This is a genomic window from Algoriphagus aurantiacus (genome assembly GCF_035156405.1).
In the GTDB taxonomy this organism is placed as follows: Bacteria; Bacteroidota; Bacteroidia; order Cytophagales; family Cyclobacteriaceae; genus Algoriphagus; species Algoriphagus aurantiacus.
Genome location: NZ_JAXRUT010000001.1, coordinates 1 through 115343 on the forward strand (window position 1 = coordinate 1; position 115343 = coordinate 115343).

The following is a 115343-nucleotide window of genomic DNA, read 5'->3' on the forward strand; positions in this document are numbered from 1 at the left end:
GCTGTCTTCATCTCTGAGTAAGAAATAAAAGGGATCCATGAAGGAAGGACTGCTGGCGTTAAAGATTCTGCGAACTTCCCCTGCACCTCCCCGCTGAAGGGTAGGTCTGTCTAGGGAAACTTCTTGTCTGGTAGATTCCTGATAGATAAATCCATTGCCGGTGTATCTAGGCCAAGTGTATAGATAGATTTCCTTTTCCGGAATCAATCCCATAAACTCCCCATAAATCAGCACCGGAGCGGCCTCCCCCACTGAGGCAGAAGAGCTTTCGCTCTCCTGCCATTTGTCGCCAGAGTAAGAAACCAAATCAATTCCCTCCGGCAGAGTATCGGAGCGGGTCTCCCCGCCCCGATGGGTGTCTCCTGTACGAAAGGAGACGATGGGGCCAGATCTATGAAGAAAATCCGCCCCGGGTGAATCAGCAACTTGTGCTGTGGAAGTGCTTGTGGGAAGGCGTAGCAGTCCCACTAAGCAAATGAGTAGTGTTAATTTCATGAGCTTTTAATGTTTGTTTTATGCTGGCGGTTCGACGTACTTCGGCAGGCTCAGTAACCAAGCTCACCGACCGGAGACTGGAGACGGATACTTCGACTTCGCTCAGTACGAGTGACGGAAGTGAGTCAGTAGACAGTCTCAGTCGCAGTATGAGCGTCATCGGTAGAAGCTCCTTAGAGCGACGAAGCAATCTCAGTCGCAGTGAGCAGAAGTGGGAAGTCAGAAAGCTCAAAGCTCATAGCTCAAAGCTCAAAGCTGAAAGTAGAATCACAAACTCAAGACTCTAGCTTCTTGGCTCTTGACTCTAACCTCTACCCTCTTGCTACTTGATACCTGCTACCTACCTACGGCAGGCAGGCTTGATAATTCTCACAAGACATAGTTTTTCCACCTCGGCCTAATCGACCAACCAGCAATTGTTATAACTAATAACTAAATGGTGTCAGCTCTACCAGCTACTGTGAGCTTGCTGACGTGAGTGTGTAGTAACCGATCTGCTCAGGGATGTGCACCTCCCCTTTCACGGTCTTAAAAATCAAACCCTCAGATCGGATTCTTGGGCTTCAGGGGATACAGGCGATCTACCGCGGCGATGCCGTGTTCCTCTGGTAATGAATAATAGGCAATAGGTGATGAGCAATGTGACCCAATGTAAAAAAGCGCAGACAGATCCTTCTTCTGGAATACTGATCCCGGGAAGTAACTTAATCCAGAAAAAATCACCATCTGTTCCATGATACTTGGGTTATTACTATAGTCCCCAAGAAAAAAAGCCATTGGTGTGGACTCTCCTTCTTGCGAGAACTGAGGTACGGCCAAGCACCTTGGAACAAGCAAGCGAGTAGCCCACGCCAACGGCGTGAGCATTCCCACTTTTGTCTCGTTCCATTAAGAAAATTGGCCGTTTTCAGTTCTGAGACACTAAGTGCGAACGCTTAGAAATCATTTCGGATATTGATCAAAGTTATCCTTTTGAATAATATATCCGAGATTTTTCTAAATTATCTACAGCTAATATAGAGGATTTAATCAAATACTCCTAATTAGGAGTAATTATTTTTCATGGCAATTATGTGATTGCCTCAATGGAAAATCAAGAAGAGAAATTGACCCCAAAAGCAGAATTACTTAAATCCATTGGAGACAGAATGGAATATCTGCGGAAGTTAGAAGGATATACTAACTCTGATATTTTTTCTTATGACAAAGGAATCAATAGAAGCCAATATGGAAAATATGAGAAAGGAAATTCTGATCTTCAGATATCGACGCTTATTCGAATTATTCATAGCTACAATGAAATGACGATTGAAAAATTCTTTGAAGGTGTAGATATTCCAAAAGAATTTACCAGAAAAGACGATAAGACCAAAAGCTCTAAATAGCCCTAAGCAGAGAATGTGAGTAGTGGATTAACGAACTCCATAGGGAATCATTTAAGTTCTATTACCTCCGAATCCCACCTTCTATATAAGAAAACCTTATCGAAAGATGTACTGAAGCCCTTCTTTATATCAATTTTGTCCCTATAGCTATAAAAGTCGCCCCCTTCACCAATGACCAACCATTGAAGAGTACAAGCCTTATAGTTCTTTAATGACTTCTCTTTTTTAGATAAAATATGATTTAGATCTTCGTCTTTAAAGTCTGGGACCACACCACCCTTGGATTCTGGATGGTGGGACATTGTGAGTACATCAAACCTGCTCATTGAAATCCTTGAGATTCCTTTTGGTAACTTTCTATATCCTTGATTATAAAAATGATCATAGAAGTAATTAGGCGCTTCATTCCAATCAACGTCTAACTGCTCCAAACTACTGGATTCATTTGGTTGAAGATTGCTGAATTCAATAATACAAATATTCACTATTTCTTGTATTGTTGATTCTATTTGATTCTGCTTTAATGGAATGTTGGTATCTATATCTACATCTAGCATAAATCTAAATGGCATAAGTCCTTTAAGTTTAGCAATTACCTTATTATTAAACTTAATTTGAAACTCACTTTCACTCATCAATTTTTCATCGTAAATACATTCAGTCAGTTCTATACCGATTGTTTGACCATTATCAAGCAAAACTATTACATCAGGCTTATCCCCAAATTCAACTACTCCAGATGGAATATCCTCATACTTTTCTTGAAACATTTTAAAAAGATATTTCTCTTCATTTTTTGTCATAAAACCTAGGATGATATCTATGTTTGTGTAATTAGTTTATAGTTTTGGCTTGGTATATTTAGTAACCTCACTACCAAGCAAGCTAAAACTTTTATAGAACACAAAGGTGGATTTAACCACTGAACCGCCACTTTAGGGCAGGTGCTGTTAAAGCTCGTTATACTTTTCAAATCCAATTTCCCCTGCAATATGTAGAATCTCAAATGTGCTCTTAAGTTGAGCTGTATCATCTTTTTTTGTTGGTAGAATTTCATCCATGATTCTAAGTATTTCTGCTTCGTTTTCAATAAAATCATCTTTTGAGGATTTAAGCAAATCAGGAGACCAAGAAATTGCTAATTCATAAATTGGTACTTGCCACATTGAATCATCCTTTAATCCAAAATCTATTCGGAAATGCTTTTTTCTTACGTGTGACTTTATGTTTTTTGCTTTTAATTCAATTTCGGAAGCTTTACTTGGTTGAATCATTTGAAATCTAGAAACTTGAATTCCTCTCTCATCATGCATTAGTGGATATCCAGCGATATATTCCATCTCGGTTACTAATGCCTTTGTGTATTTCTTATCATCATATCTATTCAATACTTCCTTTAAAAAATCTGGCATCTCCCCTGTATATTCATGTCCAGGAATAATACTTATAAACTCATTCTTTTCCAACTTATTTCTCACACTACCATTTTCAAAACTATCCCAATCCATTGCCACACTATACAGTCCGATAAATGGGTCAAACATGGGATTTGTAATTGCTATTAAACAAAGTTCATTGCTATCATCAATCAATTTTATCGCTAATTCAATACTAGTAACTTGGTTTGCCACCTCTTCTAAATCTTCCTTCTTACACTCCCAAAGAATCAATTGTCCCTTGATATTTTGACTATGTACTTTATCAATATTTCGAATTGAAGGGGTGACTTCATAACAACTAAAAAACTGAATAGCAATATCTTTCTTTGGATTTACATATTGATAAAAGTCCCAGCTTCTTGCTCTCCGACTTACTTGTCCAAGAAAGCCAGTTGGAGCTTCGAAATTATACTCTGTATCATTAACTAACTTTCCTCCAATCCTAGAATAGGAAGTCCAATAAGTAAGCTCGTTAAACCAAGACGAATTATTTGATTGTATTTCAATTGGACTAACAATGAATGAGATCCACTCATTATCTTTCGTTTTATAATGGAAGTTCTTTAATTTTTGTTGCAGAAGAGTCAAAAATTCATCTAAATCTATTTTGGTTGAACTAAACTTTATTGATGGCAATGCACTTGAAGGGTCAAGCCTCTTTAATATTGTCATCCATGAAGGTAGCAATTCTATGAAATCACCTGCTATTTCAGCCATTAATTGACTCTCATTGTAAATGTATTCAGAAAAATGATGAAACGGGACAACTCGATAATTAGGCATTAGCAATGGTGTAACCTTACAAGAGATAGTTGCTTCATCCAATCGTTGAATCTTATGATAGAATAGTTTTACCTCATTTAATATCGCCTCTCTAGATTCGTTATTTAGTAAGTTATCTTTTGAAACTCTAACAGATGGATAGTCCTTTTCAAGTTTTGATGGGTTTTCAAGAATCTGTTTTATTGGATTTGTCCAATAGCATAAATCGGAGTCTTCTTCATAAACAACCAAGAAAACAGGAAAGTAACTGGATAGCCATGCTTTCAATAATCCAGAGCTAATTGAAACACTATAATCTCCATTTTTTAGCTGCTTGACATATTCACTGTCTTTAGTAGTTGATTTCACTTGACAACGTAAATAATAGTTAGTCCTGGTGTTGTTAATGAAAACATTGCAATCAATATCCTCTCCAAAATCACTTTTAATAATATCCGCAGTCCACTTGTATTTTGTCAATATAAGCTGAACGGTTTTTTCTCCGATGTCGCCTAAGCTTTGCCCATCTGTTTGTTTTGGTTCTGTTTTGCTCACAATATTATTCTGTGTCGATCTGTTTATTAATGAGTGCTTATCTATTTCGCCATAAAATGGCTTTTATCCTTTGATTTGGACAGTTAACGCCATAATGAGTTTTTTTTTGGAACTTAATATTCAGAAACCTATTCATAGCCCTCATAAAGGGCAGACAAATTGGTTTTTGAATTTAAGCCCAGAAGGATGCTATAAAAGTTAGCTGGTTATCATCTAATAACAGGATATTACAAGAATAATGAAAAATTCCAATTCACAATTTTCCTAAGTCATAGAATTGATCAAAACTAATCCCTTATCATAGGACTTTCAGATATTACGCTTATTCATCTTTAATCCAAAAGTTGTCTGGGATCAAAATAAATGTAAATACTTCTATTGACAGATGCTCATCATGTTAGATCGTATGAAAATTGTCAATTTCTGCCTGTAAGGGGCGTTCTGACTTCTTTTTTACTACGAAGAGGCAATTATTCCTTCGTATAGTACGTAATTTGTAAATACAATATTTATATGTTATTTACATAGGAATTCGATAATCCCTTAGGAATTGACACAGTTCGACTACATCAAAGAAATTGCCCGGTTTGGGCTGGAAAATGACCAGGAGAAGCTGAAGGATTCTCTTCAGGATCTGATCGAACATGCCCGAAAAAGCAAGAAAACCAATCTGGCCATACAGCTGCAGTCTATCCTGAAAGATGCCATACGTCAACATTCCCCAGCCGGAGGATCGAAGGTCAGTTCCGGAATCCGCTTTGAGACTCCCGGACAAAAAGCTGTGGATGACTTGATCTTGGATCAGGTGACTTCGGACTATAGACTAACGGATCTGATCAGCAATGCACAGGTAAAAGAATCTCTGGATCATTTTATCCTGGAACACCGCAAAAAATCACTCCTACAGGCATTGGATCTCCCGGTGGCGCACAAGATTCTTTTCTATGGTCCTTCAGGCTGTGGTAAAACACTGGCCTCGTATGTCATAGCTGGAGAATTGGAGAAAATTCTTTTGGTAGTCAATCTGGGAGCGATAGTATCTTCCAAACTCGGGGAAACCAGTAAAAATCTTGCTAAGATTTTTAAAAAAGCAGCATCTGGGGATTGCATTTTGTTTCTGGATGAGTTTGATTCTCTGGGCAAAGTACGGGACTATAGCCAAGACCATGGAGAAATGAAGCGGGTGGTCAATACCATCCTGCAGCTATTCGACTATCTCCCGCAGTCTACCATTGTAATCGCTGCCACCAATCAGGTAGGCATGCTGGATGATGCACTCGTGAGGAGATTTGATACACAGGTGGGTTTTGAAATTCCCGGTGAAGAAGAAATCGAGGAACTTATCCAGTTGACACTGAAAAGGGGAGTATTTTCCCTTGGCAGTAAAGCAGGTGTGAAGAAGCTGATCCAAAAGGCCAAAGGCTTATCCTATTACAGTATCCAAAAGACGCTGATCTCTGCCATGAAACGCAGTCTCTATAAACTAGAGACCGATCTGGTTCCTGCCAAAGTGACGATAGACAAGGCTATCTGGGAAAAGCTGATTGACGCCGAAAAGGCTGCTTTACTAAGCACAGGAAAGGCTTAAATCCCTCCCTCCACCGAAGATCCTGCCTCCAGATCTGCGATTGCCTGTAGTTCGTTCAATGCTTCGATGTCATTGTAAAGCGATCCCGAAAGTTTGGACTTCTTTGTTCTGGGGATTTCCCGTAATCCTACCACAAGAGAAAATGGATGTGCTGATTCCCTCAAATGTCTAAAGTCAGCTTGGGGGATAGTTGACTTTCCATAACACCGCATTGCAATGGCCACACAAGGGTTATCCGCATCGAAGTGATGAGGGGAGATGCTAAAGCAAACTTTCTGAACATTGGAAAACACCCTGTCCTCCACCCCAAAATGGTCTTCTGACCAGCTTTCACCTTTTTTTAGAATATAGTTTTTCAATTCATCCTGAGAAAGGGTGGAAATTTCCCTTGGTTTAAATATTCCAAAGGAGATATGAAGCGGCAGGTAGGCTAAATGATTATTGGGTATGGGAAGGAATTTGTATACCAGCGTAGCAGTTAACTCAATTTTATTACTGGTGGACAATACCCAATCAGGAAATCTCAGATCGAAAGAATAAAAACCATCAAACTTGATGGAATCCTCTATGACAAAAGTGATGGAGTCCTCATTACTTTCCATGAACCGGTCAGGATTTGGTCTGCCGTGTCCTGTCAGTTTATGGAACAACTTTTTAGTATCTGCTGAATTAAAATGCGGTGGCTTTTTTCCAGCGGGTGATTCAGCAGAATTTATCAGTAATGCTTTTATGGAAGTCATTTTAAGGGCTGGGTATTCCTTTACCAGCTGGGCGACCATAGATGTGATAAGGGGTGTAGCCAAGCTGGTTCCCGCCATTCTAGCAAAGTAGGGAGACCTACCCTGTGGACTGGAGAGCACTTCCATTCCAGCTTCTAAGCTCACATAATCCCCTCCCTCGAATACTAAGTCAGGTTTGAAAAGATATTTATTGCGTTGAGTGTCTTTTAGTTTTTTGCCATTTATTAGCGCAGTTGCATCCCAGTGTGATTTCCTGGAATAAATGGCAGGGTATTCTTTCGCAGGTGTAATCCCATCCGTTATTTCAGTTTCAAAATTACCTGCAAGTGCCCCTACAGAAAGATTGTTCATAGATTCTGAAGGTTCCTGAAGATTGGTGAAATCACAGGAATGCCCTTCAATCTCTGGATTGGTTTTATAAAAAAAGCTAGGATAATGGGTGTTTATATCCAAGTCTCCAAGCAGTAGCATAGTATCAATATCCTCGATTTTATAATTACCTATTGAATTGATGACAAGAATATCCAGTTCATAGGCCAGTTTATCCAACTCAAAAGCAAATTTACCGATAGCTCCATTGTAAGGCTTTGAGCCTGGAAGATTTAAGGAAATATTAAAGATTCTGATGTCATAACTAAGATAAAGCTCTCTAATATCCCTGATCAAGGCTACTACATTCAGGTCATCATTTTGTTCATGAATAACCTTGAGCACTGCCAACCTAGCCTTAGCCGGAATTTCCTCAATTGAATAGTCATAAAAATCAGTCCCAAAAGCTATCAAACCTGCTACTGCGGTGCCATGACCAACTTCATCCCAAAGAGCAGCTGTTCCGGTGTGGTCAATAGTAATATTCGTCATAAGCTCTGTGAGCGGTTCCACCTGAGCTTGAATCCCCGTATCTACCACGCATACAATAGGCAAGTCCTCTTCAACAGATACTTTAAATCCATAACTTCGGACAGGAGTAGCTACTGTCCCAGGTTTTATCACCGGAACTCGGGCAGAAGTGATCAGTCTGATAATATCAAAGTTCTCAGCCAAGATCTTATCCAATCCAGAAAAGCCATTTTTAAGAAAAAAGAGATTAGCTTCCTGAGTGCTGGTTACTTCCACACCCTCAGACTTCAGATAATCGGTTAAGTAATTCAACTGCTCTCTTGCTTCAGCATATTCTAAAATATCGCAAATAGTCAAAACATAACCTTCCTGCCCTGAAAGCACACCTTTTCTATGCGTATCGTCCAAAAGAAAGAAATCGCTGATCAATGCAAGTCTGGAGAAAGATTCCTTTCGATGATCCTCCCCCTGTTTGAGCTTGCTAATTATATCTATATCTGTGAAGAAATTTTTAAACAGCTTCTTATTTCCTATACTGAATAGAACGTTTTTGTTGAAGTGGGATAGATCTATGGGATACAAGCCGTAGTTTCTGAAAAAGTGGTTTTGCAGTTCCTTATCAAACGTGACATAAAAATCAATCTGAATAAGGTCTATATGCGCAGGAATAGGGAGCGTCTTTTTTGTTACTCTTTCAGCCACTGCTGAATTATAAGCGTTTAGTTTTGCTGCAAGAAATCGTTTTTTCTCTTCCGAAATTGGAGGAGCTGGCTCTGGTTTCTGCTCTTCTTTCTTAGTGTCGCGACCTCTTGTTCTTTTAAAACCATTGGTTTTCTCAGGACTTTTTGAATACAGCAGATGTGGATATTCGGGCATTTTATTAAGAATTAAAAATTAAGGATAGAATATAACTAATTGATTTGTAAATCCTACTAACTGTAGTTGATACAACCCCAGCGTTTTAGGACGCTGGGGCATTATTCTTAGTCCATTTTGTCCTTTACAAAACTCGCTACCGTCATGCGATTCACCCCCATCAGTCTGGCTATGGCACTGTAGGAAACCTTCTTATCTAGGTACCGTCTGATTTTCTCTTCTTTCCCTGTAAGTTTTAGGGATTTGGACTTGCTCCCTTTGGGACGGCCCAGTATCTGGCCTTCAGCTTTCCTACGGGCCAATGCTTCTTTGGTACGCTGGGAGATGAGGTTGCGCTCAATCTCCGCCGACAAGCCAAATGCAAATGCGAGCACCTTTGAGTTGATGTTATTACCGAGTTCATATTTCTCTTTGACTGTGTAAACCATGATGTCCGTTTCCATGCAATCGTGTAGAATCTTCATTATCTGCATCAAATTCCTACCCATCCTTGAGAGCTCTGACACAATTAATGTATCCCCCTTTTTCATTTTTTTGAGCAACTTCCCGAATTTCCTTACTTCCATCTTTTTGGTGGATGAAATGGTTTCTTCCATCCATTCATCGATTTCCAGCCCTTTTGTTTTTGCGAAATTCAGAATCTCAAAAGACTGATTTTCTGTTGTTTGCTTATCCGTACTGACGCGGATGTACCCATAAATCATAGTGATCGGTTTAATAGTAAATAATAAGTAATCAGAAAGCGGGCAATAAGGGATTTAAGGCCTATAATCCTAGGTATTTTTGATAAGAGATAAGGAGCGTTTTTATCGGGCAGAATAGTGTGCCTCAATCAGCCTTCTCTTCTACCTCAGGCTGGGTCATACTTTCAGAGATTGAAGCTAGGATAAAAGCCAAAATCGAAGAGGCTGGCACACCTCTTAAGGATTGGGATGTGCAGATCAACTATGGTATCAAAACAGGCTTTAACGAAGCTTTTATCATTGATCAAAAGAAGAGGGATGAATTAGTAGAAAAATGCCCTAAAGCTGATGAGATTATACGTCCGATTTTAAGAGGCAAGCACATAAAACAATATGTATCTAAAATGCATAAAGAATGGATTATTATTATTCCGTTTGGCTGGACTGACGCAAATCGTGGGAATTCTGATCCTGAAGACTTCATAAAACAATCTTTTTCAGTAGTATACGATCATTTTATTGCGAGTTCTAAAATCAAGTTTAAAGGAAAAGGTCTTTTTAAAAGAGATGATCAAGGTAAATATTGGTGGGAACTTAGAGCTTGTGACTATCTAGAAGAATTTAGCAAAGAAAAACTTATTTATATTGACATTATGACTGATAATGACCTAGAGGGGTATAAATTTCCTGCCTTTTCATATGCAAGAAATGAAGTTTTCACATTAAACACTTCATATTTTATGGTTGGTGATGAATTTAATCTTAAATATATATTGGGCGTATTAAATTCGAAATTGGGTAAATTTATTGTTAAGACTAATGTCACTGTATTACAAAAAAGGCAGTACAGATTATTTCTTCAATTCGTTGCGGAATTTAAAATTCCAACTGCTGATAAGCTTATAAAAGATAAAATTATCTCTTTTACTAACCAGATAATTGAGCAAAGAATAATTGGACACGACACATTAAATTTAGAAGCATTGATTAATCAAGAAATATATAATATCTGCAATTTCACCGATGAAGAGAGTTATTTTTTAAACAATCAAGAATAAAATCTATGCAAATTCCTTTAATTCTCATGTTTTAAAGTTCATCCCAATAGCTTTATGCCTTAAAGTACTCAATTTCCTCATCAACAAGCCCATACATTTTATAGGCAGTTTTGTCGATTTTATCAATGATGTTTTTGTTAGGATTTTCTATCGCTTTCTCCACTAACTCTTCAAAAGAATCCTTTTGATTTGGAGAGGGAAAGTAAATTGGAAGTTGTTCAATGGTATACTTTTTCCATCGGTTTGTACCAACGCCAGTCGCTGTTCCGATTAGATTAAAGTACCATTCTAACAATTTTGAGTTTAGCATACCCAATAAAAATAGTAATCGATCACCAGTCATTAAAAATGAGGTAGCTTCAACATACATTTCACCATCTATATACGCAAATTTTGATTTGTCAGAAATTTCACCCCAAACAATTTTAGGCCATGAAAAAGACTCCATATAAATACAGCTTCGCAGGTTATAAGGTGTACTACCTTGATCAGTTCTTGCTATAATTTTTTGAGAAAATTGGTTGAGATGCTCTTTAATTTCTGGATAATCCTCAATGTTAACTTTAGGAACCTGCATCCCAGTTGGACTTGTATACCCATTATGGGTTACGATCAAATAGAGGTTGCTCGAATTCCCCACATATCTTTGAATATCCCTGCCTCTAATAATCGGACGAATAATTTCAGCATTTTTAGCTGAAGCCTGCACCAGCCGATCACGCGTTTGCTGATCAATAATGAAGGCTTCATTGTATCCGGTGAGGATACCCCTATAAATGGATACATCCCAATCTTTCAAAGGGGTGCCAGCATTTTCTATCTTTTGTTTTATTCGTTCTTCTATAGGAGAGAGGATCACCCATCCAGCACCTTCAGAAAATGATTTTTGTACGGATGAGTTCTGCCCGATAAAAACGCTCATTTTTTCCAAGCTCCCGATAGATTTATTGATCAGGCAGGTTTGTACTGAACCCGAAAAAACTTCCTTCTGTGCTATCAGTATATTCGTGTCCACAGTAGCTGAGGCAAAGACCTGATACCCACCAAAATCAATCAGCTGCAGCGGGTTGGTTTTCTCCAAAAAGAACTTCCTCAGACTCTGCCCGTAACTTGCCCGCATCCACTTGTTGGAGGTAATAAAACCCAGATAATAACCGGGCTTCAGAATATTCATACCCAGCTCATAAAAGAGCGAATAGATATCCCCCGTGCGAACATAGGTCTCGAAACCCATTTTTTGAAGCACATCGGCATCCTCTCCCATCTTCTGGAGCTGGATATAAGGTGGATTACCAATGACGACCTCAAAGCCTTCGAAATCTCCTTTTGAGTCCAAGACCTCAGGAAATTCAATCCTCCACTCAAAGGCATTCTTATAGATTGCATTGCTTTCGATTTCGTTGATTTCCGCCTCGATCTTAGCGATTTTGGCTTCCCATTTTTTGGACTCTGACTTTACGTCTTTTTGGCTTTTTTTCTGACCAAATAAATCAAAGTTATTCTGAAGTAAGGACAGCTGCCCGCGGAACTCCGCCAACCGTTTACGCTTTGGATCTCTTCGGCTAACCGACTCTCTGAACTGCTCCTTGATTTTTCTGATAAATTGCTTTAAGTCCTCCTTCGCTTCTTTATTCGGGGTGTTCTTATAGCTTTCCACTGCATCTTGGTAGATGGCTACACTAAAATTCTGCTTTCTGAACACCTCAGACAGGTCTTCATTAAGCGGATATTTAGACAAAAGTGAATTGCCGGATTTAATGTTGATGTCTATATTAGGCAGGGTTTCCAGTTCAAGGATTTTGCTCTGCTCTCCGTCGGTTGCCACTTTATAATAGGCATTCTTCAGTAGCTCAATCCATAGTCTTAGCCGGCATATTTTTGCAGAATTGGGGTTAATATCAACTCCAAACAAACATCCTTCTATGATCCTCCGCTTCTCATTAAAAATAGTCTCCTGGATTCTCTGCGAATCCGGATCAATCTTCCAATTTCCCGATGAATCCTTTTTAACCTGATAGTCAAAGAAATCCTGAGTATTTCTTCGGAGAAGAATAAGCTCGTCATTGGCTATCGTGACCTGAATATCTGAGATTACCCTACCCGAGCTATCTGCCAAAATCCCCAATTCGGCTTTGATCAGAATCAGCTCATTCAGACTAGAAACCAAGAAGTGGCCTGATCCCACTGCAGGATCAATTATTTTAATACTATCCAGTAACTTATTGTATTCGAGAATATCCGTGGTCTTTCTTTTATTCCCGATGTAATTATTCAAATCATCCAGATTATCTATATCCCATGAATAAGCGTCATTGAATTTTTTAAGCACTGCCCTACGGATCGTCTCCTTACACATATACATGGTGATGGCACCCGGTGTGTAGATAGCCCCATCCCTGTAGCCATTGATCTTTTCGAAAACAAGCCCAAGGACTGCTGCATTGATAATGGATTTATTCTCCTCCTGAACGTCTTCTTTACCTACCGAAGAAAAATCATACGCATCCAAGAATGAAAAAAGATACTCCAGAGGATTCAGCTCCTCTTCAAAATTCTTGATTCTCTTTTTCAAGATTGAGGACTTAAAAGTCTTCATTTTAAGATTGTCATCCAACGCATTGATGCGGAGGGTTTCTTTTTCCAGTTCTGATATCTCGAAAAGAGAACTGTTCAAATACGGGATGTGCGAAAACTTACCCTGAACAAATTCGGATCGATCTGATGCCTGCAATGCAAGCACCTGAAAGAACAACTTATACAGTTCATCAAAGTTGGGAATGGTACGGAAATTCAAGAATCTAAACTCTTTGTTTTCTTGATGGTACCTCAACAACTGAGCTTCCAAAAGCTTTAGGAATAAGATTCTATTTATCCACGTAAGACACAGCGATAACGCAATGTTGAAAATTCTTTCCTCATTATTCTTACCATACTGCTCGATAGAAGATACAGACCTCCATGTTCCTTCGAGCTGAAGTAGACTAATCGTATTTTCCAGCAAAGAGCCTCTTTCACTATTCTCCAAAGGAAGTCTTCTGATTATTTTCTTGGATTGCTCCTTTGTCTCTTCCAGTCCTACGATATGAAGCAGCTCGGCAAAAAAACCCTTATCTAATGTATTGCTATCACTGACAAATGGCAATTTTAAGAAATGGACTGGCGTGAAGAATTTGTAAAGAGGAATGAGTTTTTTGTCATTCCGATCTCCTTCTGCCTCAATAATCTTCAGGTAATCCCTTAAGTCAAAATGCGTAAAAGCAATTTCCTTGTCCAGTTCCTGTAAAAAAGGCTTGGCAATCTCATTGTAGAACAGGTCTGTCTTAGAGCTGATCGATTGCCCCGCATCCCATTCTTTATAAGCCTTTTGCAATCTAGTGTTTGTGGTAAATATTTTCTCAAACAGCGCTGCATCAAATACAAACCATTCGTAGATGTTTGTAATTATCAAATTTGTCAGGGAGTAATTTTTATTATTCACCCGTTCTCTAAGGAAATAAAGAATGAGTTCATGCATGGCGCGGGTGTTTAGATTTTCCCGCGTAACCATTTCTGCTTTGTTTGCAGGTTTCTTTACTTCGAACAGCACTCCAACAGGTGAACTGGAAGTCTTATCGAGATGGATTACAAAATCAGCTTTTTCTTTGGTCGCCACCAGGTAATCAGGATGATAAAATGTATTCTTCAAAAAATCCATGAGGAAGATTTTCACATGTTCCTCAGACTCTTTTTCGTTGATTTGAGCTATCAGCTGCTTTAAATTAGCCTTAAAACGGTCCAGGTCCTGGCGCAGGGGCATGATCAAACGGTAGGCTTGATCGAGGCTACTTTTAATGTCAAGAATAGAAAATGTCATTTTGGGTAAGGATATTTAAAAATCATATCGAGTGATGGATTTCCTAAGATAAAAGTTTGATGGATAAAAACCCCCTATTTTATTCAGCAGAGAGTGATAAATGGAGGATTATAAAACGATCATCAACTGACTATCCGAATTGATCTGTTTTTTCATTATATTTTTAAAAGACAGATGCCTGTTGCCGTCAACAAAGAATATTACATATGTAAAAAGTAACAGTTACATAAGGCTCCTCAGATCCATCAATGATTTGTCCTGATCTAGTTGGGTTGTAGTGAGGCAAGTTCTTGTCTCTATTGTCAGAATCAAAAGGTGTTTAATGGTTTCCGGATTTAAGCCCGGATGGGTGGTAAAAGTTGGCTGTTCTACCTCATCCCCTCCCTCTTTCCGATTCCCGTTGGTCTCGGGACAGGCTGTCTTGTCCTAGAATAAATTTACCAGCCTTACTCCCGACAATTGTCGGGACTGGCCTAAGTTTAAAATGTTTCTCTGTAGCGAATCATTTCTTAACGCTTTGTCTTCTTTCAGCTTTGCAGTGAAAAATTAAAAACCTTCGAGGGTTTGAATCAAAGGTTAGCATTAGTCAAAAGACCTGTCTAAGGTAGGCAGAACCGCGTTAAATGGAGCTTGCTGATGGGAGTAAATCTGTAAAGAAATTATAAGAAAAAACCCACAAAATTTAACAATTTGGTGGGTTTTAGTACCATTTATCATTTGTCTCCCTAGCAAAGAAGAATTAAAGCCGACCACTTATTACCTACCTTCTTCAGCTGCTAGTTCTGGAACTTTACGAAATCAAGGTAAAAAGAAGGGTTACCTATATTAAAGGCTGGAACAACTCCGTTAGTTTTCCCTGCATAGACAGTATATGTTCCCGGAGTGGAAAAATAGAGTACCCGATTCTGGTCCCGAGGAGACATCAATTGATTACTTGCTGAATTACAATATGTCCACCATGCAGCTCCAATTCCATCAATATAAAAAACATAATCATTACAATCTGATTGAATTGTTAGACCACAACGGAAAAAATACCATCCTTTTTCAGGGATGACCACAGTCAGTCCTGTATTTAGTGCATTCCCACCAGTATTTTCAGTAAAAGGATTTACTAGAGTTCCAGAAGCTGGAGTCCAATCATCGGCAAATGCGGTCATCACCGTGGTGGACCAGCTAGCGACACCGTCAGCATCACTGCCCAGAACTTTACCTAGCCCCTGCGTACCGTCCACAATCTTAAGGGCACCAGCTGTTGTACCGTTGTTGATTTCCAGAGGAACCGTAGGAGTTGCTGTACCTATACCCACTCTGTTGTTGGCAGCATCTACTGACAACGTGGTACCGTCAACTGAAAAGCCGTTGGTAGCAGATGAAGTAAAGGCAAGCGGAAAATCCCCCTGTGCAACAATCGTACTCTTATTGAGTGTACCTCCCAATTCCGTTTCCGTACCTGTTAAAGTAAGTCCGTTTCCCGCTGTATAGTTTATTGCATCTTTGCCTACTTTCTGCCAGATGTTTCCGTCAAAAAAATAATATCCTGCCGCCGTAATATTAGCTGTTTTTGTACTGACCACAGTTACTGCATCCGTAGCATAGATTAAAGTTCCTATCTGATCTGCACCATACTCAGCATCTGCTGATTGAATCTGGTCACCTGTAAGTCTGGGCAGAAGGATACCTTCGGGACTGCTGCCATCAGTAGTTTTTGCTGTGATTTCAAGGGTTGCTTTTGGCTCCGTGGTATTTATACCGACCTGAGCTGTTGCTATATTGCAGACTAGCAATAGAACAATACTGTAAAGATATTTTTTCATAGTTATTTAATTTTGATAGATCTGTTGTTGAACACTTAATGTTTAATATCTAAGCTCCTAAGTGATTAAACTTTTCATAGGAAAGGAAATGCAAGACAATCCATTATCTTTATTATTTACTGCTTGTTCCCTGCATTGCAGAAGACGAATGCAATAATCCCCTTATACTCGCTATTTCTGCTCTAAGCTCCTTTAATTCTTCTGCCTGCGCTTCTAAAAGACCTATTCTTTCTTCTTTTTCAACCAGTGCTTTTTTTAGTACTTCCACCTGTTTTGCCAGTTCCTGGGTAGCGGATACATTGAGCATAGCTATCGCTTCATAATCCACCGCTTTGAAATCATTTACTTGTTTTCCATATACAAACACCTTATCTGTATTGAAATTATGTGCTACTGTAAACCGATGGGCATCTACCACAGTCACTAGAAAATTTTCGGGACCCTTTTCGACCGTTTCTAATCTGGCCTTATCTCCAGTGGTAAAGCCATGTGCTTTTCTAACTGTCAAGGTGGTGATACCACTGGTATTGACTACCGAAATCGCTGTTTCATATACATTGGGAATATAATCAGTAGTGTTGGTAACTGCCTGCGGATATACCTGTTCAACCTGTTGGGCTATCACTTTTTTATACTGACGGGAATCTTTTATTTTATCTATTTTGGTATAGTCAGTAATATCTATTTGGGAAAGGGTTTCCAAATCCTTTTGGCTATCACTAGTTCCAATAATATTTTTAATGCGGGCATCGGAATAGGCAATAAAACCTGTTTCGGTGCCGATCCATCCTTCCGAAAAAATTCTGACGTCATTAACTGGATCAGTATTTTGAATCCAAGTGGCGCCAGTCGTATTGTGTGCATAAATCCTCTGTCCGGAAACATGGGAGGCACCTGGTCCTGAAACATGAAGTGGGTATGTTGGTGCAGTATTACCAATACCCACATATCCGTTTTGGTCTATAACCATTCTTTCGAAAATTTCAATATTTCCATTAGGTATCGTATGGAACGTCAATTTCGAACCAAGCTCAGTATTACTGTGATTTTCTGTGGTACGACCTATAATTGTCGAACCAGTAGATCTGGTAGCAGTCCTAAAAGACAACTGCCCTAAAATATCATTATTTATCGGAAATTCTGGTGCGTCGAGGGTTCCCCTGGATCTGAAGGTTATAAATGATGAATGTAACAGCACATTATCAGAGGAAGTCCAACTCCATACACCTCCATAATCATCCTGTAAATAATTATGAATCCTTCCACCTGTTACATGCAGCTTAGAAATAGGTATCGATACTGAAGGTACTGGAGCCCCTATCCCCACATTACCTCCCTGATAATAAATATCAGTAGAGGCATCCGTAGCCGCCGAGCCATCCGAAACATTGCGAAAAGGTTCTTCATCGGGGTTCCCTATGCGAACCCATTCTGTTCCATTGTTATAATAATACCCTGGAGTCACGTCTCCGGCCGTAGCAATGTTGTACACGGTCATCCCAGTCACATGGGCGGACAATGGTGCCGGATCGGCAGTTCCGGTCAAAGCCACCCTGTTCAGGAGCAATCCCTTGTCAGATGCTCCCAATTCCAGGGAGGCATCGGGATTGGGGGTTGGGGTACCTATCCCTGTTTGGGCATTGGAAAAAGTCGCGAATAGGAAAAACATCATCCCTAAACACAATCCTTTACATTTCATCTTATGTTCTTTCATCATATTGAGCTAGTTGGATAGTTGCAGAATAAATATTAAAAATGGGCAAGGCTTCAATGCAGGCACGATCTGCCAATTGCATCTGTGCCCTGCCCAATAGAATGTATTATTCTTTCAGTAACAGCTTTTCCAAGCGTTCGATCCGCTCACGAAGATCTCTGATCTCTGCTTCCCTGGCTTCCAGTAGGCGCTGTTGTTCTATCGTGTGCAGGTACAGTTCTTCTACTTTTTCCAGTACTTGCACAGAAAGCTCAGAAGCATTGATCACATAGTCTCCTTTGTTATTTTTGACCAAAGCATCTATTTTGGCAATACCGGGTAAGTGGCGGTTTTCGTTTATAAATTCTTCCACTTCACCCAATGATTTGAATGCATAATCCGATTTTAATGCTGACGAGCCTTCAAAGTAATCTTCAAATACATAATCCGCATAAATAGAGACTGTAGTCAACATAGACCCGTTTATCGCCAGTACTACATCAGGATTGGTTGTGCCAAGCATATTATCAGTACCAATACCGACCTTACCCATTTGGTAGATATCTTGGGTATTGGCAGTAGCTTTTTCACCATCGGCCTGATTTAACCAAGGCTCCACGGCAAGTGTTGACAAGTCTATCGGAGCGTTATCAACTTCCTCGTTGGTATAGGTTAGAATATTTGTATCGACGTCAAACGCTAAAGCAGTGTTGGTTTCAACAAAATCAACAGTAGAGTTAATCACGTAGGGATCACCTGGGGTTCCGTCGCCAGTTACTGTGATATCTGTTCCAGCTGTTACGATGGTCGATCCATCCAAACCAGCAGGTCCTTGTTCACCCTGAGGACCTTGAGCTCCGTCAATTCCATTTGTTCCATCAAGACCTGCAGGACCTTGGGCTCCTTCAAGAGAGTCTATAAATTCCTGTTCCGTGCCCGCATTTCCTTCGTTCAACCAAATCACATAAGCGGAAAGACCATTTGCTCCATCTACTCCGTCAACACCGTTTGTACCGTTTATACCATCAGCTCCTGCGGGACCTTGAGCTCCATCTACTCCGTCCACTCCATCAACACCATTTATTCCATCGGCACCGGCAGGACCTTGGGCTCCTTCAAGAGAGTCGATAAATTCCTGTTCCGTGCCTGTATTTCCTTCGTTTATCCAGATTTCATAAGCAGAAAGACCGTTCGCTCCGTCTGCTCCATCAATACCGTTTATTCCATCGGCACCGGCTGGACCCTGAGTTCCGTCAACACCGTTTATTCCATCGGCACCGGCGGGACCTTGCGCCCCCTCAAGAGAGTCTATAAATTCCTGTTCCGTGCCTGTATTTCCTTCGTTTATCCAGATTTCATAAGCGGAAAGACCATTTGCTCCATCTGCTCCATCTATACCGTTTATTCCATCTGCACCGGCTGGACCCTGAGCTCCGTCAATTCCATTTGTTCCATCAAGACCTGCAGGACCTTGGGCTCCCTCAAGGGAGTCTATAAATTCCTGTTCCGTGCCTGTATTTCCTTCGTTTATCCAGATTTCATAAGCAGAAAGACCGTTCGCTCCGTCTGCTCCATCAATACCGTTTATTCCATCAGCTCCTGCTGGACCCTGAGCTCCGTCAACACCATTTATTCCATCGGCACCGGCGGGACCTTGCGCCCCCTCAAGGGAGTCTATAAATTCCTGCTCCGTTCCCGTATTTCCTTCGTTTATCCAGATTTCATAAGCAGAAAGACCATTCGCTCCGTCTGCTCCATCAATACCGTTTATTCCATCAGCTCCTGCTGGACCCTGAGCTCCGTCAACACCATTTATTCCATCGGCACCGGCGGGACCTTGCGCCCCCTCAAGGGAGTCTATAAATTCCTGCTCCGTTCCCGTATTTCCTTCGTTTATCCAGATTTCATAAGCAGAAAGACCATTCGCTCCGTCTGCTCCATCAATACCGTTTATTCCATCGGCACCGGCGGGACCCTGAGCTCCGTCAACACCATTTATTCCATCGGCACCGGCTGGACCTTGGGCTCCTTCAAGGGAGTCGATAAATTCCTGCTCCGTACCCGTATTGCCTTCGTTTATCCAGATCTCATAAGCGGAAAGACCATTTGCTCCATCTGCTCCATCAATACCGTTTGTACCGTTTATACCATCAGCTCCTGCGGGACCTTGAGCTCCATCTACTCCGTCCACTCCATCAACACCGTTTATTCCATCGGCACCGGCAGGACCTTGGGCTCCTTCAAGAGAGTCGATAAATTCCTGTTCCGTGCCTGTATTTCCTTCGTTTATCCAGATTTCATAAGCAGAAAGACCATTCGCTCCATCTGCTCCATCAATACCGTTTATTCCATCTGCACCGGCGGGGCCCTGTTCTCCCTGAATACCTTGCTCTCCCTGAAGTCCCTGTTCTCCTTGGGCTCCCTCAAGAGAGTCAATAAATTCCTGTTCTGTACCCGCATTGCCTTCGTTCAACCAGATCTCATAAGCAGAAAGACCATTTGCTCCGTCTGCGCCGTCCGCTCCATCAACACCGTTGGTTCCGTCAATTCCATTTGTTCCATCAAGACCTGCTGGGCCTTGTTCGCCCTGAATACCTTGCTCACCTTGGAGTCCTTGCTCACCTTGGAAACCTTGCTCTCCCTGAATTCCCTGATCACCTTGCGCTCCCTCAAGAGAGTCTATAAATTCCTGTTCCGTTCCCGTATTGCCTTCGTTTATCCAGATCTCGTAAGCAGAAAGACCGTTTGCTCCATCTGCTCCATCAACACCGTTTGTACCGTTTATACCATCAGCTCCTGCTGGACCTTGAGCTCCGTCAATACCGTTTATTCCATCGGCACCGGCGGGGCCTTGTTCGCCTTGGATACCTTGCTCTCCCTGAATTCCCTGTTCTCCTTGGGCTCCCTCAAGAGAGTCGATAAATTCCTGTTCCGTTCCGGTATTGCCTTCGTTCAACCAGATCTCATAAGCGGAAAGACCATTTGCTCCATCTACTCCGTCAACACCATTTGTACCGTTTATACCATCAGCTCCTGCTGGGCCTTGGGCTCCTTCAAGAGAGTCGATAAATTCCTGTTCCGTTCCGGTATTGCCTTCGTTCAACCAGATCTCATAAGCGGAAAGACCATTTGCTCCATCTACTCCGTCAACACCATTTGTACCGTTTATACCATCAGCTCCTGCGGGACCTTGAGCTCCATCTGCTCCGTCTACACCGTTTATTCCATCGGCTCCTGCTGGGCCTTGGGCTCCTTCAAGAGAGTCTATAAATTCCTGTTCCGTTCCAGTATTGCCTTCGTTTATCCAGATCTCATATGCAGAAAGACCATTCGCTCCATCAGCACCATCAATACCGTTTATTCCATCGGCACCTGCTGGACCTTGAGCTCCGTCAACACCGTTTATTCCATCAGCTCCTGCTGGGCCTTGGGCTCCTTCAAGAGAGTCGATAAATTCCTGTTCTGTACCCGCATTGCCTTCGTTCAACCAGATCTCATAAGCAGAAAGACCGTTTGCTCCATCTACTCCGTCAACACCGTTTGTACCGTTTATACCATCAGCTCCTGCTGGGCCTTGAGCTCCGTCAACACCATTTATTCCATCGGCACCGGCTGGACCTTGTTCACCTTGGATACCCTGCTCTCCCTGAACTCCCTGTTCTCCTTGCGCTCCCTCAAGAGAGTCTATAAATTCCTGCTCCGTGCCCGTATTGCCTTCGTTCAACCAGATCTCATAAGCAGAAAGACCATTCGCTCCATCTGCGCCGTCAGCTCCATCAACTCCGTTTGTTCCATCAATACCATTTATTCCATCAGCACCTGCAGGACCTTGTTCGCCTTGGATACCCTGCTCTCCCTGAACACCTTGTGCACCCTCAAGTGAGTCTATAAATTCCTGTTCTGTGCCTGTATTTCCTTCGTTGATCCAAATCTCATAAGCGGAAAGTCCATTTGCTCCATCAGCACCGTCCACTCCATCAAGACCATTTATTCCATCTGCACCTGTTAGGCCTTGTTCGCCTTGAAGTCCTTGCTCGCCCTGAAGGCCATCCAAGAACTCTTGTTCTGTACCTGTATTTCCTTCGTTTATCCAGATCTCATAAGCAGAAAGTCCATTTGCACCATCTGCGCCGGCGGGGCCCTGTGCTAACTCTATTGTTACTAAAACCCCTGCTTCATTGGTATATGAGATGGTACCATCTCCATTGTCCACCAATGTGGTAATGGTTTCATTTAACCGGACAATTTCTCCTAAATTTATGTTTTGTGTGTTCCCCTCACTATCGAGATAAGTGAACTCGTTGGATGTAATATTGTATACCATAATATTGTCCGGAAGATCGATGGCGTTGCCTATCTCTCCGGAATTCACCATCCTAAGCCACCTATCATTATACCAATAATAATAGCCTGGCGTAACATCCTCAACAGTAGCCGTGTTGAAGACTAATAGACTATTGACATTGCCATTAGATATGGTATTCGCGTCAGTAGAGCCGTTCAATGCCACCCGGGGGACAAGCATTCCTTTATCGGAAGCCAACACATCGAGTTGTGAGGATGGGTTTGGCATCGCAGCGCCTACCCCTACCTGTGCGTTGGCATATTCCGCCATAAGCAGTAGTCCTAATAACAGTAATAGATTTTTCATATGTTTATATTTTGTTTTTTAGAGGTCATAACTTGTCCCGTGACAAAGGATACGGGATGGAATCCCTGCCTGCGGCAGGCAGGTCGCATTCTGGATAATAATCCCTCCGTGTGTTGCTTGTAACATGCTCGATTTCATATAGTAAACCGTTTTATTTCTTGAACTTCGTGTATCCTTAATTGAATAGTTTGTTGTCAGTTTGATCATTCTTTTATTACCTGAATCCAACCTTTAAATTCTTTGGTTTCCCCATTTGCTTCCTCCACTTCCAACACATAGAAGTAGGTGCCCGAACCCAGTCCATCTGCTTGCCAGTCGTTCTGATAGTCTTCTCTTGTAAATACATGGTCCCCCCATCTGTTAAAAATGACAACCTTGTTTTTAGCAAACCTTTGCAGCCCCTTGATTTCGAAAGAGTCATTATCTCCATCTCCATTGGGAGTTATCATATTGGGTACAAAAAAGGCCTTGACCACATTACTATCGGTATCTGAGTTGTCAGCCGGATCCTCATCATCTTCTTTGGAACTTACCTCTGCGTAGTTGAGGATATTCCCTGAAGATCCTGCTTCTACGGTCAACTGAATCACCAATTCGTCACCAGCCATAAAATGAGGAACATTCCATATCAGTGTCTGCCCGCTGATGCTGAACTCAGGTTCCATCAGGCCAAATGCGGACGAAACTTCCATTTTCAAAAAAGAAAGACCCGGAGGAAGGTTATCTACCACTATCACATCGGTAGCTTCCGCGTCACTGTTGTTCTGAACCCGTATTTCATATTCAAACCCGTCTCCTTCCCAGATACTTTTGTCAAAGGAAGTTTTGGTGATTCCCATATTAGTGATGCCGTTTAAAACAGTGGCCATGGTAAACACGCCATATTCTCCGAGTACCAAAGGTGTAGTGACTGTCTGTGCATTGGCATCCACCTCTCCTCCCAGGTCTTCCCATTGCTCCAGACTTTCATCCCACCTGACAATGTGCACCTGTGCATTCCCGCTCCCTAAAATGAAGGCCGGTGTCGTAACATCCCTCCAAGAAAGTGTTAGCCTTACGTCTGGATCACCCGACAGCTTGCCCAACTCCCAATATTCAGCATCGTTGATCAGTTGGATATGGTCTTCTTTTTGTTCTCTGGGATAAAGTGCCTGCGGATCTTCCAAAAAATACTTGGCATGAAAGGAGCTTGCATTTTCATCCGGGGAAGAAATAGCCGCAAAACGGAAATAGCCACCATCGCCAACGGGATAGGTAAAATCTCCCCGACCATTCTTCCTTACATAGCCGTCCACATGGCTGATGTCTGAAGTCCCGATATGGCTCGACCCCTCTTCAAAAATAGTTACTCCCCCCAGTCCGTCTGAAAGAACGATGCCTTCTATGAAGCTAGACTCTCCGGATATGCTGAGGTCTCCAAACAAATGAAAGGCCTCACGGTCATGTCCATTTCTAAACAGGACATGATAGAGCCGGCTCAATTGGCTGCCCATAATTTCCTGCACACCCACATTCCCTTCGAAACGGGTCAATCCCCCATTGCCTTCGGTAAAGGTAACTTCACCATCATTGTTGAAATGGGCATAAATGTACAGATCGCCGTCGTTTACCAATCTTGCGCCCGGTCTGTTGTCCAAATCAGACAGTGTGGAAACTACCGTCCCTGGGCTTATTGTCAACTGACCGGTATTGACAGTCTGAGCCTGTACAAAGTATCCCTGTGTAGACACCATCCCGATCAAGGACAGCACCAGGACGTAATAAAAAAACTTTCTATTTACCATCATTTTACTTTGATTTCAGTTCTTGAATTAAGCTGGTGAATTTCCTCCGAACGGGACTTGTCCCGGGAGCTATGGTCCGGGTTGGTTTTGTCGAACCATCCACACTCAAAGCACCCTTTCAGAGTCATATTCGAAACAATGCCCAACTTTTGTATCATTTCAACCAGATCGCAGAGGCTTTCCATTTTTTCCATATCCAGTTTATCCTCAGCGCGGTCCCTATTTCCTATCGACAGAGTCAGCTCAGTCCTCCTGTTGAGCTGATGCTCCCCTTCAGGACACTTGACTCCATCAGGGCAGTTTCTGGCAAGCTCTGATTCACCGTGCCATTCGACAGCTATCCGGGATTTATCAATCCCCCTATGGCTCAGATAGGAGACCACGGCTTCAGCTCTTCTTCGACTCAGTTCTTCATTGTATTGATTTGAAGCCCTTGAATCCGTATGTGAACTGACATTCAACATCAAAAAAGGATGGCTATTCATCAGCTCTAAAATCTCCTCCAGTATCCCATCGGAATCGTCCCGGAGCATACTCTTGTCCAAATCGTAGTAAATAACATCAGCGTACACTTTAAGGTCTTTAGGAATTTCTGTAAGTCTGTACTCCCGTATCATAAGTCCTACTTCAGCATCGACCGTCGTCAATCCCTTATCGACGACCGAAAAATATCCCGGCTTATCTACAACAATCTCATAGTTCTGATTATCAGCTAGATTTGCAACATATTCTTCCTTGTCATTTTTGTCCAAGGCTAATTGCTTTCCGTCTTTTTCGCTAAATCCTATGCTTGCATCTGAAACAATATTGTCTTGACAATCAACCACCCTGACCAACAAGGTCCGCATAGGAGGTACAAGCTTATATATATCATCCAATCCGGAGTTCTCTTTCCTGTTTGAACTGATATAAATTTCATTTTCATCAAATTGCCTATAGGCAAAGTCATCTCTCGAAGAATTGAAAGACTCGCCTAGATTTACAGGTCCTGACAAGGTCGGACCAGACTGAATCTCAGCTTTGTATATATCCAGGCCACCATAGCCAGCAAATCCGTTTGATGCATAATAAAAACTGTCATGATATATATGGGGATCCCTTTCGTCTCCTTCTGTATTGATCAGATCTCCGAGATTCACCGGAGTTGAAAAATCCATATCATCCGTATACTCCACATAATAGAGATCAAAGCCCCCATAGCCGCCGTCCATGTCCGACGCAAAATAGAGACGCCCGCTTGACGGATCTACATGGGGGGTAATCATGGCATGCCGCAAAGAGTCATTGTAAGGGAAAGCATGGTAGGATTCCAAATGTCCTTCCTCGTTAAGCCTCCCATAGAATATTTCGGGGTGGACGGTAAAATCCTTGTTTTTTCGTACTTTCCTTATGTTTCGTGTAGCGGAGAAAAACAGGATCGTCTCATCCCCTTTCTGCATGATAGACGGATCGCTGACATGCAGAAAATCATTTGAAGGCAAAACGACATCTTTCACTTCTCCTCCTTTTCCCTTTCTGAAAATCCTTAGGTATCCCCGTCCCGTCCATCGATAGTAATCCGGGGCAAAAACTTGGTTTTTGGTATCAAAGCGAATACTGGGGGCGGCCTTTTCCTCCACTTTTATCCCTCTGTCCGAAACAAAGTATATGTTTCCCTCACTGTCCTTCGCTCCCATATAGTCGGTCGCCTCGGAATTTAGTGAGTCCGCATATTCCAACTGGCCCGCATTGGGACCCTGGGAAACAGGCAAGGCATGGATCTCTTGCCGGGTGAAGTCTGACGCCGAATACCCTACCTTTTGTAGCAGCTCTGACATTTCCTCTTTCCGCCCCATGGAGCGCGCGGCCCTCAGGTATAGCACTACATCTTCTTCCGTACGGCTTTCTTCAAACGCCATCACTTTCTCCCACCAATCCAAGGCCTCTTTGTAAGCATTTAGCTTATCATAACATTGAGCCGCATTTCGGGCAATAATATATTTTTGTCCTTTTTGGAATGCATTCGCATATATCTCAGCCGCATATTGGTAGTTTCCCCCCTGCATCTGCCGGTCAGCGTACCTAAGTTTTGAGTTTTGCGCTTGAATTATTGCCGCAAAGCACAAAAGAAAAGTAATTGTCAGTATAAGTTTTTTCCTCATAATCAGAACCATCTTTGATTTCTCATTCTTATGTTTTTGGGAGACAAGTAGTACCCCAAAGAAATTTCATGTGAATTATTCCTGAAGCTGTTCAGCACGTTTAGGTTTTGATCATAGGCATAGCCAATGCGCAGGTTTTCCAGCACAAACACCTCCGTGATCAGGGCAATGGCATTTCTTGAGCTGAGATCATCTTCGAGATTATTCTTCCCCAGTTTGGAATTGGTACGGTAAGACCCTCCAAGCCAAAACCGCTCATAGAACAGAAACATGGCATTCAGGTCAATTCCGGTAGGGGCTCCTTTCACCTCCTTGATCAATACAGAAGGCTTGAGCTGCACTTGTCCGGCGAGCGGAACCATGCCGCCAAAAGTCAGATAGAAGTGAAAGTCATGAAAAGCGAGGGATACATCTTGACGCTCGAGAATCCGTTTGCCGATCATGTTATAGGCACTAAAGCCCGCATAAAAGTTGGAATTGTGAAAGAAGATTCCTGCATTGAGGTTGGGGGAAAAGAGATTAACCACCCCTTCCCTGATGGCCACATCATCCGGATCGTTTGGCTTCAGCATCGAGAGGTCCACCGCATATTCCGTTGCCCCTGCACTAACCCCCAAGCCTAGAAATGATTCACTTCCTGTCTGTATTCTATAAGCATAGGTCAGCAGTCCACCGGTAGTACGCGAGGGACCCAGCGCGTCATTCAAAAACGACAGCCCAAATCCCATCAAACCCTCATTGGCACTGAAATCTGCGGAAACAGACAGTGTTCTTGGAGCACCTGGAAAGTTTCCCCATTGTGACCGGTAAATGGACTGGATATACCCTTCATTTTTGTATCCTGCATAACCTGGATTGATATGCAGTCCATTAAAAATGTATTGGCTAAACTGAGGCAACTGCTGAGCGAATATCCCTTCAAGGGACGCCATTCCTAACAGAATGATTATTAGGATAGCTTTTTGAATAAGGCGTTTCATGAAATATTTCATCTGTTTATAATTGATTTTTTATGGTCAGATGGAATCTCGCAATGGATAATCATTCCTTTGTGTGTCGCTTGAGTCATGCTCGATTTCATTTGATTCTCTTAACTGATTGTGTTCCAAACATATAATTGAATTATGTCTGACAGAAATAACTTTGGTTACCAATAGTGTCCATTTATTGAATTACTGCCGGAAGTCGGCCACTCACTTCAATACTAAATTTCAGGCAATTGCCATTTAGGTAAAAAAGGCTATGAGGACCCGAATAAAAGGTCCCATCTGATTAACACTGTAATTTGGGAAATGGGAGGAAAGAGAATACAGAATATAAAGAACCCATACTTATCAATATCCCTGAGAAAGCTATAAAAGGAGTTTATCATTATATGTAAATCATTTTTTACTATTTAAACAATATATTTAATCAGGTATTAAAATTTGTATTCGATTAATTTTCAGCAAGTTGTATATAATACAGGTTTTGGAATGTAGGCATATAGCCAATTTCAAGTAGAATTATGACTAGTTATTTGTAGTTTTTTTTCTACATGTAATTTTATCTCTTATATAGTCGCTCTATATTTGTAAAACACCCTTAATAAGAACTTTTATCAACCCTCAATTTCTTTTTCAAAAAAAATCAAATTGTTTCCTGACTACTGATTAAAGAACAGTCAGGAAACTATATTGTAATTCATCGGCATGTTTAGAAGATCTATATTTCATATTATAGTATTTATAATTTCACTGTCTACCACAGGGATTGTTACAGCAAGACAACAAGAGTTTAAAGAGGAATGGTATGATTCTCAGAATGATGCATTGCCCCAAAACAGCGTCAAGGGAATAGTAAAGGACAAGTATGGTTACCTGTGGCTATTTACCGAAAATGGATTGGTCCGTTTTGATGGGCAGAGGTTTCATTTATTTGGACTATCCGGCCCACACTCCATAGAAAACAATCGTACGGGCGTGTTGGGCTTTAGTCGAATCGATCAGGACAGTATCTTTGGTGTTACAAACTGGACCAAAACGTTTGTAATATCACGTCGTCAGGTAGCCAAAGTACCTGATTTTAGGACAGGTATCCCTCATCTGAACGACCCCTACCTTCAAATAGAGATGCTGGGAGACGCTGCTTTTATTCCGGATCCCACTTACGACATTTCGTACTTGATGGACTTCGATGATGCCAGCTACCTGATCCTATACCAACATGTTATCCGTTTTTTCGATGCTAACCATCAGGAATACGCTACGGTAGATTTTGAAAGAGACTTATATACCCGGTTTTTCAAAATCAACAAAGATCTTTTTCTAACAGACAAGAAGGGGATAGTCTGGCGTGTCTCCTCAGATTCCCTCTGCCTGGAGAAAACCATTGGATATTTACCTAGTGAAGGGGCGGTAATCCTAAATCGTCCAATGAACCAAAGCTTCTATTATTTTGACAAAAAACTATATCTTTTGTCTTATTCCTCAGGGCAAATCCAAAAAGAAATAATTCTGGAGGGATATCAGGTGGATTGGCAGACAGTAAATACGATTTACTATGACCAAGAATATGAAACCATCTATTTGGGGACCTCTTCCAGAGGTTTGGGCAGAATTTCTCCCAAGCTCCTAAAAAACAACAATTCCCCTTCAAAAGTACAGGTATTTTATTCTCAGGCTTTAATGGAAGATGGGAATGTCCTGGTAGCCAACGGGGATGTCTTTGATCAGAAAGGCAATTATCTTCACACCATACCCTTACTCCCTTTCAGTGATGAAAAGGGGATTCTTTTTGATAAAGAGGGAAGGTTATGGTGTAAAAATGGAGAAGAACTCTTCTGCCTAAGGGTAAATAAGGACCAAGTTGATGTCATCAAAAAATGGGATTTTGGCAGCGAAGAGATCACTAATATATCTCAGGATTTTGAAGGGACTCTCTGGGTTTCTACCTCAGCCTTTCTCCAGGGCCAGGGCTGTTTCTACAAGATGGATGCAGCGGAGCCGGTCCTCATGGAAACCTTCGATTTTAGGGTCAACCATTTACTGACCAATCAGGAAGCCATGTATTTAGGAACGGACAAGGGGCTGTACAAAAAATCCTGGGGATTCTTCGATAAAATGGAAAGCATAGCAGGATTGGAAAATACCTATATCAGAAGCTTGTACGAAGATACTGACGGGGGGATTTGGATTACGACATATTCTCATGGTCTCTTTTATTACAGAAATGGAAAACTCAGTTCTCTTCCTTTGGATCCCCAAGGCTATCTGCTCAGCTCTCATTGTTTGCTAGAAGATAAGAAAGGGTGTTTTTGGATCACTACCAACAAAGGCCTTTTCCATGTCACAAAAAGATCCCTGATCCGATATATCAATCGGGAAACCAAAGACATCCACTATTACTATTTCAACAATTACAATGGACTGTCCAACATCGAGTTTAATGGTGGCAGTCAGCCTTGTGGCCTCTATTTGTCAGAAGAAAATATGATATCATTCCCGAATATGAATGGATTGGTGGCTTTTTCCCCTAACGAACTGGACCCGATGATTCCTCAGACAAAGATATTCCTGGACCATATCTCTGTAGATGAAGTGCCATATATGATCCAAGACACCGTTACCTTGCTAAGCGAGTTCTCACGCCTGGAAATAGAGGTCAGTTCGCCTTACTTCGATAATCCCAAAAACCTTCACATGGAATACCAACTATCCTCTGATTCCAAAAATGTATGGTTTTCAGTTCCGAATGATGGGAAAATACAATTTTCAACCTTGCCTCATGGCCGATATAATCTAACCGTACGGAAGCCCAAAGGAAAGGATGGGGTATATGAACAAAAACAGATAACCATTGTCATCCCCCCAAAATTCTGGCAGACTATAGTTTTCAAAATAAGTTGTTTGACATTGACTGCCGTTCTGTTAGGCTGTGCCGCCAAGTTTCGGATCCAGTACCTGCATGATGCTAATCAACAACTTGAAAATCGGGTGATAGAAAAAACAGGGCAACTTCAAAAAGTGGTTGAAGCTCTAAAAACCAGCATCAACCAACAACAACACCAATTGGAAACCCAAGCAAAACTCTCTCAAATCATCACGCACGACATCAGAACACCGTTGAAATATCTTTCGCTTTTCAGTTCCAACTGGGCAAAAAAACATAAGGGTGGGACTTCGGAAGTAAGTGAAGCATTCAGGAACATCAAGCAGTCGAGCGATGCTATATTCAAATTTGCCGAACATGTACTCAATACCCTGTCAAAAGAAGAGATATCCTCCTTTCTTTCCCCTACTTATTCTATAAGGGAATTGTTAGAAAATAAACTGGAAATTTTCGCAATAACGGCACAATTACACCATACCAAAATATTGCTGAATATTCACGAAAATCCAACTACACGGATTAAAAGAGAATTTCTGTCTATTATTATCCACAACCTGCTAGACAACGCTCTCAAAAACACCCTGCATGGCACCATTTGGATTGATTGTGCCGTCTATACTTTTCTTACAGTTCAGATCAGGGACTCAGGAAAAGGTATGACAGCTCAACAAGTCAGCTTTTATCAAAACATGTCTAAAACCAACGATAACTTCTTTGAAAAGAATTTGACCGGACTAGGTCTGCCTATGGTCATTGACCTGGTACGGATAATGAATGGAGTAATAGAAATAGATAGCAAGCCCGATTTTGGCACAAGAATCACCCTTCGGTTCCCTCATTACCTTTAATTCTAGGTTGGACAGATCTTGTATTTAATTCCAGACAATCTTTGGACTATTATTCAAACAGTTTAGACAAGGCAACGGTATTCTTGACATTCAACTTCTCAAAAATTCGGAGCTTATGGGTGCTCACTGTTGACACACCGATATTCAGGCGGTTACTGATCTCCAGATTTCCATTTCCCTGCGCCAGCAACCTAGCCACTTCCAATTCCCTTCCTGACAGCCTTTCCAGCGGATTGAGCTGAATAGGTTTAGTCATGTGTTCCAATAACAGCTCCTTTGTCTTTTCACTCATGTACCTCCCTTTGTTAAGTACAGATTCAATAGCATGATAAATATCTTCTTCGTCAGACATCTTGTTGATGTATCCATCTGCCCCAGCGGTCATATACCTGAGTGCATATTGTTCTTCGTCCAATCCTGAGAATATCAAAATTTTCGTCATATCATTTTGTTTCCGTATTTCAGGTATCATGTCGACCCCCTTACCATCAGGAATATTGATATCCAAAAAAAGCAGGTCAATCCTGGTCGAAGTCAAAATTTTCAATGCCTCCTTCATTTTACCCGCATGATACACCTCAGAGGATAGGTACCTGCTTTTCAGTAAAAAATCCATTCCCTTTCTTACAATAACATGGTCATCTAAAACCAAAAATTTTCTTTTCATTCCAAGGGATATATTTTCCAATGATGTCTATTACAACTACCACCACAGAACAAAAATCGGCAGAGTAGTCTAATCATACAATAGTACAAAAGATGCACAACCACAATGCATCCCATTTTTTTCAATTCAATTGTTATTTCATTCACGAATTAAAAAGCAAGTTAAGGACAATTAAGGTTCAAATTTCTACTCGGTTTAGTCAAATTTATTGAAACTTGATAAAAATTTGTCTTGCCCTTCTATTCTTTCCAATTTGGATATTTTCTTAACAGTCGAGTTGGCCCTAGGGTATTTTTTAAAGAAGATGACAGGAAATTAAGGTGGATTTTCAGATTTTAGGTTGAATAGCCATTGAATTTTCGGGATTTGGGGATGCCTAGTGGCTTATTTACTTGAGCCTTCATAGTGGCACGGATAAAAACGAAAAGAGTGGCACAGATCGAACCGTTATATCCACTTCTATTTGTTAAGTATTCTAATTTACTGACTCATGGTTTATGTTTTTCAGCCAATGGATTGCGGTCAGCAGTTACCAAAAGTGTTCGTTAAAAAACCAACCATCGATTAGATGGGTCAAAATGGTTCAGAATATACACGTGACCAGTGAATTTGTGGTCGTGATGTTTCTAAGCCGGATATGGAGTCTCCCCTATAGTTATCACTTGTTCTCTGAATAAGAAAGACCTCCCACTAATCTATCAGAAACTAGAACGCTAACCACATCACCGGAAGTATAGCTGGACTCGGTACAGGAAAAACATAAAAAGGAAACTGCTTCGCCTGATTCCAATCTGGCACTTAACTCATAAGCATCCATCCTATGGTAGGCAAATGCAGACATCAAACTAGGTTAGTCCGTAAACATAGACGGTGGGCCTACCAGTTCGTGTTCTGAAAAAGAATATCCAACTACAGATCCATTTACCGAATAAGAATTACTAAGCAATTCATTAGTTAGGACTAAAACAAAAAATAAAACAAGGGATCCACTGAAAACCCTAAAAAACCAAGCTGTTTTTGACTCCAATTCGGCTTCTAATAATTCGATTTCTTTATATCTTCTTGCACTCCTATCAGAACAATCTTCTAGATGTCTTATAAGCAGCTATTTATGAAAATATAAATATTAAGATAGTTTTTAAATTAAGAAAACCTAGCTCCTGAAAATCAAGTTTTACCACAGGTACAATTCCCTGGGCATCAAAGATGGAACCATGCTCTTAAATTTTACAATACCCAGTTGATTTATCTGTTTGCTTGGATACGATTGCGATAAAAGTCTAAAAAAACGTTCTTTTCCTCTGCACTAGTCACATAGTTAGTGAGACTAGGTGGGATTTGTAATACCTACCCCATTATTCTTGACAATTTAAATTGGCTTTCTTAACCTCACCCCATCTTCCTATAACGCTTTGCTCATCGGGACCGGCTCTTGTTAGATTAGCACGCCACGGCGTACTAATCTTTAACGTTTAGCCCTACCGAAGAAATTTTTAACGCACGTCCCTCCTATAGAGGGTATTTTATAAGGAATGATAGGAAATTGAGGGAGATTCGTGGTTTTGGTGGTGAAAATGAATTAAAATCTGACACAGCTTATCATTCATCCTACTTGATCAGTTTCTATTAGGCAAGAAACAGCAGATCTTTGTCACCTATTTAATCCCTTCACTATATGTATAACTGGGCAGAAGTTTGCAGTGAGCTTAAGGATCTAGAAAAGCGTGTTGATGCAAAAATCAGTAGGCAACATGCTCGATTTCAACTATTATATTTAGCTGGAAAGCAGTGATTTTTCAGTTCCATGGCTACAAAAAATAAGGCTGTCTCATCTCTGAAACAGCCTCTTGAATATGATAGTAGGAGCAGGGGATTTTTTTCCTCTACTTCTTCACCACTAGTTGTATCGAAAGTTCAGATAATTGTTCATCAGCAATGCTGCTTGGAGAATCGATCATTACGTCTCTTCCGGAGTTATTTTTAGGGAAAGCAATATAATCTCTTATGGAATCAGAACCGCCGAAAATCGCGCATAGTCTATCAAAGCCAAAGGCAATTCCTCCGTGTGGCGGAGCTCCGTATTCGAAGGCTTCCATCAGGAATCCAAACTGCTTTTGCGCTTCCTCTTCTGAGAATCCAAGATGTTTAAACATCAACTGCTGTGTAGCTCTATCGTGAATACGGATAGATCCGCCCCCGATTTCCACTCCATTAATCACCAAATCATAGGCATTTGCTCTTACAGATCCAGGATCTGAATCTAGCAACGGAATATCTTCCTTCTTTGGAGAAGTAAATGGATGGTGCATTGCATGAAAGCGATTAGTTTCCTCATCCCACTCCAGTAGCGGAAAATCCATTACCCAAAGAGGTTTGAATACTGTTCGGTCACGCAGTCCTAGATCTTCACCCATTTTCAAGCGAAGTTCGGAAAGCTGCTTACGCACCTTATCCGCATCACCGCTTAAGATCAACATTAAGTCTCCCTGTGTTGCTCCAAATGCATCTGCCCAATCCTGAAGATCATCCGCCGAATAGAATTTATCTACGGTGGATTTGATCGTGCCATCAGTATTATATTTAGCGTAAATCATGCCTTTTGCACCAATCTGAGGACGTTTTACCCAATCAGTCAGCGCATCCAGTTGCTTGCGGGTATATTCAGCAGCTCCTTTTGCACAAATACCAACTACCAATTCCGCTTGGTCAAAAATGCTAAAACCTTTTCCCTTAGCTAAGTCATTCAGCTCTACAAATTTCATTTCGAAACGAAGATCCGGCTTATCGTTACCATAATATTTCATGGCATCGGCGTAAGTCATACGCTTCACTTCTTCCAGATCCACACCTTTCACTGTGCTAAACAGATGCTTGGTCAAGCCTTCGAAGGTATTTAGGATATCTTCCTGATCCACAAAAGCCATTTCGCAGTCTATCTGAGTAAACTCAGGCTGACGATCTGCTCTGAGATCTTCGTCACGGAAGCATTTTACAATCTGAAAATATCTGTCAAAACCAGAAACCATCAGCAATTGCTTGAAAGTTTGTGGAGACTGAGGCAAAGCATAAAATTCGCCCGGATTGGTACGGCTTGGTACGACAAAATCACGTGCTCCTTCGGGGGTAGATTTGATCAAAACAGGAGTTTCCACCTCTATAAAATCCTGCGCATCCATGAATTTACGTGTCTCCTGCATCATTTTATGACGCAATTGAAGCTTCTCACGAACTACATTTCTACGAAGATCAAGGTACCTGTATTTCATACGGAGCTCGTCGCCGCCGTCTGTCTCATCCTCGATGATAAATGGCGGAACTTTCGCAGCGTTCAACACCACAAGTGCTGTTACTTTGATTTCTATAGAACCTGTTGGGATTTTATCGTTTTTGGATGTTCGCTCGATTACTTTTCCGGTAGTCTGAACTACGAACTCCCGACCTAGCTCGGCCGCTTTCTCCAACAATGCTTTCTCGCTGGAATCCTCTTCAAAAATCAATTGAGTTAGCCCATATCGATCGCGAAGATCGACCCAGATTAAACCTCCTTTGTTTCTTACTCGCTGTACCCAGCCGGCAAGTGTTACTTCTTGATTTACGTGATCCAGGCGAAGTTCGCCACAAGTATGCGTTCTCAGCATGTTTATTTAGTTTTTTTTTGGGAGGTCAAAGATAAAGAAATGACCGTGAGAACACACGAATCATTGGATGATTAGCAATCTTTTCCTCAATTTCTTCGAGATTTTCACAGAAAACCAATCAGATCTTTAAGAAAAGACAAAATATCTTAAAAATCGATTGAAGGCTGTTCTTATGATCATGAAACAAAATAATGATACCTCTTTCATCGTTGGTATGATAGTTGAAAAGAGGCGCTCAAAAGGTTTATGTCCCAAAAACTTGGATTAAACAACCTTTTTTGCTTGATTGATTCAAATTTCACCTTCACATAATAGTATAGATTAATGAAAAAGACTTGGATAGGAATTGCTGCACTCGTTATCGCAATTGGCGCAGCATCCTCACTCCAATTTTTCAGCCTACCTTTTGAATTAGAAAAGGAAGCAGAAATCGTTGAGCCACCCTTGATTGATTCCCTAGCGAATCAGGTTTTCCTTTACGGTATCAACGTCACCGGGCTGAATATTGTAGAAGGTACAGTGAGTAAAAACCAAACACTAGGTTCTATCCTCGCTCCATTCAATGTACCCTATCAGATTATCGATCAGATTGCCAAGAAGTCAAAAGAGATATTCGATGTAAGAGGAATCGCGGCAAACAAGAAGTTTACTATAGTGACTCCAGCGGATTCTTCTCAGGCAGCATTTTTCATCTACGAACCAAATCCAGCCGAGTATGTAGTCTTCAACTTGGACTCTATAGATATTTATAAGGCAGAAAAACCCGCTGAATTCAGAACCAAAGAAGCAGGCGGAATTATCAATACTAATCTTTCGGCTGACATGACCAGTCAAGGAATAACCTATGAAATCATTGATCAGTTTGCTGATTTATATGGTTGGTCAATAGATTTTGGAGCTTTGCAAAAAGGTGATAAATACAAAGTCTCTTATCAGGAAAAAGTTATTGACGGTATAGTTGTAGGTGTTTCCGAAATACAGACCGCATTTTTTGAACATAAAGGTGAACCCTTTTATGCGATTCCTTTTGAGCAAAATGGTGAAATAAACTTCTTCGATCAAAATGGAGACAGTTTCAAGAAAGCTTTCTTGAGAGATCCTTTAAAGTACTCTAGAATCAGCTCTCGCTATAATTTGAGAAGATACCATCCTGTACAAAAACGCTACAAGGCTCACTTAGGCACAGATTACGCTGCTCCAAGAGGAACAGAAATCAGATCCGTTGGTGAAGGAACAGTAACTGACGCGCGCTATACTTCTGCAAATGGGAATTATGTGAAAATCAAGCACAACGGCACATACACTACTCAATACCTTCACATGTCTAAAATAGGCAAAGGCATCAAGCCAGGTGCGCGGATCAGACAAGGTCAGGTGATAGGCTATGTAGGAAGCACAGGTTTGGCAACTGGCCCTCACCTTTGCTTTAGATTTTGGAAAAATGGCAAGCAGGAAGATTGGTTGAGAGAAAAAATCCCACCTTCCGAGCCAATTTCATCAAATAATAAATTGGCTTTTGAATCTACAAAAGCAGAATACATGGAAAGACTGGCTTCTATTACACTTCCTGGTGATCCGGTGAAGTTGGTAGCAGAGAAGCCTGTACCAACTACTTTACCAAAGAGCGAATAATAATAGTCTGTTCGAAATAATATAGAAGCGCAAGTCTCAGGATTTGCGCTTTTTGTTTTTAAACCACAAAGGGCACTAAGGTTTCGCAGAATTCGCAGTCTTATTTCTTCGTTGGAATTAGTTCAACCCGGATTTTGCATTAGGTTTCGTTATGAGGCCAGTAATTGCAATAAAATCAGGCTGTTTGGAAACTGAGGCATAGCACCGCTATGGTGAAGTCGAAAACAGCAACGTAGTGACTGATTTTGAAGCAATTACTGGTCGAAATAGAATTGCTAATGCATAATGCGGGTTCAAGTCTCATGACCTGCCTGACCGGTAGGCAGGCTTGGACTCATTGGTCCTAGTTCAAGTCTTATGACTTGGACTTTTAATAATGCAGTCTTCAGACTGCTCTCGCTAGATTTTATTATAGAAGTAGATCATTTTTAGAATGATAAAGGCTGAATAATCAAGTCCAGGTTCAGGAGAAGCAGGACAACGGGGAGTCAACAAGTAATTTTGCAGTCAGGAGACTGCATTGTGCTTGGTCCAAGTCTGAAGACTTAAACCAATAGATTTTCTCTGCGGAAAACTCCATGTACTCAGCGGCTAATCAAACCAAAGTCTTCAATCAGTTTTCTTACCTTGCAACCCAAATCCATTTAGAATTCCTTGGAAACAGATCAATACATAAGAATCAATAAATACCTGAGTGAGGTAGGATTTTGCTCTAGACGGGCGGCAGATAAATTGCTAGAGGAAGGCAGGATTACCATCAATGGCAATGTACCTGAACTTGGTACAAAAGTGGGGGCAAATGATGTGGTAGCTGTAGATGGGGAACCTGTTGGCAAGCCCATACAGGCTCATACATATATCGCTTTCAACAAGCCCGTAGGAATTGTCAGCACAACTGACACCAGAGGTGAAAAGGACAACATCATAGATTTCATAGGGCATCCACAGCGTATTTTCCCAATTGGTCGTTTAGACAAAGACAGTGAAGGCCTTATTTTTCTGACCAGCGAAGGGGACATTGTAAATAAAATTCTTCGCTCCAAAAACAACCACGAAAAGGAATATATCGTCACAGTAGACCGCCCGGTAAATGATGAGTTTATTAGATTGATGGGTGCTGGAGTTCCCGTATTAGACACGGTGACCGATCCTTGCAAAGTGGAGCGTATCAGTAAATTCAAATTTCGAATTATACTTACCCAAGGTCTGAATCGCCAGATCCGTAGGATGTGTGAGCACTTTGGCTTCAAAGTAATTCAGCTGAAGCGTATCCGAATAATGAATGTGCATTTGGATATTCCCCTTGGCAAGTGGCGTGACTTGACAGAAAAAGAATTGGCAGATATCAATGAGATGGTTTCAGACAGTTCGAAGACTTTTGATTAACCACTAACAATTAACCACTGAGAGTACGGAGAATAACACAGTGCTCGCTATGTAGCTTCTCCAGAAGCAGCACAACTAAAAACACTAAATAAGCTGTTTATTACTTCTGATAAACTCTTACATAATCCACCACATATTCTTTCGGAAAGAAAGTACCGCTTGGGTCTCCTCCATTTCCTCCTATTGCCAGATTGAGTAGGATATAATGTGGTTGACGAAAGGGATTGAATCCATCTGGATTTACTGTTCTGGCCAAATCAACCTCATTTAATAACTCATCATCTAGAAATAGCTTGATGCTTTTCTCTGTCCATTCCATTCTCCAGATATGGAATTTACTTGGCCATTCAGGATCTTTTTCCAGAAACTTAGAAAATGGGATTTTAGCCTCATCCCATTTGGCATTGTATTGTCCTTCATCCGCCCAAGCTGCATTCGCAAGAATAGTTGCTTCGCCTTTTACACGATAATATTCCATCACATCTATTTCCCCATTAGAAGGCCATGGCTTAGTAATCCCCAGCGTCCAGATCGCAGGCCACATTCCCATAGCAGTATCTATTTTGGCCCGAACTTCCATTATTCCGTATTGAAACTCATACTTCCCACGAGTATTAATGCTTGATGAAGTGTATTCAGCAAACTCCCGGTTTCTTCTCCAATCGGTACTTTCAGAATCAAAATTCGTGTTTTTGATTTGCTCTCTTTTCCCTATAATGATCAGCTTTCCATCTGAAACAATTGTATTAGGCTCCTGATACCATTGCAGCTCAATATTTCTCACAAAACCTCTTTCAAAAGACCATAATGCTGAATTGACTTGGCCACTTACGTCAAACTCTTCCTGCCAGACTAAGGAATAATCTGTCCCATTTGGATTAAATTGAGCTTGAACATTGGATAGTATAAAAGAAGAAAGCAAAAGGAAAAGGAATCTGCACATATTCATTTTGTGAAATTTTGGGATTTAAGTAAAAGTCAAGATACCTCCAATCTAGTATTCATCAAAAGGAAGATATTATGGGTCTTTAAAAGTTACACTATCAGTAGTTACACTATCAGTTCTTTAATGAAAACTATAAACCTTATTAGAAAAATAGATTCTTGTTGGTGAGAGAGCAGTTGTCTTTCAAATAAAATTTGAACTTAATATCACTAAAACCACTCTTAATCTTGTTTATCAGCATCCAATCTCCCAAAGTCTAAACGGAAATCAGATTTTAAATAGTAGCAGATTAAGTGTGGGAATTATTCGGAATTTCAAGTTATAAGGTAAATTGAAACGAATATCATCTATTCAAGACTATCGCTATCAGGTCAAATCTTGTGAATGGTCTATTTTTACCACTATTGTAAAATTAAAGAATCTATGCTTTTCAATTCATCGATATCTAAGGTCTCAAGTATTGAAATTGTCTTTCAATCTCAGCAGGAGACATCTTATTTGTGGAGAACTTCCTCTGCAGAAGATAGAATAGTTCGGTTAAAAAAAATCAGAGCTTGGATAAAAGACCATCAGCAGGATATTAGGAATGCATTAAAAAACGACTTCAGTAAGCCAGAACCCGAAACGGATCTATCCGAAATCTATCCAGTCACCTCCGAAATAAATCATGCCATTAAAAATCTTAAAAAATGGATGAATCCAAAATCGGTTTCGACACCTCTCCCAATGATGGGAACTTCAGGCAAGATATACGTGGAACCCAAAGGAAGATCCTTAATTATCTCTCCCTGGAATTACCCATTTAACCTAACAGTAGTACCATTGATTTCTGCCTTATCGGCAGGCTGCACAGCTATTATCAAGCCTTCGGAAATAACTCCACATACTTCTGAGTTGATATCGAAAATGATATCTAAGCTTTTTGATCCTAGTGAGGTAGCAGTAATTTTAGGGGAGGTAGAAGTTTCCACAGCATTGCTTAAGCTTCCATTCGATCATATTTTTTTTACAGGAAGTCCAGCAGTAGGGAAAATTGTCATGAAAGCGGCGGCTGCAAATTTGACCTCAGTTACTTTAGAGTTAGGAGGGAAATCACCTGCTATTGTAGATGAAGATGCGGATTGTAAAGATGCCGCTGAGAAACTGATTTGGGGGAAATATGTCAATTGTGGGCAGACCTGTGTAGCTCCAGATTACATGTTGGTACATGATAATCAGCTAGCTACGCTTCTCCTGGAAATGAAAGTCGCACTACAAAAGATGTATGACACAGATTTCAAGGGAATTGAAAATTCCCCTGATATGGCGCGAATAGTAAATGACAAGCATTTTAATCGACTTACAGCAACTATTGAAGATGCAGTTGAAAAAGGAGCTGAGATTGTATTTGGCGGAAAGGTGGATCCACAAAACCGATATATAGAACCAACGATTTTAACTAATGTAACCGATGAAATGCTTGTGATGCAAGAGGAAATTTTTGGTCCAATCTTTCCAATTGTAACATACAGCACGTTGGAAAAAGCGATAGCATATGTCAATTCCAAACCAAAGCCATTAGCACTTTACTATTTTGGGAGCAATTCTAAGCAATCATCAAAAGTCCTTCAAGAAACAAGTTCCGGAAATGCTGTGATCAATGATTGTGTACTCCATTTCCTTCATTTAGAATTACCTTTTGGCGGAGTCAATACTAGTGGAATCGGCAAGGCACATGGCTATCATGGTTTTTTGGCTTTCAGCAACGAAAAAGGTGTGCTGAAGCAACGCGTAGGACTTAATAACGTAACGCTACTCAGACCACCCTATGGTATCAAAGCGAAACAGATCATTGCCTCGCTTATCAAATGGTTTTAAACATGTCAAAAATTTATTACTCTCCTTTTGTAAAGTTCACTTTTGGTTTTTTTATCATTATTTCTTTTTGGAGTTGTACTTCAGATGGAGATGAAAATCCAACCGGGGAACTTGCTGCTTTAGACTTGTTCGATCAGTCCTACGGGAGTGAACCAAGCCAGATTCTTGACCTCTATTTACCTGCTGGGAGATCTATTGAAGACACTCCAGTCCTTATATACATTCACGGAGGAGCATGGATTGAGGGAAGCAAAGAGGAATTTATTCAATTCAGAACAGCACTTTCTTCATCTCTACCCGGCTATGCTTTCGTAGCTATCAATTATAGCCTATATAATTTAAGTACTGGGAACAATAAATTTCCCACTCAAGAAAATGATGTGATAGAAGCTGTAAACTATATCGAAAGTAAAACGGCTGAATGGAATATTTCTGACAACATTATTCTGTCGGGAGCAAGTGCAGGTGGGCATTTGGCATTATTACATGCCTATAAGCATCAGTCCATTGGAGATATAAAGGCAGTGATTGCCTTTTTCCCACCCACGGATCTTGCAGAGCTATATGACTTTAGCTTTATCACTATGACAGGTCTTGGCGGAATGCTAGGAGGTTCGCCTTCTGATCAACCTGAGGCTTACGTGGCTTCCAGCCCTATTACATTTGTTACTAGCCAATCTGTACCCACTGTATTTTTTCATGGTACGTCTGACCCTGTAGTCCCCATTTCACAAAGTGAAATCTTGTCAGAGGCACTCGAATCAGCAGGTGTGCATTATAAATTCACCAGAGTGGAAGATGAAGGGCATGGCTTCCAAGACACGTCTTACCCTCCCTTATTTGAAGAGGCAGCTGATTTTGTTAACAATGTTTTAAAATAAAAAAATCCCGCAAGGAGCGGGATTACCGTATTTTCAGACTCGTTCGAGTCCCGTAGATTGAGCTCTCGATTTGATCGCCAGTACTACTTTTTCTGAAGGTTGAAGCTGGATTTGATCCATCTGCTCTATTGTGCTCAGCATTTCTACATATTCTTGCATCAGCGAATCATCACTATGCAAGGCTTGCACTAAGAGTTCTTGCTCTACCTCCGGCATTTCCTGATAAATATACCTTATCAGGTCATTTGGGGTAAATGGTTTTATCATATGCAAAATTTAGTTGTTTCATCTTCTTCCGCAGGTGAATCAGCGCGTATCGCATTCGTCCAAGAGCGGTATTTATACTTACGCCTGTCTGATCTGCAATCTCCTGGAAACTTAGGTCCAAGTAATGTCGCATAATCAAAACCTGCTTTTGAGTCTCAGGAAGCTCCTCTATCAGACGCTTCACAAGCTCAATGTTCTCTTCCCTTACCTGACGGTCCTCCACATTCTCCTCCGCAAATCTGAGTGAATTGAAAATATTAGAACCATCCTCCATTAGTATGGTTGGATATCTTTTGGCCTTTCTAAAATAATCAATGGCCAGATTATGGCATATCCGCATCACCCAAGGCTGAAATTTCCCTTCTTCGTTGTATTTATCGGAATTAAGTGTTTTGACTACTTTCACGAATACATCTTGAAGCAAATCCTCAGCTACCTTCTGATCCTTTACGATCAGAAATATTGTGGTGTACATCTTACTTTTGTATCGATCTACTAAAAGATCAAAGGCAGCATCACTGCCATTTCGATACTGTGCAATCAATTCGCTGTCCTTAGGACCAATTCGCTTACTCATTTTAAGTTGGTTTATAATAAACGTAAAGGTCTAGGCCATAGTATCTGTTAAGAGTGAAAGAAATAGAAATGTTTTTAAAAGTATGATTTCAAAAACAACTCTGCAAAGAAAATTTAAAGATTTTATCTTATCGAGCCTATCAAATGTATAATCCAAATTATATGTTTCGAATCAAGCCAAAAGCAAAATTTTATTTGAAACAAATAAATCCAGAGTAGCTATTTACCAATGTTTATGCCAAATAATGTTAAAAAACACTTTAACAACAAAGTAATTTACAATAATCCAAACAGGAGATTTCAACCTCATTGCGTAACTTAGCGGAGATAGAAATTTAAAAATACGACAATGGAATTGAGTGGAAAAGTAATCCAAAAACTACCCGAAGTAGGTGGAAATTCAAAAAGTGGCAACGCCTGGAGAAAGCAGGAATTCATCCTTGAAACAGGAGGACAATACCCTAAAAAAGTTTGTGTTTCTCTTTGGGGAGATAAAATCGATCAGTTTTCTATAAACGCAGGTGAAAATGTAACCTTGAGTATAGATGTGGAAAGTAGAGAATATAACGGCCGATGGTACACTGAGGTGAAGGCTTTCAAAGTAGACCGAAATGGTGGATCTTCTGCTTCACCATCCGCTATGCCAGAAGTAGATACCTTCCATTCTGAAGGAGAAGAAAATAAATTACCTTTTTAAAAACACTACTGCCATATGTGGGAAGATGACGACGATGATGATGAGGCAGGCTGGGATGATGACGATGAGTTCGATGCTCGTAAAGAACACGAAAAGATTTATAAGCATCCATTGATGAAAAAGGCTAAAGATATCTTTGGCCTAACCCGCGCGCTGGTTGGAAGTTTAGATGAAGCACGTAAGGAGCTTTATGGCAATATCATGATGGAGGATGCGATGGTCATGAGTGCCAAATTCGCTGGTGCTGAAAGCATTTCGGACTATGTGCTAAAAATGGAGAAAGCTGTAATCATGAAAGTTCATGCGAAAAGCCTCATTTCTATGACCTACCAACTAGGGATGGAAGAGACTCATGCTGAAGAGCATTTGGAATTGCTAAGGGAAGCAATAGAGGAATATCGTTTACTCTTTATTGAGTGGCAAAAGGGGTTTGACCCTAACGAAAAAAATGATGATGGATGGGGAATCTTTACAGATTAACCACTCCCAAACTGAAAACCGAAATAGGCCCCAACTCCCATTAGGACTAAGGCAATTCCTCCCAGAAGGAGTAATATGTCCAAAGGCATTTCCCACGGGACATTCCCAATCTTAAATCGAATGATCTTTTTCCAATTCATGGCAATCAATTAAAATGCGGCTTTTCAGCCGCATTTTTTTTATTTTTTAGAACCTTTTTAACCACAGTGAGCACAGGGGTTTTCGCAGAGGTCGCAATTTAATTATGCATACAGTAATATCACAAACACTTTAGCCTAATATGAGGCATCAAAGGATTTAGCCAACACACTCATTGAGGCCACTTCGGTCACCCGTCATCGGTCTCCCTACCAGTAAAACAAAGGAATTAAGCTAACAGGCATCATCCCATAATTATTAGACGAGAATAATCATAATGCTTTTATTTCTTTAGTATCTCTTTCCATCCTTTAGCTTCTATCTGGGCAGCAGACTCCTCCACCTTTTCTTTGAGTGTTTTTTTGTAAGCATCTAAGCTCTCTCCCACTTTAGAGTCGAAAGAACCAACAATTGATGCTGCAAGAATACCTGCATTTTTTCCACCATTCAGGGCAACTGTCGCAACAGGAATCCCTCCAGGCATTTGCAAAATAGACAAAATACTATCCCAGCCATCAATGGAATTAGAGCTTTTGATAGGAACTCCAATCACTGGAAGACTTGTCATTGACGCTACCATTCCCGGCAAATGCGCTGCTCCGCCTGCTCCAGCTACAATGACTTTGATGCCACGCTCCCTAGCAGAATGTGCATAATCAATCATACGCTGAGGCGTACGATGTGCAGACACAACCGTCAGTTCATAGTTCACTCCTAATTCTTCGAGCATTTGCGCAGCCTCAGCCATGATCGGAAGATCCGATTGGCTTCCCATAATAATACCTACCTGTGGATTCATTGTATTGCTTTGATTTTGATTAACTCTTTAATTCGCTGTGCCTTTTCCTTCAAGCCAACTACCGTGTCCGATAAAATGGTCACATGTCCCATTTTCCTGAATGGCTTGGTGATTTTCTTTCCATATAGATGAATATAAACTCCTTGTTCTGCCAATGCTTCATCTTGGCCTTCCACCAAAATTGGCCCTGTGAACCCATCCTCTCCTAGCAAATTAATCATTGCAGCTGGGCATCTCAAGTCTGGATTTCCTAGCGGCCAGTTCATTACCGAGCGCAAATGTTGTTCAAATTGAGAAGTAAAATTAGCCTCTATCGTATGGTGACCACTATTATGAGGCCGAGGAGCTACTTCATTTACCAGAACATCTCCATCTTTGGTTACAAACATCTCAACAGCAAGAATTCCGACCATTCCTAATTTCAAAATCACATCCTTCGCGATTTGCTCAGCTTTCTCAGCTACTTCTTTGGATATTTCTGCTGGCGCAAAAAGATACTCTACCAGATTGGCAGTAGGGTGAAAAGCGCATTCCACGGCAGGATAAGCGATCAAGTCACCAGCTTCATTTCTTGCCACCGTAACTGCAATCTCTTTGTCGAAGTCAATCAATTTCTCCAAAAGCCCTGGTGCATCAAAGGCATTTTCTAAATCACCTTCACTCCTTAAAACCTGAACACCTCGCCCATCATATCCTTCTTTGCCCAATTTATTTACAGCGGGAAGGAAATCCGAATTGTGGATAACATCAGCCTTGTCTGCTGTTAAAATAAAATCAGCAGTAGGAATACCATGTAATCGATAAAACTGCTTTTGCTTACGCTTATCCTTAATAAGGCTTAAAATATCAGGCTGTGGATAAACTTTCTTCCCCTCTCTCTGCAATTTCTCAAGCGCCTCCGTATTAACACTTTCTATCTCAACTGTAATCACATCACAACCATGCCCAAAAGCATAAACGGTTTCAAAATCCTTGAGAGAACCCACCGTAAATTGCTGGGAAAGATCCTTGCATGGTGCATTTGGATCTGGATCCAAAATGTGGATATCTTGATTGTAATTAATTGCCGATTGAATAAGCATTCGGCCCAATTGACCTCCTCCGAGGACGCCCAAAATGGGTGATTGCGATGGTATTGCCATAGTTTATTTGAAATCAAAATTAAGATAATCTCAGGAAAAGGAAATCATTATTATTGAAAACGAATCCCCATCAATTCCATGAGTTTATGTGCATTAAAGCTCGGGCATGCTCCCCGTTTTATTTTGTAATCAAAGTCAATATTCTGATCGTGGATCTCCGAATGAAAACTGTAATTCTTTATTGAATCCATTCTATTCTCCAATTCGGCAAGTTCTATATCATGCGTACTGATAATCCCCAAAGCTTCTGTGTCGTCAACCTGTCTAATCAATGCTTCTGATCCTGCAATTCGGTCTTCAGTATTCGTCCCTTTCAGAATCTCATCGAGAAGAAAGAAGACCTGCTCTCCTTTTTCTATTCTATCGATCAATTGCTTGATTCGACTGAGTTCAGCATAAAATGAACTCACACTTTCACCCAAGTTATCCGTATTACGCATACTGGTATAGAGTTGGAATCCACTAAAACCGAACTCCTCGGCAAAAGGACTCAAACCTAGATTGACCAACACGCAATTAATCCCCAGCGTTCGCATGAAGGTAGTTTTTCCACTCATATTAGCTCCAGTGAGGAGAGTAATACGTTGATTTTCGTCAATAATAAAATCATTGGGAACAGCCACTCCCGGCACTAGCAGAGGATGAGAAACTTCCTTTGCCACCAATCCTTTCTCCACATGAACAACTTTCCCTTTTCCTCCAACTTCATTTTCAAAGGCTCCTAATGAAATCAAAACCTCCCATTCCACTAGCTGAGCAGGGAAATCCGCTACCAGCTTACCATGCTTTTTCTTCCATGAGACCAATCGCAGGAATAAAAACAGATCAATCCAAAAAAGCAGGTTCAATGGTATATAGAGTAAGTTGATTCTGTTTTGTACCCATAGTCCAAGGCTATCCAACTGATCAAAAAGTGTAGAGGCTTTGACCTCTTTGGTCAGAAATGCGGATTGCATGTCAGCCAATAAAGGTGAAGTAAACTGCTGATTTTCTAAAACAGCCAACCAGTAGCGATATGTTTTTAATTGATTTCGACTGGGAATAGATTCAGCGGCTTTTTTCAATGGCCAGAAAACCATACTTAAAAAAAACATCCCAAGCAAAACCCAAATCCCCAATATAGCTCCAGGCACAATTCCTATATACACCAGCACACCAAGTGAAAGTCCTCCTATCGGCCCAAGGAACGCGAAAATAGAAATCAGAATTTTGCTTGTGTCCTCCTCTTGCAACTCTTCCTCATGCAGCCATTTGACCCATCCGGCATTTGATTTTTCCTCATTATAAAAGGCCATTCCTATGCTTTCCATTGCCAGGAGAAAATCTGATTTTGTGGACAATTCCGTGGCAGCTGTATGAAATTTCCCCGCTTTGCTTAATTCAAACTCAGATTTAATCTTTGCTGCCAACGCCTCCTTTCCTTTTTTTGAAACAGTATGATTCAATAACTGAAAAAGAGAATGGTCTCCGAAGAGATCCAGATCATTGGAAAAAGGGTGAGCCTTTTCCTGAAATTCAATTCCTGAATCCAGTTCTTTGAGTTTTCTATTTAGCCTCAATTCTCTTTCGATATTTATTTTCTCCAGAGCCAAATAAATGGCTTCTTGGTCTTTCTGAACATTATATTTTCTAATCAAAGAAATAAAAGCAACGACTGAAATCCCAAAAAACAAAAACCAAACAGGGTTATCCGAAACAGACAAAACAAATAATCCGCCCATCGCAAAAAATACAATCAAACGAAGAAAGGACAAGGTGCCCGCTTTATTTTTTACCGTTTTCAGTTTCTCTTCGAGACCGGAATTCTCAAAATCAAATCCTTTCATGCCCAAAGATAGGAATTGAATCAAGCTAACTAATCAAATTGGCGCAATCCTTGCCAGCTATTCAAATTTTAAGCATGTCTTTTACGTTAACATAAAACCGCACTACGCTTATGAAAAATAGTAAAAGCAAAAAACCTACTGAATCAGAAGCTGAAGAATGGGATCTTTCTGAAGGCATGGGAATTCTACCCGAGGACATCTCCCTTACGCAAAATATTGGCTGTGTAGGTGGCAAAACCAAAAAACAGAACAATACAATTACAAAATAAACTAAATAAACTAAATAATAATTACACTTTCACCAACTATTACCCACATGAAAATTACATTTAATCCCTCATTCCTATTTCTAATGATCTTCGGCATTATGCTCATCTCCAGCTGTGATATGAATGATGAACCCGCTGAGCCAGACTTATCGGTTGTAGAGGAAGACACACAAGTCAACATGGCTTTTGAAGATTTAGATAATCTAACGCTTACGGTACTCAGCAACGGCGGTCTCAGTGCAAGAACTACCGTAGATATCCCAGCAGGAAATATTTGCGATGGAGCAATAGTTTCCATAGATGAAAGTGCGAAGACCATTATGGTTGATTTTGGCGATGGCTGCACCAGTACGAATGGTGTGACCAGAAAAGGAATCATCAATTTGACCTACACGGGAAATCTGCTGATAACTGGGGCAAAAGTCACCACTACATTTGACGGGTATGAAGTAAATGGTTATAAGGTCGAAGGCACCAGAACTATTACAAATAAAGGAGCTGACCTAGAATCGAATACAATCAATTTAGAGGTGAAAATCGAAAATGGGAAAGTCACCTGGCCTGATGACACTTTTGTAACCTTGACTAGCGACCAGCTTCGTGACCTCAAACTGGGTACTCAAGGAGAATACGAAGTCTCTATTACAGGAACTGCTTCTGGAACAAGTCGTGGTGGATTTGAATACACTTCCTCGGTTACAGAGGCTTTGATTTACACAAAAACCTGCGTAGAATCTGGAGTAACTGTCCCTCTTTCTGGAATCCTGGAATTTCAATTTAGAGGAATTGAGGCTTCTGTTGATTACGGAGATGGTGCATGTGATAAATTGGCTACCCTCTTTTACCCAAGCGGCACCAAAGAAGTAACCCTAGACTAATTCTCATTCGAGAATAAAATCAAAACGGCTATCTTTCGAGGTAGCCGTTTTTTTTTATGGAAAAGAAATTAATTGCGGGTTTTGAGCATGTTCGATACGAACGCCCCCAACTAAGCACTGAAGAAATGATCCTTCGCTCCGAAATGTTTTTTCAGGAAATGGATCAAAGACGTACAGTCAGAGAATTTGATAGGCGACAAGTCCCGTTGGAAGTAATGGAAAACATCATCCGCACTGCCGGCACTGCTCCATCTGGTGCGCACAAGCAACCATGGACCTTCTGCCTGATTTCAGATCCCAGTATTAAAAAGAAAATCAGAGAGGCTGCTGAAGAGGAGGAAAAAATCAGCTATTCTTCCAGCATGCCTGAAAAATGGAAGTCTGACTTAAAGCCATTGGGAACTAACTGGGAAAAACCATTTTTGGAAGATGCCCCTTATTTGATTGTGGTTTTCAAACAATCCTATGGCATGGATAAGGGCGAAAAAGTACAGCACTACTACGTCAATGAATCAATAGGAATAGCTTGCGGCTTTTTGATTTCCGCCATACATAATGCAGGCTTAGTGGCGGTAACACATACACCTAGCCCTATGAATTTTCTAAGTGAAATTTTAGAAAGACCCTTTAATGAAAAAACATATTTACTAATTCCTGTTGGTTATCCTAAGACAGAAACCTACGTGCCCGATATCCAAAGAAAGTCACTTGACGAAATCATAAAAAAGTTTTAAAAACAAAAAAACGATCAACTTGATCGCCTTTTTTTAAATGAAGAGCCTCTTAAGAATTTGATTCTTCCTCGGCTACTTTTTCTTTGATCTGATGGACAACACGCTGAGGGAAAGGAATTTCAATTCCCTCTTTTTCAAATTCAGTATTAATTGCTTCCATTCCATCGAAGTGCATTGGCCACAAGTCGCCTGATTTTGCCCAAACTCTAACTACCATATCCAACGAGCTATCTCCGAAATTTGTCAACGCTACAAAAGGTGCAGGATCCTTGAGAGCACGAGGGTCGTTCGCAAAGATATTCAGTAAAATCTCTTTTGCCTTTTTGATATTGGTACCGTATGCCACTCCTACTTTGAATTCAGTTCTTCTGGTCGCTTGAGTACTCATATTAACGATATCCGAATTGGCCAAGCTACCATTTGGGATAACGACCTCCAAATTATCAAAAGTCATCAGGTGGGTATACAAAATCTGTATTTTGGCAACTGTCCCAGTATGTCCCTGTGCAACAATTACATTACCTACCTCAAAAGGTTTAAAACCTAAAATCAGAATACCACCGGCAAAATTTGAAAGTGACCCTTGCAAAGCCAAACCTATCGCCAAACCTGCTGCACCAAATATTGCTACTGTGGATCCTAAAGGTGCACCCAGTATACTAGCCACCCCCATGAATAAGGTGATAAATAATATGATTTTAACAAACCCAAAAAGAAATTCATTTAGAGAAGGATTAGTGTCTCTTTTTTCCAATAGGCGTCTCAAACCCTTCAAAAGACTCTTTACAATAAGTTTACCAACTAGGTAAAAAATTACAGCAAAAATAAGTCTTGGAATAATTAAGTACGCCAAGTCGATTGCACGTTCATAAAATGCATTTACCGTTTCCTGAGAAATTTCCATGTTAATTTATTTTGGTTGTGATTTACTAAAATATAATGTTCACTTGCCAGCGAAAAGCCCAATTCCAAGAAATTGTAAAATCAGCTATTCCTGCTTTGTCCAGGATTCTTTCCCAATCATTTCTTGAAAAACTCCTCAATACAGATAATGACGCATCATGACGTACCATTTCTGATTTACTAAAAAGACGTGTTAGAATTTTGATGCTATTGTATGCAAACCAATGTCTATGCAGATCATTGATCACTATTCCCAGTTTGGATTTTGCCTGAAGCGACTTCAAAAGTCCGACTAATTCGATGTCTGTAAAATGATGTGTAAAGAGCGTGCAAGTAGAGATATCTACTTTTTCTTCGGAGAACTCTGGTTCAAAAACATTCTGAACTCTCCAGCTGACTTCTGATAAGTCAGCTAACCTAACCGTGGCAAGGGCAATAATGTTCCTGTTGGCATCGATTCCCGTAAAATTCACTTCTTTTTTTTGACTTTTTGCCCATTCAGCCATTACTCGGATCATGTCTCCACCTCCACAGCCAATATCTGCAACGGAATAGGAATCTTGTGGACAACTTCTAAAAATCTTCGCCAACCCAGAAGTGGTAACATGGTTTCCTCCCAGCCAGCGGTTGATGGTTTTTAGTTCTCGCAAAGTTTGATTCAGTTCTTCACCCGAGCAATTTAGGTCATCCATGAGCTCTTTTTCCTCACTTCTCTGCGCAAACTTACTCATCACTTTTCCAGAAGTAAGGTTTCCAATGTAATGCCGGGCCCAAATCCCATAGATAGAATTTCTCCCTGAATTTGATCATCATGCATCATCCGCTCCAGCACAAATAATATAGTCGCTGACGACATATTCCCAAACTGATTCAGGACATTCATGGCGTGATCATTTACTGATTTTGCTAAACCAAATGCCTCTTGAACTTTCTGAAGAATCTGCTTCCCGCCTGGATGAATTGCAAAGTTATCCACATTAGATAACTTAAACTTTTCTTCAAATTTCTCTCTCAATTGATTGATACCTTGATCCAAAAGCGTAGGAATATATTTGCTCAGGCGCATTTCAAAACCAAAATCTCCAATTCCCCAAGCCATATCTCCTTCTCCTTCCCGAAGTACCTGGCTTAGGTAAGACTTGATTTTAAACCCGGATTGCGAATTCATAACCAGCGTTGCAGCTGCTCCATCCCCAAAAAGTGAATTGGCGAGGATGTTATCTTCCACGTAGTCTTTTTGAAAATGGAGTGTGCAGAGCTCCACGCACACAAGCATTACTTTGGCTGTCGGTTCTGCTTTTACAATTTTATCGGCCAATTTCAATCCCGTAAAAGCAGCATAGCAACCCATAAAATGCAGGCAATAGCGCTCCACAGAATCATCTAGTGACAACCGTTTCATTAAGTCCAATTCCACACCCGGTGCTATCATTCCTGTACACGACACCAAGATCAAATGTGTGATTTCTGAAGCTTTTACGTCTGTTTTTGATAAGCAATTCGTGACAGCCTCCTCACAAAGAGGGGGAGCAGTTTGACGGAAAACTTCCATTCTTGCTTTGGTTCCCGGGAAGGGTTCAAAATCTTTTGACTTAGGGAAAAAAGTATAGTCTTTTGGATCGGATTGCTCAAAATCACTCAGCACACTGTATCGACTGGAAATTCCAGATTTCCTATACAAAAAATTCAGCTTCCTAGCTTCCACCTCATCCAGCTGATGTGCTCTTTCCATAAAGCTGGCTATAGCAGACTGATCTATCGGTTTACCTGGATTTGCCAAGCCAATGCTTACTATTCCAACAGTCATAGGAAGAAATTTGGGTTCTGGAAATCTATCATCTTTCGTAATATTTAGTTGGTTCGTGGGTCATATTTTCCAAAACGATGCCGAATTGTTTCATCCCATGCTATTTCACTACATCAAGTTACTCGAATATATCTAAATTGGGTGAATGCATTGTAACCATCTCAACTCCGAAAAGTTATAATCCGAACCTGATTTACGATATGATTTCCCGTTCCAGCCTTAAGCATCTTCGAATTCCATTTTCGCTCTTTTTGATGCCCGTATTTTTCTTTGCGCTAGCACTTACTCCCAATCATAATGAGTCAAGAATATTGTTGGTTTTTATTGCTATTCACCTTTTTTTATATCCATCAAGTAATGGTTACAACAGTTATTTTGATAAGGATGAGGAAAGCATAGGCGGGCTGAAGCACCCTCCAAAAGTCACTAAAGATCTGTACTGGCTTTCCTTAGTCTTTTTCCTAATTGCAATAGGTATAGGCGCGTCCATCAACTTTAGTTTTGCTCTTATGCTTGTGATCTATGGATTGGTAAGCATGGCTTATTCACACCCGTCGATCCGCATCAAAAAGTATCCCTGGCTGAGTTGGTTTATTGCAGGTTTGTTTCAGGGATATTTCACATTCGCCATGGCTTATGCTGGACTAAGTGATTTGAGTTGGGATGTGTTATTCAAGCCTCATGTGGCGATTCCTGGCCTTTTGACGAGTTTGATGCTATGGGGAAACTATCCCTTGACGCAAGTTTATCAACACGGCGAAGATAGCCGAAGAGGGGATCGTACATTGAGTTTGGTCTTAGGAATCAAAGGTACTTTCCTCTTTTCAGCGTTGGCATTTATGGTCACTGGAGCAGCTTTCGCCTGGTATTTCCTTGATCGAAATCAAACTCAAATCCTGTGGATTTACCTTGCCGCAATGGCACCTATAATGTTGTACTTTTTGACTTGGTTTAGTTTTATCCGACTAAATCCTTTGAAATACGCGAATTACAATTGGGCGATGGGGATGAATTATTTCTCTGCACTAGCACTCAATGCTTTTTTTATTTACTACTTCCTAGAAAACACCCAAATCTTACAGGCTTTGGGCTACTAGAAAGGCTTTCCGTGCGTGTTTTTTATAATTTGCTTTGCAACAAATGGTACATGCTGAATTAGGTTTTTCACAAATACTGAAGCTTGTCTGGCACCAAAAAGTCGCTGGACTTTTCGACCAAACCAAAGCCTTCGCTCAAAATGTGATTTCCAGGAATTTTCATAGTTGATTTCAATTTCTTGCCTAGACTTTCCTGCTAAAATAACTTCTGCCGCTACCTTGCCAGACTGTATTGCCATAGCCATCCCATTTCCGCAAAGTGGGGTGATTAATCCTGCCGAATCCCCCGCCATTAGGATATGATTTTCCACAGGATTCTTTCTCTCAAAATTGATCTCATTGATCACTTCTGGCTTTTCGAAGAGAAACTCGCTGTCGGTAAATAAGCGCTTCAGGATAGGATTTTTCCACAGAATCTCTTGCTCCATTGACTCTATTGACCCGTACTTTCTAAGGTGATCTCGATTTCCCAAATAGCATAAATTTGATTTGCCCTCTTCTATTGCATTCACTCCACAATACCCACCTTCGAAATTGTATAGCGCAACTGCCTCCCGGTTAAAATCAGTCTTAATATGATATTTCACGCCAATATAGGGGCTTCGCTTTTCGATAAAACTGCGCTTTAAGCGTTTATCCAACTTAGATCTTTTGCCAAACGCTCCAATCACGTAATCCGCTGTCAAAAACTCACCGTCAGCCAATCCCACTCGAAACTGATTTCCTAAGTCATCAAAAAATACAGACTCTACCTGCACTCCAGTTTTTACTTCACCTCCTTGTTCTAAGACTTTCTGGTAAAGGTGCTCATCCAGCACATAGCGACTAATACCAAAACCTCCCAAATCCAATGGAGTCGACACGCTTTTCCCCGAGGTGTCTGAAAAAAGAAATGTATTAATACGAGGGAATTCATATTGATCAGGCATAAGGTTTTCCCTTGTCAAAAAATCAAGTACCTCATTGGATAGGTATTCGCCACAAACCCGATGAAATGGATACCTCTTCTTTTCGACCAAAATAACTTTTTGTCCGCTTTTGGCCAGTAAATAGGCAGAGATCAGGCCTGCCAAACCACCTCCGATTACTACAATTATGCGCTTATCTTTCACTCAACTACCTTTAACTTTATATATATACCGCTCATCAAAAATGGACAATCCTTACTGATGGTTTCAGGAAATTCACAGTTTAGAAAATACCTAACTAAATAATAACTATGAGAAATACCATACCCAAATTACTTAGGAGACTAACTCTAATAGTAGGCGTAATGGGTGTCATGCTGTATTCTACGGATACTTTTGCTCAGAAAAAGAAGAAAAAGGATTCCAAGAAAGAAACAACTACACCTGCTAACCCTGCCAAACCAAAAGGTAATGATTCAGATCCAAAACCTTACAAAGAAGTAATCACGGCAAAGGCAAAAACAAAAGATGGCCTATTCAAGGTTCATCAGATTGAAGACAAGTATTATTACGAGATTCCTGACTCCCTGCTTGGCAGAGACATGCTGATGGTTACTACTATCGCTAAAACTGCTGACGGTCTTGGTTACGGCGGTGAGCGTACCAACACGCAGATGCTACGCTGGGAAAAGAACAACAATGATATCCATCTCAAAGTTATTTCTGTGAATAACTATGCCGCAGATTCTCTTCCTATCGCTTTGGCGGTAAAGAATTCCAATTTGGAGCCTATACTACAGAAATTCTCTATCAAGTCTCTCGCTACAGATTCTACTGGAACCGTTATCGAGGCGACCGACTTATGGGCGAAGGATGTACAAGCTTTAGGTCTTCCAAAAGGTCAGCGTACACAATACAAAGTAACACGTCTAGATGCAGATAGATCATATATCGAGCATATTCATACCTATCCGATCAATATCGAAGCGAGGTATGTGATGACTTACATTGCTAACGAACCTCCTTCAAACAGCTCAACAGGGTCTATCACGCTGGAGATGAACTCTTCTATGTTGCTTCTGCCAATGGAGCCGATGAAACAACGATTCGGAGATCAGCGCGTAGGTTGGTTTAGCAGATCAATAGTTGATTACGGAGCTGATGCTCAAAAAGCACAGAGCCGGACTTTCCTTGACAGATGGAGACTGGAAGTAAAGGATGAGGATATGGCGAAATTCAAGGCAGGCGAATTAGTAGAGCCCAAGAAGCAAATTGTCTTTTACATCGATCCTGCAACTCCTACGCAGTGGATCCCTTACTTGATCGCTGGTGTGGAAGATTGGCAGGTTGCATTTGAAGCTGCCGGTTTCAAAAATGCTATTGTTGCCAAACTAGCGCCAACTAAAGAGGAAGATCCCGATTGGAGTCCTGAAGATGCCAGATATTCTGTGATCAGGTACTTTGCTTCGGATATCCAGAATGCTTATGGGCCACATGTATCTGATCCTCGATCAGGTGAAATATTAGAATCTGATATCGGATGGTATCACAATGTGATGAACTTACTAAGAAACTGGTTTTTCATCCAAACAGCAGCTATCAACCCTGATGCGCAAAGCATAAAGTTCAAGGATGAAGTGATGGGTAGATTGGTTCAATTTGTCTCTTCTCATGAAGTAGGACACACACTTGGACTCCCGCACAACTTCGCTTCTTCACATGCTTACCCCGTTGAGAAATTGAGAGATGCTGCTTTCACTAAAGAAATGGGAACAGCTCCATCAATCATGGATTACGCTCGATTCAATTACATTGCTCAGCCAGGTGATGAAGGAGTAAGCTTAATGCCAAATGTAGGCCCGTATGACAAGTATGCTGTCGCTTGGGGTTACAGACCAATTCCTGATGCGGCCACTCCAGAAGATGAATTAATGACATTGGATCAATGGATCTTGGAAAAGCAAGGTGATCCAGTTTACAGATATGGCCGTCAGGGTAATAGTTATGACCCAACAGCACAAAGCGAAGATTTGGGAGATAACTCCATGAAAGCTTCTGAATATGGAATTGCTAATCTGAAGCGTATCATGCCAAACCTAATGGAATGGACTGCTGAGCCAGATAAGCCTTACAAAGATTTCGATGATTTGGAGGAAATGTATGGTCAGGTGATCACACAATTCAATAGATACATGGGTCATGTAAAAACCAATGTAGGTGGTGTCTCTGAAGTGTACCGAGCTGTTGGTCAGGATTTGCCAGTCTATACGCATACTACGAAAGACATCCAGAAGTCGGCTGTAGCTTTCTTGAATTCTGAGCTTTTCACTACACCTGAATGGATGATGCAAGATGATATCTTCGCTAGAACAGAAGATTTCGGAGCATTAGAGAGAATCCGTGGAGTACAAGCAAACACGTTGAATTCTGTACTTGACTTGGGAAGACTTGGTCGTGTGATCGAAAATGAAGCCCTTAACGGTAACGAGGCATACAAAATCACTGAACTATTCGATGACTTGAGAAAAGGTATCTGGTCTGAACTTCCTGCCGGCAAAACAATTGATGTGCACAGAAGAGCGCTACAAAGAGCCTATATCGAAAGAATGAAATATTTAATGACTAGTGATGGACCAACTATCCCTGCGGCATTCAGAAGATATGTGGGAACTCAGATCAATGCATCTCAATCTGACATCAGGCCGATGGCTAGAGGTGAGTTGAAAATACTTCAAAGAGACATCAAATCTGCAATCGCAAGAACTTCAGACAGAATGTCTAAACTTCACTTGGAAGATGCTCTAGAAAGAGTAAATGCTATTCTTGATCCTAAATAAGGAGCATGGAGTAAAAGAATAAGTTAAATGGGCGTCGAATCGGCGCTCATTTTTTCTACGGTCCTCATGGCTCAACATTTTTTTAAATTGACTTTTAGGATATTTTATTGATCTTCTTCCCGCTAAAAAAAAATTGGCTATCATCAGCATAAAAAACCTTTGCGCCTCAGCGCCTTTGCGGGATATTAAAATACTTGAAATCAATTTTTGATTAGTTTTGTTTGAACTTCATGAATATGTCATCTCCTCTTTCCATACTTCAAAGTCATAAGCTACGCATCACAGATTGTCGTCAAGAAATCATCCGTGAGTTTCTGGATAAGCAAGTAGCTTTGGCACACTCAGATTTAGAAGAATCCTTAGACAGTCAGTTTGATCGGGTGACGATCTACCGTACCCTAAAGACTTTTGTGGATAAAGATGTGGTGCACAAGGTTCTCGATGATAGTGGAGCAACCAAATATGCCCTTTGCTCTCATGAAGAGAAAGAGCATAACCATGAACATGTTCACTTTAAATGTGAAATCTGCGGAGAAACCACCTGTTTGGAATCTATCACCCTCCCAAGTATCAAACTTCCTAAAGGCTTCAAAAAGAAAGAAATGAACCTGTTAGTGCAGGGAACCTGCAATAAGTGCCACTAAAACTCTATTGGTTCAGGTATCCTTGATTTTGGGGAATCGCTAGGCCATTGTACCCCAGGAGGTAAGTCTATCTTTGGTGGTGTAAAATCTTCTACTCCTCCATCTCCATCATCTTCACTACTATCCCCTTTTTTCAAGGATCTTTTAGTCATGGTAGCCATGACATAAATTAGGATGACATAAGCCAAACCACAAAGAATCAAATCGATTACAAGACTGCTCATTGCCAAAAGTTTGAGATAATATAATTGAATACAAGATTTAAATCAATGGTAATGCCGATTTGTTTTCGAATAAAGATGTTTTTTTATGATTTAATCTGACTTGCTAATTCCCTCGGATAGGTAGATATTTGCGCTCTGAATAAGAAAAGAGATGATAGTAAAAACAAAAAAATATCAACTTCCTACTGGTACCTATATCAAAATGGCTTTGATCAATGTTTTGAAAGAACAGTGGTGGGTAATACCAATTGCATTGGTGATCATGTGCGGTTATTTTTGGATTCCTTCGATTTGGTGGATAATAGGTGCACTGATAGCATATGGCCTTTATGTATTGTTTTGGGCGATTCAGTTCACAGGTGTGACTCAGATGGAGCAAAACAAAGTGATATTTGACAAGATGGCTTACGAGATCGACAGCCGCCAGATATTGATGAAAATCAACACCAAGCAAGGAATGCCCGTGCAGTGGAATATGATCAAGAATGCAGAGGTGAGGAAAGATGCCTATGTACTTTACATGTCCAAGGCACAATTTATCCATCTTCCTTTCCGAATTTTCAACTCAGAAAATGAGCGAAAATTTATGGAAACAATATTAAAGCGTAAGGAGCTTATCAAATAAGCACATCCCCAATCTATAGCAAGAGCCTCCCACTATGGGGAGGCTTTTTGCATTAGTCACTAATAGGTGTAAAGAATCCTTTGATCGGAATTGGTGACATTAAGCCATACCTTACCGCCACTTACTTTCAATTCCGAAATGTCAAAGACCACTTCTTTGGTAATGTAGGCCTCACATAACTCCTGATTATTTAGTGATAAAATTAGATTTCTTTGAGGAGGATTTGACTCCATTATACCTCCAGAATCTATCAATTTTATTTCCCAGCTATTTCCATCACAACCACCTGCGCTAAAATTAATAGTTAGAAAATCACCTTTTATGTCCAGGGAATTGATTACCAAGTTGTCAGTAGGGGCAGAATTGTAGGCATCTTCGTCTATCAGTACCTTCAATTCAGATAAAGAAAGAGTCGGATTTACATCACCATCCGCACAGGACAAAAGCTGAAAGCAGGCAAACAGTGTCACAAGTTGAAATAGGCGTTTCTTCATAGTTTCATTTTTCCTCCTAAACGAAGCTAACCTACAGAGCGCTACAAAAGAGGCTGTCTCATAATCCGCTTTTCTTGTCAGACTGAGCGAAGTCGAAGTCTTTTATGTGCTAATTAAGCGCATTTCAACTTCGCTCAATAGTGACAATCGTGAGATATGAGCAGCCTCTAGTTCCTATACCCATATAGCGCTTTACAACTACTTGAAGTGCAACCACGCAACCCAGTTACCGAATTGTAATCCCATTCTTATCTCATTCTAGCTTCTCCATAATCACTTCTATCGCCTTATCCAGCTGCTTTTGGGTTCCTTCCAATCGATCCACAAATCCTTCATCCACTCGGATATCAGGTTCTACACCATCTTTTTCCAGGTTTCTCCCGTCCAGCGTGTAGCAACCCCAAGCTGGAAGTCGGTAGAATGAGCCATCCACCAAACCCTGACCAGAAGTGAAAATGATCCAGCGGTAAGTCTCTGTTCCGATGATAGTCCCCAATCCCAATTCCTTGAATCCTGCTGCTGTCATCTCTGCATCAGAAAGCGATTGCTCATTGATCAGGAGAACAATAGGTTTGTCAGCTGGAGAGAAATTCGGCTGATTGGTCAAAGCGCCATCGCGGTATTTCCATTGCAAGTAACTCTTCTGACTAAGGAACTGCAGGACTTTGTCATGAACATTTCCACCGGTATTATAGCGCAAATCGAGAATGAGGCCTTCGCGATTCCCGTTGACAGACACCATCTCTTCCATGAAATGCTGCAATTCACCTCCACCCATATTCTTCATGTGGATGTAGGATATTTTATCCCCGGACTTCTCGTCGACGTAAGCTTCATTTTGATCCATCCACTCATCATAAAGCCAAGTTTTCATTTCTCCCGTGGAGGCTGGATGAACTTTCAACATCACTTCTTCACCCTTTCTGTCAAACGTCAACGTCAGTTCCTCTGCCATGGTAGGTACTGCAAAATATTTCTCCCTGTTTTGACTGGAATCGATTTTTATTCCATTCACTGCCACTAGCCGGTCTCCTAGCATCACCGCCATAGGTTCTAGATCTGCAGGACTATGTTTTAAAATTCGATTGACTGTAAATGGCTTTTCCTCATCAAAGACAATTCCTGCATTCATCGAGCGTGTACCGAAATAACCTTTTTCCTCTTCTCCATATGTATTAAAACCAAAATGAGAGGTATTCAACTCGCCCAGCATATCATTGAAAATAGTACGGAGGTTCTCACGGCTGGTCACGTAGGGCAAAAACTCCGCATAGCGATCACGCAGCTCTAGCCAGTTTTCCCCATGAAAATCGCCGTCATAGAAATTTTGTTCCATCCCTGCCCATGCTTCGTAGTACATCTGTTCAAACTCGTCTCCCAGCTTCTTGTCAAATGCCTGAGAGATCTTGATCTCCTCTGTTTTGTTGCTGGCAGGATCGAGGGTATGCACTTTCCCTCCTGCCAATAGATACACTTTGTCTTTTGACTCCACAAGCTCAAAACCGCCGATTCTGTCATCACTGACTTTCTCCATTTTAGTTTTCTCAAAATCTTCCAGCGTGGTTTTCCACAATTTGGGATCTCCCTCATCATGGTTGGAAGTATAGAAAACCCAGGTTTTGCTATCTTTTTGGAGAACAATAGGATTGGACTGCTGACCAAAAGATGGTCCTACCAATTCCAATCTATCCATTAAGTCCCCCGGAGTGATTTTTACTTTTGGGGAAGGCTTGTCTTCTTTGGTTTCTTTTTTCTCCTTGTCATCGGCTGGCTCTTCCTTGAAAAGCTCCGCTACTTTATCCGACTTGAATAGCTCAGTAAACTTATCTAGCTTCATCCGATAAATATGCGCCTCAGTAGTACCGTAAGGATAACTCGCATGGGTACGGTCTGAGGAAAAGTAAATGTATTTGCCGTCGGGAGACCAATACGGTGAAGTCTCTGTCACGAATGTCTCTGTCAAATTGATAGTCTTCTGAGTTGCTCTGTGATAGACGATCACTTCCCGCTCAAAATTCCGAATTGGACTGAAAACCACGTATTCATCATCTGGAGACAGATAGGCATTTGGTGTATAAAGTCCCCATAGCTCATCTTCTACAAGCGTTTTGCTTTCCATTGTTTTGAGATCGATTTCACGAACTTCATTTCTACCACCTATATAAATTCCGAGTGTTCGCTGCTTATTCAATGTCAATTGACGATTCTTGAATTTATCGTTGGTCAGCTGCTTCTCCTCACTGGGATTTTGGGCTGAGATAGTAAACCAATTGTAATAACCTTTAACCGTACGTGAATAAATAAGGGTTTTATTGTCTGCCAACCACTTCACTTCTTCTACGGCTTCTTTTGGATCGGTAGGTATTTGCTGCGCAAATTTCCCTTTCACATCAGAGATAAAAAGAACTCCACGTGATACAAAAGCCATCTTATTCCCATCAGGTGAGACATCGAAATTGGAGATATTTCCAGACACTTGCCGTGTGAGTTCCTTTTGAAGTGTTTGATTTTGATAGATGGAAATGTTTGGCTGGGTAGTATTGCCAGTGGCTACATCATAGACGAAAATCTGATAATCCTTACGAAAGACAATCTTCTCCCCATTTGCACTCACCTTTGGCCACATAATAGAAGTTGGGAAGTCCGTCAACTGTGTTTTAGTAGCATCCTTAAATGTGTATAAGTTGTATTCACCGTTAGCCTCATCCGACTGGAAAAACACATTGCCATTTTGATCTATGGTTGCTCCAAAGTCCTTTCCTTCATACACGGTGTATTGTGTGAATTTCTGTGTCGCAGGGTTATAAGACTTAATATCCGGGTTGTATTCGCCTTTGTAGCGCTTTCGGTGTGCAAAATTCTTGCTTTCCCAAGTTTCGTTGAAGTATATTTCCCCTGTCTTCGGCTGGACTACAGCTCCGTGAATGGTATTGAAATAATGTGGAAAAAGTCTCTTTGGCGTGGAACCAGTCAGATCAATTTCATAAGTAGAAAAATTATTGTAACGATTGGAAGTGAAATAAATCTTATCGCTTTCCCAGCTCCAGGATTCCACTTCATCAGCTGCCTCATGAAAGGTCAATTGTCGTATCTCACCTCCCTCCATTGGCATCAGAAAAACATCTTTGTTCCCGTACTGCTCGGAAGTGAATGCCAACCATTTTCCATCTGGGGAGACTGCAGGCTTGCTCTCAATTCCTTCCATGGCAGTCAAGCGCTGGGATGAGCCTCCATTCACAGGAACTTTCCAAAGATCTCCTTCGAAACTGAAAACAATCTCCTTGGCATCCGGTGTTAAAGTAGGATCAATAGTAAAATAAGGTGAAGTTGAAGTCTGGGCATTTGCCGTGATAATGAAACAAAGCAAAAGAAGCGTAAAGTATACTTTTTTCATAAGCGAATTTTAAATAGAAGTCTACTAAAGTTAAAAAACCACCTCCAATAAAAAAGGCCTATCCACTTGGACAGGCCTTCATTTGAAAAATTTCCCTCTATTATTACATTGGAGGTATAATCACTGTGTCGATGACGTGTACCACGCCATTATCAGCAGCAATATCAGCTGCTGTTACAGTTGCATTGTTAATCATTGCTTTGCCATCCATCAATGTTACTTTGATAGAACTCCCCTCTACTGTCTTAGCCGTTTGGCCATTTTTTAGATCTGAAGACATTACCTTTCCAGGCACTACGTGATAGGTCAGGATTTTCACCAGTTGAGCTTTGTTCTCAGGCTTAAGCAAATTCTCAACTGTTCCAGCTGGAAGCTTAGCAAACGCATCATTTGTAGGAGCAAATACGGTAAATGGACCATCACCTTTTAATGTCTCAACCAAATCGCCGGCCTTAACAGCCGCAACTAATGTGGTTAAAAAATCCTGGGATATAGCCAAATCCACAATATCAGCATCGACTCTAGTCTCGTGGACCGAATCTATCTTGGGTGTAAAAGACGATACTACTACAAGTATAGTCAGCATCATTACTATTCCTAATTTTTTCATGGTTGTTATATTGTTTGAGTTTTTACAGACTCATAACAAGTTGCTTAAGTAATTGTTTTTCAATTTTTTAAACATCTCCTCAAAAGAGCAACAATACCCTTTACTAACTGAAAGCTAAGTATTGAAATTATTCTATAAATAGAAATTTCAGATATTTGAGCATGCAAATTAAACTGATCGCTATAGGCAAGACAGACAATAAAGCCATTATTGCTCTCATAGAGGAGTATGCTAAGCGTCTGAACTTTTACATCAAGTTTGAATTTGAAGTCATTCCCGACCTGAAAAACACTAAGTCACTTTCTGAAATTCTACAGAAAGAAAAAGAAGGTGAGTTGATATTGAAAAAACTTATCGCATCCGATGAGTTGATCTTATTGGATGAGCGTGGCAAAAGCTACAGCTCTATGGATTTCTCCGAGTTCCTGCAAAAGAAAATGAATGCCGGATTAAAACAACTCATTTTCGTCATTGGCGGACCTTATGGCTTCTCTGACGAAGTTTATTCCAGGGCTAATGCAAAACTTTCCATCTCCAAAATGACTTTTTCTCATCAGATGATCCGCCCATTTTTTATAGAGCAGCTCTATAGAGGATTTACTATTCTGAGAAATGAACCTTACCATCATGAGTAGATAGCATGCAGTCGCAGTGACCAGTTGCAGTTTCGTTATGAGCTTTCTGTGACTGAGTCTGATGACTTACATTTCCTCAATGTTAAGTTTTTGATTATTATGTGTTTTAATGTTACCAAATTGTTAACTTTATGTAACATTGATCGTAAGAATAGTAACATTAGCTTCATTCAAGGTGAAAAAAGCACTTCTCACATATATCCTAATTTCTGCAGCTGGCATACTTGCCATGGGTCAGGATGCTATCGGGATTTCTGGAGATTTACGCTTTGACAATATTTCGGAAAAGGAGCTTTGGGAAGCGGGTCATGAAAACCCATACTTACTATTTAGGGCCGTTCAAGCTGATAGATCCCTTTCTGATGAAAAATGGGATGAGCTTGTTGCAGGTTTGGATAAGAAATACAAGAAAAAGGGAACACATATCAATATTCTCCGTCAGGTTTTCCAGAAATCACATCAACTGCTATTCAAAACTTACGAACAACATTCCACATTCAATGACATGCTAGATGAAGGCAGATATGACTGTGTCAGTGCTTCTGCGGCATTAGCTCTTCTTTTGGATCGCTATGGTTTTGAATATAAAGTTGTAGAAACGGATTATCACGTTTTTATAGTGGTGAATTATGAGGATATGGATATCATCCTGGAAAGCACACTCCCTGTTGGAGGCATGATCACAGCTCCATCTGAGGTTGCTTTATATTTAGAAGGATATAAAGCAGGTGATTCTGTACAGTTAAAGTCACTTAACCAGCGATTAGGAGCACAAAAAGTTGATCTATCGGACAATGCAATTTTTAGAAAAGTCAATCTAACCCAATTGGCAGGTTTACAATATTATAATGATGCGATTTCACACTTTAATGAACAAAGCTTCGAAAAAGCTTCCAAACAATTAAACAAAGCTTTGGTGCTGTACAATTCTGAGCGTATAGAAGGATTAAAGGCATTGGCAGAAGAGCAGGCGAATCTGTTAGCTAGCTCAAACTAAAAAATGACCTCCTAAAAGGAGGCCGATACCTGTTGGAACAATCACCCCTGATGTCCCAACAGTCCATTGAAAAATTTCTTACACCTACCTTTTTAAGTTCAAATTCAAACTTGTTGCAGTGTAAGCCATTTGTTCGAGCCTTAAAATCAACGAAGAATTAGGCCAGAGACAATTTTTTAGGTTAATAATAATACCCTTAATCACATAAGTATGGATCAAAGCTCTTTCAAAAATATTGTGATTTATAGATGCCTCCTATACGACAAATGCCCTATTCTAAGAACAGGGCATTTAGTATTTTAGTGATGATGATGTCCATCTGGGCCGTGCGCATGCCCATGTTCGAGTTCTTCAGGGAGCGCATCCCGCACTGAGATGATTTTGCCCTTAAAGGACAAATCATAACCTGCAAGTGGTGGATTGAAGTCCATATGAACTCCAGTGTAATCAATTTTAGTAATCTCTCCCCGAATCTGTCCTCCTTTATTATCCTGCATAGGAATCACGTTTCCAATACGTAGAAGATCCTTATTGATCTTTCCTTTTTCTTTAAAATTCGCCTTTGGAATAATAGTCTTTTTCTCCTCCATATAATCCCCATAAGCATCATCAAATCCCAGATCTGCACTGAACTCATCTCCGGCAGATTTGCCTAGCAATGCTTCTTCGAATTTAGGAAATACCTCTCCTGCGTTAAATAAAAAGTAAAAGGGTTTCTCCTCAGGCACGGACTCATAAGGAACCATTCCTGTGTCACCATCATCAACTTTCAGTTCATAGCATACTGCTACCACTTTATTTTTCTCAACTTTCATGTGTTTATAATTTTCTTTCTAAGGCCACATAGCCTGTCCCGTCACGATAGTTATCGGGATCTATTCGGGACCTGCCTACCGTCAGGCAGGGAACCTCGCAGGATTTATAATCATCCCTCTGTGTGACGCTTTCGTCATGCCTGCCTGCGGTAGGCAGGCTCGATTTAATATAACAATTGAATCTATCTCCTATTGGAAAATATATGCCAAACCGACCTGACCTACGAAGTTCTTGCGGTCATAACCTGGTACAAAGTACTGGTCTGGATTGTTTTCCAAATACCACTTATAGTTCAAGGTATTCACATATTGTAAGCGGGCATTCAGCAGAACATTACCAAACTTCCAATCGCCGATCAGGGAAGGCACAAGATCAATGTATTTATTTCTCCAGTCCTTGGATGCCTCATATCTATAATAATAGTAATCATTGTTGTATACAATTCGCTCCATTTGGAAACCAATTCGGTTCATCTTATTCACCCAAGCTAACTCCAGAAATATTACGTTACTTGCCGGACCATTTCCAGCTCCCAGCACTTGGCCATTTTGAGTATAACCTTCCACTACATGGTCGTGCACATACCAAGTCTTGAGTGATCTAATATCGTCTCTTATGGTCTGGCCAGTTTGTGTCATTTCTGAACTGATCTGGAAATAATGACCTGATTTCTTCAGGCTCATCAAATGAGAAAATCCAAAAGTGAAAGCCCTTCCAGACTCAGGAGTTATCATGAAATCATTTAGCCTGCGATCATTGTCCCTAGTACCATATTCTCCATAGAATTCGAAGTGACCATCGGAACTCATCCACCTGAAAAACCCAGAGCTAAACTGCTGTCTCTTTTCTTGAATGGGATCTATAATATTCTGAGCTTTTTTCCGTCCGTTGAAAACAGGCAGTATATCACCAATATCTGAAATATCTTGTTGGTACATCTGGCTGGTAGATCCATATCCAAGGAAAAGTCCAGGCACCCATTTAGGTTGATAGGTTAAAACCAAACCGGATAAAAACCGCTTATTGTCCTCTGGTTTTGGGATCAGCACATTATTTTCTTGAATTCGGTAATCAGGCCAAGGGGGTAAGAAACCTGAAGATTTTAAGAAACCACCAATTGCTTGCCCTTCGAACGATCCTATTTTTGTCTTAACAGGTTTACGCGTATTTGCTGTCAGATGAACAAATCCTGGAGCATTGTTCCCAAGCAAGAGCGAGCTCCTTCTTCCTGGCCCCCACCACAGATTTTCAGAGGATACGCCTATCGAGTACTCTTGGAAATTATATCGGATACTCGATTGTCCCAAATATGCTTGATTATAAGAATCTTCACCAAATCGCTCTGGCATATCTATGCGATTCATATATTCATAATAGAATAATATGCTCAACTGATGTTCGATCGGAAAACCCTCGTAATCTTTGTTTTGAGCCATCAATAGCTCTGGCTGAAACTGTACACTGAAAGGCCCATATTCCAAGTACGCACCTGGACTCAGAATAGTCTGAAGACCTCGATTTGGGATAAAAGCACCATCATTGACCCCAAAGGCATAGGTAGAATTATATTGAAATTTGGCCACCGCAGGCATCATCAGAAACTTGCCTTTATTATCCTTCCCAAAAAACGTATGGACGGTTGAAAGGTCTATATCTACTATAGAATTATCGAGGTCAAAACCGTATTTTATCCCAAATGCATTCACAGGATAAAGAGGCCTGATCATAAATGAAGAGGCAGAATCCACATCGCCTAGTAACTGAGCCCTTCTCAAGTAATCATCCAATACTGGAGTACCTACTGGCACTGTTTGTGCCAAAGAAGAGTTACCTAGTACAAGAAACAGCAACCATACCCCAAAACAGTTTTTCACAATTTTCCTTGTCTTTATCATACTCATTTCAAGGTAAGGGCTTCGACTGTTATTCCTGCAAGAGACCACGATTCATCACATTTGGGATCGGGAGAATTCGATGCTACCAAATCCGAATTCATATAGATTCTGGTACTAGATTTACTATGTTCAACTATTTTGGAAAAACTATAGCGCGTAGTATAATTTGGAGTTGTACCAAATAGACAAAGTCCAGGCATATTTGTTTGAATTGCGCCGGTTTTCGGTCTATTTGTTTTGAAGAATGTATCAGGGTAGGACTGGTATAGGCAATAGGTCGATTCGCAAGGGCTGTTAGAAAAAGTTGTTCTGAAAATCTCTTCATTATCTACTCCAAAAAACCATTGGTCTGGCCCAGTTACCCCATCAGAGGTATTCCCATCCCAGGTATCATGAATTAAAATTTCAATTGTCACTTTCAACAGGTTATGGGAAGGAAGATCTGAAAGATTGACTGCTATTTCCTCATTATGATAGTGACCTGCTACAGTATCCTCCTCAAACACAAAGAGCCTTCCGTTTTCAAACCCTGCTAGATCCAAATCTGAAAAGTTGTTGCTATAGACCACTTCTTCTGACTCCAGAGTATCTATACAAGAGAAAAATGAAACTGCGGCCGCAAGCAGTAAAAGGGCTTTCACTCCGTTTGACCAAATATTGCAATCCATCAAATTCAGTTAATTAAGAAAATATAAGCTTGCAAAGAAACAAAAAAGGAGCCAAAACATACTTACCAAAAGAACGCTAATTTTAGCCAATGCATCCAAAAGGATTTACTACTTTTGGTTTTAAAATAAAAACAATAGATGGCTACTTTTACCATAGTCGCAGGTGCGCGACCTAATTTCATGAAAATCGCACCCATCATTCATCAATTAATCAAAAAAAAAAAGAAGGGATTGAAGTCAATTTCCGGCTAGTTCACACTGGACAGCATTACGATAAGAAGATGTCGGGTGACTTTTTTGAACAATTGAATATCCCCGAGCCAAATGCAAATCTCGGTGGAGGTGGAGGTACACAGGCCGAGCAAACTGCGGCAATTATGATCGCTTTTGAAAAGGAACTGCTTGAAAACAGACCTGATTTGGTATTAGTAGTGGGGGATGTAACAAGCACACTTGCTTGCTCGATTGCAGCCAAAAAACTTCAAATCGATGTCGCTCACGTAGAAGGTGGTATTCGGTCAGGTGACTTGACCATGCCTGAAGAAATCAACAGAATGGTGACCGATAGTATCACGGATCATTTTTTCACCACTTCTGAGATTGCCAATGCTAACCTGCGGAAAAGTGGGTTTGCAGAGGAAAAGATCCACTACGTCGGTAATACAATGATAGACACATTGATCGCTCAGATGCCAAGATTTCAAAAGCCTGAAGGTGAGATTTTTGAAAATCTGGTATCAGGACAATACTTCGTCATGACCATGCATCGTCCTGCGAATGTAGATCAGGAACATAAGCTAAAAGCCATGATAGATGCGATACTGGAAGGGACAAAAGGCTTACCAATCATTTTCCCTGTTCATCCAAGAACCGCTAAAAATCTACAATCATTGGGTATAGATGCCCCAAACCTGCACATGAGTGATCCTTTGGGTTATCTGGAATTCAATTATCTAGTGAAAAATGCAAAAGGCGTGATTACAGATTCCGGGGGAATTACGGAAGAAGCTTCAGTCATGAATGTGCCATGTATCACTTTGCGAGATAATACAGAAAGGGCCGAAACCATCCATCTAGGCACCAATGAACTCGTGGGAACGGATCCGGACAAGCTAAAACCATACTTGGAAAAAATAATGCAAGGCGAATGGAAGCAATATCAAGGGATCCCGCTTTGGGATGGAAAAACAGCTGAGCGTATTGTGAATATTTTAATAGATTCTTACCTAGCAGACTAAAATGGAAGTAAAAGGAAGAATCGCCTTTTTGATAGAAAATCTACAGCTCATCCCACATCCAGAGGGTGGATTCTATTCAGAGACCTATAGATCTGAAAAAAGAATAGGAACAGATTCAGGCAAAAGAAACCTGAGTACTGCTATTTACTTTCTCCTTACCTCAGAGAACGTGTCCAAATTCCATCGCATCAAAAGTGATGAGCTTTGGTTTTTTCACGAAGGAAGTAATTTGACCATTCATACCTTGAGTGAGCTAGGTCATCAGCAGTTTTCACTTGGATATCCGTCAAGCAATAATAAAACTGTCCCCCAACATTTGGTAGCTGCAAATACCATCTTTGGCAGTTCCGTAGATGAACCAGACGCCTATGCCTTGGTTTCATGCGTAGTTTCCCCAGGCTTTGATTTCACTGATTTTGAGCTTTTCGAGGCACGAGCACTTCTGGAACAATTTCCAGACTATTCACAAATCATCACAAAGTTGACATGAAAAAGGCTCCCGAGTGGAGCCTTTTTCATTTATGATAGTTGAATTTTAGAATGAGAACGAAACTCTCAAGTTGATTTTTGTTCCTGGAGACAGGCTACTGAAGATTTGATCTTCAGCTTGGTATGATTGAAAAACATACTCTCTCCTAGAATTTAGGATGTTTTGCACACCTAAACCAGCCTGTAGACGCTCATCAGCTCCGAAAGTTTTATTGATATTCAAATTCAAACTATTGAATGGTACAGAATACGTATCCGTTCTGTTGCCAAAACCTACATATTGTAGAGAAGCTCCTTGTACGTTGTAGAAAAGACCGGCTTCCCAACCTGTCACATAAGACTGATAGCTCAAACCCGTGTTAATCAAGTAAGGAGCCTGACCAGCCATATCCCGAGTGTCTTTGATCTCCTGACCTTCTCTAGCAGTCAATGACCTAGATCTGAACTCAGACTCAGACATTTTGATCTGAGATCTAGTAATCGTTACGTTCGTATTCCATGTAAGATTCTCAAAGCTAGGAGCAATGAATTTCAATGATTTTCTGAATTCAAATTCCAACCCTGCAACAGTACCATTGCCTACGTTTCTTGGCTGGAAAGTCCCTGGATCAGCTAGGAACTGAACCATCTCGATAGGCTTTTCGAATGTTTTGTAAAATGCACTCACAGATAGCATTTGACCTTTTTCCTGGAAAGCTTCCCATCTCAAATCGAAGTTGTTCACCCGGGTAGATACTAAGTTGCCATCCCAAAGAACTTCAGTTCCGCCATTGGTAGTTTCTGGATACAGACCGCCGATGAAAGTTCTGCCTGTAATAGGGTCAAGAATTTCTGCATAAGAAAGCTCTTTGAAAGAGGGTCTCGCAATAGTCCTAGATGCGGAAGCCCGAAGGTTTTGGTTTTCTTTCAGATTGAAAATCAAATTGACAGTAGGAAAGAAATCCAAATCATCAAGTACTTCTACCAAATCAAAATTAATTGTACCTGTCTGGTTGGTTCCAGTATAATACTGATTGTATTTTTCTACTCTCAAACCAACGATAGCTTTCAATTTCTCAGCTGGATTTGCTTCCAATGAAGCATACCCTGCCATGTTTGTAGCAATAGAATTGTAGGCATTTGCATTAATCGGAATAAAATCGGCATTGTACCTAACTCCATTTCTATTGCCAGCTGAGAAAAGATTCTTGTCAAGCATAATCTCATTAGGATCTCCAGTAAATTCAGAGTCTCCTGTTGCAAACTGGAAGCTTTGGATATTGAAGTCACGTTGTTTGAACACATAATTTCCCCCAAACTTCACTTTGCCTTCTCTTGAGAAAAGAGTCATTCTTTTTGTAATATCTCCTTTGCCCACGACACTATATTCTTCCAGATCTCTCCAGATTCTAGCCGGTAAACCAACCTCCGTAGAAATTGTATTAGTGGGCTCTCTGAATCGGGTAAATCTAATATCAGGATCGCTGATGGTGGATCTGGTAGGAGCTACTTTCCAATTAAATTCCCAAGCATTTCCATTGATATAATGAGTACCTGCAAGTAAGATGCTGGTCAATCCTCTTTGGCTATATTCCAAGTTATACTGCGTAGCCTCGAAGTTTGCGCCCAAGTTGGTATTGATAAAGCTAAATTCACCGGCTTTTGATTCGCCATTTTGTAGGTGTATCAAGTTTAATTTGAATTTAGAATTATCCGTTTTCAAAGCAATCCCTGCTATTCCTCCAAGCAACACATTGTTCACACCATAGTCCCCACGCTGTCTTTCCAAGGGCTCCAATTCCGTTTGGTCAGCATCTCTGGGCTTCGCAAACAAGTTGTATTCAGCATCCTGATAGAACTCTGTTTCATTCTTATAAGTCAGTGCGAAGTTGTATCCCCACGTTGCCTTTGGTCTGGCAAACTGATTTCCTAAAGAGAAACTTACACCAACATCCATAAGGCTACCGGCCCTGTAGCCACCCAGTGTTTTGTTAAAATTACCCAGAATCTCCTGGTACTCTAATCCTTTTGGGCTACTAGGATTACCTACAGCGTCTCCATACTGAGGAATGTCGGTGCGCCCCTCTGTAGGAATGGCTCTGGTACCATCATCAAACCCTAAAAAATCTGTGTTACCACCGTCATATTTCAGGTAGTTTGAATTAAAGTGCATCGATGGGTTGATTCCTCCGCTGAGACTCAAGCGCATAGATTTTTCTTCAGGAAAATCTTTTGTCTCGATATCTACCACGCCGCCTGTGAAATCAGCTGGTAGGTCAGCAGTGAAAGATTTAGAAACGATAATGTTGTCGATCACATTGGTAGGAAATATATCCATCTGGATAGTATTTCTATCTGGATCAAGACCTGGAATATCCACGCCATTCAAAACAGTTTTGGTGTATCTGTCACCAAGTCCTCTTACGAAGATGTATTTACCTCCTTCGATCGATACTCCAGTTACACGCTTCACAGCAGAAGCTGCATCTCCATCACCAATCTGGCGGAAAGTACTAGCCGAGATACCATCGATCAGGTTGGCAGCATTTCTTTTTACAGAAAGCAAAGCAGACTCGGTAGTTCTAATTGCCGAAGCAGAGACTGTCACTGTCTCAAGGTCGGAAGCTTCCTCCGCCATTAATAGATCACTGATTACGTTCACTTCACCTGCTTTCACTACTACCTCAGTAAGGTCAATAGAAGCGTAAGAAATGTAAGAAACCTGAAGTGTATAGGTTCCTGGAGCAACTTGTATTTCAAATTTACCATCGAAGTCTGTGACTGCACCCGTGGATGTTTCCTTCACTAAGACAGAGACACCAAATAGTGGCTCACCCGTACCTTCTTCGAAGATCGTACCACGAATGGTGCCATTTTGGGCAAATGCAAAACCTGCAAACACTTGTGAAAGTATCAGCAGAAATAAAACTAGAAATCCCTTCATAAGTGGTGGATTGGTAGATTGATTTTTCATACAGCAGTTAGAATAAATTTTGAAAAAAGGAAGAAAGTAACCTTGCAAGTCCTTTCTTCCTTCATTCAAAAGTGTGTGTTAATTATAGATCAGAAATGGCTCCAGAAGCAGCAGCCCATGACCAAGTGCTAGCAAAGGCTGTTTTGTCAGCACCTACTGTGTTTGCACCAGCTTCTACACTTGTTGCAAATGCATCCGTTCCGTTTTTAAATACTTTGGAAAGTTCAACGCCATCAGCAAGAGTAACTTCAAGATTCATGAATTTCAATGCGCCATCAGCGAATGTTGCCAATGTCTTGTCTCCGCTTAGAGAAAGATCTCCCCGACCTTCAGTGTCAACAGGACTGGCGAAATTGAAGAAGTAAATATTTTCGAAAGTACCTCTTGCACCATCTCTGAAGTCACCTAACTCGGCAACATTATTTCCTATGATAGTTCCGTTTTTCAATGTATGACCAGCATTGTAAGATCCTTCTGGACCGTCAATCTCCAGTGCATGATCAGTTTCGGCACCTGCAATCACAATGAAATTGTCCATCGTACCAGACCATGCTTGATCAGTATCCAAACCGTCATCACCTGCATTCCATACGATTGCATTTGTCACATTTACAGAACCACCGAACCATTCGATTCCATCATCTTGGTTACCGATCACTTCTACGTTTTCGATGACTGTCTCTGATCCTACACCACCTAATGTTAGGCCGTTGATTTCGTTTCCTTCACCGATGTTAGCACCACCGTGACGGATAGAGATAAATTTGATGATACCAGAATTGTCTTCATCGTCACTTCCGCCATATAGTCCATTTGTATCGGAAGGTGGAATACCTTCAATTTGAGTTTCAGTTACATCACCTGCAAGGGAAGCTTTTGCTTTACCCATTATTAGCAAGCCACCCCATAAACCTGAAAGTTCAGGCTCTAGGTTTGGAGAAGCGATTTGACCTGGAATGATTTCGTCAGCTACGGTAGTGAAGATGATAGGAGAAGTAGCAGTTCCTTGCGCATCAAGTTTAGCACCTCTTGCGATGATTAGAGCTGTAGCATTAGATCCTGATCCAACTTCACCTTTCACTATTACGCCTGGCTGAATAGTTAGTGTATTTCCAGCAGTTACAGCGATTCTACCACCAAGTACATAGGTCTTGCCTGTTTCCCAAGTAGTGTTGGTAGATATATTAGATTCTATTCTTAATACATCATCCTCCCCTGGATCTACAGGAACTACAGGTTTGTCATTGCCATCCACACAGCTAGTGAAGCCTATCGCCACTGCTGAAAACATGAGTAATAATGAGTTTAATTTTTTCATTGAGATTTATAATTGATTATGGTTTGCCTTGTTTGACGTTGCAAAGCTGTCTCAATTTTTCACCTCAAGAGAATTTTCCGAATTATGCTTTTTTTAATAATAGGAACAGAATTTAATATTGGAATAACAAAAAGGGCATAAAAAAAGGCTTCTCTCTCGAAAAGCCTTTTTTTGATGAAATAGCTGTTATTTCAATGTTACGGATTTGTTAATCGGAACTTTCTCCATTAGAATCTTTACCACATCCCTTGTGTTTATTCCATCAGCTTCTGCCTCATAATTGAGAATTATGCGGTGATTTAGCACATCTTCTGCTATTTCCTTGATGTCTTCCGGCAATACGTAATCCCTTCCATCCATAAAAGCAACTGCCTTGGATGCCAAGTTCAAATTGATACTCGCACGTGGAGAAACACCAAATTGAATGTATTTAGACTCTTCTTTTAGCCCATACTGTGAAGGGAATCTGGTTGCAAATACTAACTCTATTATATAATGCTCTAAAGGCTCAGCCATCTTCACTGCATTGATCTGATTGCGGATATCAAATATCTCATCTTTGGAGAGTATAGCATTTACTTCTGAGTTAAATGACATATTTGCCATTCTGCGCATTACTTCCATTTCATCAGCTTTACTAGGATAGTCAATGTGTACCTTCATCATAAATCTATCCACCTGTGCCTCTGGAAGTGGGTAAGTTCCTTCCTGGTCTACTGGGTTTTGCGTAGCAAGTACCAAAAATGGTCTATCCAGCATATAGGTAGTATCACCGATAGTAACCTGCTTTTCCTGCATTGCTTCCAAAAGTGCCGATTGAACTTTGGCAGGAGAACGGTTGACCTCATCTGCCAGTATTACATTGGAGAAGATCGGACCTTTTTTCACTTCGAAACTAGCCGCCTGCTGATTGTAGATCATCGTACCGATCAAATCGGAAGGAAGTAAATCCGGTGTAAACTGGATTCTATTAAAATCAAGATGAAGCACTTTGGCAAGGGTGTTCACCGTCAAGGTCTTTGCCAAGCCTGGTACACCTTCCAAAAGAATGTGACCATTAGTAAAAAGTCCAATCAAAAGTCTATTGACCATCCGGTCTTGACCTACTACTACTTTCTTAACTTCCTGTATTACGTCTGCTATTTTTTCTTGATGCATGAAATCTGAATCTTTGAGTGCTACTAAAGGGAGACTAAAATAGAGGTTTTTGTCCCAAAGGACAATCTTAAATCTTAGAAGCGGTAATGCCTCGCGATCAAAGGGATTTTATGATTTTTTAAGAAGGTCCTCAGTAAAGTGGGAAGTTGAAACCTTATAAGTTTATACGGTTCAACTACGCCCTGATTTCTTTAATCCCTCGGACTTCTTAAAACCAGTCAATCCTAACTTGTGATAAATGGTTTTTTCATCGATTTCCTGAACTTCCCCTACTTTAAATCCTTGTATGGTAAGTTTCTCCATAGACCAGCGCACCAGCCTCAGCGTAGGATGTCCGATCGCAGCAGTCATTTTACGAACTTGGCGATTTTTCCCCTCAATCAAAGTCAAGGAAATCCAAGTATCGGGAATCGAAGCTCGATAACGAATCGGAGGATCACGATCAGGAAGCGACGGAATTGGTTCTAATATCTTGGCTATCGCTGGCTTAGTTTTATAATCGCGACCCTCTACATTAATGACTACCCCCTGTATCAGCTCTTTTAAAGTTGCTGGTACAGGAGCTCCCTCCACCTGAGCATAATAGGTACGCTGGTGACCAAAGCGAGGGTTTAACAGGTGATGATTTAATGATTTGTCGTCAGTAATAATAAGGAGTCCTTCAGAGTCTTTGTCCAGCCTGCCCACAGGATATACCTCCTTAGGAAAATCAAAAAGAGAGGCAAGTGTCTGCCCCTCTCCAGAAAATTGACATAAAACCCCAAAGGGTTTATAAATGATAAAGTATCTAGCCAAAGTCAATTTATTAACTTCCGCAGCCAACGCAATCAATGCTGGAATCAGTAGGTTTCACTCCGTCGCGCTCCATCTTAAGGTTATGGATTTTGTCGCGAATCTCCATGTCCGCAAACATGTCGCCAGTGATTTGTGATTCCAAAGCTTGGATTTGCTCGTTGTAGTTTTGAATTTGTGCCTCGCTCATAAAAGTTATTGTTGAAGGGTTGAAATGATATTCTAAAATAGCCAGTGATCTTGAATAGTTCCTGATCGAAGGCTCATTTTTTTCGTCAAAAATGATTCCATCTGAGCAGTAGAAACTTACCTTTCGGAAATTTATTAGAATAATGCCTCTTTCAGAACTCGTAAATCTTCGCCATCTCTTACATCAAAATCCAGAAATTGCCGGCGAAGAAAGTGCTACAGCGGAGAAGATTTTAGCCTTTTTTGCAAAACTCAAACCAGATCAAACCATACAGAATCTAGGAGGAAATGGGCTTGCTTTCATTTTCAAGGGAAAAAATCCAGGCCATAGAAGTTTGTTCCGGGCTGAACTTGATGCACTTCCCATTCAAGAAGCAGGTGATCTCAGCTATATAAGCCAGACTTTGGGGAAAGCACATTTATGTGGCCATGATGGACATATGACAATAATCTGTGGATTGGGTGAGAAATTAGCTATGCGAAGACCTGAAAATGGTGAAGTGGTTTTACTTTTCCAGCCTGCTGAGGAAACTGGGGAAGGAGCTAGAAACATCTTAGATGATCCTCGATTCCAACAGATCAAGCCGGATTATGCATTTGCATTACATAATCTCCCGGGGTTTCCACTGCATCAAGTGGTTATCAGAAGAGGGACATTTGCAGCTGGAAGTTCGGGATTGACTATTACACTTGCAGGAAAAACTTCCCATGCGGCCCACCCTGATGCAGGAATTAATCCAGCTCAGGCCATCGCTCAATTGATTCAAACCCTTTCCACTCTTCCAAAAAAGCTTAAAAACTTTGCGTTGGTTACTGTCATTCACGCAGAGATTGGAAGCTTGGCTTTTGGGACTAGCGCCGGAAAAGGAAGTTTAAGCTTAACAATTCGTGCTTTTGAGCAGAATGATCTGGAAAGCTTGATCGGGATGATTTCTGAGGAAGCTAAAAAAATCGCTTTAGCCGAAAATCTTGGCTGTGATTTCAGTTTGGTAGAACAATTCGCAGTTTCCAAAAATGATCCAAAAGCCGCTGAAATTGCCTTGGAAGTAATTAAGGGTCTTGGCTTAGATTTAGTGGAAAAATCGGAGCCTTTTCGTTGGTCAGAGGATTTTGGCTTATTCAGTCAAAGTTGTCCTTCTTATTTATTTGGATTGGGGTCTGGAGAAGACTGTCCGCAACTTCATGAACCTACCTATGATTTTCCAGATGAATTGATTGAAACGGGAGTGAGGATTTTTGAGGGAATTGTAAGTAAGGTTAATGGATAAGTTCCCCCTGCTATTTGCTCCTAGAAAATATTCGTGAAAGTTCCCCGTAGCATTATATTTTGCATTATCAGTGAATTTATATTTCTATAAAACCCTGATATTTCAATAATTAACTATGAGTGTACCAAAACTACCTATTGAGAAAATGGCAAGATTTATCAAGAAACCAAAAGAGGAGATTGGTCTTTCACCGGATGCGTTGATTTTCAGAGGAGAGCAAAAAACCAAAGATGTGCTTCTGCGAATCATTGACTTCGATGCCTCCAATTTGCAGGAAGATGCTATTAGAACTGTGCAAGAGGCTATCAAATACCAAGAAAAGGACACGGTGACCTGGCTGAATATTGACGGTCTTCACAATACCGTGATCATGGAGGAAATCGCCCAGTCATTTGATTTTGATCCGCTTGTGATAGCTGAGGTAATGAATACATCTGCCCGGCCAAAAGTATTAGAATACGATAACTGCATTTTGATTACCATCAAAATGATGCAAATGAACGGAGAGGAAGGTAAAATCACAGTTGAAAACCTAAGCCTTATTTTGACAAAATCAGTCATTATTTCCTTTCAGGAAACAAAAGGTGATGTTTTCGAACCTGTGAGAGAACGAATCAGAAAACAAAAGAAACGTATCCGAAACGGAGGCACCGATTACCTCACCTTCGCCTTGCTGGACATCGTGATAGACAATTATCTCTATGTCATTAATCTACTTGGAGAAAAAACCGAAACACTGGAAGAAAACCTACTCGTAAACCCAAATGAAGTAGTTATTAATGAGATCAACAATTATAAGAAAGAACTGAATTTCTTACGCAAGAACATCAAGCCAGCCAAAGAAATGATTTTCTCTCTTGCTAAAATGGAAACAGAGTTGATTGAAGAAGACACAGATATCCATTTTAAAGAATTACAGGACAATATTAGTCAAGCAAGTGATTCTTCAGATAGTTACAGAGAAATCCTGTCCGATCAGCTTAATATTTACCACACTACGATTAGTAGTAAACTAAATGATACGATGAGATTTTTAACGGTCTTCTCGGTAATCTTCATTCCACTAACCTTCATTGCTGGTATATACGGTACCAATTTTGAAAATGTGCCTGAGCTATCATTTAGGTATAGCTATTATATAATGTGGGGAGTAATGATAAGTATAGCTATCGGAATGCTACTCTATTTTAGAAACAAAAAGTGGTTATGATCTACCCAAAAAAGTAGCACAGTGAGCGGGAATAAAAGTTCTATTTCGCTTTTTTAGATGCATAACTACTCAATAATCAGCCCTTTTATTCTGAAATTTTTGTGCCCTCTATCGCCTCCGTTTTTGTCGCACGAACGATACTTTGCGCCTTAGCGACATTGCGGAAAAAAAATAATGCCTAAAAAAAGCCGACTCTCGCCGGCTTTTGAATTCCTATAAATCAGAGTATTCAGTAGGATAAAGCAACTTTGTGTCGTTCCTAGAGACCGTATTCTGATATTCTGGCAGATCTTTCATTCCTGCCCAGTCTGGATCAGCTCCAAATTGCTTCCAATGCTCATTTCTGATATCCATGTTTTCATGGGTTGTCATATACACTAGATTAGGCATGTTAGCACCTGCTATCGTTTCTCCATAGAATATTGGGCTACAGTTTAATTTGGTGAAAATATCCATTTCGCCTGAGTTAAACATCTTAACTTTCTGCTTATATAGACGCTCAGTAGCTCCTTCATAGCTTCTCAGTTCATAAACCCGGTCTTTCTTTGCATTCGTCAATTCAGACTCGGCGAATTTTGGTTGTCCCGTCATTGCTTGCATAAGGGAAGTTTCAATTCTCTTATATGGAGGCTTATCATGAGCAGCATTGATGTAAGCATTTCCTGCTGTTTGGTAAGTTTGATCTTTTGCCAATTTTCCTTCCAAAGCCACATACTCGTCCAGGGACTTGAAGGGCACAAATAAGTACACTGCCTTACCTGCATTTGGCTGGGAAGCAATTGGTTTGAAAACGCCAACTTTTGCAATACCATGCTTATGTGCTGCAGGAATAAACGCCTTGGATAAATAATCATCCAGCATTGCTTCTTGCTCTGCAGTCTCTATGTGATAGGTTCTCAGCTCATAGAAATCTCTTTTTTGGGCAAGTACATTAGTACTTACTAAAAAACTCAAGACTATGCAGCCTAAGTAAATCAGGTTTTTTACTTTCATGTTAGGTTTATTTTAGGTTTAACTATTAAGATAAAATTTATCCGAGCAACTAAAATACAGTTTCAAGGAAGTTTAATAAGAAAGCCAGCTCACACCGGCTTTCTCTATTATTGATTGTTTTGTGCTTTCTTCATAGGGTTGCTGCCAGTGGAAGTTCCTCTTACAGCGCCAGAGCCCTTAAATAATTCAAATCGGCTTGGCTGATATTGAGGTGGCCAATAGTTACTGGACTCATCAATATCGGCGGTCTCTCGTTTTGGATCAAGGATGATTTGAGTGACTTCCTTGCTTTTAACAAATACTTTAGTGACCTGAGTCTCATTTTTTCTCCAGATTTCTACTGGGATTCTGTCTATCTCAGAAGTGCCATCTGCATATTGGAACTCCAATATAATCGGCATGACCAATCCTCCTACGTTTTTGAAAGTGATCTCATAGAAATTCAAATCGCTTTCCATTAGTTCTTTTTCCTTAGAAGAAAGACCTGCCATAAATCTCTTATAGCTTTCCTCGTCTTCTGGAGTTACTGTGAAAGGGTTATAAGTAGTATAAAAATCCCGTGTCGCAGGATTCGCCTCTATCACAGTTTCTTTGACATCGCTTCTATTGAACTCCTTGGAAACGTAATCTTCCTCTCGTTCAGCTTCTTCTTTCAAACCAGCTTTTTTCTCAGCAGGAGTACGATTGTCCATTTTGTATAACGCTACATTTGCAATAGCGATATCGACTGGCTCTGTACCATAGAACCAACCTCTCCAAAACCAATCCAAATCAACAGCCGAAGCATCTTCCATCGTGCGGAACAAATCCTCAGGAGTCGGATGCTTAAACATCCATCTGCGGGCATACTCTTTGAATGCATAATCAAATAACTCACGCCCCATCACCGTCTCGCGAAGTATGTTCAGAGCAGTCGCAGGTTTTGCGTAGGCATTTGGCCCAAACTGAATAATATTTTCAGAATTGGTCATGATTGGCTCCAACGTATTCTTCGTGCTTCTCATGTAAGGAACAATTTTGTGTGCAGGTCCACGACGCGAAGGGAAATTACGATCCCATTCTTGCTCAGCCATAAACTGCATAAAAGTATTCAAGCCCTCATCCATCCAAGTCCACTGCCTCTCGTCAGAGTTGACGATCATAGGGAAAAAATTGTGGCCCACTTCGTGAATAATCACACCGATCATACCGTTTTTGACAGCCTCCGAATAAGTACCATCCGAATCCGGTCGACCATAATTGAAGCAGATCATTGGGTATTCCATTCCATTTGCTGCCTCCACGGAGATAGCAGTAGGGTATGGATAATCAAATGTATGAGCAGAATAAGATTTGATCGTGTGTGCGACCACGCGAGTAGAATATTGACCCCAAAGAGGATTGGCTTCCTTGGCATAATAGGACATTGCCATCACGTCTTTCCCCCCTTGTTTCACTGCCATTGCATCCCAGATGAATTTACGGGAAGAGGTCCAAGCAAAATCCCGAACATTCTCAGCCTTAAACTTCCAGGTCTTTTTGGACTCTGATTTTCCCTTTTCTAGCTCAGTTGCCTCATCTTGGGTACGGATAACGACTGGGGCATCGTAGGTTTTCTTAGCATTGTTCCATCGCTCCAGTTCAACGGAAGATAATACTTGACTGGCATTTTGTAGCTCGCCTGTAGCTCCGACCATATGATCAGAGGGTACGGTGATACTTACTTCATAATTTCCAAAAACCAACGCAAATTCCCCTGAACCCATGAATTGCTTATTTTGCCAGCCCTCAAAATCTGAATAAACGGCCATTCTAGGAAACCACTCAGCCATTGTGTATAGGTAATTATCATCCCCTTCGAAATATTCGTAGCCAGGACGACCACCTACATAGCCTACTCTGTCCGTAATGTTAAATGACCATTCCACTCCGAAAGTAAAGCTATCGCCTGCCTTCAAAGGAGAAGGAAGATCAATCCGCATCATCGTTTTATTGACAGTCACTGGAAGCGGATTGCCTTTGGAGTCCTTTACTTCCAATACTTTGTAACCAAAATCCTCATTGGCCCATATAAGTCCTTCAAGATTACTAAGTGTCATTCTGGAATTGATGGAGCTTTCAGATGCCTTGGGAGAATCAGAATCAGGTCCCCTTTGATTTTCTTCCAGCTGCACCCACAGATATGTAAGTTGATCCGGTGAATTATTGATGTAAGTAACTTTCTCGGAGCCCTTAATAGATTGATTGACATCGTCCAACTCTACGTTGATTACATAGTTTGCCTGCTGTTGCCAATACATATGCCCTGGTGCCCCAGACGCAGTTCGATAGACATTCGGTGAGCGCAGCATCGTACCGAGCTGCTCAAAGCGCTCTGCATGATTCTGCTCTGATTGCTGCGCAAAAGCAGGGAAAATCCCCGAGATTGCTAGTGCTGTAAGTGCTAGTAGTTTTCTCATAGTTACTTTATTGTCAAAATACTCTGATTTTATATTAAGGCTTTGTGATAAGATACTACCAAAATTTGGCTTCCAACATTAGCATCAATGCGACACCAAAAACCATGGATGCCACCACCAAGGTCCATTCTTTCCTACTCACTCCTGCAATTCCTACTAATATAGATGTAGCAAGAAGAAATATTCCCACTATGACCAGTTGGCCTAATTCTAATCCAAGATTGAATGCAAGTAAAGGCTGCCAAATACTAGCTTCTTTGCCTAACAGGCTTCTTAAATAAATAGAAAATCCCAATCCGTGAATTAATCCGAAAAACAATGCAAAAATATAATTGATCGAAAGTCCTTTGCCAGTAGAAGGTTTTGGTCGGAGAATTGTAATAAAAGCTGTGATCGCTATGGTAACCGGTATCAAAAATTCGATCAGATCTGAATTTACCTTGATCACTTTGAACGTAGCCAAAGCTAAGGTTATGGAATGTCCAATCGTAAATGCTGTCACTAAAATCACGACTTTGCGCCAATCTCTAGGAATAAAGACAGCACAAAGCGCCAACACAAATAGGATGTGGTCATAGCCATGGATATCAAGGATATGCTGAAGACCAAGACGGAAATACAATTGGAACGAACTCATAAGAAAGGGTGAAATACCTCTAAAGAAGTAAATTGCGCAATTATACAGCATAATTAGCAGAAAAGACAGACTACAGAATACCAAATGCAACAGTTTTACTTATACATGATCAGCGTGGGATGGCTGGTATTTGCACATCCATTTCACATCAGTTTGACAGAGATCAAATGGAATGAACGAACAGAGCATATGGAGATTTCCCAGAAAATATTCTGGGATGATCTGGAGATTGCTCTGAGTGGATATCACAAGAAGTCCATTGATTTTTTGAACCCCGCTGATGAAGACTTGCTTAATGACCAGCTAAAGGAATACCTGCTTTCGCAAAATCAGTTGTGGATTGATGGCGAATCTGTGAACTTAAATTTCATTGGCTATGAAGTGGAAGATGATGCGGCTTGGTTTTATCTAGAATCAGAAAAAGTGAGAGAGCCAGTTTCCATTAAAGTCAAAAACAGTTTATTGCTTGATGATTTTCCAGATCAAAAAAATGTAGTGCAATTCTATTATGGAACTAATGCTCCCAAAAGCATTATACTTGGAAAGGGTAAGGAATTGGATGTATTGAATAAATAACAAACCAGACATAGTAAATCAGGAAATTAATAGCCGGCGATATTCGGCTATTTTTTTGAGCACTTAAAAGAATAGCTTTTTGAACTACAGAATAATTTGGACACAGATGTTAAACTTTACTTCCTAAGAAACCTTGTCTATTAGACTGATACTAACAACTTTCCTCCTAAAACACAAAAAAGGCAAAACTCTTTACTTATTTTTAATTGCCCACGCAACCAATTTGTAACTCTACTTGTATGGGCTAAAGCAAGCTTGGGAATGTGAAATCTGAAATTCTGGACAAAAAAATCTGGCAAGGCCTGGTAGGTAAAAACCGAAAAGACCAGGAGGTACTGTATAGACTCTATTACAGTTATGGGATGAGTATATGCCTTAGGTATACCTCTAACCGTGAGGGTGCAAAGGAAATCCTGCATGATGGTTACATGGTGCTTTTCGCGGATCCTAAAAAGTTTGATCCTGATCAGCCATTCAAGCCTTGGTTTAGAAAAGTATTGGTGAATCTATGTATTAATTATTTTAAAAAACACCAGAGAAAAGCCCATGAAACAGGTTTAGAAGTTACTCCCGAATCAAAAGACTTCCAGCCAAGCGCTTTGGATGTTATGCAGTACGATGAGTTGGTTCGATTGATCCAGAGATTGCCAACAGCATATCGTAATGTATTCAATCTCTACATTCTGGATGGATATACCCATGAAGAAATAGCGAAGATGTTGGATATCAGTATCGGAACCTCCAAATCCAATCTTTCACGCGCAAGAGAAAAATTAAGAGAACAGCTAAAACCCAGAACCTATGAGAAAGAAATCCTACGACAGGAGTGATAAGGAGCTGGATGATATTCTGAAGAAAATATCCGATTCGGCCGAGATTCCTTTCTCTGAAGAAGATTGGGGGGACATGCAAGCACGTCTTGACCAAACTCCCACCACTACTTGGTTAGTAAACAAAGGTTTGGGCTGGGCTGGAGCCATATTAATGAGCATAGTGATGTCAATGTTAATCTGGAATTCTCAATCGGAAAATCAGGATGCATATCAAAATACAATTGCCTATGAAACACAGCACAAGATGTCCAGATTGAATTCTGGAGAGTCAGAATTTTCTGAAAAAACCCAAGCCATGGAGAATTCAACACAAACTGAGATAAGCCCGATTAAATCCAATGATAGCGACTTATGGCCTAGCTCATCTGCGAAGATTTCGTCAGCAAATTCACAGATTCAGAGTTCGGAAGGTACAGAGAATACCCGTGCTGGTAAGGAAGAGAAAATAAGGGCTATGGATTCGAAGTCCAGCCTTCCAATAATTTCAGATTTTAAGAACATGCAGAACAGTCCTCTAATTTGGCAGGTCAATCACGTTCCTTCCTTGAATTTGAGAGTTTCGCTTCTCCAAAAAATTGATTTCCAAGCGAGAGAGGCCAAAGAGACTAATCCAAATCATGAAGAAATAAAGAAAGAAAGAGAAAATCAATTTGCGGGGAAATTCAACCTCTCTATTCAGGCTGCTCCAGATCTGAGCGGGATCAAATTGAACCAAGTAGGAAAAGTTGGACAAGCGATCGGAATAGGCGCGGAGTATTTTCTACGACCTAGATTCAGTATTGCCAGTGGCGTCTTTTATTCCTTTAAACCCTACAGTTCAGAAGATGGGTATCAACTGGGTTATGGTAACCAACCTGACAGAGTTATAGGCGAATGTGACATTCTGGATATTCCTTTCAATTTGAGGTTTTATCCTATTGAGGGCAAGCTTCAGCGGGTTTTTGCCAGTGCAGGACTTTCTACCTATTTAATGCTCAAGGAACATTATAAAATGGAGTACCAGAATACCGGAACTGGTTACCCATATTCTCACGAATTAGATGTGAATGGAGCCAACAACCATTTCTTTGGTGTGGTCAATTTCAGTGTGGGATACGAAAGAAAATTAGGAAATAAAATAAGTGTTCAAGTGGAACCGTACTTCAAAGTGCCAATCAACGGTGTGGGCGAAGGAGATATTTCCTTGAAAAGCACCGGTTTATTTGTAGGACTTAAATTTTACCCGAACCACCCCAAAAGATAATATTCCGAAATATTCACTATCAAGTTACTCCCCCTTTTCAGGGAGTGGTAGAAATCTATTTCTCTAAAAAAAACCAAAACTAATTAACCATGAAAACGCAAATCTCAATTCAGAAACACCAATGGGCCATTTTGGCGAGTATCACGGCCCTTCTCCTTATCTCCATCTCCTGCTCATCCGAATCAGAAGATCAGCTGCCTACCCCTCCTACTTCAGACAGGTGTGAGGACAGCAATGCATCACTTTCGACAGATATAATACCCATACTTCAGCAAAACTGTGCAATATCCGGCTGCCATGTGGCCGGTACAGGTAGGGCTGATTTTACGGTAGATGATAACATCATACAGTTTGCCTCGCAAATCAGGACAAATACGCAGTCTGGAATAATGCCTCCTTCCACTTCGGGCAAAACCCTCACCACCGAACAAAAAGAACTCATCTTTTGCTGGGTAAGTGGTGGAGCCAAAGACAACTAAATTATGAAATCGAGCCTGCCTACCGTACAGGCAGGCAGGTGCGAGATTCCATCCCGTTTCCTCCGTCACGGGACAGCTTATGACCTTTAAAATCAAAATGATAATCATATGAAAAGATTAGTCCTTATATCCTTTTTGCTTTTGCAAGCAGTGCAGGTTCATAGTCAATCGTTGCGTTCCGAATCAGGTTATGTCCGGTTCTTTAGCAGCGCATTAATAGAAGATATTACAGCAGAAAACGAAAAAGCCACGGCAATTTTTGACCCAACAAGCGGGGAGGCGGTTTTTCTAATTCCCATAGCTGGATTTGAGTTCAGAAAGTCTCTTATGAAGGAACATTTTAATGAAAACTATCTGGAATCTGAAAAATATCCTGAAGCTTATTTTCGTGGGAAAATATCAGGATTCACCAACGGGAGTCCTAGTTCCAACGCTGTTGCCGAAGGAGATCTGACTATCCATGGGATAACCAAGCCAGTAAAAATCCAGGGAACCATTACTCAACAGAGCCAGAAAATTGTGATGCAAGCAGTCTTTGAAGTTGTATTGGAGGATTACCAAATTGAAATCCCTCGGCTAATGTTTCAAAATATAGCCGAGGAGGTGGAGGTCAGCATAAAATTTGAATTTAAAAACCAGAAATAATGGATTTGAAAAAGCACTATCTCACATTGTTTATTTTACTTATTACATTTTCAGTCCAAAGTCAGGACATGCTGGAGCAATTGAGAGAGCAATCTGGGCAGGAGGCGGATGTCGTATTGGGCACTTTCAAAGGAACACGGATAATCAACGGTCAATCCATAGAAACCAGAGGAAAGGGAAATCTGGATGTGATCATCTCCCACCGTTTTGGCAGGTTAAATTCCGGAGGATATAATCTGTTTGGCTTGGATGATTCAAATGTTAGGCTGGGTTTGGATTACTCCATATCGGACCGTGTAACTATAGGATTCGGTAGAAATTCCTTGAACAAGGTATATGATGGTTTTATTAAAGGTAGGATTTTAGAACAAAAAACTGAAGGGATGCCTCTATCAGCCACTTGGGTAAGTGATTTCTCTGTTTATAGCCTTAAAAGACCTGAGTTACCAATGACATTCCAACGAAGGCTCAGGTATGTGAATCAGCTTATAGTAGCCCGTAAGTTCAGTCCTTTATTTTCCCTTCAACTGATGCCCACGTTTGTTCACCGAAACCTAGTTCCCACGGAAATGGAACCTAATAATCTTGCTGTTTTGGGAATTGCCAATAGATTGGCTCTATCCAAAAGAGTTAGTCTTACAGGTGAATATTATTACAGATTTGGGAAAAATTTACCAGGGCATAATTCTCTTGGGATAGGGGTGGATATTGAAACAGGTGGTCATGTATTTCAACTGCATTTTACCAATTCCAATGAAATGACTCCTGCTGGGTTTATTCCTTCCACTCAGGGAAATTTCTTTGATGGAGATATCCATTTCGGATTTAATGTGGCAAGGTCATTTCAGATTGGAAGCAAATAGATTAAATCATTGTATTGGCTACGTTCTAATGTGTTGCTACATTAATAAGAGGTTTTCACGTAATCAGACCCTATTAAATCTAGACTCTTAATTTTATGGAAAGTTAGAACTGATTATCCATCAAGTAAATGGACAATCGGCATCCTTCTCTTGGATAAGCACGAAGTAAGGTAAGGACCAAGTAGAGTTAACACCTTGAATCCCTTACCTCATTTCTATCCTTTTGTACAAAGCCCATCGTCCCTCTACTTTTTTTAGCAGAGCAATTTTATTTACTACCATTTCTTCCGTTAAATTCATTCCACTAGAAAACTGTAGAATATTTTGAAACTGTGATTTTTTAATGTCCTTAAAAGCAATAGTCATATGTGGATGAAAGTTTCGATCACTCAATTCATCCACGATGTTTAATTCCTTTTTACAAAAAGTTTTCATCTCCTTTTGAAAAACATACAAATCTTGCCCGGCTTCTACCCCCAAATAGATTACCCGCTCTCCAAAAGTTTTGACTCCTTTGATTGTGATGAACATTGACTCATAGCTCTTAATAAAGCTTCCTAGTTTCTCAGTGAGCTTTTCTTCCTTTGCTTCATTATAGACAAATGGCATTTTCACGGTAATATGGGCTGGTGACTTCAGCGCATATTTAGCTTGATACAGTTCCTTGATTTCCAACTTTAGATTAGTCACTTGCTCCTGAAACTCACCTTCAGGAACGATTGCCAAAAAATACTTTTGCATTACTTTCATATGATTATAAGTTAAATTTTTTAGTCCTTTTAGAGAAATAGTCGCCTGAGTATACTGTGGTTATTAAATATCCTCTTGTGTGACGCTTGAGTCATGCTTGATTTCTCTGTTCTTTTGCCTTGACGCAAAAGAACCCTGCCTACCGGACAGGCAGGCAAAAAGTCAAGACGCCAGCAAAGCTCCACCCCGCAAGCCAGCCGCCTGGCTCGCTGATGCGTCACCCCAGCGCACTAACAACAAACAAATCTGCTGATGCGGTGTTTGCCGGGATATAATCATCCCGCTGTGTGTCGTTCTTCGACATGCTCCATTTCATGTGTTGTAATTGATTTTACGGCCACATAGCCTGTCCCGAACTCGATTCGGGAGAATCTCGCAAAGTAAATAATCATCCTTCAGTGTGTCGATTACTTGCTCGATTTCATCAGGCTAAATTACCTTGAAAAGGAATTCATCTCTTAAAAACAAAAAAACTATTCAATAAACTGGATCAAAGCTTTAAATTAAGGGGAATAAACACCAAACACCTATGAAGCATTTTTATAAGGCAATGATTGGCCTTGATCTGACTGAGATGGATGATATCCTGATCAAAAAAACAGTTGCAATCCTGGAATTCTTAGGAATAGATAAATGTTATTTTGTGCACGTTGCCAAAGATCTAGCAATTCCTCAGGAAATATTAACCAACCACCCCGAGCTGTTAGCTCCAGGAGACGAGTCGATTGAAGCTCTGATTCATGATAAAATAAAGCAATACAATTTCCCTTCTTCCATTGAAATCGAAGTATTCGCAGAAGAAGGTTCTCATCCACTCGACACCTTAATAAGATGGGCCAAAATTAAAGATGTGGATTTGATAATTATGGGGAGAAAAGAAACGCTTGAAGGATCTGGATCACTGGCTAAGGGAATTACTAAAAAAGCCCCCTGCTCTGTTTTACTACTTCAGGAGAAAAAACCTATTGGAAATCTAAAGAAAATTATGATTCCTACTGATTTTTCAGATCACACGGACTTGATGTACAATTTCGGAGAAAGAATTTCTGAAGAACTAGGAGCAGAGTTAATCCCCGTGCACTTATATGAGGTTCCTCACGGCTATTCAAAAACCGGCAAGAGCTATGAAGAGTTTGCTGAGATCATGAAGGAAAATGCCAAGAAAGATTACCGACGCTTTATAACCAAATTTGGTCATAAGGATGTTGAATGCCGTTTCATATTATTTGAGGGCGATACCCAAGGAAAGGCATTAGTGGAAGAAGCCCGAAAGCTTGGTGCAGATATGATCCTCTTAGGCTCAAGAGGTAAAACGAGATCCGCGGCAATTCTTCTGGGAAGCGTTGCCGAAAAGGTGGTATTGGCAAACAATGCCTTGCCTATGTTGATCTTCAAGAAAAAAGGTGAAACTATCGGATTCTTTGAAGCCTTATTTAAAGTCTAAACCCGGTTTGCTGAGAAAAAAACATACCTGATTACCTTTGCCCTCCTGATTGTGCTGGAGGGCTTTTTTTTGAAATTAGCTATTTCTTCTTTGGAAAAATATCTTCTGTAGATTTCTAATGAAGTGAAAAAAACTCCTTCATATAATTCTCAAATCAAATGCGAGTGCAAACTGTTACTAAACAAAAAAAAAATCTAAAACCATGCTTTTTATCTCTCTCAAAACAATTCAGTTTATTTAAATGCAAAATGAGAGTTATTTCAATGTTAAAACTAAGCAAAGAATCCCCAAGGCTGATTACTTTTGTGATTATTTGTTAGCCGAAACGCCTATTGGGCAACGTATGAGTTTTATTTCGAATTTATTTTCAACTTCCGAGAATCCCGACTCCCTGGGAGCCAAATTTAGAAACCAGAGACAAAATGATTTTGAGGATTTATTCTTTCTAAATTTTTCTAAAAATGACTCAGTTCGAATCCTTGATGTAGGTGGTGCTGCCTATTTCTGGGATACTAGTAATCTCCCTTCACTTCCTAATGTTGAGATCGTGCTCCTCAATCTCAGACAAGAAAAAACCACACATCCAAAAATTAAAGCTTTGGTAGGAGATGCTACTAATATGCCTGAGTTCGAAGAAAACAGCTTTGATCTTGTGTTCTCCAATTCAGTTATAGAGCATTTATACACTTGGGAGAATCAGCAAAAAATGGCGAATGAAATTATGCGTGTGGGCAAAAAGCATTTTATCCAAACTCCAAACCGAACTTTTCCCATTGAAGCTCATTACGCGATTCCTTTTGCACAATACCTTCCTCATAATTTGCTTTACTTTTTTCTGACAAAAACAAAACTGAGTAGGCTTCAGAAATGGGACCCTAAGGATGCGCAGCAATACTTGGATGAAATCCGATTGCTTGATCTAAAGGAAATGCAACAGCTATTCCCTAATTCTAAAATGTATCAGGAAAAATTCATGGGCATGACCAAATCAATCTGTGCACATAATCTGGCTTAATCAGCAAATTGTAATCGTACCAAGTTAGCATAAAATCCATCCTCTCTGCCTAGAAGATCCACGTGGTTGCCTTGCTCTACAATTTCTCCATCGCTGAGGACATATATTCTATCGACTTTACGGATAGTAGCCAATCGGTGCGCAATAATAATGGTAGTTCTTCCTTTCATCAACTCATCCAATGCCTCTTGCACTAAGGATTCTGATTCCGCATCCAAAGAAGATGTCGCTTCATCCAAGATCAAAATTGATGGATCTTTCAGAATAGCACGGGCAATCGCCACACGCTGTCTTTGACCACCAGAAAGCTTTACGCCACGCTCTCCTACCAAGGTCTCCAGCCCTTCAGGGAATTGGGAAATAAACTGCCAGGCATTGGCTTTTTTCGAAGCCGAAATAATTTCTTCTTCAGTTGCTCCAGGCTTTGCATATTCGATATTCTCACGAATTGATCCTCCAAAAAGCAGAACTTCCTGAGGAACCATACCTACATGAGACCTAAGATTTTGCAAATCCCATTCGTCCAACTGACGGTCATCTACTTGAATTGATCCTTGCTGCACATCATAGAATCGCATCAGCAATTGTATAATTGTAGATTTTCCAGCACCAGAGTGACCTGCCAAAGCTACTTTTTCGCCTGGATTCACATAAAAAGTTAGGTCTTTAAGCACTTCCATTTCAGGACGCGTTGGATAATGAAAGCTGACATGGTCAAATGCAATCTTCCCTTGAAAATTAGTAGCCTTAGTACCTGATACGGATTCTGGTTCCTCATCTAATATTTCTAATACACGCTCGGAAGAACCGATAGCTTTCTGAACTTGACCATAAATATCTCCGAGTCCAGCAATCGAACCACCGATGAATGTGGTGTATAATACAAAAGAAACCAACTCACCTACACTCATTTCGCCAGAGCTCACCAAACTTGCTCCGTACCACATCACTGCTACTATTCCTCCAAACAACGCGAAGATGATAAATGAAATAAATGCGCCTCGATACTTGGCTGCCCGCAAGGCTACTCCCACTACTCTATTCAGACCACTACCGTAGCGGGCAGACTCGAATGCTTCTCCTACAAATGATTTTACTGTACTGATCGATTGCAATGTCTCCTCCACAATCACATTTGCAGCCGCAAGTTCGTCTTGAGTACTTTTAGAAAGTTTTCGGATGAATTTGCCAAAGACCATTGCTATCACTACCAGTACTGGAAAAGTAGCAAGCATAAATAAGGTCAATTTAGGCGTATTGACCATCAAGAAAATTACACCAGCTACAAGTGTAACCACTTGTCTAAAAAGCTCTGCAAGCGTCACAGAGAAGGTGTCTTGAAGCATACTCACATCAGAAGTGATTCTGCTTATCAATTCTCCCGTTCTACGCTTATCAAAAAAAGTCATCGGCAAGCGCACCATTCTAGAGTACAATGCTAAACGAATATCTCGCATGGATCGCTCCGAAACTAGGGCAAAAAGCCAAACTCTGAAAAAGGAGAAAATACTCTGTACTGCCAGAATTCCCACCAAAATCAGGGCGATAGAATTAATATCACTTACTATCCAATCTGTACCCTGCGCAGTGTCTATGAGCTTACCCGCAACGAAAGGAAATGTAAGCAGCGTGAGTGAGGAAAATACAAGGAAAACCAATCCTAAAAAAAAAGCTCCTTTATACGGCATCAAAAATTGAAAAATGCCTCCTAGTTTACTTAAATTCTGCTTATTCAACTTCCTCTTTTCACTTTCATCCAGAGCAGTTCCTCTTTTCTTAGCCATCCGTTAAATTTGGTATTGAGGGCACAAACTTAAGCCTTTTTCGCTAGGATTTCTTCAGTAAAAGGGAAAGGTTTATAGATCAACTCAGACTAATAAACCAATTTGAGAAAGTAAGTTCCGCGCTAGACTAATTCACCAAGACTAGATAGAGGGGTAGTCGCTTAAAATGTCTATAACTCTTAGTAAACACTGCCAATTTGAGAAGAATAAAAGTTATGAATTAGAAAACCCAAATCGTGGAATAATGCTACTATCTGCCCAGTTGTGCATCAACCAATTCACGCTTAAGCTTGCGCTCACGGTCAAGCATATTCTTGCGGTGATTATCAAATTCTTCTTGAACATCAGCTAAGTCCTTTTGCGCTTTTCTTATTTTTTTGAAGCTACTGAAATACTGAAAGGAGAAAATAGCAAGTGCTACTGCAAGTACAGCTACTAGAATCCACATCATTGAAGAATAAACTGCTTTGTGAATTCCCATTCCCAAAAAAGAGAAATTATCCTTTTCGGCAATCGCCTCCTGCTTCTGAGTTTCGGCTGAGGCCAAAATAGTATTTAGATTTTCAATAGAATCTTTTTCGCTAACAATCAAAAGCTTGAGATCTCCCACTTCAGTCCTCATCGTACGCATGGAGTCCAGAATATTTGATTTAAGCTGATCCAGATTGGTTCGCTTTACTACTTTGTATTCTTGGAAATTATTAGAAACACTGTAGATATAATCAAACTGACTATCAATAGTTCCTGACTGTAGCGATCCTTTGTCGTCAGTGCTTTCTTGAGCAAAAGTGAACGATGGAAGGGTAATCAAGGAAATCAAAATAAGGAAAAGGGACAATACGCTCTTCATTGGGGAAATCATTTACAAACTAGGGTGAAAGGCTTCAAGTCCCAATAAGCATGCCTTGAAGGGTCCATGCAAGGATATTTTTAAAATGTTCAGGGTATACCGCCTAAATTTATTTGTTTTTCATTGACTATCAGGTACTTAAAAGGTATTTTAAGATTTAATTTTTATCTGAATTTTTTATGAAGCTAAAGACTTTACGTATTTGGTTATTTCTCTTGCCAATTATCGGGATTATTGGAATTGTACTTTTTATACAATCCAGCAATAATCGTCAGGAATTGGAAGAGCAACACATCAGAAGCATCACTGCGATCAAGGATGATATCATTAGAGCACTTCCTGATTACTATAAGCGTATTGATGCGTATTTCTTGCGAGAAGGCTATGCTAGATTGAGTAGTAATCCGCATGTAAAAGCAGAAGCCACACATCTGACAAGTATTTTAAGTGGATTTAAACCTGAATATAGCTCAGTAGAATTTTTACCGCAAGATTCCATAATCGATGATGAACTCTCTATTGAAAAGGATTTGCTAATCAAAAAAAAGCTTCGGATAAATTTAGATGCTTCTTCAAAACAAACTTTCATTTCAAATAAAGAAGTCAAAGAATTTCTGGTAAACTCTTCTAAAGAAATATCAACCGCCAAAGGGGAACTGGTCATTGACCTCAAGATTCCCATAGTAGATCTGCTGAGAAAGCAGGAAAACAATCAGATTTTTGATGACTTTTTTATTACTGATTCAGAAGGAGTGGTGATATATCCTGTCGATCATCAGGGATTATCTCTCTTTAAACCATCCTTAATTAAACAAGATAGTACAGGCAAGATAAGTTCTGGGGTATTTGTGGAACATATCAATTACTCCAATCAGGACACTAGAGCTTACATCTCTCCAATACCGCTCGAAAACTTAAATCTGCATGCCGTAGGCATGATCAATAACGCCTATTTCCAGCAAGTTGGCCTTAGGTTAAACTTCACTTTACTTTCCACACTTATTTTATTCTTAGTGCTTCTTCTCTCCTCAATTCCTGTATTGGGAGTGATGAACTTAGCAAAAGGTGATAACCTCACCCAATCAATTGTAATCCAAGTTGGGATTTCATTAATAGGGTTAGCCTTAGTAGTAGGGTTTGCTTTGTCTTTCAATATCAACCGAATAGATCCTGTCAAAGAGCAGGCTTCAAACATCAATCAACTTTCAGATAACTTTACTGAAATTTTGGATACTTATCAGTCCATACTTCAAAACTGGAATTTGGAAGGAGATGATATTCCTGCTATTCCGGACTTTAATGAACTAATCTTATTTGCAACAGGAGGATTTGCCAATACTATTTATTTCAAAAATTCTGAGTCCGGGATCATAGATTTCAGAGGTGGCACTTCAGCAATAGACCTTAGCTCCAGAAACTATTACCAACACTTCACAGATCCCCAAAATCAAAATACACTTTTTCTCAATTCACATTATAGCAGAACCGATGGAAAACTGGAGTCTGTCATATCAGAATCATGCAATGAAGATTTTCCAGTTCGGGCCATTACTTTTCGACTCGAACCACATCGCAAAGACCTGAATGACTCCCATCGGTTTTTATTAATCAAATCTTCAGGAGGAATCCTCTTTAAAAGCAACAAAATCACCTCTCCTATCTCAAACCTACAAGAAGGTGTGGCTAAAGAGTCCTGGTTGGAAATAAGCTCCATCATCAGAAACAATTCCTACAATAAGCAACATTTTGAAGTACCGCTATACCTTAATGGCAATCAATACACGGGTATTTTGACGCAAGTTTCCATGGGGAAGTTTGATCAAAGTATTTGGCTTATTTTTCTTGTCAATCAAAATGTAACACACGCGTTTTCTTCTCTCAGTTCTTTGGAAGGCATTTTTCTTCTGATTATCTATTTTGGATTTATACTCATTTCCTTTAGTATCCAAAAGCTAACCTCTGTATCCAGTTCAGGCTTTAACTTCAAATCCTTCCTTTTCCAATGGTTAAAGCCCAGCTACTCTAACTTGAATAGATTATGGTTCTTATGCTTTACCTACATAGGTTATATTCTAATCTTAGTCGTGATTTATTATAAAGGTCAACTGAATCACCTTGAGTTTCTTGGCGCAATTATTTTTACAAGCCTCTTCGTGCTTTTGGTAAACCTAATCTCCGGCACAGAATTTTCTCCCGAATACAGCAGCCCGGATGCTACTCTTAGGGAGAAGATAACTGTAATAGCCAAGACATTACCCTTGTCTATTTACAGTAGTATAGGATTTATCCTTCTTCTTATGATTCTCAATTCCTCACTTTCCCTTACTCCCTTTTGGGTAAATTTGATATTGACCTTTTTTTCGGTTGGTGTAATACTGTTATGGCATCTGCTATGCAAAGACACAAAAATTCTACAGCTAAAGGTCTCATCGGGGTTGACATTATCAATCTATTTATCAATTTGGTTTCTATTGATAGGGTTTCTCCCCGGTTATATGCTCCAGTCGAAAACGCAGCTATTTGAACAAACCATTTGGGAGCAACGAAATTCGGAAGGACTTTCAGACCAAGAAATGCTTGAAAGCTATGAAAAAGTGCGTAAAGGCATCATGAACAGTATAAGTGATCCCTTTGACCCAAAAATTCAAGATTTTATCGCACCAAATGTTAACGTGTTCAAAGGTGCTTTAGCAGGCTGCTCCGATTATTTTTATTCCCTTCTTGTTACTAATGATAATAGCTACGATTGTCATCTACTGGGTTCAAAAAATCATCTTTTTTGACTTAAGTGTCAGCAGGAGAGGAATAAAAGAACTGAATAAAACTCAGAAATTAAATTTCTTGTGTTCTACAGACTCTTTGAAAATGAAACATGTAATAGACAAGACTTATGGGGAGAAGCTAGAAGACTTTGTGATAATTGACTTTTTGACCGAAAAATTAAAATGGGATTTTGATCCGGACATGGGCAAAGAATACTATCATTTAAAAAATTACCATTGCCTAGAAAAACCGGAAGCGATAATGGATTTGATCTTTCAGCTGAAAAATAAAAATGCAACTATCATTATTTCATCCGGCCAGCCATGGAAAGAACTCTTCAATAAAATTAAAGATCTAACGAATAAAATTGCATACTCAGAGCTTTTCTCAGATTTCAACTTCCATACCTATCCAATTGAGCATAAATCTCAGCTCACTAGGTTGGATGAAGAGCAAATCATGAATGATTTAAGACGTGAAAAATCCTATTACATCAATCTATGGCTCGAATTGAGTTTTGAAGAGCGGATGGTGTGCTATAGCTTTGCCCAAGAGGGTTTTTTCAATATTTCCCGAAAAGACACATTAATTGATCTAGCTGAAAAAGGGATTATTCATCCAAAAGCCGAGGAGATTGGAATGACCCATTCACTCCACACCTGGCATGACTGGGAATTTTTTAGCCCTGTATTTCGCAAATTAATCCTAAATGAAACCAGTAGTGTGGAAAAGAAAGCTTTCAAAGATTTTGAGCAAAGGAATGGCAACAAAAAAACTATACAGATTTCCATCGTAAGTTTTGTTCTAATTTGCATTGCGCTGATTGGTATTTTCGATAAAAACTTCTTCAATGAAGCATACGCATATCTAACGGGAGGACTTGGATTATTAGGAAGCTTATATGCCTTACTTAACAGAGGATTTGCCGCGATAAAATTTGGGAAAAGCGAACCTTCTACCTAAGTATATAAATCAAATCTCTTTGACAGTATCTACTTGAGAAGCGATCCAGGCTGGTCTAGAAGATGCCAAAAAAGTAATTCCCACCATCGCTACACTAATCCAGAGGAAGTCATTCCAAATCATTTTCACCGGATAAGCATCTACAACAGCAGATGAAATCCCAAGCGAAACCAATCCAAAAGTCTGCTGCACCCAGCAAACAACATAGCCAAGGACTAGCCCAATCACTGCACCGCTAAAGGCGATCAGGGCTCCCTGCTTCAAGAAAATTCTTCTGATTAATTTCTCTGTAGCCCCCATAGCTTTTAACACAGCTATATCTTTTTTCTTTTCTATAGCCAGCATACTTAGCGAAAAGAAAATATTGAAGGACGCTATTGCCAAAATAAAAACCAACGTAAGAAAGACAAAGAGCTTTTCCATCTTAACCGTACGAATAAGTCCTGCATGTTGCTCATCAGCATTTTTGATCAAAAAGTTACCCCCTAAATGTGCCTTTAGCCTTTTTTGTACCTCATCAATAGCATGTCCTTTGGACACTTTCACTTCAAGGGAGGTTCTTTTATCCCCATATTTCAACAAGTCTCTGACAAAGGAAAGCGGCGCAATCACATACTCGTCATCAAACTGACGGTCTATGCTAAAATACGCAACTGGATCTAGTACGGCAAATTCATAGAACTGAGAAGGATCGATAGTGGCCGCACTTCGTGGAGCCTTTGGATAGTAGATTTTCAGCGGAACATTCGCGTTATCCAGATTTACAGAAAGGAAGAACCCAACTCCCCTACCAAGAATCGCAGCAGGATTAAGTTCAGTCCCTAAGGTAGTATCGCCCCAGAAATTGCCTTTGGAGAATCTTTCCTGATCCAGGAAATTATCAGAGACACCTTTTATTTTGCCAATCATCTGGTTGCCGTTATAATCCAGCAAGGCATTGTCTTCGATCACCTCAGTGAGAACTCCTACCCCTTCCAGATTTTTGATACTATCCAACCATTCCTCACTGGTCATAAAGCTTTTGCCCGCAGCAGCCTCAATTTTCAACTCTGCATCAAAGCTCGCAAAAACATCCCGGATCAAATCCTCTAAGCCGTTGAATACAGACATCACAATCACCAAAGCCATGGTGCCCACTGCGACTCCTATCATAGAAATCCTGGACAAAATGGTGATGAAGTTCCGCTTCTTTTTGCTGCGAAAATATCTGGAGGCTATGAAAAAACTGAGATTCAACGATAGCTTGATTAATCCTCTTCTTGGTCTTCTTCCTCAGGCGGAGCTGGTGGGATAGATAGATTGGAAATCACTTTATCCATATACTGTGCATATGCTGCCGAATCATCTGGGAAAAAGGCTATTTCAGGAATTACACGAACTGATTTACCTATTCTCTTGGCTAATTGATGTCTGATATCCTTTTTATGCTCATTGATAAGTTTGAATGTGGCTTCCGGATCAGCTAATAAAAAGCTTAGGTAAACTTTTGCCAAACCCAAATCCGGACTCATCATAACCCGCGTAATTGTCACCATAGCCCGACCGACTAGGTGTTTTGATTCTTTTTGAAATATATCGCCTAGCTCTTTTTGAATCAGCTTAGCGTATTTTTGTTGTCTTTTACTTTCCATATGAAGTATTTGTGGTACAAATTTAGCGAAATAGTTGGGCAAGCTTTAATTTCGGGCAAAACCAACCAAACACTCTTCTCCAATTTACCTTGTTCAGCTTTTTCAAATTAAATGACCCCTTCAGGCTAATCGGCATAGGAATATACATTCTCCTGCTGACAATCGTCTATCTGACTCTTAATCCTTTCCCAATTACCAATCCACAATTGACGTGGATGCTTTTAGGAGAGCGATTGGGACAAGGCTATTATTTATATCAAGATATAATAGATGACAACGGCCCTCTATCTGCTGGGTTCTTTACATTCATGGATTTATTGTTTGGGCGGAGCCAATTCGCTTATGAAGTTGTCGGTAGAATTTTAATATCGTTTCAGATACTTTATTGGAATTCCATGCTGATCAAATTCAAGGCTTTTGATGTGAACACCTATCTGCCGGCGATCATAATGGCTGCGCTATTCCATTTTTCTTTTGACTTATTAAGTTTAAGCCCAGCATTATTGGGGAGTTGCTTTTTGATTTTAGCTTTAGGACAGCTTTTTTCTCAGACAGTATTGCAAAAAGATACAAGTGAGTCCACTTTATTAATCGGGATATATGCAGGACTGGCGACGGGATTTCATCCTAATTACATCCTGTTTTTACCCTACATGATATTCACAGGAATCGCCATCAGTAGCTTTTCTTTCCGTCAATTAATGCTATCTCTGGTAGGATACTTCCTTCCACTATTATTGATCTCTGTTTTTTATTTTTGGAATGATGGGCTGGAAGAAGCCATTCAGATCTGGCCGCTGACATTCCTATCTGAGAAGTATGAGTATCAGTCTCTCTTGAACTGGTTGATCCTTGGACTATTTCCACTTCTATTAGCTGTCGCTGGTTATTTTATGGCTACGGTTCTACGTGGGTCTACAATCAACCAACAAAAGCAGCGACAACTAATCATCATTTGGCTACTTTTCTCAGCTGCGGAATTTTTCATTATTAAAAAGCAAGCTGCTTATCAATTGGTGATACTTGTTCCAGGCCTCACATACCTGATTACGCAGTTTTTCTTGAACACCAAGAAAGAGATTGTTGCTAAAATCGCTTTTTATCTATTAGTATTGGGTGTTCCTGCTGCTGGCTTTTTGTTCTGGCAGAAAACAATTCCTAATTCAGAATATTTTGTAGGCAAAAGTGAGGTGAAATATTCAGGTGATATCTTGGTTTTGGGAGATGATCTCTCTCCCTATCTCAATGCAAGGCTAGGTGGGCCGTTTCTTAATTATAGGCTAAGTAAGCTCTATCTTGATCAAGATCGCGATTTGAGAGAAAAAGGCAGGCTTTTCCAAATGCTTCAAAAGCAGAAACCTTCGATGGTCTTAGACCCAAATGGAGACTTTGAAAAACTGATCAAGCAATTTCCAGCTTTAGAAGACCAATACAGTAAAACCTCCTCAGGTGTATTTACTTTAAAAAAGTAGAATCAACAACCAATTGTAAATAAAAAAGGTAATTGGTGAACTTTTATTAAACACTTGATCACCAGATAAATAAAGTGTATTTTTAAAGTGAAATCCTGCTTTTTCACTCCTTAAACACTTTTTTATGGAATCAATCAACCAGCTGTTAGACACATGTTCTTCGGCCGAAAAGACACAGTTGATAGAATTTGCTAAAATTAAGAATCCTCCCAGTTCGAAAAAGTTAATGCTCATGAAACTCTTTGTGAGTCAACCTAACCTATCTGATTCTGAATACGCTCAAAAAATATATAAAAAGCCCGAAGGAGCTGCATACTTTCAACTCAAAAAAAGGGTAAAAGATGAATTTGAAGAGCTTTTATTACTGTTAAAACCAACTTGCATAAATAAAGAAAATCAGCTTCACATCGGATGTTCTGAATTGCTTCTCAAAAGCCAACTTATACTTGCAAGGGGCATCCGATCTGAGGGATCCAAATTGCTGGAGAGAGGGCTAAAAATGGCAATTAAACACGGATTTCATGACTTAGTATTGACAATTTATAGTACAGCAGTTCGATTTGAGATTTATGAAGTTCTCAACAATAATGACTTACCGGAACTTGAGATCGCCATCAAAAGTCATTTGCAATTATTAATTAAGAAAAATTACAAAAAATCTGAGGAGCAAAAACACTCTAAAAACCAACATCTAAAGACGATGATCAGTCAACTTAATTATAGCCGGAATTCCTGGTTTATTTTGGATGATATCAATCGATCTATTCAATATAAAGAATATGAAAATGCATTATCTCAAGTAAATGATGCGGAATCAGATTGGAATTATACTACTGAGTCTAGAACAAAGGATGAATTAGTGATAGCGAAAATGTCTATTCTTCTTGCAAAACGAGATTTTACCAAATTACTAGAAGAATGTATTGACTCAGTGGACACTTCTAATTTTTCACGAGAAAATGAGCTTAGGCATTCGCTGAATCATTGGCATGCCTTATTCCACCTTAATAAGACAGAGGAAGCACAACAAATTCTTCGGAAAAACTTGATGAAGCTGGATTCTAGTCAACTTCCAAAGTGGAGTTATCTTGAAGCTTTTATTCACTTCAAGCAACGGAATCTTAAAACTGCACTCAAGCAAATTCATGCTTACCAAAAATATTTGAAATGTATTCCTGAATATTACTTGGGTTCAAAAATGCTGGAACTGATGATACTTTTTGATCAGAATGATCAGGACTGGCTAGAATACAAAATTGAGAACTTCCGGAAACTAATCTCTAGGTACAAATGCAAGACATACGGAAGGATTTATCTCGCATTTCAGCTCTTTTCAAAGTTACAAAAATCACTTTTCAAACCCGGTCAATTTGACTTGATCCAAGATCCCTCTCTTATTGAATTACAAAATGAAGTTGACGGCTTAGAGTGGAAACCTAATACATCTGAATTAATTCGTTACGATAGTTGGATTATCACATCTATCAAAAGGCAATATTTCTAAATCAGCTATTTCCCGTACAGAATAAACTTTTCCAAGAGGCAATATATTCTTGGTTTCTAAGAAAATTTTATGTCAACATTGATTAAATTATTTTTACCATTCAAATGATTTTCAGCTAATTATAATTTTTTAATTCTTATTTATCGCATAAATCATCAATATAATTTCCTGTCTATTGCGAACGAAGTTGAATACCTTGAAACAGGTTTTTATCCGTCTATTTTTCCATCATTTTTTATTGAGATATGATTGACCAAGTTTTAACTGCAATTGTTGGGTTACTAAATAACCATATTGGAACCTTGGCACCAGAAGTTGTGCTTGGTAATCTGTCCATGATGGATTCAAGTTCTGAGGATGGAACAAACATAACTGACAGGGTTGTACTTTCAGTTGTCAATATTCAGCAAGAAAGCACACTTAGAAATCTTCCGGCAAATCGCCAGATACTTGATAATTCTGGCCAACCTCAAGGTGTAGCCAAGCATCCTCCTCTACTTCTTAATATATTTCTTCTAGTAGGCGCCAATAAAGTTCAATACAATATTGGTCTTCAGAGAATCTCCCAAGTTCTATCATTTTTTCAAAAGAATCCAATTTTCACAGAAGCAGAAATTCCAGCGCTTCCTAGTATGAATCTCGAAAAAATCATTTTTGATATGCATTCTGGAAGTTTTGAGGAACTAAACCAATTATGGTCAATTATGGGGGGCAAATATATACCCTCTGTGTTGTACAAAATGAGAATGGCCTACATCGATAGTATTGAGGAAAATATGGAGATCCCTCTTGTCAAATCTATTGAATCAACTTTTACACTTAAGAACAAATAAGCATGGACAGGATTGTGTCAAAATATGAAAAGCTCTTTTCAATAAGGTTTACACACCCAGTGTATCCCTTTTCACCTTCTCCTACAGGGACTTTAGGCAATTTTCTGAATCTTGAACCAGACGAACCAACTAGGCGATTTTTTCGGAAACATGACATCCATACAAAAATACGGCATGATGAACTGCTTTGCTATATAAGAGTTCAGGAAGGTTTGGATGCTCCATTGTTCCGTTTACCAACCAGTTTTTCCGCCAGATTTTTCCTGAACCTCAAAAATGATTTAGCCAATAAAACTGATGCTCACGATAGCCACGGCAAAGAGAACATCTACCGTTTCAGGATCAACGTCCGTGCATCCGCCAATTCGATGGATTTGTCTTCAGCATCATTAGGAACACAACTATCAAGAGAACCCATTCCGGTTTTCGAAGAAGGAGATCCAGGTACTTGGAGTTCTACATTCATGAATCTGAGTGGCCACTTTGGCATCATAGATATTGTCACTGAAGGATCAAGTACCCATCGATTATTTACTGATGTCAATAACCAAGAATTATTATATACCGCAGCAAATGGTAATGAATATGAACAGCTGTTCACAATTCATTTAAACAACTAAAAGCATAAATCAATCATAAAACACTTGTCCAATGTCACAAATCAATGAATCCGCCATCAAGACACCGGGAGTCTATATTAACGAAGTCCCGCTCTTTCCGCCTTCTGTAGCTCAGGTTGAAACTGCTATTCCGGCGTTTATTGGCTACACCGAGATAGCCATTAATGAAATCGGAGAGCCTCTCGATAATATTCCAACCAAAATTTTTTCCCTCAAGGAGTATGAAAATTATTTTGGTAAGTCAGAAAATGAACAAGGAATAGAAGTAGAAATAGGAATTACGACCCAGGATGGTGCTAGAGTAGCTATGACTGGAGATGCTACCATTACTACTCCGTCAGACTTCACCATGTATTATCACATGAGGATGTATTTTATCAATGGCGGGGGGCCTTGCTACATTATATCTATAGGAAGGACCTCTGGCACCGCTGACCCGGCTGATTATGATGCTGGTCTATTGGCATGTGAATCAGAAGATGAGCCAACAATCATAGTATTTCCAGACGCGGTCAATACGTTGTCTGATGGAGAGTATTACACTTTGATATCATCAGCTATTGACCAATGTGCCAGTCTCCAAGACCGATTTACATTAGTAGATGTGCATACACCAGGCACTAACAACACTACCACGATCAGTGATTTCCGATCTGCATTTACGAAAAATGACAGCCTCAGTTATGCTGCAGTCTACTATCCTTCTTTGAAGACTACATTCGATTTTTCATATGACGCAGCAGACGTGGATGTGGTAATATCCACAGACGGAGTGGATGCACCAGCAGTAGCCATGTCCACATTAGCCACCTCAGAAACAGCAATCTACAACCTAAGTGTAGCAAAAATCAGAGAAAAATTGAGCCCCACTCTACCCCCTTCATCAGCCATGGCAGGTGTCTATGCAAAAGTAGACGGATCAAGAGGTGTCTGGAAAGCTCCAGCAAATGTATCCCTCAATGCGGTCTATGACCTAACTGCAAAAATCAGTGAAGCCGAACAAGGTGGGATGAACATTGATCCAACTTCAGGTAAGTCAGTCAATGCAATCAGAATGTTTCAAGGCAAAGGGTTTTTGGTCTGGGGGGCAAGGACGTTGGCGGGTAATGACAACGAATGGAGATATGTCAATGTGAGAAGGTTTTTTATCATGGTCGAAGAATCATCCAAAAAAGCCACAATGCAGTTTGTCTTTGAACCAAACGATGCCAACACCTGGGTTAAGCTACGAGCCATGCTAGAAAACTACTTGACCCTACTTTGGAGACAAGGCGCATTAGCTGGAGCGAAACCTGAACATGCTTTTTATGTACGTTGCGGAATTGGTCAGACTATGACCGCGCAAGACATATTGGAAGGGCGCCTCATTGTCGAAATAGGCATGGCAGCGGTTCGTCCAGCAGAATTCATCATTCTCCGCTTCTCACACAAGATGCAGGAATCTTAACCGCCAACCTCAAATAATTCTATAACTCTAAATACAAAATATTATGGCCAATTATCCTCTTCCCAAGTTCCATTTTCAGGTAGAGTGGGGCGGAACAAAAATCGGATTCAGTGAAGTAACAGGTCTTGAAGTGACTATAGAACCAATTGAATACCGCGATGGAGCAAGTCCGGAATACCATAAAATCAAAATGCCGGGAATGCAGAGCTTTTCAAATATCACGCTCAAGAGAGGCATATTCAAAAGTGACAACGAGTTTTACCAATGGTGGAATACCGTTTCATTAAATACAATTGAAAGAAGAGATCTGATCATATCACTTCTGGATGAAGAGCACTCTCCAGTAGTGGTCTGGCGTGTAAAAAATGCCTGGCCTATTAAGGTGCAATCCACGGATTTGAATTCAACCGGTAATGAAACGGCAATCGAAACGATGGAGATAGCACATGAAGGGCTCTCCATGATAAACGAATAGTTATGTTTTCACATCCACCTGTAGGTTTTCATTTTTCTGTAGTATTTCAATTGTTTCCACAAACACCAAACGATTTCAGGTTTCAGGAAGTGGCTGGATTGGACATGGAAATGCAAATGGAAACTGTTATTGAGGGAGGTCAGAACCGTTTTACCTGGGAGCTACCTGTGAGAGCTCAATACAAAGATTTGGTGCTAAAAAGAGGGATGTTTATAGGTTCCGGGATTTTGATGTGGTGCAAAAATGCATTTGAAAACTTTGTCTTTGAGCCGGTCAACATCATCATCAGTTTACTCAATGAAAACCATATCCCTGTTCAATCCTGGTATGTAGTGAATGCTATCCCAAAAAAGTGGTCAGTTTCCAGTTTCAATGCCGAACAAAATTCAATAGTCATTGAATCAATCACGCTGAGCTATCAGTATTTCGACATCATCAGTTTGGACTCTGCCCTTTCGCTTGCTGGAAATATCAGTGCATCAGGGAGTATAGGATTTTAACCACTGAGCTATGCCGATAGAAATAAGAGAACTTCAGATTAGAGCGGCAGTAGGGAATAGCACAAGTACTCCCAGCTCTCAACAGTCAGCTCCAGCAGACCTTGACCGGGTCAAGCAAGAAATAATAAAAGAAGTAACAGAAGATGTTTTAAGACTGATACAGCTAAAACTTGAAAGGTAATGCTAGACTTAAGCCAAAAAGCCGAAAAACTATATGTGCAAGCATATAGTGATGCAGAATTCGAAAACCCGGTTCCTGAGAATAAATTCAGTGCCTTGATCAATCCGGCTAGCTATAATGTCTCCTATAAATTTGAATTTGATGCTACCCAAGCTCCTGGAACTTCAGGTGCAAATATGAAATTCAACAGGATTTTACCCGGAGATTTCAATTTCGACTTTTTGTTTGATGGAACAGGTGTGGTGAAGGACATGTCAGTCTTAAGTTTAGGAATAGCCAATCCATTTGAAAAACCCGGAACTGTCACCGAACAGATAGAAGCTTTCAAGCAGAAAATCATCGATTACCAATCTGACAAACACCGCCCTTATTACTTGAAAATCCACTGGGGAGAGTTGCTTTTTAAAGGAGTACTTAAGCAAATGGATATCGAATACAAGGTTTTTGCACCAGACGGGAAACCCATAAGAGCAATTGCCAAATGCCAATTTGCAGAGAGTATTGCGGACGTGGAAAGAACCGCTAGAGAAGGCAATGAAAGTCCAGATATCACTCATGAGCGGATCTTTGGTGGAACGGATCGTCTGGATAGAATGACCGAAAAAATCTATGAAAAGGACAGCCATTATATCAATGTTGCGGGGTTTAATTCTTTGGATAGTTTCAGAAACATACCAACTGGTTCAAAAATCTATTTCCCACCATTAGCCAAATAATTCTAAAATCATGATTTCTACTGCAAACAGGGAACTAGTCACTTCAAAAATCCTATTGGGAGCCAGTCAAACTGCAACTCCCGGTTCGGAGGTTTCAGGACGTGTTCAGGTCCTTGATATTACTGTATACAGAGAGTTGAATAAGATCCCGTATGCCACGATCAGAATTGCGGATGGTTCGGCAGCCGATTCAGATTTTGAAATTGGAAACAGTGGTGAGTTTTCATTAGGGAAAAGCATTGACATCAAGCTCGGATATAATACAGATGATGAGTCAGTATTTAGAGGAATTATAGTTGGAAACTCTCATGCCATTCATGGCAGGCAGTCTACGCTCGTCCTTACATGCAAGCATGAAGCGGTAAAAATGACCATTTCTCCAAAAAGTAGACATTTCAATGAAGTTATGGACAGCGAAGTCGTGGAACAGATACTTCAGGAAAATGAATTAACCGATACAGACATCCCCTCATTTGGCAGTACACATGAGCAATTACTGCAAGCTAACGTGAGTGATTGGGACTACATCTTAGGTAGAATAGACTCCAATGGTATGGCCTGTTCTATAGATGGAGCAAAATTTAAGGTGATCAAACCTGATCCTTCTGAAAACTCCGTACACACGTTGACCTTTGGGTCCAACATCATTTCTTTCCGTTCTGAATCCGATATTCGGTCCCAAGCTACTGTCGTCAAGGCCTCTTCTTGGGATTATGCCAATCAAGCACTCCAAGAAGTAGAAGGAGCAGACTTGGCTTCAGCTTCTCCGGGAAATGTCCCTGCGTCTTCCATAGCTGATATCAACGGACAGGAATATGTCATCAAAACTTCTGGAATGCTTTCAAGCGAGGCATTACAATCCCTTGCAGATGCTAAAAAGCAAAAACAATCCCTTTCAAAAATAAAAGGGAAAGTAGAATTTTCGGGAAGTGCGGAAATTATACCGGGCAATTGGATTACAATTGAAGGTGTTGGAGAACAATTTACCGGGAAGGCTTTTGTCAGTGCTATTCGTCATGATGTACGTCAGGGCAATTGGGTTACAGAGGCAACTTTAGGTTGGGAGGAAGATTTTTATACTGAGAAATTTAACAGTACTTCCATCAGTTCTTCCTCAGGGCAATTTTCTAGAATTCAGGGATTACATATTGGTGTAGTGACAGACATCATAGATCCCATGGGGGAAGGAAGAGTAAAAGTGCGTTTGCCACTCGTCAATCCTGATGATTCAGGGATTTTTGCAAGAGTTTCCACTATGGATGCTGGAGATAGTAGAGGCACATTTTTTAGACCCGAGATCGAAGATGAGGTGATCGTTGGCTTTATAAATGACGACCCTTCCCATCCAGTCATTCTTGGAATGGTGCATAGTAGTGCCAAACCCACCCCTTTTGAACCAGAAGATGCCAACGACATAAAGGGCTATGTGTCACGATCTGAAATAAAAATAACAATCCATGACGGGGATAAAAGTATCATCATCGAAACTCCCGGGGGAAGGAAATTAACTATGGATGATAATGCCGGAAGCATTCAGATTGAAGATTCAGCAGGCAATATCATCACGATGGATGATAGCGGTATTGTAATGGATTCACCTCAGGAAATCAACCTAAAGGGTGGAACAAAAATCAGCTTTTCCGCTCCACAAATTGCCATCAAAGCGGATATGAAAATAAGTGCTGAAGCTTCCGCAGGATTAAGCCTGAAAAGTGACGGAACTGCAGATTTCGAAGGATCCATGGTAAATATTAAAGGAAGTCTTGTCAAAATAAATTAAGTAACCAATGCCTCTAGCAGCCAGAATTACAGATATGCACACGTGTCCCATGCCGAACCCAAACGGAGTTCCACATGTGGGAGGACCCATATTGCCTGCAGGAGAACCTACAGTCCTAATAGGAGGACTGCCGGCTGCCAGGCTTGGAGATATGGCCACATGCGCTGGACCACCGGACACCATTATTACTGGCTCTGGTACAGTGATGATCGGAGGAATGCCGGCTGCCAGGATGGGCGATTCTACTGCTCATGGAGGAGTGATAATTATTGGTTGTGCTACAGTAATGATCGGAGGATAGTGTTATGGAAAAAATGAATAAATCTTTTCTGGGAACAGGCTGGAGCTTTCCGCCTCAATTTGACAAAGAGGGGGTCAGAACGCATATGCTGAGTGATGAGGCAGATATCCAAAGCAGTCTTGAAATCCTTCTTTCGACTAAACGAGGGGAGCGTGTGATGCGCTCGGACTATGGTTGCGATCTACACGAGCTTGTCTTCGAGCCGCTGACCACCACTTTCAAGACTTATATCATTGACCTAATCCGAACCTCAATTTTATACCATGAGCCTAGAATAGAAGTAGAAAAAATTGAGCTGAACGACACTGGAGAATTAGAAGGCAGAATCTTGATCACGATTTCCTATAGGGTCAAAGCAACTAATTCAAGATTCAACTTTGTCTTTCCATTTTATAAAACTGAAGGTACTGAATTGATATAGCGTATTATGGCTTGCAACGACAAAAACCCATTGACCAGAGAAGGCATAGATCGGCTGACTAGAAAGCTGAAGGCACTTCCTCCCACTTTTGCCAAAGTGGATGAAAGGTCTGTGGAGGACCTCATGCTCTTTGCTAAAAGGTATGCAAACTATCTTCAGTATAAGAACCAAAATAATACAGACGAAGGGACCTGGGAGCCCTTGATGAAAGTAGATATTTCAGTGGTCTTAGCCGTGGTATTGTCAATCGATTTACTCCAACTATCAGATTACCTTAAGCTTCTTAACAAGAAAACTAAGCTCGCTATAGCCAATGGGGAGGAACCTGAAGCAAGGTTGCAGTTCAAATTCCTTTTTGATGTTATTTTCTCTCTGGTAGATTTGATCGATGAACAATGTGGTTTTTTAAGTGAGGAATCAGAGTACCAAAGAATCATCCAGTCGGTAATTAATTCCAAACTCAATGCTCCATTTTCTAGATTATTTAATTTCTGGACAGACCAATCAAGTTTGATATCCCCATCCAACCAGACTGATTCCAATGCACCTTTTCCTACCATAGATTCTCATAGCCCACTTTCCTTGGACTTCTTTGCCCCTACCTCAGACAAATTGAATATTACAATTCCCGGGACGGACATAAATGAAAAAATCAGTCATGTTATCAACCATAACCTATTCAACAATCAAATAACTGTCTTTCTGGGGGGAGTATCTTCAATCCTACAAAATGCACGAGGCTTACTTGAAAAATCACTGAACAATTATTCCAGCCATGAACCACATTATGGCCTTTTTCTAACTTTTTTAAAACTATTCAAATCCGCTCAAGATAGTCTAAATGAGTACAGCAGGAAGCATCTGGATTTTTATTATAAGGATGTATTACAACTAAAAAACCAACAGCCTATTCCTGACCAAGCACATTTGACTTTCGGGCTACAGAAGCATATTCAACAACACCTGCTTCAAAAGGGAACATTTTTCAAAGGAGGAAAGGATGCAAATGGAAAAGAATTGAAGTACAGCCTTGTCAATGATGTGGTTTTCAATCAAGCAGAGGTCAGTGAAATCAAAGCATTTCAGATCCATAATAAAAATCTCTTAGCTTTTCCGGTAATCAACAGTGCAGATGGGGCAGGTGAAAAATTTGAAGGAGATGATAAAAGCTGGTTTGCTTTTGGAGATCGAAAAGTCGAACTTACCAATGGAGCAGGATTTGCCATTGTTTCCAATCTATTATTCCTCAGAGAAGGAGCAAGGACCGTTTCTGTAACTGTGCAGTTTGCTAAGCCTTTGAAATCCAAATCCGGATTCTCCAAATTTACTCTCCTGAGAAGCCGTAAAGTAATCCCATTTATAATCAACCTGACAGGTGAAAAAGATTGGGTAACAAAGAATGTGGATGCTGTGTACTCTGAGAATCAAGATACGCTGAACTTGACTTTTTCTTTGGGAGTGGAAGAGCCTCCACTTTTACCTTATTTAGAAAAAACCCACAAAAAGAACTTCAAAACTGATTTGCCATTGATGATGGCTTACTTGGATCAAAAAAGCAGTAACTCATCCTATGCAGATTTGATGGATAATCCTATCACTTCCATCAAACTTTCGGTAGCAGTGGTAGGAGTAAAAGATCTAGCTCTCAGCAGTGATGGGGGCTCCATAGATGCTGCCAAGCCTTTTAAACCCTTTGGAGATTTTCCAAAAAACAATGCAAGCTTTTATATAGGTTCTAGGGAAATCTTTCAGAAAAAACTAGATACTATAAAAGTCAACTTCCCAATCTCAGCACCTATCACATGCCAATATCTGCATGGAAATGACTGGGATTCTTATCCGATTGTCAAAGAAAATGATTCCTATTTAGTCCAAAAAAACACAGATGGTAACCGGCTGAAACTCGCTACCATGAACTTTGGAGCCAACACATTTTTACAAGCCACGTCATTCGAAGGAATTTTGAGATTTCGCTTGAATACCAATATTTATTCGCTTGAAGAGTACATGAAGGAAGTAAATAAAGCGCTTGATAATGTGGTAATCAATTCCCAGCAAGGTAATTTTCAAATCAAGCCTATTCTCAGTGAAGCAAGAAGTAATGCTCCACTTGCCATTAATCTTGAAGATGCATCTTCAACACTTATTTCGAAAAATCTGGAAAAAATAGGTGAAATCGCAGCATTGAGTAAAGTATCAGGGAATTCTGTCCCTGTGCCAAAAGAACTGATCTCTGAATCATTTTCGATTGACTATTCAGCATCTGAGATCATTCCAACTGATAGATCAGACCCAAGACATTCATTTTTTCACTTAACTCCATTTGGATACTATCAGCCAACTGCGACTGAAGAACCATCGCTAATTCCTCATTTTCAGCAGAAAGGAGAGTTGTTGATTGGAATTGCAAAAGTGGAGGCTCCTATTACAGTCACATTACTGTTCCTTCTATCTGACGGCAGTTCCAATCCCCTGAAAAGTGAGGAAATGGTCACATGGTCATTTATGGATGCAGATGAGACATGGGTGAATTTTGAGAAAAATAAGGTAAGCGATGGAACGGTAAATCTCACTAGAACGGGAATAGTGACTTTAAGTTTCCCAAAAGAAGCCGTAAAAACCCATACAGCATTAACCACGGACATGATTTGGGTACGAGCCTCTGTGGCAGATAACATGGATGCGGTCTGCAAAATCATAGATATAAAAGCTCAAGGAGCTCTTGCAGAATTGCTCCAAAGTGAAGAGGAAGGGATTGAATTCCGAGAAATACTTCCTTCAGGCACCATTAGCAAACTATGGAGATCTGATAGCTCAATCAAATCAATTACTCAGCCGGCTGATTCAGTGGGAGGAAGGAAAAAAGAGAGCGACTCAGACTATTATCAACGTGTCAGCGAAAGACTTAGACACAAACAACGTGCGGTCACTATGTGGGATTATGAGCATTTGGTGATGCAGGAATTCCCGGCTGTCTATCAGGTCAAATGCCTTAACCATACTGGTTTTTATGAGAAAAATGGGGAGCAAATATTTTGTGAGAATTATCCGGGACACGTAACTGTGATCTGTATTCCTGACCTCAAAAATAAAACCAATATCAATCCGCTCAGACCTTATACGGCTATCGGAACCTTGACAGATATTGGCGTTTTCTTAGAAAAAATTAAAAATCCATTTGCTAGACTCCATGTAGTCAATCCAATGTTTGAAGAGGTACAGCTTGAGTTCGAAGTAAAATTCCATGACCAAATGGATGAGGTTTTCTACCGCAACTTATTGGATATGGAGATCGAGCAGTTTCTCTGTCCATGGGCATGGGATAGCAGCCAAAAAATCAGTTTTGGAGGAAAGATCAACAAATCAACTCTTATCAATTTTATAGAAGAGCGGCCATATGTGGATTTCCTGAGCTGCTTTAAGCTCCATCACATTATCCGTGATGATGAAGGAAATGTTGACAAAAAACACCATGACTTAGAGGAAATCGTGGCTTCAACATCCAGGTCGGTATTGGTTTCACATTTTGAGGAATCCAACCTTGCTACACCTAGGCACATCATTCAAGTAATCCAAACCTGTGACTGCTGATGAAGACCTCTACTACCATACCAAAAAATCCCGAACTGATCCATTCTATGGATTTCGAAAGATTGCGTCAAGAAGGTTTGGCATACATTGAATCTCTCTCAAGTGATATTTGGACGGATTACAATGCTCACGATCCTGGAATTACGATTTTGGAAGCGCTCTGTTACGCCATTACAGAATTGGGATACCGAACCAATTTCGAAATCAAGGATCATTTGGCAGAGGCTAGCGGACAGCCATTTTTCACTGCTAGAAATATTCTGACCTCTGCTCCTTTGACAGTAACAGACTACAGAAAATTGCTGATTGACATTCAGGGGATAAACAATGCCCTGCTATTTACAGACGGAAATCAAGAGGTGCCGATCTTTCTGAATTGCGAAGAGGATATTCTTCAATACGAAAAGACCAATAATGAACTGGTGTTAAAAGGTTTATACACGGTCTTGTTGGATTTGTCCATGGATCTAGAAATGGGCGATATGAATACTGGTGATATTGTCCTGGAAAACATTGCTTTTCCATTTTCGCCCATGGTCGATATGGAAGCTGGAGAATTTCAGCTCAAGTTTGAACTTCCAGGCATTAAAGAAATCAATAAAAAAATCCTAACAAGTGATTTCACTGATTTCGAAATTGAAAAGCATGCGAGCATGAACTGGCATTACCAGTTTAAAATCGATTTAACAGATGGTGAAATCATTGAAATTCCTTTTGTGGTAGGCATTCCTAAAAATCCCTCGAAAGGAAAAATCACTGTCAGTCATGTAGCCCTAATGCTAGAGGACGTGGATTTTGGAACCCTGATTTTAGAAACATACCTAGAGAAAATCACCAAAGCCGACCAAATCATCAAGAATGTTGTCAAGATTCTCCATGAAAACAGAAACCTATGTGAGGACTTTGTTAGTGTTCAGCCCGTAGATTCAGAAGAGGTAGCTTTTTGTTTTGATGTGGACGTCAGTCCAGATACTGACATCGAAAAAGTACAGGCTGAGATTTATTTTACTATTGAGAATTACCTCAATCCGCCAGTGCCATTCTATACCCTCAAAGAACTGATGGAAAAGGGTACACCAACAGATAAAATCTTTGAAGGGCCAAAACTTGGACATGGGTTCATCGATACTGACGAATTAGAAAATGCCCAGTTGAAGCAAGTCATCTATGCCTCCGACATCATCAACTTATTGATGGATCTGGAAGGAGTGCAGGGTATCAGAAACTTCCTTATGACCAGATATGATGAAAATGGAAAACCTGTTGTAGGTCAAAAGGGCATATCTTGGTGTCTACCAATCTCTCTAATGCATAAGCCGGTGATGAGTACGGCTTATTCAAAAATACTTTTTTTCAAAGATGGATTTCCTTTCCTATCAAGGTATGAAGAAGTCAGAGATACTGTACATCTTCTTCATGCTCAAAATGCCACAGGAAAGTTGGTTCCTACTTTTGCAGACCTTCCTATTCCAAAAGGTAACAAGCGAGATACCATTAGCTATTGGCCGATCCAATATGACCTACCAATGGTCTATGGTGTCGGCGAATTTGGACTTCCTCCAGAAGCTGACAAAAAAAGAATAGCGCAGCAGCAGCAACTCAAAGGGTATCTGATGTTTTTTGAACAGTTGCTGGCAGATTTTTTTGCGCAGCTTACCAATGCCAAGAATCTCTTTTCTACAGATGAAATCAGGCAAACGTACTTCTCCCAGTACCTAGGCAGTATAAGGGAAACCGAGGAGATTTTACTTCCAGAAATGGAAAAAGCACTGGCCAATGATCCTATAGATCCAGTAAGCCAAGAATTATGGCAAAAGCTATATGAAAACAAAAACGGGTTTTTAGAAAGAAGAAACAGATTTTTGGATCATTTGCTATCTCGGTTTTCGGAATCATTCAGTGATTATTCTCTAATGATGTACAGGATTAATCTGGAAAACATCAGTCTTGAAAAAATAGAGCCTGAAGAAATCATTGACATCAAGATTAGAACTCTCCAAACCTATCCGGAAATTAGTTATAGCAGATCACTGGCATACAATTATTTCCCTCAGGATCAGGAATTCAACTTAGACGAAACAAAGATTTGGGATACTGATAATGTCTCAGGCTTAGAAAAAAGAGTAAGCCAGCTGACTGGAATCAAGGATTTTACCAGACGATTTCTTTACTGCATCAAGCATGTGGAAATCATCTGTGAGGAGATAGAGGTAGGAGACGAAGTTCATTGCATGCATTCTTTTTCTCTGACCTCCCGAAATGGAATACGATTACTTTCCAAGCAATATGAGGAAAAGTCACAGGCAGAGCAGGTCTTGGAAGAGGCTTGGGAATTGGCAAATGACCCAGAGAACTTTCACTATACCACAAAGCATGTCAAGCTCAAAAAGCAGAATTCAATCATTTTATCCAGTGAACAGACCTTCTCAACTGAGGAGGAAGCGATGGCTATAATCGCTGAACTAGTAGCAGAATTGTCAGGAGACTGCCCAGATCCAGAAGGTTTACACCTAATAGAACATATACTATTGAGGC

The 115343-nt window shown here is 40.4% G+C and carries 93 protein-coding genes and 1 pseudogene (1 of these 94 running past the window's edge); 48 read left to right on the plus strand and 46 right to left on the minus strand.

Translation table 11 applies throughout. The features are described from left to right. Positions 1–495: hypothetical protein (locus tag SYJ56_RS00005; RefSeq protein WP_323831273.1), on the minus strand; the 495-nt coding region annotated here is incomplete at its 3' end. Between the two features lie 20 nt (positions 496–515). On the opposite strand from SYJ56_RS00005, the gene SYJ56_RS00010 reads away from it, so the two are divergent. Together SYJ56_RS00010 and SYJ56_RS00015 are read left to right on the plus strand one after the other, a co-directional pair. Further along, a complete protein-coding gene (locus SYJ56_RS00010; RefSeq protein WP_323831275.1) occupies positions 516–782 on the plus strand; it encodes a hypothetical protein in 267 nt (88 codons plus the stop codon). A 798-nt stretch (positions 783–1580) separates the two neighbouring features. Further along, positions 1581–1880, plus strand: a complete 300-nt coding sequence (locus SYJ56_RS00015) for a helix-turn-helix domain-containing protein (RefSeq protein WP_323831276.1) — start codon at positions 1581–1583, stop codon at positions 1878–1880. Between the two features lie 47 nt (positions 1881–1927). Here SYJ56_RS00015 and SYJ56_RS00020 read toward each other — a convergent pair whose 3' ends face one another. Together SYJ56_RS00020 and SYJ56_RS00025 are read right to left on the minus strand one after the other, a co-directional pair. After that, positions 1928–2683, minus strand: coding sequence for a hypothetical protein (locus tag SYJ56_RS00020; RefSeq protein WP_323831278.1), 756 nt, complete (start codon positions 2681–2683; stop codon positions 1928–1930). Positions 2684–2830: 147 nt separating this feature from the next. Continuing rightward, positions 2831–4636 (minus strand): DUF4365 domain-containing protein, encoded by a 1806-nt coding sequence (locus tag SYJ56_RS00025; RefSeq protein ID WP_323831280.1) that lies wholly within the window; start codon positions 4634–4636, stop codon positions 2831–2833. A 550-nt stretch (positions 4637–5186) separates the two neighbouring features. On the opposite strand from SYJ56_RS00025, the gene SYJ56_RS00030 reads away from it, so the two are divergent. Further along, the gene (locus SYJ56_RS00030) at positions 5187–6224 is read left to right on the plus strand and encodes an AAA family ATPase (RefSeq protein WP_323831282.1); all 1038 of its coding nucleotides are present in this window, start codon (positions 5187–5189) and stop codon (positions 6222–6224) included. Here SYJ56_RS00030 and SYJ56_RS00035 read toward each other — a convergent pair. Together SYJ56_RS00035 and SYJ56_RS00040 are read right to left on the minus strand one after the other, a co-directional pair. Then, entirely contained in the window at positions 6221–8680 is a 2460-nt protein-coding gene (locus SYJ56_RS00035; RefSeq protein WP_323831284.1) for a S8 family peptidase, read from the minus strand. The genes SYJ56_RS00030 and SYJ56_RS00035 overlap by 4 nt on opposite strands. Before the next feature lie 107 nt (positions 8681–8787). Then, positions 8788–9384: a master DNA invertase Mpi family serine-type recombinase gene (locus SYJ56_RS00040; RefSeq protein WP_323831286.1), complete on the minus strand. Its 597-nt coding sequence runs from the start codon at positions 9382–9384 to the stop codon at positions 8788–8790. Positions 9385–9503: 119 nt separating this feature from the next. Here SYJ56_RS00040 and SYJ56_RS00045 point away from each other — a divergent pair, with 119 nt between their 5' ends. Continuing rightward, positions 9504–10421 (plus strand): TaqI-like C-terminal specificity domain-containing protein, encoded by a 918-nt coding sequence (locus SYJ56_RS00045; protein WP_323831288.1) that lies wholly within the window; start codon positions 9504–9506, stop codon positions 10419–10421. Between the two features lie 52 nt (positions 10422–10473). Here the strand turns inward: SYJ56_RS00045 and SYJ56_RS00050 are convergent, their stop codons facing one another. The 7 genes from SYJ56_RS00050 to SYJ56_RS00080 form a co-directional block, all read right to left on the minus strand. Beyond that, positions 10474–14274, minus strand: coding sequence for a DUF7149 domain-containing protein (locus tag SYJ56_RS00050; protein WP_465038389.1), 3801 nt, complete (start codon positions 14272–14274; stop codon positions 10474–10476). A 776-nt stretch (positions 14275–15050) separates the two neighbouring features. Next, positions 15051–16091 (minus strand): hypothetical protein, encoded by a 1041-nt coding sequence (locus SYJ56_RS00055; protein ID WP_323831291.1) that lies wholly within the window; start codon positions 16089–16091, stop codon positions 15051–15053. A gap of 112 nt (positions 16092–16203) precedes the next feature. After that, on the minus strand, positions 16204–17808 hold the full coding sequence (locus tag SYJ56_RS00060) for a tail fiber domain-containing protein (RefSeq protein ID WP_323831293.1): 1605 nt from the start codon (positions 17806–17808) through the stop codon (positions 16204–16206). Positions 17809–17911: 103 nt separating this feature from the next. Then, positions 17912–22435: a hypothetical protein gene (locus SYJ56_RS00065; protein WP_323831294.1), complete on the minus strand. Its 4524-nt coding sequence runs from the start codon at positions 22433–22435 to the stop codon at positions 17912–17914. Positions 22436–22638: 203 nt separating this feature from the next. After that, complete coding sequence (locus SYJ56_RS00070; protein WP_323831296.1) at positions 22639–24219, minus strand: T9SS type B sorting domain-containing protein; 1581 nt, start codon at positions 24217–24219, stop codon at positions 22639–22641. Beyond that, positions 24219–26360 carry an OmpA family protein gene (locus tag SYJ56_RS00075; RefSeq protein ID WP_323831298.1) on the minus strand — a complete coding sequence of 714 codons (2142 nt, stop codon included), beginning with the start codon at positions 26358–26360 and terminating at the stop codon, positions 24219–24221. The genes SYJ56_RS00070 and SYJ56_RS00075 overlap by 1 nt, the downstream gene beginning before the upstream one ends. A gap of 2 nt (positions 26361–26362) precedes the next feature. Further along, positions 26363–27340 carry a PorP/SprF family type IX secretion system membrane protein gene (locus SYJ56_RS00080; protein ID WP_323831300.1) on the minus strand — a complete coding sequence of 326 codons (978 nt, stop codon included), beginning with the start codon at positions 27338–27340 and terminating at the stop codon, positions 26363–26365. A gap of 711 nt (positions 27341–28051) precedes the next feature. Between SYJ56_RS00080 and SYJ56_RS00085 the strand changes: the two genes are divergently transcribed. Beyond that, positions 28052–31078, plus strand: coding sequence for a sensor histidine kinase (locus SYJ56_RS00085; RefSeq protein WP_323831302.1), 3027 nt, complete (start codon positions 28052–28054; stop codon positions 31076–31078). 49 nt (positions 31079–31127) lie between these two features. Here the strand turns inward: SYJ56_RS00085 and SYJ56_RS00090 are convergent, their stop codons facing one another. The 3 genes from SYJ56_RS00090 to aspS all read right to left on the minus strand — a co-directional run bounded on the left by SYJ56_RS00090 (position 31128) and on the right by aspS (position 35383). Then, the gene (locus SYJ56_RS00090; protein WP_323831304.1) at positions 31128–31745 is read right to left on the minus strand and encodes a response regulator transcription factor; all 618 of its coding nucleotides are present in this window, start codon (positions 31743–31745) and stop codon (positions 31128–31130) included. A 658-nt stretch (positions 31746–32403) separates the two neighbouring features. Beyond that, positions 32404–32586 (minus strand): hypothetical protein, encoded by a 183-nt coding sequence (locus SYJ56_RS00095; RefSeq protein WP_323831306.1) that lies wholly within the window; start codon positions 32584–32586, stop codon positions 32404–32406. Positions 32587–33628: 1042 nt separating this feature from the next. After that, the gene (gene aspS, locus SYJ56_RS00100) at positions 33629–35383 is read right to left on the minus strand and encodes an aspartate--tRNA ligase (RefSeq protein WP_323831307.1); all 1755 of its coding nucleotides are present in this window, start codon (positions 35381–35383) and stop codon (positions 33629–33631) included. A gap of 324 nt (positions 35384–35707) precedes the next feature. Between aspS and SYJ56_RS00105 the strand changes: the two genes are divergently transcribed. After that, positions 35708–37015, plus strand: coding sequence for a peptidoglycan DD-metalloendopeptidase family protein (locus SYJ56_RS00105; RefSeq protein WP_323831309.1), 1308 nt, complete (start codon positions 35708–35710; stop codon positions 37013–37015). 654 nt (positions 37016–37669) lie between these two features. Beyond that, complete coding sequence (gene rluF, locus SYJ56_RS00110) at positions 37670–38401, plus strand: 23S rRNA pseudouridine(2604) synthase RluF (RefSeq protein WP_323831310.1); 732 nt, start codon at positions 37670–37672, stop codon at positions 38399–38401. 100 nt (positions 38402–38501) lie between these two features. Here the strand turns inward: rluF and SYJ56_RS00115 are convergent, their stop codons facing one another. Beyond that, positions 38502–39344, minus strand: coding sequence for a glycoside hydrolase family 16 protein (locus SYJ56_RS00115; protein ID WP_323831312.1), 843 nt, complete (start codon positions 39342–39344; stop codon positions 38502–38504). A 426-nt stretch (positions 39345–39770) separates the two neighbouring features. Here SYJ56_RS00115 and SYJ56_RS00120 point away from each other — a divergent pair, with 426 nt between their 5' ends. Next, on the plus strand, positions 39771–41204 hold the full coding sequence (locus SYJ56_RS00120; protein WP_323831314.1) for an aldehyde dehydrogenase family protein: 1434 nt from the start codon (positions 39771–39773) through the stop codon (positions 41202–41204). Positions 41205–41206: 2 nt separating this feature from the next. Further along, positions 41207–42085, plus strand: coding sequence for an alpha/beta hydrolase (locus SYJ56_RS00125; RefSeq protein WP_323831316.1), 879 nt, complete (start codon positions 41207–41209; stop codon positions 42083–42085). A 33-nt stretch (positions 42086–42118) separates the two neighbouring features. Here the strand turns inward: SYJ56_RS00125 and SYJ56_RS00130 are convergent, their stop codons facing one another. Both SYJ56_RS00130 and SYJ56_RS00135 read right to left on the minus strand, forming a co-directional pair. Beyond that, on the minus strand, positions 42119–42352 hold the full coding sequence (locus SYJ56_RS00130; protein ID WP_323831318.1) for a hypothetical protein: 234 nt from the start codon (positions 42350–42352) through the stop codon (positions 42119–42121). After that, positions 42327–42929: an RNA polymerase sigma factor gene (locus tag SYJ56_RS00135; protein WP_323831320.1), complete on the minus strand. Its 603-nt coding sequence runs from the start codon at positions 42927–42929 to the stop codon at positions 42327–42329. The genes SYJ56_RS00130 and SYJ56_RS00135 overlap by 26 nt, the downstream gene beginning before the upstream one ends. Positions 42930–43277: 348 nt before the next feature. Between SYJ56_RS00135 and SYJ56_RS00140 the strand changes: the two genes are divergently transcribed. After that, positions 43278–43625 carry a DUF3127 domain-containing protein gene (locus tag SYJ56_RS00140; protein ID WP_323831322.1) on the plus strand — a complete coding sequence of 116 codons (348 nt, stop codon included), beginning with the start codon at positions 43278–43280 and terminating at the stop codon, positions 43623–43625. A 15-nt stretch (positions 43626–43640) separates the two neighbouring features. Beyond that, positions 43641–44105, plus strand: coding sequence for a hypothetical protein (locus SYJ56_RS00145; protein ID WP_323831324.1), 465 nt, complete (start codon positions 43641–43643; stop codon positions 44103–44105). On the opposite strand, the gene SYJ56_RS00150 is transcribed toward SYJ56_RS00145, so the two are convergent. The 4 genes from SYJ56_RS00150 to SYJ56_RS00165 form a co-directional block, all read right to left on the minus strand. After that, entirely contained in the window at positions 44102–44245 is a 144-nt protein-coding gene (locus tag SYJ56_RS00150) for a hypothetical protein (RefSeq protein WP_323831325.1), read from the minus strand. The two genes, SYJ56_RS00145 and SYJ56_RS00150, sit on opposite strands and share 4 nt — an antisense overlap. 281 nt (positions 44246–44526) lie before the next feature. Continuing rightward, positions 44527–45042: a 5-(carboxyamino)imidazole ribonucleotide mutase gene (gene purE / locus SYJ56_RS00155; RefSeq protein WP_091696724.1), complete on the minus strand. Its 516-nt coding sequence runs from the start codon at positions 45040–45042 to the stop codon at positions 44527–44529. Continuing rightward, a complete protein-coding gene (locus SYJ56_RS00160) occupies positions 45039–46184 on the minus strand; it encodes a 5-(carboxyamino)imidazole ribonucleotide synthase (protein WP_323831329.1) in 1146 nt (381 codons plus the stop codon). The genes purE and SYJ56_RS00160 overlap by 4 nt, the downstream gene beginning before the upstream one ends. 50 nt (positions 46185–46234) lie before the next feature. After that, positions 46235–48010, minus strand: a complete 1776-nt coding sequence (locus SYJ56_RS00165) for a MutS-related protein (RefSeq protein ID WP_323831330.1) — start codon at positions 48008–48010, stop codon at positions 46235–46237. Positions 48011–48120: 110 nt separating this feature from the next. On the opposite strand from SYJ56_RS00165, the gene SYJ56_RS00170 reads away from it, so the two are divergent. From SYJ56_RS00170 to SYJ56_RS00180, 3 genes are read left to right on the plus strand one after another with little or no spacing between them, the layout of a single operon-like run. Next, on the plus strand, positions 48121–48279 hold the full coding sequence (locus SYJ56_RS00170; protein ID WP_323831332.1) for a hypothetical protein: 159 nt from the start codon (positions 48121–48123) through the stop codon (positions 48277–48279). A gap of 47 nt (positions 48280–48326) precedes the next feature. Next, complete coding sequence (locus tag SYJ56_RS00175; protein ID WP_323831334.1) at positions 48327–49157, plus strand: hypothetical protein; 831 nt, start codon at positions 48327–48329, stop codon at positions 49155–49157. 56 nt (positions 49158–49213) lie between these two features. Next, entirely contained in the window at positions 49214–49891 is a 678-nt protein-coding gene (locus SYJ56_RS00180; RefSeq protein WP_323831336.1) for a nitroreductase family protein, read from the plus strand. A gap of 49 nt (positions 49892–49940) precedes the next feature. On the opposite strand, the gene SYJ56_RS00185 is transcribed toward SYJ56_RS00180, so the two are convergent. The 3 genes from SYJ56_RS00185 to SYJ56_RS00195 are packed head-to-tail and all read right to left on the minus strand — an operon-like array spanning position 49941 to position 52601. Beyond that, positions 49941–50795 (minus strand): mechanosensitive ion channel family protein, encoded by an 855-nt coding sequence (locus SYJ56_RS00185; protein WP_323831338.1) that lies wholly within the window; start codon positions 50793–50795, stop codon positions 49941–49943. Positions 50796–50820: 25 nt separating this feature from the next. After that, on the minus strand, positions 50821–51525 hold the full coding sequence (locus tag SYJ56_RS00190; protein WP_323831340.1) for a methyltransferase domain-containing protein: 705 nt from the start codon (positions 51523–51525) through the stop codon (positions 50821–50823). After that, on the minus strand, positions 51525–52601 hold the full coding sequence (locus SYJ56_RS00195) for a type III polyketide synthase (RefSeq protein WP_323831342.1): 1077 nt from the start codon (positions 52599–52601) through the stop codon (positions 51525–51527). Before SYJ56_RS00195 ends, SYJ56_RS00190 begins: the two co-directional genes overlap by 1 nt. Before the next feature lie 200 nt (positions 52602–52801). Between SYJ56_RS00195 and SYJ56_RS00200 the strand changes: the two genes are divergently transcribed. Then, positions 52802–53698 carry a UbiA family prenyltransferase gene (locus SYJ56_RS00200; RefSeq protein ID WP_323831344.1) on the plus strand — a complete coding sequence of 299 codons (897 nt, stop codon included), beginning with the start codon at positions 52802–52804 and terminating at the stop codon, positions 53696–53698. On the opposite strand, the gene SYJ56_RS00205 is transcribed toward SYJ56_RS00200, so the two are convergent. Next, complete coding sequence (locus tag SYJ56_RS00205) at positions 53695–54810, minus strand: NAD(P)/FAD-dependent oxidoreductase (protein ID WP_323831346.1); 1116 nt, start codon at positions 54808–54810, stop codon at positions 53695–53697. The two genes, SYJ56_RS00200 and SYJ56_RS00205, sit on opposite strands and share 4 nt — an antisense overlap. Positions 54811–54917: 107 nt before the next feature. Between SYJ56_RS00205 and SYJ56_RS00210 the strand changes: the two genes are divergently transcribed. After that, positions 54918–57443 (plus strand): zinc-dependent metalloprotease, encoded by a 2526-nt coding sequence (locus SYJ56_RS00210; protein WP_323831348.1) that lies wholly within the window; start codon positions 54918–54920, stop codon positions 57441–57443. Positions 57444–57679: 236 nt separating this feature from the next. Further along, positions 57680–58087, plus strand: coding sequence for a Fur family transcriptional regulator (locus tag SYJ56_RS00215; RefSeq protein ID WP_323831350.1), 408 nt, complete (start codon positions 57680–57682; stop codon positions 58085–58087). Here the strand turns inward: SYJ56_RS00215 and SYJ56_RS00220 are convergent. After that, positions 58084–58311, minus strand: a complete 228-nt coding sequence (locus tag SYJ56_RS00220) for a hypothetical protein (protein ID WP_323831351.1) — start codon at positions 58309–58311, stop codon at positions 58084–58086. The genes SYJ56_RS00215 and SYJ56_RS00220 overlap by 4 nt on opposite strands. A gap of 151 nt (positions 58312–58462) precedes the next feature. Here SYJ56_RS00220 and SYJ56_RS00225 point away from each other — a divergent pair, with 151 nt between their 5' ends. Further along, positions 58463–58936 carry a YcxB family protein gene (locus SYJ56_RS00225; RefSeq protein WP_323831353.1) on the plus strand — a complete coding sequence of 158 codons (474 nt, stop codon included), beginning with the start codon at positions 58463–58465 and terminating at the stop codon, positions 58934–58936. Positions 58937–58995: 59 nt separating this feature from the next. Here the strand turns inward: SYJ56_RS00225 and SYJ56_RS00230 are convergent, their stop codons facing one another. The 3 genes from SYJ56_RS00230 to SYJ56_RS00240 all read right to left on the minus strand — a co-directional run bounded on the left by SYJ56_RS00230 (position 58996) and on the right by SYJ56_RS00240 (position 63434). Next, complete coding sequence (locus SYJ56_RS00230; protein ID WP_323831355.1) at positions 58996–59430, minus strand: hypothetical protein; 435 nt, start codon at positions 59428–59430, stop codon at positions 58996–58998. 253 nt (positions 59431–59683) lie between these two features. Further along, positions 59684–62824 carry a S41 family peptidase gene (locus SYJ56_RS00235; protein ID WP_323831356.1) on the minus strand — a complete coding sequence of 1047 codons (3141 nt, stop codon included), beginning with the start codon at positions 62822–62824 and terminating at the stop codon, positions 59684–59686. Positions 62825–62927: 103 nt separating this feature from the next. After that, positions 62928–63434, minus strand: a complete 507-nt coding sequence (locus tag SYJ56_RS00240; protein ID WP_323831358.1) for a fasciclin domain-containing protein — start codon at positions 63432–63434, stop codon at positions 62928–62930. Positions 63435–63595: 161 nt separating this feature from the next. Here SYJ56_RS00240 and rlmH point away from each other — a divergent pair, with 161 nt between their 5' ends. Both rlmH and SYJ56_RS00250 read left to right on the plus strand, forming a co-directional pair. Next, a complete protein-coding gene (gene rlmH, locus SYJ56_RS00245; RefSeq protein ID WP_323831359.1) occupies positions 63596–64069 on the plus strand; it encodes a 23S rRNA (pseudouridine(1915)-N(3))-methyltransferase RlmH in 474 nt (157 codons plus the stop codon). 175 nt (positions 64070–64244) lie between these two features. Beyond that, the gene (locus tag SYJ56_RS00250; RefSeq protein ID WP_323831360.1) at positions 64245–65066 is read left to right on the plus strand and encodes a hypothetical protein; all 822 of its coding nucleotides are present in this window, start codon (positions 64245–64247) and stop codon (positions 65064–65066) included. A gap of 299 nt (positions 65067–65365) precedes the next feature. Here the strand turns inward: SYJ56_RS00250 and SYJ56_RS00255 are convergent, their stop codons facing one another. The 3 genes from SYJ56_RS00255 to SYJ56_RS00265 form a co-directional block, all read right to left on the minus strand. Continuing rightward, a complete protein-coding gene (locus tag SYJ56_RS00255; protein WP_323831361.1) occupies positions 65366–65881 on the minus strand; it encodes an FKBP-type peptidyl-prolyl cis-trans isomerase in 516 nt (171 codons plus the stop codon). Between the two features lie 189 nt (positions 65882–66070). Next, positions 66071–67756 carry a capsule assembly Wzi family protein gene (locus SYJ56_RS00260; protein ID WP_323831362.1) on the minus strand — a complete coding sequence of 562 codons (1686 nt, stop codon included), beginning with the start codon at positions 67754–67756 and terminating at the stop codon, positions 66071–66073. Between the two features lie 23 nt (positions 67757–67779). Then, positions 67780–68445: a hypothetical protein gene (locus tag SYJ56_RS00265; protein ID WP_323831363.1), complete on the minus strand. Its 666-nt coding sequence runs from the start codon at positions 68443–68445 to the stop codon at positions 67780–67782. A gap of 138 nt (positions 68446–68583) precedes the next feature. On the opposite strand from SYJ56_RS00265, the pseudogene wecB reads away from it, so the two are divergent. Together wecB and SYJ56_RS00275 are read left to right on the plus strand one after the other, a co-directional pair. Further along, positions 68584–69683 (plus strand): annotated as a pseudogene (gene wecB / locus SYJ56_RS00270) (non-hydrolyzing UDP-N-acetylglucosamine 2-epimerase). A gap of 1 nt (position 69684) precedes the next feature. After that, on the plus strand, positions 69685–70173 hold the full coding sequence (locus SYJ56_RS00275) for a cupin domain-containing protein (protein WP_323831364.1): 489 nt from the start codon (positions 69685–69687) through the stop codon (positions 70171–70173). 45 nt (positions 70174–70218) lie between these two features. On the opposite strand, the gene SYJ56_RS00280 is transcribed toward SYJ56_RS00275, so the two are convergent. The 5 genes from SYJ56_RS00280 to SYJ56_RS00300 all read right to left on the minus strand — a co-directional run bounded on the left by SYJ56_RS00280 (position 70219) and on the right by SYJ56_RS00300 (position 76583). Further along, the gene (locus SYJ56_RS00280) at positions 70219–73095 is read right to left on the minus strand and encodes a TonB-dependent receptor (RefSeq protein WP_323831365.1); all 2877 of its coding nucleotides are present in this window, start codon (positions 73093–73095) and stop codon (positions 70219–70221) included. Positions 73096–73207: 112 nt separating this feature from the next. Further along, positions 73208–74443: a hypothetical protein gene (locus tag SYJ56_RS00285; protein WP_323831366.1), complete on the minus strand. Its 1236-nt coding sequence runs from the start codon at positions 74441–74443 to the stop codon at positions 73208–73210. Positions 74444–74629: 186 nt separating this feature from the next. Beyond that, positions 74630–75601: an AAA family ATPase gene (locus SYJ56_RS00290; protein ID WP_323831367.1), complete on the minus strand. Its 972-nt coding sequence runs from the start codon at positions 75599–75601 to the stop codon at positions 74630–74632. Between the two features lie 171 nt (positions 75602–75772). Then, complete coding sequence (locus tag SYJ56_RS00295) at positions 75773–76396, minus strand: pseudouridine synthase (RefSeq protein ID WP_416377775.1); 624 nt, start codon at positions 76394–76396, stop codon at positions 75773–75775. A 10-nt stretch (positions 76397–76406) separates the two neighbouring features. After that, complete coding sequence (locus tag SYJ56_RS00300) at positions 76407–76583, minus strand: hypothetical protein (RefSeq protein ID WP_170124589.1); 177 nt, start codon at positions 76581–76583, stop codon at positions 76407–76409. Positions 76584–76725: 142 nt separating this feature from the next. Here SYJ56_RS00300 and SYJ56_RS00305 point away from each other — a divergent pair, with 142 nt between their 5' ends. Both SYJ56_RS00305 and corA read left to right on the plus strand, forming a co-directional pair. Further along, entirely contained in the window at positions 76726–77850 is a 1125-nt protein-coding gene (locus tag SYJ56_RS00305) for an amidohydrolase (protein WP_323831370.1), read from the plus strand. A gap of 115 nt (positions 77851–77965) precedes the next feature. Then, positions 77966–79060, plus strand: a complete 1095-nt coding sequence (corA, locus tag SYJ56_RS00310; protein WP_323831372.1) for a magnesium/cobalt transporter CorA — start codon at positions 77966–77968, stop codon at positions 79058–79060. 213 nt (positions 79061–79273) lie between these two features. Here corA and SYJ56_RS00315 read toward each other — a convergent pair whose 3' ends face one another. The 3 genes from SYJ56_RS00315 to SYJ56_RS00325 all read right to left on the minus strand — a co-directional run bounded on the left by SYJ56_RS00315 (position 79274) and on the right by SYJ56_RS00325 (position 83128). After that, entirely contained in the window at positions 79274–80053 is a 780-nt protein-coding gene (locus SYJ56_RS00315) for an NIPSNAP family protein (RefSeq protein ID WP_323831373.1), read from the minus strand. A 107-nt stretch (positions 80054–80160) separates the two neighbouring features. After that, a complete protein-coding gene (locus SYJ56_RS00320; protein ID WP_323831375.1) occupies positions 80161–82491 on the minus strand; it encodes a M1 family metallopeptidase in 2331 nt (776 codons plus the stop codon). Between the two features lie 55 nt (positions 82492–82546). Next, complete coding sequence (locus SYJ56_RS00325) at positions 82547–83128, minus strand: HupE/UreJ family protein (protein WP_323831377.1); 582 nt, start codon at positions 83126–83128, stop codon at positions 82547–82549. Between the two features lie 84 nt (positions 83129–83212). Between SYJ56_RS00325 and SYJ56_RS00330 the strand changes: the two genes are divergently transcribed. The 6 genes from SYJ56_RS00330 to SYJ56_RS00355 all read left to right on the plus strand — a co-directional run bounded on the left by SYJ56_RS00330 (position 83213) and on the right by SYJ56_RS00355 (position 87767). Next, on the plus strand, positions 83213–83704 hold the full coding sequence (locus SYJ56_RS00330) for a DUF6702 family protein (RefSeq protein ID WP_323831378.1): 492 nt from the start codon (positions 83213–83215) through the stop codon (positions 83702–83704). Between the two features lie 263 nt (positions 83705–83967). Continuing rightward, positions 83968–84534, plus strand: coding sequence for an RNA polymerase sigma factor (locus tag SYJ56_RS00335; RefSeq protein WP_323831379.1), 567 nt, complete (start codon positions 83968–83970; stop codon positions 84532–84534). After that, positions 84506–85780 carry a hypothetical protein gene (locus tag SYJ56_RS00340; RefSeq protein WP_323831381.1) on the plus strand — a complete coding sequence of 425 codons (1275 nt, stop codon included), beginning with the start codon at positions 84506–84508 and terminating at the stop codon, positions 85778–85780. Before SYJ56_RS00335 ends, SYJ56_RS00340 begins: the two co-directional genes overlap by 29 nt. A gap of 89 nt (positions 85781–85869) precedes the next feature. Then, positions 85870–86259 (plus strand): 2-polyprenyl-6-methoxyphenol hydroxylase, encoded by a 390-nt coding sequence (locus SYJ56_RS00345; RefSeq protein WP_323831383.1) that lies wholly within the window; start codon positions 85870–85872, stop codon positions 86257–86259. A gap of 108 nt (positions 86260–86367) precedes the next feature. After that, on the plus strand, positions 86368–86904 hold the full coding sequence (locus SYJ56_RS00350) for a YceI family protein (protein WP_323831384.1): 537 nt from the start codon (positions 86368–86370) through the stop codon (positions 86902–86904). After that, positions 86904–87767, plus strand: coding sequence for a DUF5777 family beta-barrel protein (locus SYJ56_RS00355; RefSeq protein WP_323831385.1), 864 nt, complete (start codon positions 86904–86906; stop codon positions 87765–87767). The genes SYJ56_RS00350 and SYJ56_RS00355 overlap by 1 nt, the downstream gene beginning before the upstream one ends. 204 nt (positions 87768–87971) lie before the next feature. Here the strand turns inward: SYJ56_RS00355 and SYJ56_RS00360 are convergent, their stop codons facing one another. Continuing rightward, positions 87972–88517, minus strand: a complete 546-nt coding sequence (locus SYJ56_RS00360) for a 2'-5' RNA ligase family protein (RefSeq protein WP_323831387.1) — start codon at positions 88515–88517, stop codon at positions 87972–87974. A gap of 529 nt (positions 88518–89046) precedes the next feature. On the opposite strand from SYJ56_RS00360, the gene SYJ56_RS00365 reads away from it, so the two are divergent. Both SYJ56_RS00365 and SYJ56_RS00370 read left to right on the plus strand, forming a co-directional pair. Further along, the gene (locus SYJ56_RS00365; RefSeq protein WP_323831389.1) at positions 89047–89961 is read left to right on the plus strand and encodes a universal stress protein; all 915 of its coding nucleotides are present in this window, start codon (positions 89047–89049) and stop codon (positions 89959–89961) included. A gap of 241 nt (positions 89962–90202) precedes the next feature. Continuing rightward, positions 90203–90976: a class I SAM-dependent methyltransferase gene (locus SYJ56_RS00370; RefSeq protein ID WP_323831391.1), complete on the plus strand. Its 774-nt coding sequence runs from the start codon at positions 90203–90205 to the stop codon at positions 90974–90976. Here SYJ56_RS00370 and SYJ56_RS00375 read toward each other — a convergent pair. Both SYJ56_RS00375 and SYJ56_RS00380 read right to left on the minus strand, forming a co-directional pair. Then, positions 90973–92760: an ABC transporter ATP-binding protein gene (locus SYJ56_RS00375; RefSeq protein WP_323831393.1), complete on the minus strand. Its 1788-nt coding sequence runs from the start codon at positions 92758–92760 to the stop codon at positions 90973–90975. The genes SYJ56_RS00370 and SYJ56_RS00375 overlap by 4 nt on opposite strands. A 250-nt stretch (positions 92761–93010) precedes the next feature. Further along, a complete protein-coding gene (locus tag SYJ56_RS00380; protein ID WP_323831395.1) occupies positions 93011–93610 on the minus strand; it encodes a hypothetical protein in 600 nt (199 codons plus the stop codon). 179 nt (positions 93611–93789) lie between these two features. On the opposite strand from SYJ56_RS00380, the gene SYJ56_RS00385 reads away from it, so the two are divergent. Then, positions 93790–96393 (plus strand): hypothetical protein, encoded by a 2604-nt coding sequence (locus SYJ56_RS00385; protein ID WP_323831397.1) that lies wholly within the window; start codon positions 93790–93792, stop codon positions 96391–96393. An 82-nt stretch (positions 96394–96475) separates the two neighbouring features. Next, the gene (locus SYJ56_RS00390) at positions 96476–97336 is read left to right on the plus strand and encodes a hypothetical protein (protein ID WP_323831398.1); all 861 of its coding nucleotides are present in this window, start codon (positions 96476–96478) and stop codon (positions 97334–97336) included. Positions 97337–97345: 9 nt separating this feature from the next. On the opposite strand, the gene SYJ56_RS00395 is transcribed toward SYJ56_RS00390, so the two are convergent. Together SYJ56_RS00395 and rbfA are read right to left on the minus strand one after the other, a co-directional pair. After that, complete coding sequence (locus tag SYJ56_RS00395; protein ID WP_323831400.1) at positions 97346–98572, minus strand: FtsX-like permease family protein; 1227 nt, start codon at positions 98570–98572, stop codon at positions 97346–97348. A gap of 11 nt (positions 98573–98583) precedes the next feature. Beyond that, positions 98584–98967 carry a 30S ribosome-binding factor RbfA gene (rbfA, locus tag SYJ56_RS00400; RefSeq protein ID WP_323831402.1) on the minus strand — a complete coding sequence of 128 codons (384 nt, stop codon included), beginning with the start codon at positions 98965–98967 and terminating at the stop codon, positions 98584–98586. 89 nt (positions 98968–99056) lie between these two features. On the opposite strand from rbfA, the gene SYJ56_RS00405 reads away from it, so the two are divergent. The 14 genes from SYJ56_RS00405 to SYJ56_RS00470 form a co-directional block, all read left to right on the plus strand. Continuing rightward, positions 99057–100439 (plus strand): hypothetical protein, encoded by a 1383-nt coding sequence (locus SYJ56_RS00405; RefSeq protein WP_323831404.1) that lies wholly within the window; start codon positions 99057–99059, stop codon positions 100437–100439. Between the two features lie 124 nt (positions 100440–100563). Further along, positions 100564–101943 carry a hypothetical protein gene (locus tag SYJ56_RS00410; protein WP_323831406.1) on the plus strand — a complete coding sequence of 460 codons (1380 nt, stop codon included), beginning with the start codon at positions 100564–100566 and terminating at the stop codon, positions 101941–101943. A gap of 245 nt (positions 101944–102188) precedes the next feature. Next, positions 102189–102776, plus strand: coding sequence for a Pvc16 family protein (locus tag SYJ56_RS00415; protein WP_323831408.1), 588 nt, complete (start codon positions 102189–102191; stop codon positions 102774–102776). A 2-nt stretch (positions 102777–102778) separates the two neighbouring features. Next, positions 102779–103396: a hypothetical protein gene (locus SYJ56_RS00420; RefSeq protein WP_323831410.1), complete on the plus strand. Its 618-nt coding sequence runs from the start codon at positions 102779–102781 to the stop codon at positions 103394–103396. A gap of 31 nt (positions 103397–103427) precedes the next feature. Continuing rightward, positions 103428–104843, plus strand: a complete 1416-nt coding sequence (locus SYJ56_RS00425) for a phage tail sheath family protein (RefSeq protein ID WP_323831412.1) — start codon at positions 103428–103430, stop codon at positions 104841–104843. Positions 104844–104886: 43 nt separating this feature from the next. Beyond that, complete coding sequence (locus tag SYJ56_RS00430) at positions 104887–105318, plus strand: phage tail protein (protein WP_323831413.1); 432 nt, start codon at positions 104887–104889, stop codon at positions 105316–105318. 2 nt (positions 105319–105320) lie between these two features. Continuing rightward, positions 105321–105818 (plus strand): phage tail protein, encoded by a 498-nt coding sequence (locus SYJ56_RS00435; RefSeq protein ID WP_323831415.1) that lies wholly within the window; start codon positions 105321–105323, stop codon positions 105816–105818. Positions 105819–105828: 10 nt separating this feature from the next. Next, on the plus strand, positions 105829–105999 hold the full coding sequence (locus tag SYJ56_RS00440; RefSeq protein WP_323831416.1) for a DUF5908 family protein: 171 nt from the start codon (positions 105829–105831) through the stop codon (positions 105997–105999). Beyond that, on the plus strand, positions 105999–106715 hold the full coding sequence (locus SYJ56_RS00445) for a CIS tube protein (protein WP_323831417.1): 717 nt from the start codon (positions 105999–106001) through the stop codon (positions 106713–106715). The genes SYJ56_RS00440 and SYJ56_RS00445 overlap by 1 nt, the downstream gene beginning before the upstream one ends. 10 nt (positions 106716–106725) lie before the next feature. Further along, the gene (gene vgrG / locus SYJ56_RS00450) at positions 106726–108495 is read left to right on the plus strand and encodes a type VI secretion system tip protein VgrG (RefSeq protein WP_323831419.1); all 1770 of its coding nucleotides are present in this window, start codon (positions 106726–106728) and stop codon (positions 108493–108495) included. A gap of 7 nt (positions 108496–108502) precedes the next feature. Next, complete coding sequence (locus SYJ56_RS00455; RefSeq protein WP_323831420.1) at positions 108503–108796, plus strand: PAAR domain-containing protein; 294 nt, start codon at positions 108503–108505, stop codon at positions 108794–108796. A 13-nt stretch (positions 108797–108809) separates the two neighbouring features. Then, complete coding sequence (locus SYJ56_RS00460; protein WP_323831422.1) at positions 108810–109217, plus strand: GPW/gp25 family protein; 408 nt, start codon at positions 108810–108812, stop codon at positions 109215–109217. Between the two features lie 6 nt (positions 109218–109223). Then, entirely contained in the window at positions 109224–112808 is a 3585-nt protein-coding gene (locus tag SYJ56_RS00465; protein ID WP_323831423.1) for a baseplate J/gp47 family protein, read from the plus strand. After that, a protein-coding gene (locus SYJ56_RS00470) for a hypothetical protein (RefSeq protein WP_323831425.1) crosses the window boundary here: on the plus strand, positions 112808–115343 show its 5' portion. Its footprint extends 446 nt past the window's final position; only the first 2536 of its 2982 coding nucleotides appear in the window; its start codon is at positions 112808–112810; the stop codon falls past the right edge of the window. Before SYJ56_RS00465 ends, SYJ56_RS00470 begins: the two co-directional genes overlap by 1 nt.

What these genes read in the sequence shown, in the direction of transcription:
- SYJ56_RS00010 (WP_323831275.1), top strand. Translation starts at nt 516, where the DNA reads ATGCTGGCGGTTCGACGTACTTCGGCAGGCTCAGTAACCAAGCTCACC.
- SYJ56_RS00015 (WP_323831276.1), top strand. Translation starts at nt 1,581, where the DNA reads ATGGAAAATCAAGAAGAGAAATTGACCCCAAAAGCAGAATTACTTAAA.
- SYJ56_RS00020 (WP_323831278.1), bottom strand. Translation starts at nt 2,683, where the DNA reads ATGACAAAAAATGAAGAGAAATATCTTTTTAAAATGTTTCAAGAAAAG.
- SYJ56_RS00035 (WP_323831284.1), bottom strand. Translation starts at nt 8,680, where the DNA reads ATGCCCGAATATCCACATCTGCTGTATTCAAAAAGTCCTGAGAAAACC.
- SYJ56_RS00040 (WP_323831286.1), bottom strand. Translation starts at nt 9,384, where the DNA reads ATGATTTATGGGTACATCCGCGTCAGTACGGATAAGCAAACAACAGAA.
- SYJ56_RS00050 (WP_465038389.1), bottom strand. Translation starts at nt 14,274, where the DNA reads ATGACATTTTCTATTCTTGACATTAAAAGTAGCCTCGATCAAGCCTAC.
- SYJ56_RS00055 (WP_323831291.1), bottom strand. Translation starts at nt 16,091, where the DNA reads ATGAAAAAATATCTTTACAGTATTGTTCTATTGCTAGTCTGCAATATA.
- SYJ56_RS00060 (WP_323831293.1), bottom strand. Translation starts at nt 17,808, where the DNA reads ATGATGAAAGAACATAAGATGAAATGTAAAGGATTGTGTTTAGGGATG.
- SYJ56_RS00065 (WP_323831294.1), bottom strand. Translation starts at nt 22,435, where the DNA reads ATGAAAAATCTATTACTGTTATTAGGACTACTGCTTATGGCGGAATAT.
- SYJ56_RS00070 (WP_323831296.1), bottom strand. Translation starts at nt 24,219, where the DNA reads ATGGTAAATAGAAAGTTTTTTTATTACGTCCTGGTGCTGTCCTTGATC.
- SYJ56_RS00075 (WP_323831298.1), bottom strand. Translation starts at nt 26,360, where the DNA reads ATGAGGAAAAAACTTATACTGACAATTACTTTTCTTTTGTGCTTTGCG.
- SYJ56_RS00080 (WP_323831300.1), bottom strand. Translation starts at nt 27,340, where the DNA reads ATGAAACGCCTTATTCAAAAAGCTATCCTAATAATCATTCTGTTAGGA.
- SYJ56_RS00085 (WP_323831302.1), top strand. Translation starts at nt 28,052, where the DNA reads ATGTTTAGAAGATCTATATTTCATATTATAGTATTTATAATTTCACTG.
- SYJ56_RS00090 (WP_323831304.1), bottom strand. Translation starts at nt 31,745, where the DNA reads ATGAAAAGAAAATTTTTGGTTTTAGATGACCATGTTATTGTAAGAAAG.
- SYJ56_RS00095 (WP_323831306.1), bottom strand. Translation starts at nt 32,586, where the DNA reads ATGTCTGCATTTGCCTACCATAGGATGGATGCTTATGAGTTAAGTGCC.
- aspS (WP_323831307.1), bottom strand. Translation starts at nt 35,383, where the DNA reads ATGCTGAGAACGCATACTTGTGGCGAACTTCGCCTGGATCACGTAAAT.
- SYJ56_RS00105 (WP_323831309.1), top strand. Translation starts at nt 35,708, where the DNA reads ATGAAAAAGACTTGGATAGGAATTGCTGCACTCGTTATCGCAATTGGC.
- SYJ56_RS00115 (WP_323831312.1), bottom strand. Translation starts at nt 39,344, where the DNA reads ATGTGCAGATTCCTTTTCCTTTTGCTTTCTTCTTTTATACTATCCAAT.
- SYJ56_RS00120 (WP_323831314.1), top strand. Translation starts at nt 39,771, where the DNA reads ATGCTTTTCAATTCATCGATATCTAAGGTCTCAAGTATTGAAATTGTC.
- SYJ56_RS00125 (WP_323831316.1), top strand. Translation starts at nt 41,207, where the DNA reads ATGTCAAAAATTTATTACTCTCCTTTTGTAAAGTTCACTTTTGGTTTT.
- SYJ56_RS00130 (WP_323831318.1), bottom strand. Translation starts at nt 42,352, where the DNA reads ATGATAAAACCATTTACCCCAAATGACCTGATAAGGTATATTTATCAG.
- SYJ56_RS00135 (WP_323831320.1), bottom strand. Translation starts at nt 42,929, where the DNA reads ATGAGTAAGCGAATTGGTCCTAAGGACAGCGAATTGATTGCACAGTAT.
- SYJ56_RS00140 (WP_323831322.1), top strand. Translation starts at nt 43,278, where the DNA reads ATGGAATTGAGTGGAAAAGTAATCCAAAAACTACCCGAAGTAGGTGGA.
- SYJ56_RS00145 (WP_323831324.1), top strand. Translation starts at nt 43,641, where the DNA reads ATGTGGGAAGATGACGACGATGATGATGAGGCAGGCTGGGATGATGAC.
- SYJ56_RS00150 (WP_323831325.1), bottom strand. Translation starts at nt 44,245, where the DNA reads ATGAATTGGAAAAAGATCATTCGATTTAAGATTGGGAATGTCCCGTGG.
- purE (WP_091696724.1), bottom strand. Translation starts at nt 45,042, where the DNA reads ATGAATCCACAGGTAGGTATTATTATGGGAAGCCAATCGGATCTTCCG.
- SYJ56_RS00160 (WP_323831329.1), bottom strand. Translation starts at nt 46,184, where the DNA reads ATGGCAATACCATCGCAATCACCCATTTTGGGCGTCCTCGGAGGAGGT.
- SYJ56_RS00165 (WP_323831330.1), bottom strand. Translation starts at nt 48,010, where the DNA reads ATGAAAGGATTTGATTTTGAGAATTCCGGTCTCGAAGAGAAACTGAAA.
- SYJ56_RS00170 (WP_323831332.1), top strand. Translation starts at nt 48,121, where the DNA reads ATGAAAAATAGTAAAAGCAAAAAACCTACTGAATCAGAAGCTGAAGAA.
- SYJ56_RS00175 (WP_323831334.1), top strand. Translation starts at nt 48,327, where the DNA reads ATGAAAATTACATTTAATCCCTCATTCCTATTTCTAATGATCTTCGGC.
- SYJ56_RS00180 (WP_323831336.1), top strand. Translation starts at nt 49,214, where the DNA reads ATGGAAAAGAAATTAATTGCGGGTTTTGAGCATGTTCGATACGAACGC.
- SYJ56_RS00185 (WP_323831338.1), bottom strand. Translation starts at nt 50,795, where the DNA reads ATGGAAATTTCTCAGGAAACGGTAAATGCATTTTATGAACGTGCAATC.
- SYJ56_RS00190 (WP_323831340.1), bottom strand. Translation starts at nt 51,525, where the DNA reads ATGAGTAAGTTTGCGCAGAGAAGTGAGGAAAAAGAGCTCATGGATGAC.
- SYJ56_RS00195 (WP_323831342.1), bottom strand. Translation starts at nt 52,601, where the DNA reads ATGACTGTTGGAATAGTAAGCATTGGCTTGGCAAATCCAGGTAAACCG.
- SYJ56_RS00200 (WP_323831344.1), top strand. Translation starts at nt 52,802, where the DNA reads ATGATTTCCCGTTCCAGCCTTAAGCATCTTCGAATTCCATTTTCGCTC.
- SYJ56_RS00210 (WP_323831348.1), top strand. Translation starts at nt 54,918, where the DNA reads ATGAGAAATACCATACCCAAATTACTTAGGAGACTAACTCTAATAGTA.
- SYJ56_RS00215 (WP_323831350.1), top strand. Translation starts at nt 57,680, where the DNA reads ATGTCATCTCCTCTTTCCATACTTCAAAGTCATAAGCTACGCATCACA.
- SYJ56_RS00220 (WP_323831351.1), bottom strand. Translation starts at nt 58,311, where the DNA reads ATGAGCAGTCTTGTAATCGATTTGATTCTTTGTGGTTTGGCTTATGTC.
- SYJ56_RS00225 (WP_323831353.1), top strand. Translation starts at nt 58,463, where the DNA reads ATGATAGTAAAAACAAAAAAATATCAACTTCCTACTGGTACCTATATC.
- SYJ56_RS00230 (WP_323831355.1), bottom strand. Translation starts at nt 59,430, where the DNA reads ATGAAGAAACGCCTATTTCAACTTGTGACACTGTTTGCCTGCTTTCAG.
- SYJ56_RS00235 (WP_323831356.1), bottom strand. Translation starts at nt 62,824, where the DNA reads ATGAAAAAAGTATACTTTACGCTTCTTTTGCTTTGTTTCATTATCACG.
- SYJ56_RS00240 (WP_323831358.1), bottom strand. Translation starts at nt 63,434, where the DNA reads ATGAAAAAATTAGGAATAGTAATGATGCTGACTATACTTGTAGTAGTA.
- rlmH (WP_323831359.1), top strand. Translation starts at nt 63,596, where the DNA reads ATGCAAATTAAACTGATCGCTATAGGCAAGACAGACAATAAAGCCATT.
- SYJ56_RS00255 (WP_323831361.1), bottom strand. Translation starts at nt 65,881, where the DNA reads ATGAAAGTTGAGAAAAATAAAGTGGTAGCAGTATGCTATGAACTGAAA.
- SYJ56_RS00265 (WP_323831363.1), bottom strand. Translation starts at nt 68,445, where the DNA reads ATGGATTGCAATATTTGGTCAAACGGAGTGAAAGCCCTTTTACTGCTT.
- SYJ56_RS00275 (WP_323831364.1), top strand. Translation starts at nt 69,685, where the DNA reads ATGGAAGTAAAAGGAAGAATCGCCTTTTTGATAGAAAATCTACAGCTC.
- SYJ56_RS00280 (WP_323831365.1), bottom strand. Translation starts at nt 73,095, where the DNA reads ATGAAGGGATTTCTAGTTTTATTTCTGCTGATACTTTCACAAGTGTTT.
- SYJ56_RS00285 (WP_323831366.1), bottom strand. Translation starts at nt 74,443, where the DNA reads ATGAAAAAATTAAACTCATTATTACTCATGTTTTCAGCAGTGGCGATA.
- SYJ56_RS00290 (WP_323831367.1), bottom strand. Translation starts at nt 75,601, where the DNA reads ATGCATCAAGAAAAAATAGCAGACGTAATACAGGAAGTTAAGAAAGTA.
- SYJ56_RS00300 (WP_170124589.1), bottom strand. Translation starts at nt 76,583, where the DNA reads ATGAGCGAGGCACAAATTCAAAACTACAACGAGCAAATCCAAGCTTTG.
- SYJ56_RS00305 (WP_323831370.1), top strand. Translation starts at nt 76,726, where the DNA reads ATGCCTCTTTCAGAACTCGTAAATCTTCGCCATCTCTTACATCAAAAT.
- corA (WP_323831372.1), top strand. Translation starts at nt 77,966, where the DNA reads ATGAGTGTACCAAAACTACCTATTGAGAAAATGGCAAGATTTATCAAG.
- SYJ56_RS00315 (WP_323831373.1), bottom strand. Translation starts at nt 80,053, where the DNA reads ATGAAAGTAAAAAACCTGATTTACTTAGGCTGCATAGTCTTGAGTTTT.
- SYJ56_RS00320 (WP_323831375.1), bottom strand. Translation starts at nt 82,491, where the DNA reads ATGAGAAAACTACTAGCACTTACAGCACTAGCAATCTCGGGGATTTTC.
- SYJ56_RS00325 (WP_323831377.1), bottom strand. Translation starts at nt 83,128, where the DNA reads ATGAGTTCGTTCCAATTGTATTTCCGTCTTGGTCTTCAGCATATCCTT.
- SYJ56_RS00330 (WP_323831378.1), top strand. Translation starts at nt 83,213, where the DNA reads ATGCAACAGTTTTACTTATACATGATCAGCGTGGGATGGCTGGTATTT.
- SYJ56_RS00340 (WP_323831381.1), top strand. Translation starts at nt 84,506, where the DNA reads ATGAGAAAGAAATCCTACGACAGGAGTGATAAGGAGCTGGATGATATT.
- SYJ56_RS00345 (WP_323831383.1), top strand. Translation starts at nt 85,870, where the DNA reads ATGAAAACGCAAATCTCAATTCAGAAACACCAATGGGCCATTTTGGCG.
- SYJ56_RS00350 (WP_323831384.1), top strand. Translation starts at nt 86,368, where the DNA reads ATGAAAAGATTAGTCCTTATATCCTTTTTGCTTTTGCAAGCAGTGCAG.
- SYJ56_RS00355 (WP_323831385.1), top strand. Translation starts at nt 86,904, where the DNA reads ATGGATTTGAAAAAGCACTATCTCACATTGTTTATTTTACTTATTACA.
- SYJ56_RS00360 (WP_323831387.1), bottom strand. Translation starts at nt 88,517, where the DNA reads ATGAAAGTAATGCAAAAGTATTTTTTGGCAATCGTTCCTGAAGGTGAG.
- SYJ56_RS00365 (WP_323831389.1), top strand. Translation starts at nt 89,047, where the DNA reads ATGAAGCATTTTTATAAGGCAATGATTGGCCTTGATCTGACTGAGATG.
- SYJ56_RS00370 (WP_323831391.1), top strand. Translation starts at nt 90,203, where the DNA reads ATGCAAAATGAGAGTTATTTCAATGTTAAAACTAAGCAAAGAATCCCC.
- SYJ56_RS00375 (WP_323831393.1), bottom strand. Translation starts at nt 92,760, where the DNA reads ATGGCTAAGAAAAGAGGAACTGCTCTGGATGAAAGTGAAAAGAGGAAG.
- SYJ56_RS00380 (WP_323831395.1), bottom strand. Translation starts at nt 93,610, where the DNA reads ATGAAGAGCGTATTGTCCCTTTTCCTTATTTTGATTTCCTTGATTACC.
- SYJ56_RS00385 (WP_323831397.1), top strand. Translation starts at nt 93,790, where the DNA reads ATGAAGCTAAAGACTTTACGTATTTGGTTATTTCTCTTGCCAATTATC.
- SYJ56_RS00390 (WP_323831398.1), top strand. Translation starts at nt 96,476, where the DNA reads ATGAAACATGTAATAGACAAGACTTATGGGGAGAAGCTAGAAGACTTT.
- rbfA (WP_323831402.1), bottom strand. Translation starts at nt 98,967, where the DNA reads ATGGAAAGTAAAAGACAACAAAAATACGCTAAGCTGATTCAAAAAGAG.
- SYJ56_RS00410 (WP_323831406.1), top strand. Translation starts at nt 100,564, where the DNA reads ATGGAATCAATCAACCAGCTGTTAGACACATGTTCTTCGGCCGAAAAG.
- SYJ56_RS00415 (WP_323831408.1), top strand. Translation starts at nt 102,189, where the DNA reads ATGATTGACCAAGTTTTAACTGCAATTGTTGGGTTACTAAATAACCAT.
- SYJ56_RS00420 (WP_323831410.1), top strand. Translation starts at nt 102,779, where the DNA reads ATGGACAGGATTGTGTCAAAATATGAAAAGCTCTTTTCAATAAGGTTT.
- SYJ56_RS00425 (WP_323831412.1), top strand. Translation starts at nt 103,428, where the DNA reads ATGTCACAAATCAATGAATCCGCCATCAAGACACCGGGAGTCTATATT.
- SYJ56_RS00430 (WP_323831413.1), top strand. Translation starts at nt 104,887, where the DNA reads ATGGCCAATTATCCTCTTCCCAAGTTCCATTTTCAGGTAGAGTGGGGC.
- SYJ56_RS00435 (WP_323831415.1), top strand. Translation starts at nt 105,321, where the DNA reads ATGTTTTCACATCCACCTGTAGGTTTTCATTTTTCTGTAGTATTTCAA.
- SYJ56_RS00440 (WP_323831416.1), top strand. Translation starts at nt 105,829, where the DNA reads ATGCCGATAGAAATAAGAGAACTTCAGATTAGAGCGGCAGTAGGGAAT.
- SYJ56_RS00445 (WP_323831417.1), top strand. Translation starts at nt 105,999, where the DNA reads ATGCTAGACTTAAGCCAAAAAGCCGAAAAACTATATGTGCAAGCATAT.
- vgrG (WP_323831419.1), top strand. Translation starts at nt 106,726, where the DNA reads ATGATTTCTACTGCAAACAGGGAACTAGTCACTTCAAAAATCCTATTG.
- SYJ56_RS00455 (WP_323831420.1), top strand. Translation starts at nt 108,503, where the DNA reads ATGCCTCTAGCAGCCAGAATTACAGATATGCACACGTGTCCCATGCCG.
- SYJ56_RS00460 (WP_323831422.1), top strand. Translation starts at nt 108,810, where the DNA reads ATGAATAAATCTTTTCTGGGAACAGGCTGGAGCTTTCCGCCTCAATTT.
- SYJ56_RS00465 (WP_323831423.1), top strand. Translation starts at nt 109,224, where the DNA reads ATGGCTTGCAACGACAAAAACCCATTGACCAGAGAAGGCATAGATCGG.